The 115343-nt window shown below is 34.9% G+C and carries 88 protein-coding genes (1 of these 88 running past the window's edge); 61 read left to right on the top strand and 27 right to left on the bottom strand.

The genetic code is table 11. From position 1 onward, the window contains the following. From ACFO5O_RS07975 to ACFO5O_RS07950, 6 genes are all read left to right on the top strand, one after another. Positions 1–576, top strand: partial view of a sulfatase-like hydrolase/transferase gene (locus ACFO5O_RS07975; protein WP_387962612.1) — the final stretch only. The gene continues 762 nt to the left of window position 1, outside the view; 576 of the gene's 1338 nt are visible here — the last part of the coding sequence; the start codon falls outside the window, past its left edge; its stop codon occupies positions 574–576. Between the two features lie 12 nt (positions 577–588). Continuing rightward, complete coding sequence (locus ACFO5O_RS07970) at positions 589–2106, top strand: sulfatase (RefSeq protein WP_387962610.1); 1518 nt, start codon at positions 589–591, stop codon at positions 2104–2106. A gap of 41 nt (positions 2107–2147) precedes the next feature. Further along, positions 2148–3599 (top strand): sulfatase family protein, encoded by a 1452-nt coding sequence (locus ACFO5O_RS07965; protein ID WP_387962608.1) that lies wholly within the window; start codon positions 2148–2150, stop codon positions 3597–3599. 11 nt (positions 3600–3610) lie between these two features. Beyond that, on the top strand, positions 3611–5038 hold the full coding sequence (locus tag ACFO5O_RS07960; protein WP_387962606.1) for a sulfatase: 1428 nt from the start codon (positions 3611–3613) through the stop codon (positions 5036–5038). Positions 5039–5049: 11 nt separating this feature from the next. Continuing rightward, on the top strand, positions 5050–6495 hold the full coding sequence (locus tag ACFO5O_RS07955) for a sulfatase family protein (RefSeq protein WP_387962604.1): 1446 nt from the start codon (positions 5050–5052) through the stop codon (positions 6493–6495). 123 nt (positions 6496–6618) lie between these two features. After that, positions 6619–7836 (top strand): lactonase family protein, encoded by a 1218-nt coding sequence (locus ACFO5O_RS07950; protein WP_387962603.1) that lies wholly within the window; start codon positions 6619–6621, stop codon positions 7834–7836. Between the two features lie 19 nt (positions 7837–7855). On the opposite strand, the gene ACFO5O_RS07945 is transcribed toward ACFO5O_RS07950, so the two are convergent. Both ACFO5O_RS07945 and ACFO5O_RS07940 read right to left on the bottom strand, forming a co-directional pair. Further along, positions 7856–8902, bottom strand: coding sequence for a GntR family transcriptional regulator (locus ACFO5O_RS07945; RefSeq protein ID WP_387962601.1), 1047 nt, complete (start codon positions 8900–8902; stop codon positions 7856–7858). A gap of 112 nt (positions 8903–9014) precedes the next feature. Next, positions 9015–10061: a GntR family transcriptional regulator gene (locus tag ACFO5O_RS07940; protein ID WP_387962599.1), complete on the bottom strand. Its 1047-nt coding sequence runs from the start codon at positions 10059–10061 to the stop codon at positions 9015–9017. Positions 10062–10581: 520 nt separating this feature from the next. On the opposite strand from ACFO5O_RS07940, the gene ACFO5O_RS07935 reads away from it, so the two are divergent. From ACFO5O_RS07935 to ACFO5O_RS07890, 10 genes are all read left to right on the top strand, one after another. Further along, positions 10582–12687, top strand: a complete 2106-nt coding sequence (locus ACFO5O_RS07935) for a bifunctional aldolase/short-chain dehydrogenase (protein WP_387962597.1) — start codon at positions 10582–10584, stop codon at positions 12685–12687. A 95-nt stretch (positions 12688–12782) separates the two neighbouring features. After that, positions 12783–14063, top strand: coding sequence for a sugar isomerase (locus ACFO5O_RS07930; protein WP_387962595.1), 1281 nt, complete (start codon positions 12783–12785; stop codon positions 14061–14063). 10 nt (positions 14064–14073) lie between these two features. Continuing rightward, the gene (locus ACFO5O_RS07925; protein WP_387962593.1) at positions 14074–15450 is read left to right on the top strand and encodes an FGGY-family carbohydrate kinase; all 1377 of its coding nucleotides are present in this window, start codon (positions 14074–14076) and stop codon (positions 15448–15450) included. A 93-nt stretch (positions 15451–15543) separates the two neighbouring features. After that, positions 15544–16686, top strand: a complete 1143-nt coding sequence (locus ACFO5O_RS07920) for an alpha-hydroxy acid oxidase (RefSeq protein ID WP_387962591.1) — start codon at positions 15544–15546, stop codon at positions 16684–16686. Positions 16687–16809: 123 nt separating this feature from the next. Further along, on the top strand, positions 16810–18216 hold the full coding sequence (locus ACFO5O_RS07915; protein ID WP_387962589.1) for a purine-cytosine permease family protein: 1407 nt from the start codon (positions 16810–16812) through the stop codon (positions 18214–18216). Positions 18217–18347: 131 nt separating this feature from the next. Then, complete coding sequence (locus tag ACFO5O_RS07910) at positions 18348–19832, top strand: xylulokinase (protein WP_387962587.1); 1485 nt, start codon at positions 18348–18350, stop codon at positions 19830–19832. 143 nt (positions 19833–19975) lie between these two features. Next, entirely contained in the window at positions 19976–21292 is a 1317-nt protein-coding gene (xylA, locus tag ACFO5O_RS07905; RefSeq protein ID WP_387962585.1) for a xylose isomerase, read from the top strand. 3 nt (positions 21293–21295) lie between these two features. Then, positions 21296–22672, top strand: a complete 1377-nt coding sequence (gene xylE / locus ACFO5O_RS07900; protein WP_387962583.1) for a D-xylose transporter XylE — start codon at positions 21296–21298, stop codon at positions 22670–22672. An 81-nt stretch (positions 22673–22753) separates the two neighbouring features. Continuing rightward, a complete protein-coding gene (locus ACFO5O_RS07895) occupies positions 22754–22921 on the top strand; it encodes a hypothetical protein (RefSeq protein WP_387962582.1) in 168 nt (55 codons plus the stop codon). Positions 22922–24304: 1383 nt separating this feature from the next. Continuing rightward, on the top strand, positions 24305–25609 hold the full coding sequence (locus ACFO5O_RS07890) for a ComEC/Rec2 family competence protein (RefSeq protein ID WP_387962581.1): 1305 nt from the start codon (positions 24305–24307) through the stop codon (positions 25607–25609). Positions 25610–25904: 295 nt separating this feature from the next. Here the strand turns inward: ACFO5O_RS07890 and ACFO5O_RS07885 are convergent, their stop codons facing one another. The 5 genes from ACFO5O_RS07885 to ACFO5O_RS07865 form a co-directional block, all read right to left on the bottom strand. Continuing rightward, positions 25905–27635, bottom strand: a complete 1731-nt coding sequence (locus ACFO5O_RS07885; protein WP_387962580.1) for an AAA family ATPase — start codon at positions 27633–27635, stop codon at positions 25905–25907. A gap of 865 nt (positions 27636–28500) precedes the next feature. Continuing rightward, the gene (locus ACFO5O_RS07880) at positions 28501–28716 is read right to left on the bottom strand and encodes a hypothetical protein (protein WP_387962578.1); all 216 of its coding nucleotides are present in this window, start codon (positions 28714–28716) and stop codon (positions 28501–28503) included. After that, a complete protein-coding gene (locus ACFO5O_RS07875; protein WP_387962576.1) occupies positions 28670–29140 on the bottom strand; it encodes a DUF5675 family protein in 471 nt (156 codons plus the stop codon). Before ACFO5O_RS07875 ends, ACFO5O_RS07880 begins: the two co-directional genes overlap by 47 nt. Positions 29141–29142: 2 nt before the next feature. After that, complete coding sequence (locus ACFO5O_RS07870) at positions 29143–29898, bottom strand: hypothetical protein (protein ID WP_387962575.1); 756 nt, start codon at positions 29896–29898, stop codon at positions 29143–29145. A 127-nt stretch (positions 29899–30025) separates the two neighbouring features. Then, positions 30026–30190, bottom strand: a complete 165-nt coding sequence (locus ACFO5O_RS07865; protein ID WP_387962573.1) for a hypothetical protein — start codon at positions 30188–30190, stop codon at positions 30026–30028. A gap of 436 nt (positions 30191–30626) precedes the next feature. Between ACFO5O_RS07865 and ACFO5O_RS07860 the strand changes: the two genes are divergently transcribed. Continuing rightward, positions 30627–31100 carry a cupin domain-containing protein gene (locus tag ACFO5O_RS07860; RefSeq protein WP_387962571.1) on the top strand — a complete coding sequence of 158 codons (474 nt, stop codon included), beginning with the start codon at positions 30627–30629 and terminating at the stop codon, positions 31098–31100. Positions 31101–31116: 16 nt separating this feature from the next. Here ACFO5O_RS07860 and tsaD read toward each other — a convergent pair whose 3' ends face one another. Then, entirely contained in the window at positions 31117–32139 is a 1023-nt protein-coding gene (gene tsaD / locus ACFO5O_RS07855; RefSeq protein ID WP_387962569.1) for a tRNA (adenosine(37)-N6)-threonylcarbamoyltransferase complex transferase subunit TsaD, read from the bottom strand. A gap of 105 nt (positions 32140–32244) precedes the next feature. Between tsaD and ACFO5O_RS07850 the strand changes: the two genes are divergently transcribed. The 4 genes from ACFO5O_RS07850 (at position 32245) to ACFO5O_RS07835 (ending at position 39724) form a co-directional block, all read left to right on the top strand. Continuing rightward, the gene (locus tag ACFO5O_RS07850) at positions 32245–36657 is read left to right on the top strand and encodes a translocation/assembly module TamB domain-containing protein (protein ID WP_387962568.1); all 4413 of its coding nucleotides are present in this window, start codon (positions 32245–32247) and stop codon (positions 36655–36657) included. Between the two features lie 137 nt (positions 36658–36794). After that, on the top strand, positions 36795–37781 hold the full coding sequence (gene pfkA / locus ACFO5O_RS07845) for a 6-phosphofructokinase (protein ID WP_387962567.1): 987 nt from the start codon (positions 36795–36797) through the stop codon (positions 37779–37781). 16 nt (positions 37782–37797) lie between these two features. Continuing rightward, on the top strand, positions 37798–38799 hold the full coding sequence (gene gap / locus ACFO5O_RS07840; protein WP_387962565.1) for a type I glyceraldehyde-3-phosphate dehydrogenase: 1002 nt from the start codon (positions 37798–37800) through the stop codon (positions 38797–38799). A gap of 64 nt (positions 38800–38863) precedes the next feature. Further along, positions 38864–39724: an N-acetylglucosamine kinase gene (locus ACFO5O_RS07835; protein WP_387962563.1), complete on the top strand. Its 861-nt coding sequence runs from the start codon at positions 38864–38866 to the stop codon at positions 39722–39724. Positions 39725–39744: 20 nt separating this feature from the next. Here the strand turns inward: ACFO5O_RS07835 and ACFO5O_RS07830 are convergent, their stop codons facing one another. Together ACFO5O_RS07830 and ACFO5O_RS07825 are read right to left on the bottom strand one after the other, a co-directional pair. After that, a complete protein-coding gene (locus ACFO5O_RS07830; protein WP_387962561.1) occupies positions 39745–40182 on the bottom strand; it encodes a hypothetical protein in 438 nt (145 codons plus the stop codon). Positions 40183–40279: 97 nt separating this feature from the next. Beyond that, positions 40280–40504, bottom strand: a complete 225-nt coding sequence (locus tag ACFO5O_RS07825) for a hypothetical protein (RefSeq protein ID WP_387962560.1) — start codon at positions 40502–40504, stop codon at positions 40280–40282. A 217-nt stretch (positions 40505–40721) separates the two neighbouring features. On the opposite strand from ACFO5O_RS07825, the gene corA reads away from it, so the two are divergent. Beyond that, entirely contained in the window at positions 40722–41792 is a 1071-nt protein-coding gene (corA, locus tag ACFO5O_RS07820; protein WP_387962559.1) for a magnesium/cobalt transporter CorA, read from the top strand. A 436-nt stretch (positions 41793–42228) separates the two neighbouring features. After that, a complete protein-coding gene (locus tag ACFO5O_RS07815; protein WP_387962557.1) occupies positions 42229–42906 on the top strand; it encodes a DUF2461 domain-containing protein in 678 nt (225 codons plus the stop codon). Here ACFO5O_RS07815 and ACFO5O_RS07810 read toward each other — a convergent pair. From ACFO5O_RS07810 to ACFO5O_RS07800, 3 genes are all read right to left on the bottom strand, one after another. Beyond that, entirely contained in the window at positions 42899–43345 is a 447-nt protein-coding gene (locus ACFO5O_RS07810; protein WP_387962556.1) for a transcription elongation factor, read from the bottom strand. The genes ACFO5O_RS07815 and ACFO5O_RS07810 overlap by 8 nt on opposite strands. A 4-nt stretch (positions 43346–43349) precedes the next feature. Next, entirely contained in the window at positions 43350–43754 is a 405-nt protein-coding gene (locus ACFO5O_RS07805) for a glyoxalase (protein ID WP_387962555.1), read from the bottom strand. A 198-nt stretch (positions 43755–43952) separates the two neighbouring features. Then, the gene (locus tag ACFO5O_RS07800; RefSeq protein ID WP_387962553.1) at positions 43953–44564 is read right to left on the bottom strand and encodes a dioxygenase family protein; all 612 of its coding nucleotides are present in this window, start codon (positions 44562–44564) and stop codon (positions 43953–43955) included. A 133-nt stretch (positions 44565–44697) separates the two neighbouring features. On the opposite strand from ACFO5O_RS07800, the gene ACFO5O_RS07795 reads away from it, so the two are divergent. Next, positions 44698–45087 carry an acyl-CoA thioesterase gene (locus tag ACFO5O_RS07795; protein WP_387962552.1) on the top strand — a complete coding sequence of 130 codons (390 nt, stop codon included), beginning with the start codon at positions 44698–44700 and terminating at the stop codon, positions 45085–45087. Between the two features lie 55 nt (positions 45088–45142). Here the strand turns inward: ACFO5O_RS07795 and ACFO5O_RS07790 are convergent, their stop codons facing one another. Beyond that, the gene (locus ACFO5O_RS07790) at positions 45143–45622 is read right to left on the bottom strand and encodes a hypothetical protein (protein WP_387962550.1); all 480 of its coding nucleotides are present in this window, start codon (positions 45620–45622) and stop codon (positions 45143–45145) included. A gap of 345 nt (positions 45623–45967) precedes the next feature. On the opposite strand from ACFO5O_RS07790, the gene aroC reads away from it, so the two are divergent. From aroC to ACFO5O_RS07770, 4 genes are all read left to right on the top strand, one after another. Beyond that, positions 45968–47029 carry a chorismate synthase gene (gene aroC, locus ACFO5O_RS07785; protein WP_387962548.1) on the top strand — a complete coding sequence of 354 codons (1062 nt, stop codon included), beginning with the start codon at positions 45968–45970 and terminating at the stop codon, positions 47027–47029. Positions 47030–47139: 110 nt separating this feature from the next. Further along, positions 47140–48585 carry a dicarboxylate/amino acid:cation symporter gene (locus ACFO5O_RS07780; protein WP_387962546.1) on the top strand — a complete coding sequence of 482 codons (1446 nt, stop codon included), beginning with the start codon at positions 47140–47142 and terminating at the stop codon, positions 48583–48585. A 3-nt stretch (positions 48586–48588) separates the two neighbouring features. Beyond that, a complete protein-coding gene (locus ACFO5O_RS07775) occupies positions 48589–49419 on the top strand; it encodes a sulfurtransferase (protein ID WP_387962544.1) in 831 nt (276 codons plus the stop codon). Positions 49420–49421: 2 nt separating this feature from the next. After that, the gene (locus ACFO5O_RS07770; protein WP_387962543.1) at positions 49422–49760 is read left to right on the top strand and encodes a hypothetical protein; all 339 of its coding nucleotides are present in this window, start codon (positions 49422–49424) and stop codon (positions 49758–49760) included. Between the two features lie 291 nt (positions 49761–50051). Here ACFO5O_RS07770 and ACFO5O_RS07765 read toward each other — a convergent pair whose 3' ends face one another. Next, a complete protein-coding gene (locus ACFO5O_RS07765; RefSeq protein WP_387962541.1) occupies positions 50052–50468 on the bottom strand; it encodes a thiol-disulfide oxidoreductase DCC family protein in 417 nt (138 codons plus the stop codon). Then, a complete protein-coding gene (locus ACFO5O_RS07760) occupies positions 50465–52630 on the bottom strand; it encodes an endonuclease MutS2 (RefSeq protein ID WP_387962540.1) in 2166 nt (721 codons plus the stop codon). The genes ACFO5O_RS07765 and ACFO5O_RS07760 overlap by 4 nt, the downstream gene beginning before the upstream one ends. Before the next feature lie 119 nt (positions 52631–52749). Between ACFO5O_RS07760 and ACFO5O_RS07755 the strand changes: the two genes are divergently transcribed. Beyond that, the gene (locus tag ACFO5O_RS07755) at positions 52750–53418 is read left to right on the top strand and encodes a uracil-DNA glycosylase (protein ID WP_387962660.1); all 669 of its coding nucleotides are present in this window, start codon (positions 52750–52752) and stop codon (positions 53416–53418) included. A 266-nt stretch (positions 53419–53684) separates the two neighbouring features. Here ACFO5O_RS07755 and ACFO5O_RS07750 read toward each other — a convergent pair whose 3' ends face one another. From ACFO5O_RS07750 to ACFO5O_RS07730, 5 genes are read right to left on the bottom strand one after another with little or no spacing between them, the layout of a single operon-like run. Continuing rightward, complete coding sequence (locus ACFO5O_RS07750; protein ID WP_387962538.1) at positions 53685–54539, bottom strand: substrate-binding domain-containing protein; 855 nt, start codon at positions 54537–54539, stop codon at positions 53685–53687. Next, positions 54536–55408 carry a nucleoside phosphorylase gene (locus ACFO5O_RS07745; RefSeq protein ID WP_387962536.1) on the bottom strand — a complete coding sequence of 291 codons (873 nt, stop codon included), beginning with the start codon at positions 55406–55408 and terminating at the stop codon, positions 54536–54538. The genes ACFO5O_RS07750 and ACFO5O_RS07745 overlap by 4 nt, the downstream gene beginning before the upstream one ends. After that, positions 55398–56339, bottom strand: coding sequence for a DUF1835 domain-containing protein (locus ACFO5O_RS07740; RefSeq protein WP_387962534.1), 942 nt, complete (start codon positions 56337–56339; stop codon positions 55398–55400). Before ACFO5O_RS07740 ends, ACFO5O_RS07745 begins: the two co-directional genes overlap by 11 nt. Positions 56340–56343: 4 nt before the next feature. Then, positions 56344–56673 carry a translation initiation factor gene (locus ACFO5O_RS07735; RefSeq protein ID WP_387962532.1) on the bottom strand — a complete coding sequence of 110 codons (330 nt, stop codon included), beginning with the start codon at positions 56671–56673 and terminating at the stop codon, positions 56344–56346. A gap of 5 nt (positions 56674–56678) precedes the next feature. Further along, positions 56679–57629 (bottom strand): isopenicillin N synthase family dioxygenase, encoded by a 951-nt coding sequence (locus tag ACFO5O_RS07730; protein ID WP_387962531.1) that lies wholly within the window; start codon positions 57627–57629, stop codon positions 56679–56681. Between the two features lie 175 nt (positions 57630–57804). On the opposite strand from ACFO5O_RS07730, the gene ACFO5O_RS07725 reads away from it, so the two are divergent. Together ACFO5O_RS07725 and ACFO5O_RS07720 are read left to right on the top strand one after the other, a co-directional pair. Further along, entirely contained in the window at positions 57805–59781 is a 1977-nt protein-coding gene (locus ACFO5O_RS07725; protein ID WP_387962529.1) for an alpha-ketoacid dehydrogenase subunit alpha/beta, read from the top strand. A gap of 97 nt (positions 59782–59878) precedes the next feature. Next, positions 59879–63106 (top strand): WD40/YVTN/BNR-like repeat-containing protein, encoded by a 3228-nt coding sequence (locus ACFO5O_RS07720; RefSeq protein ID WP_387962527.1) that lies wholly within the window; start codon positions 59879–59881, stop codon positions 63104–63106. Positions 63107–63173: 67 nt separating this feature from the next. Here ACFO5O_RS07720 and ACFO5O_RS07715 read toward each other — a convergent pair whose 3' ends face one another. Next, positions 63174–64490: a dipeptidase gene (locus ACFO5O_RS07715; protein WP_387962525.1), complete on the bottom strand. Its 1317-nt coding sequence runs from the start codon at positions 64488–64490 to the stop codon at positions 63174–63176. A gap of 79 nt (positions 64491–64569) precedes the next feature. Between ACFO5O_RS07715 and ACFO5O_RS07710 the strand changes: the two genes are divergently transcribed. After that, a complete protein-coding gene (locus ACFO5O_RS07710) occupies positions 64570–64971 on the top strand; it encodes a 3D domain-containing protein (protein ID WP_387962523.1) in 402 nt (133 codons plus the stop codon). Positions 64972–65027: 56 nt separating this feature from the next. Beyond that, positions 65028–67187, top strand: coding sequence for a S9 family peptidase (locus ACFO5O_RS07705; RefSeq protein ID WP_387962521.1), 2160 nt, complete (start codon positions 65028–65030; stop codon positions 67185–67187). Positions 67188–67249: 62 nt separating this feature from the next. On the opposite strand, the gene ACFO5O_RS07700 is transcribed toward ACFO5O_RS07705, so the two are convergent. Next, positions 67250–67810, bottom strand: coding sequence for an ExbD/TolR family protein (locus ACFO5O_RS07700; protein ID WP_387962519.1), 561 nt, complete (start codon positions 67808–67810; stop codon positions 67250–67252). Between the two features lie 584 nt (positions 67811–68394). On the opposite strand from ACFO5O_RS07700, the gene ACFO5O_RS07695 reads away from it, so the two are divergent. From ACFO5O_RS07695 to ACFO5O_RS07610, 18 genes are all read left to right on the top strand, one after another. After that, a complete protein-coding gene (locus tag ACFO5O_RS07695; RefSeq protein WP_387962517.1) occupies positions 68395–68874 on the top strand; it encodes an Hsp20/alpha crystallin family protein in 480 nt (159 codons plus the stop codon). 130 nt (positions 68875–69004) lie between these two features. Then, entirely contained in the window at positions 69005–70519 is a 1515-nt protein-coding gene (locus ACFO5O_RS07690; protein WP_387962515.1) for a DEAD/DEAH box helicase, read from the top strand. 88 nt (positions 70520–70607) lie between these two features. Continuing rightward, positions 70608–71273 (top strand): hypothetical protein, encoded by a 666-nt coding sequence (locus tag ACFO5O_RS07685; RefSeq protein WP_387962513.1) that lies wholly within the window; start codon positions 70608–70610, stop codon positions 71271–71273. 173 nt (positions 71274–71446) lie between these two features. Next, entirely contained in the window at positions 71447–71902 is a 456-nt protein-coding gene (locus tag ACFO5O_RS07680) for a cold-shock protein (RefSeq protein ID WP_387962512.1), read from the top strand. A gap of 110 nt (positions 71903–72012) precedes the next feature. Further along, on the top strand, positions 72013–75294 hold the full coding sequence (locus ACFO5O_RS07675) for a VPS10 domain-containing protein (protein ID WP_387962510.1): 3282 nt from the start codon (positions 72013–72015) through the stop codon (positions 75292–75294). Positions 75295–75298: 4 nt separating this feature from the next. Then, positions 75299–76294, top strand: coding sequence for an NADP-dependent oxidoreductase (locus tag ACFO5O_RS07670; RefSeq protein WP_387962508.1), 996 nt, complete (start codon positions 75299–75301; stop codon positions 76292–76294). Between the two features lie 56 nt (positions 76295–76350). Further along, positions 76351–77271: an EamA family transporter gene (locus tag ACFO5O_RS07665; RefSeq protein ID WP_387962506.1), complete on the top strand. Its 921-nt coding sequence runs from the start codon at positions 76351–76353 to the stop codon at positions 77269–77271. A gap of 66 nt (positions 77272–77337) precedes the next feature. Then, complete coding sequence (locus ACFO5O_RS07660) at positions 77338–78105, top strand: SOS response-associated peptidase (RefSeq protein WP_387962504.1); 768 nt, start codon at positions 77338–77340, stop codon at positions 78103–78105. A 150-nt stretch (positions 78106–78255) separates the two neighbouring features. Continuing rightward, a complete protein-coding gene (locus tag ACFO5O_RS07655; RefSeq protein WP_387962502.1) occupies positions 78256–81054 on the top strand; it encodes an alpha/beta hydrolase family protein in 2799 nt (932 codons plus the stop codon). A 71-nt stretch (positions 81055–81125) separates the two neighbouring features. Further along, entirely contained in the window at positions 81126–81977 is an 852-nt protein-coding gene (locus ACFO5O_RS07650) for a DMT family transporter (protein WP_387962501.1), read from the top strand. Positions 81978–82166: 189 nt separating this feature from the next. Continuing rightward, the gene (locus tag ACFO5O_RS07645; protein WP_387962499.1) at positions 82167–82499 is read left to right on the top strand and encodes a hypothetical protein; all 333 of its coding nucleotides are present in this window, start codon (positions 82167–82169) and stop codon (positions 82497–82499) included. 9 nt (positions 82500–82508) lie between these two features. Next, a complete protein-coding gene (locus tag ACFO5O_RS07640; protein ID WP_387962497.1) occupies positions 82509–84332 on the top strand; it encodes an adenylate/guanylate cyclase domain-containing protein in 1824 nt (607 codons plus the stop codon). Between the two features lie 12 nt (positions 84333–84344). Further along, positions 84345–84854, top strand: a complete 510-nt coding sequence (locus tag ACFO5O_RS07635; protein ID WP_387962496.1) for a Pycsar system effector family protein — start codon at positions 84345–84347, stop codon at positions 84852–84854. 106 nt (positions 84855–84960) lie between these two features. Next, a complete protein-coding gene (locus ACFO5O_RS07630; protein ID WP_387962495.1) occupies positions 84961–86652 on the top strand; it encodes a transcriptional regulator in 1692 nt (563 codons plus the stop codon). 133 nt (positions 86653–86785) lie between these two features. After that, the gene (locus tag ACFO5O_RS07625; RefSeq protein ID WP_387962493.1) at positions 86786–87298 is read left to right on the top strand and encodes a hypothetical protein; all 513 of its coding nucleotides are present in this window, start codon (positions 86786–86788) and stop codon (positions 87296–87298) included. 269 nt (positions 87299–87567) lie between these two features. After that, positions 87568–90855: a S41 family peptidase gene (locus ACFO5O_RS07620; RefSeq protein WP_387962492.1), complete on the top strand. Its 3288-nt coding sequence runs from the start codon at positions 87568–87570 to the stop codon at positions 90853–90855. A 27-nt stretch (positions 90856–90882) separates the two neighbouring features. Further along, positions 90883–92163, top strand: a complete 1281-nt coding sequence (locus ACFO5O_RS07615) for an aminotransferase class V-fold PLP-dependent enzyme (protein WP_387962490.1) — start codon at positions 90883–90885, stop codon at positions 92161–92163. Positions 92164–92463: 300 nt separating this feature from the next. Beyond that, on the top strand, positions 92464–92982 hold the full coding sequence (locus tag ACFO5O_RS07610) for a DUF5004 domain-containing protein (protein WP_387962488.1): 519 nt from the start codon (positions 92464–92466) through the stop codon (positions 92980–92982). A gap of 125 nt (positions 92983–93107) precedes the next feature. On the opposite strand, the gene ACFO5O_RS07605 is transcribed toward ACFO5O_RS07610, so the two are convergent. The 3 genes from ACFO5O_RS07605 to ACFO5O_RS07595 form a co-directional block, all read right to left on the bottom strand. Beyond that, positions 93108–95324, bottom strand: a complete 2217-nt coding sequence (locus ACFO5O_RS07605) for an APC family permease (RefSeq protein ID WP_387962486.1) — start codon at positions 95322–95324, stop codon at positions 93108–93110. A gap of 388 nt (positions 95325–95712) precedes the next feature. After that, entirely contained in the window at positions 95713–96444 is a 732-nt protein-coding gene (locus ACFO5O_RS07600; protein ID WP_387962484.1) for a LytR/AlgR family response regulator transcription factor, read from the bottom strand. Beyond that, positions 96431–97501 (bottom strand): sensor histidine kinase, encoded by a 1071-nt coding sequence (locus tag ACFO5O_RS07595; protein ID WP_387962483.1) that lies wholly within the window; start codon positions 97499–97501, stop codon positions 96431–96433. The genes ACFO5O_RS07600 and ACFO5O_RS07595 overlap by 14 nt, the downstream gene beginning before the upstream one ends. 394 nt (positions 97502–97895) lie before the next feature. Between ACFO5O_RS07595 and ACFO5O_RS07590 the strand changes: the two genes are divergently transcribed. From ACFO5O_RS07590 to ACFO5O_RS07555, 8 genes are all read left to right on the top strand, one after another. After that, positions 97896–98750, top strand: coding sequence for a hypothetical protein (locus tag ACFO5O_RS07590; RefSeq protein WP_387962481.1), 855 nt, complete (start codon positions 97896–97898; stop codon positions 98748–98750). A gap of 17 nt (positions 98751–98767) precedes the next feature. Beyond that, positions 98768–100195, top strand: a complete 1428-nt coding sequence (locus ACFO5O_RS07585; protein WP_387962479.1) for a vanadium-dependent haloperoxidase — start codon at positions 98768–98770, stop codon at positions 100193–100195. A 231-nt stretch (positions 100196–100426) separates the two neighbouring features. Further along, positions 100427–101269, top strand: coding sequence for a hypothetical protein (locus tag ACFO5O_RS07580; protein ID WP_387962477.1), 843 nt, complete (start codon positions 100427–100429; stop codon positions 101267–101269). Between the two features lie 18 nt (positions 101270–101287). Beyond that, positions 101288–102355: a PKD domain-containing protein gene (locus tag ACFO5O_RS07575; RefSeq protein ID WP_387962475.1), complete on the top strand. Its 1068-nt coding sequence runs from the start codon at positions 101288–101290 to the stop codon at positions 102353–102355. A gap of 334 nt (positions 102356–102689) precedes the next feature. After that, the gene (locus ACFO5O_RS07570) at positions 102690–104921 is read left to right on the top strand and encodes a TonB-dependent receptor plug domain-containing protein (protein ID WP_387962473.1); all 2232 of its coding nucleotides are present in this window, start codon (positions 102690–102692) and stop codon (positions 104919–104921) included. Between the two features lie 380 nt (positions 104922–105301). Next, positions 105302–107656 (top strand): ion transporter, encoded by a 2355-nt coding sequence (locus ACFO5O_RS07565; protein WP_387962471.1) that lies wholly within the window; start codon positions 105302–105304, stop codon positions 107654–107656. 883 nt (positions 107657–108539) lie between these two features. Beyond that, a complete protein-coding gene (locus ACFO5O_RS07560; RefSeq protein ID WP_387962469.1) occupies positions 108540–109637 on the top strand; it encodes a fatty acid desaturase family protein in 1098 nt (365 codons plus the stop codon). A gap of 101 nt (positions 109638–109738) precedes the next feature. Beyond that, positions 109739–109933: a cold-shock protein gene (locus tag ACFO5O_RS07555; protein ID WP_387962468.1), complete on the top strand. Its 195-nt coding sequence runs from the start codon at positions 109739–109741 to the stop codon at positions 109931–109933. Positions 109934–110421: 488 nt separating this feature from the next. Here the strand turns inward: ACFO5O_RS07555 and ACFO5O_RS07550 are convergent, their stop codons facing one another. Next, a complete protein-coding gene (locus tag ACFO5O_RS07550; RefSeq protein WP_387962466.1) occupies positions 110422–111141 on the bottom strand; it encodes an Hcp family type VI secretion system effector in 720 nt (239 codons plus the stop codon). Positions 111142–111244: 103 nt separating this feature from the next. Between ACFO5O_RS07550 and ACFO5O_RS07545 the strand changes: the two genes are divergently transcribed. After that, positions 111245–112504, top strand: a complete 1260-nt coding sequence (locus tag ACFO5O_RS07545) for a serine hydrolase domain-containing protein (RefSeq protein ID WP_387962464.1) — start codon at positions 111245–111247, stop codon at positions 112502–112504. Positions 112505–112963: 459 nt separating this feature from the next. Further along, positions 112964–115343, top strand: a 2380-nt coding sequence (locus tag ACFO5O_RS07540; protein ID WP_465253851.1) for an immunoglobulin domain-containing protein, incomplete at its 3' end; no start/stop codon positions are given.

Raw genomic sequence — 115343 nt, 5'->3', positions numbered from 1 at the left:
TGGTTTGATGAAACCTGCGGTGAGTTATTTGATATTATTGAAGAAAGAGGTCAAACAGAAAACACTTTATTTGTTTACGTATGCGACAATGGGTGGGTACAAAATTTAAACGACTCCAGTTACGATAAAATATCAAAACGATCACCTTACGATTTAGGGATGCGCACACCAATTATGTACAAATGGATAGGACAAATAAAACCCAAAATGGATACAACAACCGTGGTAAGCAGTATCGATATGTTACCGACAGTTTTAGATGTTTTAGATATCGATAAACCTAAAAACTTGCCAGGAATAAGTGTTTTAAATGAAATTGCTTTAGAGGGTCGTGATGCTATTTTCGGTGAGATTTATGCGCACGATTTTGATACTGTAGAATCTAGCATGTTTTACAATATCGTCATTGCACCACCTTATAAGTTGATTGTCCCAGACCCAGTTAGAAAGGCGGAAGAAAACATCCAATTATTCAACATAGATAAAGACCCTTTTGAGGAAAACAATATTGCAGAAAGCAACCTTAAAATAGTTGAAAAATTGAAGGAAAAAATCAATGCATTCAGAGCAGAGTAGCAAATAAGAATTATGAAATATATTCTTTTCATAATATTAGTGCCATTTATTTTTTCATGTAAAAATGGAAAAACGGTTGATTATATAGAAGATGCAACTAAACCCAATATCTTATTTATTGCAGTTGATGATTTAAACAATTGGATAACACCCATTGATGGGTTTTCAAACGCAAAAACACCTAATTTTGATAGATTAGCTGCTATGGGCGTAACGTTTACAAATGCCCATGTGCAAGCACCTTTATGTGGACCATCTAGAGCTTCTATAATGTCGGGATTGCGCCCTTCAACAACAGGAATCTATGGAATGACGCCCGATAATAAAATTCGTAGAGAAGACAACCCTGCTACCAAAGACATTACATTTTTACCAGAGTATTTTAAGGAAAATGGGTATCATACAATGGGTATTGGCAAACTGTTTCATATTCATGTACCAGAAGGTATGTTTGATGAGTCTGGAGGTCGAGTAATAGGCTTTGGGCCTTATCCGGAAAAACGTTTTGTTTGGGATGGTTTTGGAAAAGGGGTAAAAGAAAAACATGGAAGAACAAGCACTGACTGGGGCCCTTTTCCCGAAGACGTTTCCTTAATGCCCGATCACCAATCGGTGAATTGGGTGGTTGAGCGCTTAAATAGAGATTATGATAAACCATTTTTTATGGGACTTGGATTTTTACGAGTTCACGTACCGTTGTATGTACCGCAAAAATGGTTTGATATGCATCCGTTGGATAGCATACAAACACCACCGTATTTAGCTGATGATTTAAATGATATTCCGTCTGTCGGTAAGCAAATAAACGATTTGCCTATGATGCCTTCTACAGAATGGGCGATAGAAAATGGCGAGTGGAAAAAAATAGTTCAAGCGTATTTGGCTTGCATGAGTTTTGTAGATTACGAATTAGGGCGCGTGTTGGATGCCTTGGAAAATAGTAAGTATGCCAATAATACGATCATAGTTTTATGGTCAGACCATGGATATCGTTTAGGAGAAAAAGGCACATTTGCCAAACATGCCCTTTGGGAAACAGCCACCAAAGCACCTTTAATGTTTGCTGGCCCAAATTTGCCAAAAGGTAAAAAAATAGATACGCCCGTTGAAATGTTGTCCATTTACCCAACACTTTTGGAATTAAGTGGATTGCCTGCTTATATCCGAAATGAAGGGAATAGTTTAGTTGGAATGATGCAAAATAATGAAGGTGTAAAAAATGCCCTTGCCATAACTACTTTTGGAATGAATAATCATGCCGTTAAAGTTGATGGCTACAGATACATTCAATATGAAGATGGTACAGAAGAATTTTACGACCATACCTCAGACCCGAATGAATGGTATAACGAAGCCCATAACCCTAAGTATAAAGAAAAAATAAAGGAGCTGAAAGAATACTTGCCAAAAGTAAACTCAAAATGGGATTCAGAATCAAACTATACCTTTCAACCTTATTTTGTAGAGCAGAAAGCTCGTGTAAACGGCGAAGCTGTCAAGGCTGTAAAAATAATTGGTGCTGAAAGATAAATTTATGTTTCAGAAAAAAAATATAATAAAATGAAATCCATATGAAGATATTTTCAAAAATTGCAATATTCAGTTTGTTAATGACCCCTTTTTTAGCTTGCTCTCAATTAAAAAAAGAAGAAAAGCCAAAGCCCAATATCATTTTCTATTTGGCAGACGACCAAGATGTATATGATTATGGCTGCTACGGCAATGAAAAGGTAAAAACACCAGCAGTTGACCGTTTAGCAAAAGAAGGTATGTTGTTTCAAAATGCATTTACAGGTCAAGCTATTTGTGCTCCAAGCAGGTCGCAATTACTTACGGGGAAATACCCATTGAAAAATGGCTGTTTTGCAAATCATACAAGTGTAAAACCTGATATCCAAAGCATGGTACGGCATATGCAAAAGTTAGGTTATGAAGTGGTACTTGCTGGCAAAAGTCATGTGAATCCTTCAAAAGTATTTCCATGGGATAAAGAATGGCATGCAGTAGAAAAAGAAGATGGCCCTCGACCTTATATTCCATTAGACAGTATTGAAAATTATTTTAAAACCGCCAAAAAACCATTTGTGATGCTAATAGCGTCGTATTATCCACATGCTGAATATTTTAAAGTTGATAACCCTAAAGCAGAGGACATAAAGACCTATCCATTCAATTCAGTTAAAAAAGGTGACACGGTTTTCATTAAAAGTAAAGCAGGTTACTACAGAAGTATTGAGGAAGATAACAAACAATTAGAAGACGTATTAAATTTAATTGATTTGCATTTAGATACGCATAACACCCTGTTTATTTACAGTGCCGATCATGGAGTTTCTGGAAAGTTTGATGTTAAAGATGTTAGTTTAAAAGTACCATTTGTGGTACGCTGGCCAAAAATAATAAAACCGGATACTAAATCGAGTCAATTAATTCATTACACCGATGTGCTTCCCACTTTTATGGATATTGCCGGCGGACATACCACAGATGATATGGATGGTGAAAGTTTTTTGCCATTGCTTAAAGGAAAGGATATTCCAATTCATGATTATGTTTATGGTGTTAGAACCAATCAAAACATCTTGAATTCAGAAATATTTCCTTCAAGGATGATTCGCGACAATCGCTATAAGTATATTAGAAATTTTAATTCACTGGAAGTTGTTGAAAATAATTTAACAGGTAAACCTAATGTCGATTATTTTATAAAACGGGGAGCAAATGCATTTAAGGACGAACCTTTCGAGGAATTATACGATTTGCAAAACGACCCTTTTGAACAACATAATTTAGCTAAAAACCCAGAGTATAAAACTATAAAAGAAAAATTAGCTGAAGATATGTTTATCTGGATGAAAGATCAAGGCGATATTTTAAATGAAGATCAGGGTAACATGCCCATTATCACTCCAAAAGGGAATAAAGGATTTAAGTTAGATCAAGACACACCAAGACGAAAAATCCCAGATTCGATAAAAAATACATTAAAAAAGGGCGATTATATTGTAATTGAACATTGGTAAAACGTATTAAAATGAATAAATTCTTCACATGCGCATTTGGTTTGTCCTTCATTTTTATGTCATGTAAAAATGAAAAAGATAAAACTACAGACTCACTAGAACAAAAACCAATGAACATATTGTTTATTGCAGTTGACGATTTGCGTCCTGAACTCAACTTTTATGGTGCTAATCATATTCAATCACCCAATCTCGATAAATTGGCTGGAGAGAGTTTAATTTTTAATCGAGCGTATTGCAACATCCCAGTTTGCGGTGCTTCAAGGGCAAGTCTATTAACGGGAATGCGACCCACAAGACATCGTTTTATAGATTATAGTACCAGGGCCGATGTGGATGTTCCTGATGCCATTTCTTTACCAAGACTTTTAAAACAAAACGGTTATACCACAATTGCTGATGGTAAAATTTATCATAATGTGGAGGATGATGCTTCTTCTTGGAATTCTATTTGGTTTCCAGAAGGGAATATTCGAAATTATCAATTAGAAAAAAATATAAAAGAGAATGGTAATGCTAATTTGGCGGTTGCAGGTGCTACTGCTTTTGAAATGGCAGAGGTTAATGATACTGCATACTTTGATGGTAAAATAGCGCAAAAAGGAATAGCAGATTTACAAAAGCTAAAAAACAAAAACACACCTTTCTTTTTAGCTATTGGATTTATGAAACCGCATTTACCATTCAATGCCCCCAAAAAATATTGGGATTTGTACGACAGATCTAAAATTGAGCTTCCTAAAAGTTATCTGCAGCCCGAAAGCACACCTAAACAAGCTTTTCATAATTTTGGCGAGTTAAGAAATTATGGGAATATCCCTAAAAAAGGCGATATACCTGACGAATTATCTAAAGAGCTCATTCATGGTTACTACGCCTGTGTGAGTTATGTAGATGCGCAAATTGGTTTGGTTTTAGAGGAATTAAATCGATTAGAACTAGAGGACGATACCATAGTTGTTTTATGGGGCGACCACGGTTGGAATTTAGGCGACCATCAGTTATGGTGTAAGCATTCCACTTTTGAAACGGCTTTGAGAACGCCATTAATAATAAAAGTACCAGGAAAAACAAATGGAGAAATAACAAATGTAGTTACTGAATATATTGATATTTACCCAAGTATAGCAGAACTTGTAGGCGTTGAAGCTCCAAAAGCCCTTGAAGGCCAAAGTTTTGTGCCTCTTTTAAATGGTGAAACAATAGAAAAAGACTGGGCGGTTAGTAAATTCAAAGATGCGGTAACCTTAATTAAAGGTAATTTATTTTACACAGAATGGACAGACGATAATGGGGTGGCCTATGCTCGTATGTTGTTTGATCATAAAACTGACCCGTTGGAACTTGATAATTTAGCTGAAAAACCTGATTATAAAAATACCGTAGAAGCACTTTCAAAAGAACTTCGTGTAAAATGGGGTAAGGATTTTTTAAAATAAAAGTTTAAGCCATGAAAATTTTCACAAATCCAAATTACAAATTACTTACAGTGTTTTTATTCCTTTTTTTAGGAACAACAAGTTGCCAGAATAAAACAAATAAAGTAGACCAAAAAGAAACCCAACCTAACATTATTTATATATATGTAGACCAAATGAGCGCTAATATGATGAGTTGCGCTGGTAATACCTATTTAAAAACACCTGCATTGGATTATATTGCCAATAACGGCATTCGTTTTACAAGAGCCTATACTACAAATCCTGTATGTTCGCCGGCAAGAGTCAGTATGATGACAGGGCGCTTTCCAAGTTATTTTAAGGATGACAAAGGGAAAGAAGTTCGGGAAAATATGGCGTCAATGAAAATCCCCATAGTTTCTCAAGAGGTTACAAACACGACAATAGCATCTTACCTAAAAAAAGCAAATTATGAGTTGTACTTTGGTGGTAAAGAACATTTACCAGAGTCATTAACACCTAAAGCACTTGGTTTTAATAATTTTAGTGATGATGAAAGAAGCGAGTTGGTAAATAAAGCGGCAGATATCATTAAAGAAAAGCATGAAAAGCCTTATTTTATGGTGGTTTCATTAATAAATCCACATGATATTTGCTATATGGCTTTGCGAAAAAAAGCTACCAGCGAAAATGATTCCATACTTCTAAAGCGAGCAAAAGTAGAACTTGCAACTTTAGACGAAGCCATGCAAATTCCTGAAGGTGTTAGTGAAGAAGATTTTTATATGAATTATTGTCCACCGTTACCAAAAAATTTTGAACCTCAAATTGATGAACCTTTAGCGGTTAAGGCATTAATAAATGCCAGACCCTTTCGTAAAAACGCCAGAGAGCATTTCACAGAAAATGATTGGAAGCATCATAGATATGCCTACCACCGTTTGACCGAGGTCATGGACAACGAAGTACAGGTGCTTTTGGATGCCTTAAAATCAAGCGGTCAGGAAGAAAATACACTTGTAATCTTTTCAAGCGATCATGGCGATATGAGTGCGAGTCATCGCATGGAGCACAAATCAACATTATATGAAGAATCTGCAAACATTCCGTTTATGGCGATGTGGAAAGGCCATATTCCGGCAGGTCGAGTTAACGAAGTGGATTTGATTTCTAATGGACTGGACTTACTTCCTACAGTGTGCGATTATGCCAATATAGATGGAGTTTCAGATGTGCGAGGGAAAAGCTTAAAACCGCTTTTTGAAGGCGAAGATGTAGAATGGCGAGAAACGCTTGGAGTTGAAAGTGAAATCGGTAAAATGGTTGTTGATAAAAATGGTTTAAAATATATGCGCTACGATTTAGAAGGCGTGGAAGAACAGTTGTTAAACTTGAAGCTAGACCCTTTTGAGATGACACATTTTACGACTGACCCTAAATTTAAAGATGATTTAGAACGACTGCGGAATATATACAACACAGCATGGTTTAAGTGATTAAACTATATCCAGACTATAATATGACATTTAAACTTTTAAAGCTTGTTTTTTTGTTTTTGGTGATTACCAATAATGTGAATGGTCAAACATTAGTTTTTAGGGATAAAATTATAAATACAAATGAAGACAAAGCCTTTTACCAATCTTTTATCCATTAATTTAAACAAATATGCTTTTTTGGTTAGATCCATACAGAAATACATGTTTTGGTTTTTAACACTTATTTTTTCTATAGGATTCTTTTTAAGTTGTGCCAAACAGGGCAGTAAAACACTTTTGTTTGTGGGGAGTTTTACCGACAAAAAACTAGGTGAAGGCATTCATGTTTATGATTTTAATAATCAAACTGGTGAGGCACAATTAAAATTCACTTTTGACAGCATTATCAATACCTCATTTCTTAAATTATCACCAAAAAATAAGTATCTATATTCGGTAGTTGATAGTCAAATGGATTACCATGGAAAGATTGCAGCTTTCGAGGTAGACTCTGTGAATTATAAATTGAAACTTCTAAATGTACAGGATTCTGGGGGAAGAAACCCAGCACATTTAGAATTAGATAAAACAGGTGAATTTCTTGTGAATTCGAATTATTCAGACCCAAGCTTAAGTGTTTTCAAAATTAATAAAAATGGCTATTTAAATTCTTACAATCAAGTTATTCGTTTTAAGGATAGTAGCATTATTGAAAGCAGGCAAGAAAGTGCACATATCCATTCCTCAAACTTCTCACCTGATGGTAAGTTTCTATTTGCCCAAGACTTAGGTTCGGATAAAATAAGAAGTTTCAGCTTCAATAGAATCCAAAAGGATTCAATACTTAAAAATAAAAATGAAATTAAGGTTAAATCAGGTAGTGGTCCAAGGCATTTCACTTTTCATCCTAATGGAAAATTAGGTTTCGGAATTGCAGAGTTAAGTGGTAAAATTACTGCATATGCATACAGTAATGGTAATTTAACATTTATCGAAGATTATCAGTCGTATGAGCAAAAACAAGATATTTACAGAGCAGCAGATATACATATTTCGCCTGATGGTAAATTTTTGTATGCCTCTAATCGTGGACCAGAAGAAGATAGTATTGCTATTTTTTCAATAAATGAAGATAATGGCAAGTTAAATTTAGTAGGTTATGAACCTACTTATGGCAAACACCCAAGAAATTTTGTTATATCGGGGGATGGTAATTTTATATTCGTTGCTAACCAATTTTCTAATAATATTTCCATTTTTAAAAGAGTGGTTAATACTGGTAAATTAATAAAACTCCCAAAGGAAATATTAGTAAATCAGCCCGCTAGTATTCAAATAGCAACATATAAAGATGAATAATGTATTGTAAATGGGTAGCTTAAAGTGATTCTCTTTCAATAAAATTAAAAGGGACTTTAAATTTGCCCTTTGATTTATTTAGAATCATTTGTGCTGCTGTTTCTCCCATCACTTTAAAATCAGTGGATATAACGGTTATACCCAATAACTCTTTTAGAGGTGTATCATTATAAGAAATAATGCCAATATCACTTCCTAATTTATGTTCATCTTCTCTTACTTGTTTTACTAAATTAACCAAGTCTGCTTCTTCAATTGTAATAAATAAATCTCCCTTTTTTAGTATCATGTCGTCATAAACTTTATCAAGAATTTCAAAATCCAGTTTATGTTCAACACAAAATTTTCTAAAGCCATGCAAAATCCTTCTAGGATATGGATATACCGCTTTTTCAGGATAAATTAACATGATTTTTTTATATTTTTTTATTTTTGGTAATCCTTCTTTCAAGGCAAAATAGATGTCGTTTTCAAAATCTTGGTAAACTTCTATCAAATCCCCTTCAACTTCTGGTTTAATATTATCTAAAATAACCAATTTATCTTTTGGTATCTTTTTTATCGCTTTAATTACATTATCTGTAAAGCTCACATGTTTGAGTTCTTCTGTTTTAAAATGGGGCATAATAATAAAATAATCGTAGGCTGATTTGTTCTTATCTAACAAATTTAAAAACAAGCTTTCATCACAATGATATATATGTAAATCGGTGTGCGAATTTGCGCCAATAGTATCTATAAAATGATTGTAAGTTCTCAACTTATAAGAACTTAATTTATTAATTAAAAATAAAATATTGACTTTAGAAATTAACTTGGTTCTAGAAATATAGTAGCCTTTACCTCGAGTAGATGTAATAATGTTTCGCTCCTTTAAAATACTATAGGCCTTCTCAACGGTATCTCTTGATAAATAAAACTCTTCACTAAACATATTAATTGAAGGAATTTTTTGATCCATGGTTAAATTCCCTAAAGAAATATTGTTAATTATGGAATCTATGATTTGCTGGTATTTTGGAACCCTAGAATTTTCATCAATCTTTATGTATTTAAATACATTCATGTTGCTTGTTTAATTTAATCCATGAATATAAACTTTTTTATTTAAAATCAGAAAAGCTAAAATGCCATTTACTATTTAACTTTAATATATAGGAATTAGTTTAATTGTTTAGTTATGTTGAATTTCGTTCAATAAAATTGAATGGTACTTTATACTTGCCTTTTTCATTATTTAAAATCATGTGAGATGCTGTTTTGCCCATTATTCTAAAATCTGTTGAAATAACGGTAATACCAAGCAGAGCTTTTAAAGGTGTATCATTATAGGAAATAATACCGATATCACTTCCTAAAACATACTCTTTATGTCTTATTTGCTCAATCAAATTGACTAAATCATCCTCTAAAATTGTAATAAACAAATCGCCTTTTAAAAGAACCATATCGTTATAAACCTGATTTAAAACATCAAAGTCTAAATGATTCTCAACGCAAAATTTTATAAATCCCTGTTTAATTTGTTTGGGGTAAGGATAAATAGTTTTTTCCGGGTAGATAAGAATTATTTTTTTGTACTTCATAATCTTTTTCCTACCGTTTTTCAGGGCATTATATATATCTTTTTCAAAATCTTGATAAACAGTAATATTAGTATCTCCGATTGGAATTTGGTCATGGTCTAATAAAACAAGCTTCGTTTTTGGAATTTTATTTAGAGCTTCAGTTACAGCTTCTGTAACATATGTATGCTGAAGATTTTCAGTTTTAAAATGAGGCATAATTACATAATAGTCGAACGCTTTCACATGCTTATTCAGTATATTTAAAAATAAAGATTCATCGCAATGATATATGTGTAAGTCTATATATGCGTTTGGACCAATGCTATTTAAAAACGAATGATAAATTTCCATTTTGTACCAACTCAATTTATTAATAAGGAACAAAATGTTTAATTTCTTGATTAGTTTAGTTCGGGAAATGTAAAATCCCTTACCTCTAATGGATGCTATGATTTTGCGATTCTTGAGTATGCTATACGCTTTTTCAACAGTATCTCTTGAAAGGTACAAATCTTCACTAAGGCAATTTATAGAAGGTATTTTATGATCAATTTTATAAATACCTAAAGAAATATTTTGTATTACAGAATCAACAATTTGCTGATACTTAGGGATTCTTGAATCTTCATCAATTTTAATAAATTTATGTAATTCCATAATTTTAATAAATTTATCACTTGCTTTACTTTATCCTGTATAGTAAGAAATGCTACTGGATGGCGTCCTTAAAAGAAGGCAACTTACCTTAAGACTCGAAGGGCTAAATGTAAATATCTCATTTGTATTAATATTTGATTTTTTTAGTGCTCCACTCTGTATGTTTATTTCGCCAGAACTAATAAAAACATCTAATAATAAAGCTATATAACTTCATTATTAGCTATATTGATATTCAGTCATTTAGAAATACTATTACAAGTCCATTCGACGAGTATTCAAATCTTATTATCATTTATAATAAATTATCTGTCATAATGCTTTAATTTAAAGTCTTATTTGTAGTATAAAAATAGTAATAATAAGGGTAATAAGTATTTGATTAACAATAATATATTTCAATAGAACTTAATAAAATTTCTATTTTTAAAAGCAATATCAGATTTAGCAGTATAGTACAGGATAGAGAATATTTATCCCTTACTTAATTTTGGTATTAATAATTATTTTAAACAGAAATATGGATAACATAACCAGAAATTTTAAATACGTAGATTATCTTTGGGATGATAAAAAAGCAGATAGCTTAGGTGACAATCAAGTTGAATTATTTCTATATCGTTCAAATATTTTAGGAGCAGATTTAAGAATTACAAATTATGGTGGGGGTAATACAAGTTGTAAAACTATAGAAACAGACCCTTTAACCAACGAAGAGGTTGAAGTAATGTGGGTGAAAGGTTCTGGTGGGGATATTGGTACTTTAACACGTTCTGGAATAGCGGGTTTATATACAAAAAGGTTGAGAGACTTAAAAAATGTGTATCAAGGGCTACATGATGAGGATAGAATGGTTGGGCTTTTTAACCATTGTATTTATGATTTAAATAGTAAAGCACCTTCTATTGATACACCCTTACACGGACTGTTACCGTTTGCACATATAGATCATTTACACCCAGATGCATTAATTGCAGTAGCTGCGGCCAAAGATAGTGAACTAGTTACAAAAGAAATTTGGGGAGATACTATGGGATGGGTGCCTTGGCAAAAGCCAGGTTTCGATTTGGGGTTACAATTAGAAAAATGTTTAGCTGATAACCCAGGTATACGCGGTATTGTGTTAGGAAGTCACGGTTTATTTACGTGGGGTGACACTTCTTATGAGTGTTATATCAACAGTCTAGAGGTTATTGAAATGGCATCGAAGTATATTGCCAAAAAAATCAAAGAAAGAGGATCTATTTTTGGTGGTCAAAAAGTTGAAAGTTTACCAAAAGAAAAACGTTTAGAAAAAGCAACGCAGTTAATGCCATTATTAAGAGGCTTATGTTCTTCTGAAAAACGCATGATTGGTCATTTTTCAGACACCGACGTTGTTATGGAATACATAAATAGTAATGATTTAGAAAGATTGGCACCTATGGGTACATCTTGTCCAGATCATTTCTTAAGAACCAAAATTCAACCTCTAGTATTAAAATTAGATAAAAATGAAGATTTATCAGACGCTGATGCTATTTTAAAGAAATTAGAGCCAGCATTTGAAGCCTATCGTCAAGAATATATAGATTATTATAACACATGTAAAAAAGTTAATAGTCCATCCATTCGTGATGCAAACCCTGTCATTATTATTTATCCAGGAGTTGGTATGTTTAGTTTTTCAAAAGACAAGCAAACTACACGTGTCGCAAGCGAATTTTATATAAATGCCATTAACGTTATGCGAGGTGCTGAAGCAATTTCTGCATACACATCATTACCGAGACAGGAGGCTTTTGATATTGAATATTGGTTATTAGAAGAGGCAAAGTTACAACGTATGCCAAAAGAAAAGCCATTGTCTAGAAAGGTAGCTTTTGTTACTGGAGCAGGTGGAGGAATTGGTAAAGCAATTGCTGATAAACTGGCGGCAGAAGGAGCCAATGTAGTTTTAACAGATATTAATGAAGAAGCTTTAATAGAAGCTAATGCAACATACAAAAGAGATGTGTCTACTTATGCCGTTTGTGATGTAACAAGTACTGCATCCATTGAGAGTGCCTACAAGAAAGCAATTCTTGAATTTGGAGGAGTTGATATTATTGTACACAGTGCAGGATTGGCCATTTCAAAACCATTAGAAGACACAACAGATAAAGACTGGAATATATTACAGAATATATTAGTTAAAGGGCAGTTCGATTTAGCAAAACAATTTGCAGCAATTATTCGCAAACAAAGATTAGGAGGTGATTATATAGCCATTGCAAGTAAAAATGGTTTAGTAGCAGGACCTAATAATGTAGCTTACGGAACAGCAAAAGCGGCGCAACAACATATGGTACGTTTGTTAGCTGCCGAATTAGCTAAAGACAAAGTAAGAGTAAATACCGTTAACCCAGATGGTGTTATTGTAGGTAGTAAAATATGGGAAGGTGCTTGGGCTGAAGGAAGAGCAAAAGCTAATGGTATTACAGTTGAAGAATTACCCGTATTTTATGCAAAAAGGAATTTATTACATGAAATCATCACTCCAGAAGATATTGCGAATGGTGTATTTTCATTCGTAGGTATACTCGATAAGTCAACAGGAAATATTATAAATGTTGATGGCGGTATGGCTAATGCATTTGTAAGATAATAGAATTATTTGGTATTATTAGTTAGTTTAGTAGAAGAAAACTTCCATAGAAATTATGGTTTATGGAAGTTTCTTTGCATTTGGAGAAATTTATCATGAAAATACAAAAAGATCAAATATTAGGTTGCAATAAATCAGAAATAGAGAATCATAAAGAAAATTTTGATTTTTTATCTCATAAATTAAATAAGCAAGGCCATGATGTTAATAGTATATTAACTATGTTGGCCGATTTTCAGGTAGCTATTCCAAGTTGGGCATTAGGTGCTGGTGGAACTCGTTTCGGACGCTTTTCTTTTTTTGGAGAACCTTCAAGTCTTGAGCAAAAAATTGAAGATATTGGTGTTCTTCATAGTTTAACCCAAACAGCAGGTGGAGTATCTTTACATATTCCTTGGGATATACCTTCTGATTACAATGCAATTAAAGAACAAGCAAATATATTAAACATAAAATTTGATGCTGTAAATTCAAATACGTTTCAAGATCAAAAAAACGCAAAGGAAACCTATAAATATGGATCTTTAAGTAATACAAGTAAAGCTGTTAGAGAACAAGCTATACAACACAATTTAGAGGTTATTAAAATTGGTGATAAATTAGGGTCTAAAGCTCTAACGGTTTGGTTGGCTGATGGATCTTGTTTTCCAGGACAAAATAACTTTCAAACCGCATTTCAAAACACGCAAGATAGCTTGATAGATATCTATAAAGGTCTTCCAGATGATTGGAAAATGTTGGTTGAATACAAACCGTATGAACCTAATTTTTATAGTACAGTAATACAAGATTGGGGCGCCTCATTAATGCTAGCTAATGGTTGTGGAGACAAAGCATATACCTTAGTAGATTTAGGACACCATTTACCAAATAGTAATATTGAGCAAATTGTTTCAATTTTACAATTAAAAGGTAAATTAGGTGGATTTCATTTTAACGATAGCAAATATGGTGATGATGATTTGACCGTAGGAAGTATTAAACCATACGCTCTATTTTTAATCTTTAATGAATTGGTTTATGGTATGGCAAATAATCCACAAAATCCAGATTTAGCGTGGATGATTGATGCTAGCCATAATGTTAAAGATCCTTTAGAAGATCTAATACAATCCCTAGAAGCTATTCAAGAAGCATATGCTAAAGCATTACTTGTTAATCAAGATGAATTAAAAGCTGCTCAATTAAATAATGATGTTGTAAAGTGTCAAGAAATTATTCAAGGCGCTTACAGAACCGATGTTAGACCATTATTAGAAAATGCCAGATTAAACAGTGGAGGTGCTATAAGTCCCTTAAACACGTACAGAACATTAGATATTAGAGGCCAATTAATTAAAGAAAGAGGTAAAAACACTGTAGCTACAGGATTGTAAATTATGTAGTATGAAACAAAAAGTAACTGCTGTTTTTGATATTGGTAAGACTAACAAAAAGTTTTTTTTATTTGATAAGGATTTTAAAGAAGTTCATAAAGAATATATTGCCTTTGATGAAGTAGTTGATGAGGATGGACACCCAACTGAAAACCTTCAAGCTTTGCATAAATGGTTGAAAGATGTTTTTAACCGAATTCTTGAAGCCAAAGAGTACGCGGTAAAAGCCATTAACTTTTCAACTTATGGGGCAAGTTTAGTTCATATAGATGAAAATGGAAATCCAGTTACGCCACTTTATAACTACACAAAGACTTTAGATAAAAAAATCATTGACTCCTTTTTTAAAGAGTACGGTCCAAAGGAAAAATTTTTAAAAACAACAGGATGTGCAGATTTAAGTATGTTAAATTCTGGTCTTCAACTGTATTGGATAAAAAAATCTAAACCAGAGGTTTATAGTAAAATAAAATATTCCTTACACTTACCACAATATTTAAGTTACATATTTACTGGAATTCCTATAAGTGAATATACAAGTATTGGTTGTCACACTGCCTTATGGGATTATAGAAAAAAGGATTATCATACTTGGGTTTATAAAGAAGGTATTGATAAAATTTTGCCTCCTATTGTTTCAACCGAAACAAGTATAAATATGAATTATAATGGAAATCGTATAAAAATTGGAGTCGGTATTCATGATAGTTCAGCAGCATTACTACCATATGTAAGAAGTATTAAGAAGAAATTTGTGCTTATTTCTACCGGCACTTGGAGTATAGCTTTTAATCCCTTTACAAAAAAACCTATTTCTAAAGACATGAATGATAAGAATGCAATAAACTATTTGAGGATAAATGGAAAGCCAGTAAAAGCATCACGAATTTTTCTAGGAAATGAGTATAAAATACAGGTTGACAAACTAAATAAATTATTTAATGTAGATAAGGATTACCATCGTACAGTTAATTTTGATTATGATACTTATTTTGAAATTATTCAAGATTTTAATTATTGTTTTAAATGGGATAGCATAGAAGATAAGGATATGCCTGAGCGCACCCATATATCGTATCACAAATTTGAGCATGCATATCATCATTTAATGATAGAGCTAGTCTTATTGCAAATAAAATGTATAAAAAAAGCTATGGGAGAGGATGAGATTACAAGACTTTATGTTGATGGAGGGTTTAGCGATAATGATGTTTATATTAAATTATTATCACATCACTTTAGAGATAAAAAATTAAGAACTACAAGTGCATCATTAGGTTCTGCTTTAGGTGCTGCAATTTCAATATCTGACACAAAACTTAATTCAAAATTTTTGAAAAGAAATTATGCACTTAAGAAACATGTCCCATTTATTATTAGTGGATAAAATATACAATTGAAAAATTGAGAATGATTAAATGGTAGTTTTTACTAATTACTATATTTCTTAAAAAAAAGCTATCGTAAAAATACTATTGTTATGAAATTTGACACCAGATATCCTTCAATTGACGATTTAAGAACAAAAGCTCAAAAAAAGATTCCGAAGTTTGCTTTTGAATATTTAGATGGTGGGTGTAATGAAGATGTAAATTTGACTAGAAATACATCAGAATTAAGAGAAGTACAGTTAAAACCAAATTATTTAAGAAAACATCACGGCTCTTCACTAAAAACAACGCTATTTGGTGTTGAGTATGACGCACCATTTGGAATTGCTCCAGTTGGCTTACAAGGATTAATGTGGCCTAATTCACCAGAAATTTTAGCTAAAGCGGCATTTGAACATAATATTCCTTTTATATTAAGTACAGTAACTACAACAAGTATAGAGCGTGCCAGTGAATTAACCGAAGGTAAAGCATGGTTTCAGTTATACCATCCCACTGAAGATATATTACGCAATGAAATCATTAATAGAGCTGCAGCTGCAGAATGCCCGGTATTAGTTATTCTGTGTGATGTGCCTACTTTTGGATTTAGACCTAGAGATATTAGAAATGGTTTAGCAATGCCGCCTAAAATGACATTGAGTAATATTTTACAAATATTCGGCAGACCTCATTGGGCGCTGGAAACATTAAAATATGGACAGCCAAATTTTGCAACTTTAAAACCTTACATGCCTAAAGGATTAGATTTAAAGCAATTGGGTAAGTTTATGGATCAAACGTTTAGTGGGAGATTGAATGAAGAAAAAATAAAGCCTATTCGAGACATGTGGGAAGGGAAATTAGTTTTAAAAGGTGTGGCTTCAGAATATGACACAGAAGAAGCCATACGACTTGGAATAGATGGTATAATAGTATCTAATCATGGTGGCCGACAATTAGATGCAGGACAATCAACTGTAAAGCCTCTTTCAATAATTGCAGAAAAATATGGTGATAAAATTGAAGTAATGATGGACAGTGGTATTCGTTCAGGACCCGATGTTGCAAGAGCTATGGCAAGCGGAGCTAAGTTTACCTTTATGGGGAGATCGTTCATGTATGGTGTATCCGCACTTGGAAAAAAAGGAGGAAATCATACAATATCATTGCTAAAGACAGAATTACAGCAAGTTATGGAGCAGTTATGCTGTGAAAAAACAACCGATTTTCCTAATCATCTAATTAAGTAGTTCTACCAGACAGTACAGGACGGAATTGTTAGGGTGAGACCATATTTTTGATTTAATCATTGAAAATTTAACTTAACTTTTTGAATTAAATTAGGGTTACCAATAATCATAATAACTAACTATATGAGCCAAATAAGTATTGAAGAGGATATTATTGAAGAAATTGCAGGAGGAGAATTTGAAAGAACTCCAGTACCAACATCAAAATTAAAAGGATGGAAAAGTTTTATTGGGATGTATGCTGGAGAACACGCAGCAGGAACAGAATTTATGATAGGTCCTTTATTTTTAACTGCAGGAGTAAGTGCATTTGATTTGATTATTGGTTTATTACTTGGAAACCTTTTAGCTGTTTTAAGCTGGCGTTTTTTAACAGCAGAAATAGCTGTAAAAAACAGACTTACCCTTTATTATCAATTAGAAAAAATTTGTGGTAAGAAATTAGTAACTGGATATAATTTAGCAAATGGTGTGTTATTTTGCTTCCTAGCAGGGGCCATGATAACAGTTTCAGCAACTGCGGTGGGGATTCCATTTGATATGCCTATGCCAAAATTAACTGATACCATGCCTAATGGTATGACTTGGGTCATCATAGTAATATTGATTGGGGCTGTAATCTCAATCATAGCTGCAAGAGGTTATGATACTGTTACAAAAGCTGCCAACTGGATGTCTCCAGTAATTGTTTTGGCCTTTATTGCTGCAGGTATAGTTGCATTAGGTCAATTAAATGTTAATAGTTTTTCTGAATTCTGGAATATTTGGGGTGAAGGTGGAGAGCCTTTTCCTGGACAAATAAAATTTACGTTTTGGCATGTAGTTATTTGGTCATGGTTTGCTAATGCAGCGATGCACGTTGGGATGTCTGATTTATCAGTATTTAGATTTGCTAAAAAACCCAATGCCGGATGGACAACTGCTGCAGGAATGTACGTAGGTCATTATATGGCCTGGATAGCCGCAGCATTATTATATGCGGTTTATTTAAAGTCTCCAGAGGCTCAAGCATTTTTAACTAATGGCGATGCACCACCTGTTGCTCCTGGACCATTAGCAAATAATGCGATTGGTATATTTGGTATTGTTGCCGTTGTATTAGCGGGATGGACAACTGCTAATCCTACAATTTATAGAGCAGGTTTAGCATTCCAAGCGATTTTACCAAAATTATCAACCGCAAAAGTGACTATTTTAGCGGGTACGATCGCTACTATAGCAGGACTATTCCCTGCTTTTGCAATGAAACTTTTAGGTTTCGTAGCACTTTACGGATTTATACTAGCACCTTTTGGAGCCATTATTGTATTTGAGCACTTTTTCCATAAAAAGGCAGGTATCGTAAAAAATTATGCTGAAGCAGCTAATTTATCGTTTAATAAATCTGTGTTTTGGGCTTGGGCAATTAGTTTCGGATTGTTCTATTTTATATCAGTTCAGTTCGATGTGTTCTTATCGTTTGTAACACTTCCTGCTTGGTTATTATGTGGAATTCTATTCTTAATATTTAGTAAAAAGTTTCAAAAGTAATAGATGATTTTTTATTGAAATTACGATTTTTGAAATAAACTCATAACTTATTGTTATTACTACTTCCACAGATTATTTTGTAATTAAAAGTATTTAAACGAAGATATACTATTTTTAAGATATGCACTAAAATGAATTATTACTTAGGATTAGACATAGGAAGTTCATCTATTAAAGCAGCATTAGTAGAAGTTAAATCTGGTAAAAGTTTAGGCGTTCTACAAGAACCTAAAGAAGAAATGGCGATGCTCGCTATAAAAAATGGTTGGGCAGAACAAAATCCTAACGATTGGTGGAAACATATCTGTAATGCTATAAAGTCTTTAAAAAAGAAATATAACATAAGTAGATCGCAAATTAAAGGTATTGGTATTTCTTACCAAATGCACGGTTTAGTTGTTGTAAACAGACAGGGTATTCCATTACGAAAAAGTATCATTTGGTGCGATAGTAGAGCCGTTCAAATTGGACATAAAGCTTTTGATGAACTTGGTACAGAAAAATGCAGTTCAAATTTATTAAATTCTCCGGCAAACTTTACAGCTTCAAAACTAAAGTGGGTTAAAGAAAATGAACCTGACATTTATAACCAAATGTATAAGTTTATGCTTCCAGGTGATTATATCGCTTATAAATTTTCAGACAAAATAAACACCACAATTTCAGGATTATCAGAAGGGGTTTTTTGGGACTTTAAAAACGATAAAGTTGCAGATTTCCTATTAGAATATTATGGCATCGATAAAGCATTCGTTCCAGATATTGTTGATACGTTCGGAGTGCAATCTCTGGTGAGTGAAAAAGGTGAAGCCGAAACTGGTATAGCAGCAGGAACACCAATCTATTACAGAGCTGGTGATCAACCAAATAATGCCTTATCATTAAACGTATTCAACCCAGGAGAAGTCGCTGCAACAGGTGGAACCTCCGGTGTGGTATATGCGGTTACCGATAATCTATCTGGTAAAGAAAGTACCCGAGTCAATAATTTTGCACATGTAAATTACACAAAATCGAACCCAAGTATAGGCAAACTACTTAATATAAATGGCGCAGGCATTCAATACCGCTGGTTACTTAATAATTTGGCGGTATCCTCTTATGAAGAGATGAATAATTTGGCTTCAGAAATCCCAATAGGGTCAGATGGTGTGTGTTTAATTCCGTTTGGTAATGGTGCAGAACGTATGCTCAACAATCAAGAGATTGGTACGCGAATCGTTAATATGAACTTAAACAATCACCACAAAGGGCACATATGTCGTGCAGCGCTTGAAGGTATCGCCTTTTCATTTGTGTATGGCATGGAAATTCTAAAATCAGATGGCATTAAACCAAACGTAATTCGTGCGGGAAACGATAATTTATTCCGTTCAGTAATTTTTGCAAACACGGTGGCTACTTTAATCGAGCAAGAAATAGAAATTTACAACACCACTGGGGCTATAGGAGCAGCTCGAGCTGCAAATTTACACAAGGGCGATTTTAAAACCTTCGGAAAGGTAATTATGGATAATGACCATGTTATGACATTCATGCCTTTTAAAGATAAGGAACCTTATATAAAAGCATATAACAATTGGAAAAAGGAATTAGAACTCATATTAAATAAATAATAGCTGGGCGCTACTACAAGGGTCGGACCTTACGTTCCAATCTTTTTAGATCGTACTTAACAAAAAGAACATCTTCTACAATCTCTAACGCGTGTGTAGAACTTAAAGCGAATAAACGAATAAACGAATAATCATATTTCATCATGGCAACTAAAGAATACTTTAAAGGAATTAACAAAATCAAATTTGAAGGAAAAGAATCAGATAATCCATTAGCGTTTAAATATTACAACCCAGACCAGGTAGTCGCAGGTAAAACCATGAGAGATTGGTTTAAGTTTTCTATAGCTTACTGGCACACCTTCTGTGGACAAGGTTCCGACCCATTTGGTCCAGGAACTCAAAAATTTGCTTGGGATCAATCAGCTGACCCTATTCAAGCTGCAAAAGATAAAGCAGATGCTGCTTTCGAATTTATTGGTAAAATGGGTTTTGATTATTTCTGTTTTCACGATTTCGATTTAATACAAGAAGGTACAACATTTTCAGAATCAGAACAAAGATTAGCTATAATTACAGATTATATTAAAGAGAAACAAGCAGATAGTGGCGTTAAATTATTATGGGGAACAGCAAACTGTTTTTCAAATCCACGATACATGAATGGAGCTGCTACCAATCCAGAGTTTGATGTGGTTGCAAGAGCTGGAGGTCAGATAAAATTAGCTTTAGATGCTACTATTAAATTAGGTGGTGAAAATTACGTGTTTTGGGGTGGTCGAGAAGGTTATATGTCGTTGCTAAATACAGATATGGGGCGTGAGCTTGATCATATGGGGCAGTTTTTGTCCATGTGTAGAGACTATGCGCGAAGCCAAGGGTTTAAAGGAAATTTCTTTATTGAGCCTAAACCTATGGAGCCTTCAAAACACCAATATGATTTTGATACAGCAACAGCTATAGGGTTCTTAAGAGAATACGGATTAGACAAAGATTTTAAAATAAATATCGAAGTCAACCATGCCACTTTAGCGCAACACACTTTCCAACACGAAATTGAAACAGCTGCAAAAGCAGGTATGTTAGGGAGTTTAGATGCCAACAGAGGTGACTACCAAAACGGATGGGATACCGATCAATTCCCTAACAATATTCAAGAAACTACTGAAGCTATGTTGGTTTTCCTAAAAGCTGGAGGCTTGCAAGGAGGTGGTGTTAATTTTGATGCTAAAATTAGAAGAAACTCAACAGACCTAGACGATGTATTCTATGCACACATTGGTGGTGCAGATACCTTTGCGAGAGCTTTATTAATTGCAGATAAAATAATCACCTCTTCACCTTATGAAAAATTAAGAAAAGAACGTTATAGTTCTTTCGATTCAGGAAAAGGAAAAGATTTTGAGAATGGAAAACTAAGTTTACAAGATTTATATAAAATCGCTCATGAAAACGGCGAACTACAATTAAAAAGTGGTAAACAAGAGTTGTTTGAAAACATTATTAATCAATATATCTAAATTATGAAGCAAAATACAGCATATATTTATGTGGTAACCATCGTTGCAACATTAGGAGGGTTACTTTTTGGTTATGACACCGCAGTAATTTCGGGAGCAGAAAAATCAATTCAAGCCTTTTTAATAGAGAGTCAAGGTTTAAGTTCCTTTTTACACGGAATTACAGTTTCATCGGCATTAATAGGCTGTATTATTGGAGGGGCTATATCTGGTTTTGTTTCTTCTTATGGAAGAAAAAAAGCGTTAATAATTGCAGGTATTCTATTCTTATTATCAGCTTTAGGTTCTGCAAACCCCGAGTTTTTATTCTTCAATAAAGGAGAAGCTTCAATGGGTTTACTTTGGATGTTTAATTTTTACAGAATTATAGGTGGTATTGGAGTTGGTTTAGCATCTGCAGTTTGCCCTATGTATATTGGAGAAATTGCACCTGCCAAAATTAGAGGAAGATTGGTTTCTTTAAATCAATTTGCTATCATTTTTGGAATGCTTGTAGTGTATTTTGTAAACTGGGGTATTGCTGATGGTCAAACTATAGAATGGATTAATGAAATTGGTTGGAGAAGAATGTTCTTATCAGAGGCAATTCCTGCTTCTGTATTTGTTGTTTTATTGTTTTTTGTTCCAGAATCTCCAAGGTATTTAGCTTTAAAACAAGAAGATGATAAAGCCTTGTCTATCTTATCTAAATTCAACGGTTTAGAGAAAGCTACTAAAATATTAAGTGATATTAAACTAACTGTAGATGTAAATAAAGCTAAACTGTTTTCTTATGGAAAAGCGGTTATAGTTATTGGCGTTTTATTATCAGTTTTTCAGCAATTTGTAGGTATTAATGTAGCATTGTATTATGCCCCTCGTATTTTTGAAAGTATGGGAGCAGCCAAAGACGCGTCAATGTTACAAACCATTATTATGGGCTTGGTTAATGTTGTATTTACTGTAGTAGCTATTATGACGGTAGATAAATGGGGAAGAAAACCCTTGTTAATTATTGGCTCTATCGGAATGGCGATAGGCATGATTGCCATTTCTACTCTAGCTTTTATGGATATTATAGGAATAACAACCTTAGTATTTATAATTGTTTATACCGCATCTTTCATGATGAGTTGGGGACCCATCTGTTGGGTATTGATTTCAGAGATATTTCCAAATAAAATTAGAAGTCAGGCGGTAGCAATTGCAGTGGCAGCTCAATGGGCTGCAAATTTCTTTATCTCATCTACTTACCCACCTATGATGGAAATTAGTAATGGAGGAACTTACCTTTTCTATGGAGTAATGAGTATAATCTCTGCGATATTCGTTTGGAAATGTGTTCCTGAAACCAAAGGGAAAACTTTAGAAGAAATGGAAAGCATTTGGAAAAAGAAATAGTTTAATTACACCCTTTAAAAAATAAAATATCCCAATCAAATCTAATTTTTGCAATTGGGTTAATTTATAAATGCGAAAAAAATGAACAAAAAAATTGATCAACAATCGGCAGATAATATTAGAGCCTTGGCTGTTGTTATGGTAGAAAAGGCAAATTCAGGACACCCAGGTGGCCCCATGGAAGGTGCGGATTTTATGCACATTTTATATTCTGAATTTTTTAATTTCGATCCAATCGACATGACATGACCTTTTAGAGATCGATTTTTTATGGATGCAGGTCATTTGTCTACCTACTGCCATAAAGTATGAAGCTTGTAGATGTAAAGTAGTTCCCATTGATTCACATAACCAGGATGAAATTAGAAAGCTATTAAAAAAGCAGGTGGCACATCACTCACTAAAAAAGACGAGTTTGAGTGATTGGAACGCTTTGAGGACAACAAGCAAAAAGCCCAAATTACCTAAACAGAAAAAACAATAGAAACCATGGTATACAACCTCTATGGTCTTACCCAAGAACAGGGTTAGATTGTAGAAAACTCATAAAATCATTATTTCTGCCATTGGGAGCTGTCAGATGGAGCTCGTCGAAGTCGAAGCCAGCAAATGCGAAGCATTCACTAATACTACTAAATAAAATGTATATCAATGAGTAATCTTTCAATAAATCACCACAATGTCACTGCGAGCTGTCAGACAGAGCTTGTCGAAGTCAAAGCGTAGCGTAATAAAAAATGTGCCGCATTGAGCAAGCCTGCCCGCTCCACACTTATATAGCGTTTAAATTCCAAAACACTTGCAGCACATTTCTTGTTTTATTTAGAGTTTTTTATGGAATTAAAGGGTTAAATAAAAAAGCAATAAGCTGCACCCAAGCAAAAAGCTATTAATTTAAACGCTATCCCAAAGCTATGTTAACATAACGGGTAGTTATAATACAGCCGCATTACCCACCACATCACCAAAGCTGTACTTATAACTCCATTATGTAAAATATCTGCCTGCCTCTGCGCTCAAATCATAACTCAAAACATAAAGGCAGATATTCATGAGTACAATAATTTAAGATAAGAATGCCACAAGCTAAATAGCGGCTAGCCACGTGCTCAAATTGTAACTAGAATTAATAATTGTAGAATGAGTTCGAAAATCACAAAAGCTCCCTTCTTTAGATAAAGAGGGGGAGCAAGCGTAAAAAAAAGGTATAGTATACCTTTTTAGCGCAGGGGCCAGATGGCGGGAAGGCAAAGTCGGACGGGGAGTTTGAAAATAGCCTAGCACTATTAAATTCTTGTAAAAGGGTCAAGCACGTAGCCTCCGGCAATTATCAAATGTGTCCATGTGTCTGCGGTAGGTAGCCTTCATTCCCTTACATCCTTTCAGGAGATCGTTCAGTTCGGTCTACCCACCTCGCCACTGCGCATAATCAAAGCGTAATGTTCCATTACACTTTCATTATCTGTTCCTGGCTCCACATCCATAATTCCCTCCACCTACATCACTTTGCCCCAAAAAAGACAGAGTTAATTCTCATTAATAAAAAAGTGACATTCGTTTAATCAGGAAAATTTCTGGTTGATAAGAATATTGATTAAATTGTATAGCAAATAAAAACATTAATTTAATAGAATGGTTAAAAGCTATTTAGGACATAAAACGAAAAGATTTTCTTTCCATAACGGCCAAGAACAGACAAGCTATGTTGCAATATTTGGTGATGAATTTGAACTCGACCCTGCCCAGGATAATACAGCTTCCCAAGACAGAGATGCTATCTATAGAGGCAGACAAGGAAAAATACGATCCAATACCATCTTCACCAATCATAAAGAACTTGAATTTTATTTTTTAGATATAGGGCAGGGCGATGCAGCTTTCATTACAACCCCTAATGATATCAAGATTTTAGTCGACGGAGGTCTTCAGGACAAGGCTCTCGGTTTTCTAATTTGGAAGTATAGACTAGACCAACCAAACAACAATGTTGTTATAGACCATCTTTTTTTGAGCCATTCAGATGGTGATCATGTAGACGGTCTAATCCCTGTTTTAGAGCATCCTCAAATTCAGGTAAACAATATATATCATAATGGTATTGCGATATATAAGAGTGGTCACAATGAAGAATTGGGTACGGTGACCAATGAAAAATTAGTTACATTACACAGTTCCCTTACCGATTTGGATAATTCAGTTTTAAATGACAATTATAAAGTTTGGATAGACGCTGTAAAAGCATCTGGAGCAAATTATATGAGATTGGATGCCAGTGATGGTTTCATTAATATAGGGGACAATAGTATCAGCCTTGAGGTGTTAGGTCCGGTATTAGATTCAGATGGATCCTTAAAATGGTTCAAAGGAAAATCCCATACTATTAACGGTCATTCATTGATTTTCAGAATAGATTACAATCATGTACGTGCGTTTTTCTCTGGAGACCTTAACATAGAAGGCAGCGGTCATATACTTAATATCCCTGGAAATCAATTAAAGGTTAATGCTCATATTTTTAAAGCACCACATCACGGTAGCCATGAATTCTCTCAAGATCTTTTAAATGCTGTTAACCCAATGGTATCAGTAATATCGTCAGGAGAAGTGCCCGATCATGGTCATCCTAGAGCAATATTTTTAGGAGGCTTGGGTAAAGCAGGAAGAGGTTCAGCACCATTAATATTTTCAACAGAGTTGTCAGCCTTATTTGTCGATGCAGGTGACCCAGATGCGGTGAATCATTCAAATAATACAAACACTACAATAGCTGGACTGGATTTTTCAACATCTTCAGCAAATCGCGAAGCAAGACAGAGATTCAAAAAACTCCTTCCAGGTATTATCAATGTGCGCACAAATGGCGAAAAAATATATTCCTTTAGGAGAGTCCAAATGGGCTATCAATGGGAAAGTTATGACCAAAAGTATACTAATTAACAGCTAGAAAGATAAGATCTTTTTATTCTGAACAATAAAACGATATCCTCTTTTGTCTCCATGTGTCTGCGGTAGGTAGCCCTCATGCCCTCACATCCTTTCAGGCGATCGTTCAGTTCGGTCTACCCACCTCGCCACTGCGCATAATCAAAGCGTAATGTTCCATTACACTTTCATTATCTGTTCCTGGCGCCACATCCATAATTCCCTCCACCTATGTCGCTTTGCTTAAGTCTATTTATAGATAAAAAACAAACCCTTAAACAATTAGGCAATCTATATAGTCTATAAAAAATTAAATTTGTAATTTCTCAAACAAGATTTTAAACTTTTCAATTGTTGGTTCAGTCAAAACTGTTTTAGCAATATTTAATTTCTCCTTATCTGAATTCAGTATTGAAAAGATACTAGAAAATTCTTTTTTATTTATTCTTTCATCCTTATTTTTTTCAAATACTATTTTATACAAATCTTTTTTTTCGGTTTCGGTGAAATATCCCTCTATTTTTTTATTATCAATTGGCAATATTTGTACTATACTTTCATTTAAATCTAATTCATCAATATACTTGTCTCTTGCCATTTTTCCTTCCTTGTCTGAATCTAACAATACCTTGAAATTTGAGCACCAACCTATATTAAATGATAACAGTGTTTTTAAATTTTGTGCTGAAGTCCCTGGGTAAATTACAAAATTTTGCTCTTTGTCAGAATGTAAAACCTTATACATTACTAACAGTACTTTCCTGTCAGAGGGCCCTTCCGTAATTAATGCTTTATTCCATGGTATAACCAATGAGTTTGGTATAATATTTAAAACATTGGCTAAAGGTTGATAGTAGGTTTCATTTGATTGATCTCTTTTAATATATTCAGACCACAAAGTACTTTTTACAGAACCTTTATTTCTTTCAATAATATAGGTGGTTTTTATATTATCTAGAGCAATTAAATATTGGCTATGCGTACTGTAAATTACTGAAGTATCTTCAACAAGCTTCTTGAAGTCAGTTATCATATTTTGTTGTGCGGTAGAATGTAAGTTAGACGCTGGCTCATCAATTAAAAATACAGGCTTTCCTGATTTTTTTCTTAATTTTTTTCTACGAAATTCTGTTTTCATTAAAAATGATAGATACCATAATGCACCTTTACTTCTCTCATCTACTCCATAAGTTGTTCCATCAGTATCAGTAATCGATATTTCGAAATAACTTTTAGCAACATGGTAAGTTAATTCTGTCTCTTCAATGTCTTTAACACCTGATAACTCTTTCCATTTATCAGAAAAAGAGCTGTTTAGAGTCTTGTTTACTCGCTTTAGTACGGTGTTTGCATCCTTCTCTCGCTTATTATTTCTAGAATATAATTTTTTAAAATTTTGAATTGAGAACTCCTTATTTGTATTGTAAAATAACCCATCGATAATATCATACCAATCTATATTAAAAGCGTCATTTGATTTAGAAGTAAAAATCTTTTCAGGTATTCTGTCTTTAAAATCTTCAAAATATATAATAAATGGGCAACGCAATACCATTTCTTTTGCTAAAACTTTGGCAAATTGATCATTTGCAAACGGATGGTCACAAACAAATTCATAATAATACTGCTGTGGATTACCATTTTTAAAAGGAATCACTCTTCTTATCAATAACTTTTTCTCATGATTTATGTGATGAAAAAAAGCTTCGACATTCTGCCTTTTATCTTTACCGGTCGTTCCTCTATCAAATATATTCCCATATTCATTTATTTCCAATGGGTTATCTATTTCAATTGTTGCAGTAATCCTAGCCGCAAGATTTGAGTTTACATCTGATTTTTTTCTAATAGTTCTAAAAAAATTATCTTTAAAATTATCTGCAATGTCATTTCTATGATCAAATGTTTCTATGGCTTTTAGTATGGTTGTTTTCCCAGACTCATTTAAACCTAGAAGCAGTATTAATTCATCTTTAACCAGATTTATGTGAATTTTATCTATTCCTTTAAAATTCTCAATTAGAAATTCTTTATATATCATTTTTTAAACTATTTATTACTAAAATAAGCACAAAATGGTATCAAAATATTTCTTTTTTATATTAAGTTATCACAAAATATTAACAATAATTATTCTATTTTAATTCCTGTAATGTTATTATTTTTAAAGTTTATCTTTCAAAGATTTTGGTGAAAAAATAAAAAAGGAAAGCAAATTAGCTGGCTCCACTGCCCACCGCAAAAGGCTATAAAGGGCTATACTCTTTAAGTTTAGAAAATAGTCTTCACACTTTATAAACCATTTGGCAAATTACGCCTCGCAATTGTAAAGCAAAGCAAGTTTGCTAGATACAATTGCTCCAGCGTTTTTGGTGGCCTATGGTTTATAAATGCCAAATACTGTCTAAAATAGATTTCAAGAAAACAAACCCCGCAGTCATTAAATCAATGTTCCTAAAAATGGATCAGCAAACCTTTAAAGCAAACATGGATATGCTCTATAATCAATTATTATACCTTGAACTAACACCAAGGACCAGCAATTATAGGTACGCGCTTACCAATCTTTATAAATGGTGTATTGTGGTATACCAACAAAGGTTCCAACAAAATAAAAAGTCAAAGGAAAGCGGAAACAGGAACTTTTAGGTCCAACAGTATAGGCATTAAAAAAGCCCAGGATATTCCTGGGCTTTGTCTTAACGACTACCTGAATTTTTTAAAGAGTCTTGCAACCGACTTGAACAACAGGGAAGCAATAAAACTGACCAGCGCACCTGTAAAAGCCATAATGACCGTTACAAAGAGGTCATCCGGAGGGATATTTGGCAGAATGCCGAAAATAGTCCCACCCGCAATGCTCATCCTATCATCAAAATTGAACTGCATAGGCTCAAATACTAATTTTAAACCGTATCGTCACCCTCAACAACGGCCTGACTAACTGCCGTAGCCACAGTACCAGCAACGGTCATATAAATGCCAATGGAGATCACAATGGCAGGCAGACTGATGGGTGCAGCAACAATAGCACCACCTGCAGTAGCCATGGCAATACCAATGTTTCGCAAGGTCCTAAAGAATTTTGGGGTCGGTTGTTTGTAACGTTCTATAATATTCATGATTTACAGATTTAATAGTTAATGAAATAGGTTCATGTCGCTCTTGGGCCTGATGCACCAAGGATAGCAATTTCTGGAGTGCCGTTTTCGATTGTGTCCCAGTACCCAATCCACTCAAATAGGTGACAGGTGCAATACAGCCTTCCAACTCTTTTAGGGCATCATTGGCAGGATGGATAAGAATCAAACTTCTGTCTGGCACACCTTTCACAAGTAAATGATGGCTAAACTTTGTGGAAAACCTTGGGACGATCTCATAAATTCCTTCAGGGATACATGATACCGTTCTCTTGTTGTCCTTCCACGGCAACTCAATCGTATGGCACAAAAATCTACCTAGAGGAGCATTAAAAAGACCATAAGAGCAAAAGAGAGTACCATTGGTACCCTCTTTAAAATAAGCTCTCTCAAGCACGAGTTCCATGACTACGGCGTATCTACGGTCACAACTGCCAAAGCGTTGTAGGCACCGTTTTTAAGCGTGTACATCTGTCCGTTCACCTCTTGGTAAAACTCCACACCAACCACTTGGACCACTGGAAGCAAGGAGTTGGCCGTTACCGTCACCGATAGGGCAATGGCCAGCGTATCTGCAACAGTGTAAGGAAGAATAGCAGTGGCATCACTTTCAAAAGTGGACACTTCGTTCTCAAAATCCAATTCCGATGCACCCATCACGATCTTGTAATGTGTAGTTCCCGAAGGCGCTGCTATTCTTAAGATAGGAGAGAAGGGAGCAAGATCCAATGTGGCATCGCCAGACACACGGTCAAAAGCGTTCACATAAGGCGCAAATAAGGTAGTGCCCAATTTACCGTTGAGGTTGAATTCAAACCCAGACAATAGGTTCAAGTCGCCATCAACCAAGGTCCGAAGCCCTCTTTCATTGACACCATCGGTCTTGATAATGTAAAGAAGGTCTTTGGTCAACCTACTGGTCACACGCTTATCCGATGCATTTTGCATCAAGACACGCAGCGCATTGCGCAATAGTTTGCCACCTTTGCCAGCACGCCCAAATTCAGATCCATTTTCACGAGTTCTAATGAATGCAGGATCATTTGCGATGCGATTGGCATCCACGCCACCTTTTTCACGGGCCAAATGTCCATCGGTAGTTTTGTAAAAGGAAATATCCCCGATAGTTCCTTTCAGTTTAATAATTCCGGATTGTCTTGCCATAATAATTCATTTTTTGATTAATGAAACAAAACAACTAACTTCATATTAAGAAATAAAAAAGCAAGTGTCACTTAAAACACCATATACCGATTTTGCCAACAATTCCAATTATGGACTTAAAGGTGTTTTAAGTATAGATACTGCCTATATAAAGCATAGATAAAGTATCATGAATCCAAAACGAATATGTATCTACCCAAAAGATATCCAGCTCATCACAGGAAAGAGCGAGCGCTATGGCCGTAAGGTAATTAAAACTATCAAGGAAGACCTTGGCAAGAAACCTCATCAACTTGTTACGGTTTATGAATTTTCAGAGTTCTCTGGCATAGAACTGGAGGTAATTTACCAGTATATTAATTAGTTTTAAGCGGCTTTCCTATATCATAAAAATTGCACTAATTTATCTGGTTTTAACCAAGTTAAAATTGTATATTTACTATTAAGACGTTCAGTTAAATACAACTAAAATCAATCTTTTGTTACCGTTCACAAATCGGTCAACATGGTTTGCAGGATATAGTGAAAAGCCTCTATTACAAGGGTTATACAGGATGAGTTCGAATCCTGTCGCGATCACATTTTAAACTCTAATTAACTCCTAAATGTTGATTAGGGTTTTTTTATTCCAATTGGTTTAAAAGTAATATTTCACTTTTTGTTTTATACCTTAAAAGATTTGATTTGAATAAGTACCATCCAATTCTTATATTTAAAAAAACATATTTATGAAAAATTTATTTTGTAGTCTATTTATCATAGTACCGTTTTATCTGTTTGCTCAAGATTCAAATTACGCTATTTCCTCCTATTTAGAAGAGGGCATAAAAGCGCCAAACACGCATTACATTGGTGAAGCTTGGTTAAATCCGCTCTTACGGGCTGATGACGACTTAAACTATAACATTACTAAAGCCACATTTAAGGCAAATTCAACTTTAGACTGGCATAAGCATCCAACACCACAAATATTAATCATTGTAGAAGGCGAAGGATACTATCAAGAACGGGGGAAAGCGCCAATAATTCTTAAAACTGGTGATGTTATAAAGTGTAATAAGGATACTGAACACTGGCATTCATCTACCAAAGATAGTTTGGTAACTTATTTAGCAATATATGGTGGAGATCAGCCTACCATTTGGACTGAAGTTCTTTCTCAAGATTATTATGATAGTGTTGCTGAAAAACTTAAAAATTGATTCTATATAATTGGCTTTATAGTTTCAATCTAGCAGAAGCAGCAATGCTTTGATTTGCATAATCCCCTTCTAAATATTTCAAATAACCTACAATAGCTATCATCGCAGCATTATCTGTGGTGTATTCAAACTTTGGAATGTAAGTTGTCCATCCAAATTTTGATTCACCATCTTTGAGCGCTTTTCTTATTCCAGAATTTGCTGAAACTCCACCTCCAATAGCAATATGTTTAATGCCCGTTTCTTTACTTGCCTTTTTTAATTTGTCCATCAATATTCCAATTATTGTATATTGAATGGAAGCACAAATGTCGTTCAGACGCTCTTCAATGAAATTAGGATTAGTTTTAACTTCATTTTGAATAAAATATAAAATAGCTGTTTTTAATCCCGAAAAACTAAAGTTTAGGCCATCAACTTTGGGTTTAGTGAATTTAAATGCTTTAGGGTTTCCTAATTGGGCACGCTTGTCTATTTCTGGTCCAGCAGGATAGCCTAAACCCAAAACTTTTCCGCTTTTATCATAAGCTTCGCCAACGGCATCATCTATAGTTTCACCAATAACTTCCATCTCAAAATAGCTTTTTACTTTAACTATTTGTGTATGTCCACCAGAAATTGTCATGGCTAAAAAAGGAAATGGAGGTTTATTAAATCCATCTTCTTCAATAAAATGTGCCAAAATATGAGCTTGCATATGATTGACATCAATCAGTGGAATATTTAAACCATAAGCTAATGATTTAGCAAATGAGGTTCCTACAAGCAAAGATCCCATTAAACCTGGTCCTCTCGTAAAGGCGATAGCTTTAAGCTGTTCCTTATTAACATTAGCCATTTTTAAGGCTTGATGTACTACTGGAACTATATTTTGCTGGTGGGCTCGGGAAGCCAATTCAGGCACAACTCCACCATATTCAGCGTGGATCTTTTGCCCTGCAACAACATTACTTAAAATCTTACCGTTTAGCATTACAGAGGCAGCAGTATCATCACATGAAGATTCAATACCAAGAATATAAATATTTTGTGAAGCCATTAGCGTAAATTGGGCACAATAATTGTTAATTTTGGGTTCAAAGTTATAACTTTAATACGTATCAAAAAATTTTTAAAAATAACATCCAAGATTCTAGCAATACTTTTGCTATTATTTGTCATTTTGGTACTTGTACTTTCTATCCCTGCGGTTCAAACTCATCTAGGAAAAAAAGCAACTAAACGCCTTAATGAAGAATTTGGAACGCGTATAAACATTGGGAAAGTTGGATTGCAATTAAATGGTGATGTAGAACTTAAGAATATCTTTATTGAAGATTACAAAAAAGATACTTTAATCAGTATTCAAGAGCTTAATACATCTATTTTAAGTTTTAGAAATGTGTATTATGGCAAATTAGCTTTTGGAGACATTGATGTAATAGAGTTATTTTTTAATGTCAAGACCCACGAAGGTGAAAACCAAACCAACTTGGATGTGTTTGTGGCAAAGTTTGATGAAGATAATCCTAGCAAAGAAAAAAGTGGATTTTTACTTTCTTCAAGCGATGTATCAATCTATGATAGCAAGTTTAGGTTAATTGATGAAAATAAAGAAAATCAAGGTATTTTAGAATTTGATAACCTAAATATTAATGCCACTAACTTTTTAATTTCAGGACCAGATGTAAGTGCCCGTATTAATACTTTGGCTTTTCAGGACACTCGGGGCATAACTGTTAAAAATATGATTACAGATTTTGAGTATACGCTGGATCATATGAGTTTCAATAATTTAAATATTCAAACACCAAACTCAACATTAAATGGTGCAGTAAGGTTTGATTTTAAGAGAGAAGATTTAAAAGATTTTGAAGATAAAGTAAAAGTCACGGCTAGCTTCAATCAAGCGAGTGTGTTATTAGATGACCTTAATGTGTTTTATAATGAATTTGGCGTTGGCCAGGTGGCTAAAATGAGTGTAGACTTAACTGGGACGTTAAATGATTTAAATGCAAGAAATTTAGCCTTAACAACAAGCACGGCAACACGAGTATATGGAGATATTAATTTTAAAAATCTTTTTAGCCCTGAACCTAATAACTTTTCAATGGATGGTAAGATTAATAGCCTATCATCAAATTATTATGACCTAAAAGCGCTCTTGCCCAATATTTTAGGAGAATCAATCCCAACAGTATTTTCAAAATTTGGAAATTTCATCATTGACGGAACTTCTTTTATTACGGCAACAACTATTGATGCCGACTTAAATATCATGTCAGATTTAGGCAAAATCAAATCAAACCTCAAACTGACCCATGTTGATGATGTTGATAATGCCGATTATATTGGTAACGTCGTTTTTACCGATTTTGATCTTGGCCGCTTAATAGACAACTCAGACATAAAAGCTACATCATTCAATTTAGATGTAAACGGTCGTGGATTTACCTTGAAAAATCTGAAAACAAAAGTAAGCGGTGAGGTTTATTTGATTAATTATAATAATTACGACTATAAAAATTTAGAAGTTTCCGGAACATTAGGAAATAATATCTTTAATGGTTTACTGATTTCAAATGACGAGAATTTTAAATTTAAGTTTGATGGATTAGCAGATTTATCCAAAGATGTAAAGGCACTTGATTTTACCGCAAATGTTGAATATGCCAATTTAAGAGCACTTAACTTTGTAAAAAACGATAGTATTTCTGTGTTTAAAGGAATAGTGACCACATCTTTAAAAGGTTCGGGGGTTGATGATGCCTTTGGCAGCTTGAATTTTAAAAATACAACGTATATTAATGAAAATGATGAATATTATTTTGAAGATTTTGCCATAAGCTCAAATTTTATAGATAGTAAAAGAGTAATGGAAATTAACTCTCCTGATATTGTTCAAGGTACGGTAAGTGGTAATTTTAAATTTAAAGATATTGGGAAGCTTATTGAAAATTCGGTGGGCAGCATATATACCAATTATATTCCTAACAAAATTGATGGTGATCAATACCTAGATTTCAACTTTAGAATTTACAATAAAATCGTAGAAGTGTTTTATCCTGATATAGAACTCGGAGCTAATACATTTATTAAAGGTAGAGTGGAAAGTGATGAAAAAGGATTTAAACTCACATTTAACTCACCACAAATTAAGTTATTTGATTATTTCGCTGATGACATCCAAATTAGCATTGATAACTCAAATCCGTTATTTAACACCTACATTCAAATAGATAGTTTAACCACCAAATACTATAATGTTTCAAAATTTAATCTCATCAATGTTACATTAAGAGATACTTTATTTATAAAATCTGAATTTAAAGCAGGAAGCAAGAATAAGGATGATTTTAACTTGAGCATGTATTATACCATTGATGAGAATAACAAATCTGTGGTTGGGTTCAGAAAATCAGACATTACATTCAAGGAAAATAAATGGTTTATTAATGAAGAGCGAAATAAATCCAACAAAGTTGTTTTTGATAGATCCTTTAAAGAATTTGACATTAGCAATATAGTCATGAATCATTATGAAGAAGAAATTGAACTTTCGGGAATCATCAGGGATTCAACCTATAAAAAAATAGAACTCGATTTTAAGGATGTTGACCTTGAAAAAATCACACCCAGAATAGATAGTCTCTCCTTGGCAGGAAGGGTCAATGGTAAATTGGATATTCTTCAGCAAAACGGTGTGTATTTACCTGCTTCCAACGTTAGTATTAGTGACTTTAAGGTAAATGATTATGAACTTGGTCTCTTACAGGCAAATGTAACAGGAAACCAGTCTTTGACAAATTATAAGGTTGATGTCTTGCTAGAAAACAATAACCTAAAATCCTTAATTGCAAAAGGAAATGTAGATGTTGGATCTAGCAACCCAAGTATTGATGTTGATATCACATTTGAGGAGTTCCTACTCAATCCACTTAATCCTTTTGGTGAAGGTGTAATTACCAATATACGAGGATTGGTTACGGGTAAAGCCAGTGTTACCGGAAGCTTGAAAAACCCGCAGTTCAATGGTGATTTGCTTTTGGATAATGCAGGATTAACAATACCATATCTTAACGTAGATTATAGTTTTGATTTTGATTCTGAAGTGATTTTGGAACAACAACGATTCATATTTAATAGGGCACAAATAACAGATTCAGAATTCTTTTCAAAGGCAGAACTAAATGGATATATAGAGCATAAAAATTTTTCTGACTGGAAACTTAATTTAGATATTGATACAAATAGGTTACTGGTATTAAATACTGAAGATAATGAAGAAGCCTTATACTACGGTACTGCCTTCATGAACGGCACGGCTTCACTAAAAGGTCCTACAGATGAGTTGGTCATATCTGTTGATGGCAGTACTGCACAAGGTACTGTGTTTAAAATTCCGTTAAATGATTTTGAATCCTATGGGGACAACTCCTATATTCATTTTTTAAGTCCAGAAGAAAAACAGGCAAGATTGCGAGGTGAACAGATCATTGAAACCGATGTTAAGGGTTTAGAGCTCAATTTTGACCTTATTATAAATCCTTATGCAGATATAGAAATTGTAATAGACCGAAATTCAGGTAGTACAATACAGGGTTCTGGTAATGGTAACTTACTGTTTGAGATCAACACAAACGGAAAATTCAGAATGTTTGGTGATTTTGCGGTTACTAAAGGCACGTACAATTTTAAATATGGAGGTTTAGTTGAAAAGCAACTTACTGTAGAGCCTGGAGGAAGCATACGTTGGGAAGGCGATCCTTTGAGAGCCCAAATCGACTTAAAGGCCATATATGAAACCCAAGCAAATCCATCTGTGCTTTTAGATAATCCAATAAATAGGAGCATTCGTGTTGATGTGGAAATAAATCTTACAGGCCAACTAGAACAGCCCGAACCAGATTTCACCTTTAAGTTTCCTAATGTAAGTTCAACTATAAAATCGGAGTTGGATTATCGCCTTGAAACTAAAGAAAGCAGGGAAAACCAGGCCCTTTATTTATTGGCAACAGGTTCATTTGCTAGTGAAATTAGTTTAGGTCAGCAAGCCTATGGTACTATTGCAGATAGAGTAAATAGCCTTTTTAATAGTATTCTTTCCAGCGGTAACGATAAAGTTCAATACAGTTTAAATCTCGAAGCTGGAGAAAAAACACCAGAATATCAAACAGACGACCGTTTAGGATTAACCTTGAGCACTAAGATCAGTGATAGGGTTTTATTTAATGGTAAAGTAGGTGTCCCTATTGGTGGGGTAAATGAAACTGTTATTGCTGGAGATGCCGAAATAGCCATTCTTTTAAACGAAGATGGCACATTAACGGCTAAATTTTTCAATCGCGAAAATAATATTAGAAATTTTGGTGAAGAAATTGGGTACACGCAAGGTGTTGGACTTTCATATAATGTAGAATTTGATACTTTCAAGGAATTTCTACAGATCATTTTTTCTGGTAAAAACCGAAAGAAAATCAAACAACAAAATCCAGATGTTAATGCTCAAAATTCCACTGATGAAAACTTGCCGAATTACATCAATTGGAAGGCAAAAAACAAAAATAAGGAACAATAATCCTTGAATATTCTTCTAAAAATTAAGGTTTTTATTAACGAAAACGTTTGAAGTTTTGTTAGCATCTAAATTATTCATAAATACTGCTCTAAATCTAGTTTTAGTTTATTAGTTTTACTTTTTCAAATTGAAAAACTATGTCAAAAAGCATTAAAAAAATAGGTGTGATGACCTCTGGTGGTGACTCTCCAGGAATGAATGCTGCCATACGTTCTGTTGTACGAACATGTGCTTATTACCATGTTGATTGTGTTGGAATTTATCGCGGATATGAAGGTATGATCGAAGGTGATTTTAAAGAAATGAATGCTCGAAGTGTGAAAGGCATTATCAATAAAGGAGGAACTATACTAAAATCGGCCAGATCAAAAGAATTTAGAACAGCTGAAGGCCGTAAAATTGCCTACGAAAAATTAAAGGAACAAAATATTGACGCATTAGTTGTTATTGGTGGAGATGGATCGTTCACGGGAGCCATGATTTTTAATCAAGAATTTGGTTTTCCAGTAATGGGAATTCCGGGTACAATTGATAATGATATCTTTGGAACTACCCATACTTTAGGTTATGACACGGCACTAAATACTGTTGTTGAAGTTATTGATAAAATCAGAGATACGGCGAGTTCGCATAATCGATTGTTTTTCGTCGAGGTTATGGGGCGTGATGTTGGTCATATTGCATTAAATGTTGGTGTTGGAGCAGGAGCAGAGGAAATCCTTATACCTGAAGAGAATTTAGGTTTAGATCGATTACTCGAGTCTTTAAGACGTAGTAAACGTTCAGGGAAGTCTTCAAGTATTGTTGTTGTTGCAGAAGGCGACAAAATTGGTAAAAATGTATTTGAACTTAAAGATTACGTTGAAGAAAACATGACCGAATATGAAGTGCGAGTTTCAGTACTTGGTCATATGCAACGAGGAGGATCACCATCTTGTTTTGATCGTGTATTGGCTAGTAGAATGGGAGTGAAAGCTGTAGAAAGCCTTCTGGAAGGACAAACCAATTATATGGTAGGATTATTAAATGACAAAATGGCTTTAACGCCATTAGATCAGGCTATTAAAGGCCAGTCAAAAATAGATAAAGAATTACTACGTGTGTCAGATATTATGACCACATAACATTAAATAAAAAATCATGACAAAATTAAAGTTAGGAATTAACGGATTTGGAAGAATAGGAAGAATTGTTTTTAGAGCAACATTAGACAGACCAGATGTAGACGTTGTAGCAATTAACGACCTATTAGATGTTGAGCATTTAGCATACCTATTAGAATATGATTCAGTACATGGAAGATTCAATGGAACCATTGAAGTAAAAGATGGGCATCTTATAGTGAATGGTAAAAAAGTGAGAATTACGGCAGAAAGAGATCCTAAAAATTTAAAATGGGATGAAGCTGGAGCAGATATTGTAGCAGAGTGTACTGGTATTTTCACAACTTTAGAAACTGCAGATTATCATATTCAAGCTGGTGCAAAAAAAGTAGTTATTTCAGCGCCAAGTGCAAACGCTCCAATGTTTGTGATGGGTGTTAATGATGACAAACTTAAATCAACAGACACCATTGTGTCAAACGCTTCATGTACTACCAACTGTTTAGCACCTTTAGCAAAAGTATTAGAGGATAACTTCGGGATTGAAGAAGGATTAATGACAACTGTTCATGCAACAACTGCCACTCAATTAACGGTTGATGGTCCATCAAAAAAAGACTGGAGAGGTGGTAGAAGTGCCTTGTTGAACATTATTCCAGCATCTACTGGAGCAGCAAAAGCTGTAGGTAAAGTTATTCCAGAATTAAATGGAAAGCTTACAGGTATGGCTTTTAGAGTACCTACGGCTGATGTATCGGTTGTAGATTTAACTTTTAGAACTAAAAAAGAAACTTCATTAGAAGAAATTAAAAAGGCATTTAAGACTGCTTCAGAAGGAAAAATGAAAGGTGTATTAGGCTATACTGATGAACTTGTTGTATCTCAAGATTTTGTAAGTGATGCACGTACAAGTATTTTTGATGCCGAAGCTGCAATTGAATTGAATTCTAGATTCTTTAAGGTAGTATCTTGGTATGATAACGAGTTTGGCTATTCCAATAAATTAGTGGACCTTGCTCAAAAAGTACATTCTTTATAACAACAATTAAATGTTCAGTGGTTGTGGAATATTATATGGCCACTGAACATTATCTCTGAATTTTATGATATTAATTGTAGATAGCGGCTCCACCAAATGTGATTGGATGGCTGTAGATAGTAATGGTAAACAGCTTCTCGAAAAAATAAGAACTCAAGGTCTTAATCCTGCCATTCTTAAAGAAAAAAAGCTGAATAAAATAATTAGCAAGAGTGAAGAATTAATGCAAATTAAATCTGAAGTCACTCACTTGTTTTTTTACGGTGCAGGTTGCGGAACCGAAAAGCCACGGCTTATGCTTGCCGAAGTACTTCAATCTATTTTCTTAAATGCTCACATAGAAGTCACAGAAGACACTATGGCTGCTGTACGTGCGACGCTTAACCATGATGACGAAGCTGCAGTAGTTTGTATAATGGGTACAGGATCTAATTGTAGCTACTATGACGGTGAAAAGTTACATCAAAGGGTTAAGTCATTAGGTTATACCTTAATGGATGAGGCTAGTGGAAATTATTATGGCAAAGAGCTAATCAGGGATTATTACTTCAACCATATGCCAGAAGAGATTAAAGTGGCTTTTGCAGATCGCTATAATTTAGAACCTGATTTTATAAAATATAATCTTTATAAGCAACCCAATCCAAATGCTTATTTGGCAACTTTTGCTGAATTTATGTTTTTATACAAGGATTCTAACTATATAAAAGAATTAATAAAAAAGGGCATACGACTCTTTTCTAAGAATATGATTCTTCAATATGCCGAAGAACTAAAAACTGTTCCTGTACATTTTGCAGGTTCAATAGCCTTTTTTGCCCAAAATGAAATTAAGGAAATAGCTCAAGAATTTAAGTTTGCAACCGGTAATTTTGAACGGCGCCCAATTGAAGGTCTTGTCTCATATCATACTAAAGATTTATAAGTTCAATTGGAATTTGTCGCTTACGAAATCCAACCTTTTGCAATAGCTTTTTTAGAAAACCAAAGTAATAAGATTGCAAACAATATAACCATAGCAGTCATCGTAGCAGCTCCTGGTCCATAAATAGCTATAGAATCAATTATGAATAAATTGTAAACCATTTGTGCCATTACTGCTAAAAGAGAAATCAATAATAAATGGTAGGCCAGTTTTTTTCTTAAAAGTAGAGCCAACGCACCAGTAACTCCTGCAAAAACTGCCAAAGCAAAAGCGGCAGTTACCCAAGCAGGTGTGTCAGCTAAAAGTTCTAATTGCTCTGTTGTATATTGCCCACGAAAAGCATCGGTATTGTAAGCTTGTCCTAAATATTGCATAACACCCATACCATTCCAGATCAGTGCTATTGCACATACAATCCAATACCAAAAAGGTGGTTTTGAAGAAGAAATTGAAGTCATAAATTGTAAGTTAGTTAGTAAAAACACAACAATTTATGAAAATTAAAACTAATGGTTCAATAAACTTAAAGAAAAAGAATATTCTACAAAAAAACGATTAATCTTCCACAACATGTAAAACCGGGGTCTTATTCACCCATTTTCCATTTTTGGATTCACCTAATATAATGACATCTTTTGTTTGCTCGTACTCTTTAATAGTCCTCAACATTTGATCTTTAGTGTCTCTGTGAATTTTTATACCTGTAGCCTTACCTTTATTTCGAATCTCTATATAAAATCCGTCTCTAAATTTTATCGGTCTTGTTGGAGGTCTTCCCATGAATAGTTGTATTGAAGAATTAAACTTGCATATTACTGAAAATATATTCAAAATGCAAGTCCTAAATAATTTTGCGCAAATATATACATTCATTTTACAATTTGATGTACTCTACAATTATAAAATCTTATGGTATAATTGAGCCTTACTATATAAAAAGTTTATATTTTTATGAAAACCCATATAATTTCGAATTATTTCATAAAAGCAACTATAAATGAAATCTAAAAAGAAAAAAAAGTCATATAAAACCAAAAACCTTTCTCCAGGTACAATGGCTTACCGAGGAAAGAAGCAATCAGAAGAAACTTTTGTTGAAGTTATCTCTTATAATAAAGAAGACTATAAAAAATTTGAATCTAAAAGTGTTGCTGATGCTTTTAACTTTGATATCACTAGCCATATCACTTGGATTAATATTAATGGACTTAATAATCTGCAAGAGATTGAAACATTGGGGACACACTATAATTTGCACCCCTTAACTTTAGAAGATATTGTAAACACCAATCAAAGGCCAAAAATAGAAGAGTTTGAAAACTACCTTTTTATTGTTTTTAAAATGGTTTTTTTTAAACAGGATGAATCTTTAAACTATGAACACGTTAGTATGGTGGTTGGAAAAAATTATGTTCTAACATTTCAAGAAGCTGATGGCGACGTTTTTGATGATTTAAGAGAACGGATTTCACATGGAAAAGGTAGAATAAGGTCATTAGCTTCAGACTATTTAATGTACACAATACTTGATGCCGTTGTGGACCAATATTTTTCAGTCATTGAGGCCAGTGGTGACCGTATTGAAGATCTAGAAGCCGGAATATTCAATGGAAATTCAGATAATCAAAATACGCCGATTCAAATTCAAGAGTTAAAATCGGAAATCTTAAAAATTAGAAGATCAATACTGCCTTTTAGAGAAGTAGTTAATAAATTGGAAAAAATTGAAGGTCATATAATTCATCAAAAAACCCACAGCTTTATTAGAGACTTATATGATCACATCGTTCAAGTTAGTGAATCGGTTGATTTATATCGTGAAATGGTATGGAGTTTAATGGATATGCATATGACCATAATAAGCAATAAAATGAATGAAGTAATGAAAGTACTTACCATTATTGCAACTATCTTTATTCCACTAACGTTTATTGCCGGGATTTACGGGATGAATTTTGACCATATCCCTGAACTACATTATGAATACAGCTATTTTATTCTTTGGGGTGTAATGATAGTTCTCTTCATTTTTATGTTAATTTATTTTAGAAGAAAGAAATGGCTTTAACATAATTTAAGTTATTAAAGCATGTTAAATCACTTGACATTTGCCTTGTAGTCCATAGGCTATATTGTATACAAACCTAATAACAAACTATATACTTAAACAATGAGCTCTTTGGACATGCAAGATGAAAAACTGTTGCCAGTAGTAGTCGAACTTAATAAATTAATGGCCAATTACCATATCTATTATCAAAAATTAAGAAACTTTCACTGTAATGTTTTAGGCAAAAAAATCTTTGATCTTTTTTAAGGTTCAAAAAGTTATATTTTGATGCAGAAGGAAATTTTGTTTATGAATATTATGACAAAGAAAAAGGCAAAATTGTTATCAAAACCTTTTCTTCATCAGATTCTGAATAATAAATCATAATGTTTATATAAAAGCCCTAAATCTTTAGGGCTTTTTTGTATTTTAGAGTCAACCAAAAATTGAAAAAATGAGTATTAAAATCTCAAAAAATGTTTTAGATTTTTTTAATCGGCTAGAAAAAAATAATGATCGAGATTGGTTTAATGAACACAAAAAAGAATTCAAAACCATTGAGGCCGAAGTAAAAATGGCTTATAAACATTTGTTTGAAATGCTAAAAGCTCACGATGATGTTGATCAATTTAAAATGTTCAGGATTTATAGAGACGTTAGATTTTCTAAAAACAAATTACCCTATAAAACTCATTTTGGCGGATCATATCATAGAAAAAAGCCAGAATTAAGAGGTGGTTATTATTTGCATATTGCTCCTAATAATGAGTCTTTTATTGCAACAGGTTTTTGGGAACCCAATAGTGATGATTTATACCGAATTAGAAAAGAATTTGAAATTGATGATTCCGAAATTAGAACTATTGTCAATGATAAATCCTTTAAATCGGTTTGGGGCGAGTTTGTTGGTGACGAACTTAAAACAGCACCAAGAGATTTTGATAAAAATCATCCTGCAATTGATCTCATCAGGAAGAAGCAATACATTTTTACTAAAAAATATTCTGATTTAGAAGTGCTTTCTGATACCTTTTTAGAAGACGTTAATAATTCTTTTAAAGCTATCAGACCCTTTTTTGATTATATGAGTGCTGTACTCACTACAAATTTAAATGGAGAATCAACTATATAATTGAATTGATGGTATAATCGGTTCCATTAAAATTAATATGCTCACCAACTTCTTTGTTTTTTAATAATGCACCTATTGGGGATTGCAATGAAATTGCAAAATAGGTTCCATGCTCCAAATCTATTTTACCAACACTTACTGATAAAAAAAAGGCAGTGCTTTGGGTAGATATCAAACTACCAAGTACGGCCTTATCATTCTTAAGTTTTGGGTTAATGAGGCTCAACATATCCAACATTTTGTTAGCATCAGCAAGGTGAATCATATTTTTCTCGAGATCATTTAAAAGTTTACCATGACCAGAATCATCATCTTCATCGGTACTTTTGTCATTACTTTCAATGGACTCTTTTATAGTTTCTATTTCTTGTTTATAATTGTAAATACGTTTGTTTACATGGTCTAAACAAACCTGTAGAAGTTCTTGTTTTATACTCATAAAGCTATGCCACTTTAGGCACTATAAGTTGAATGTGATCAATTAATCGATCTTTTACAAGACTCATCATACGTTTATTTAGAGCAGAAGAGTTTTTGATGTAGATCTCATATTCTTCAATTGTAAATTGACCTATGACCATTCCTTTTAGTGAGTTTCTGAACTTCATGTCTTTATGAATGGCATTTTCAATATAGTCCAATTGTTTTGGCAAAGATAGTTCATAAAACACATTTTTATGCTTTGCAATATAATTTTTGAAAACAGAAATTAATAATTCGTTTTGAAACTTGATTACTGGACGTAAAGTAGCATTTTGAAAACGTTCGTCATCACTCATAGTATCATAAATTAAAGCAGAAGTGATTACAGGACGAATGTGATTGAGGTTTGTAGTTCGATCAGTCATGGCTTAAATTTTACTAAAAATAAAAATTAAGTATAGCCTATAAAGCCATGCTTTTATATGTTGTTAACCGGGTTATTAACATTTAAACTAAAATTTTGACGAATGTTTCAATTATTCCAGTACAAATAGGAGATAAAATTCAAATTAAGTAGCTTTTGAAAATCGACAAAACTTTACGAATAATTGAAGCCGTTTTTATTAATAATTAGGTATGTGTAACCCTAAAACAATGTTTCTTTGTGCTTCTTTAATTTTTCCCGACCCAGATAATGAAACAACACCTTTACCACCTCTTGGTTGCGCCCGATTTTTAATATTGGAAGTTAAATATGGATCATCTGAAAAATAGATATCTTCAATATAATATTCATTTTTATCTGGCTCTTTAACTGTTATATGAATATGTTGTGGGATGGTAGCATTAGGGTAAGATGCTGGACGGCTTGTGTAAAATGTATAACTTCCTTGAGCATCTGTTTTTAACCAGGTGCGCATATAACCATGGCGCCTTTCCCATCCTTTTGAACCGCTATTGGAAGGGTAAATACCTTTGCTATTGGTGTGATAAATATACAAAATCACGTCTTTAGCAGGTGTTTTACCATCAACTTTATATACAGTACCACTAATCTTGATTTTATTCGAACTTTCTTTAAATCCTGGAATAGTATCAATTGCTTTTAAAGCTTTAGTACCATATTCATAAATGGCCTCGCAACCTTCACAAGGACCACCTATAAGCTTGGTTTGGCTTTCAGCACAAGAACAAAACAACAGAATTAATAAACTTAAGTATAAAGGTCTAACCATAATGACAATTAAATAAAGTCTTAAGATATTACAATTATACTTTCGCATTGTAGTGTTTAAGAAAAGTTTAGAAAAATATTAACAGGATTTTTAAAGTATCTTTTAAATGATAATCTTTGAAAAAAATATATTTATGAGATTCCATACCAGAAAATGGGTTAAACCAGAAGACTTAAATCCTAATCAAACTCTCTTTGGGGGACGTTTATTAGCTTGGATTGATGAAGAAGCCGCTTTATATACCATTATCCAATTAGAAAACACAAGAATAGTAACCAAATATATTTCTGAAATCAACTTTATGAGTTCAGCGAAGCAAGGTGATATTATTGAAATTGGTATTGAGGTGATAAAATTTGGTAAATCCTCCTTAACTTTAAAATGCGAAGCTCGTAATAAAATGACTAGAGAAACGATTCTAACCGTTGATAATATAATTATGGTTAATTTAGGTGATGATGGAAAGCCAAAACCTCATGGCAAAACAACTGTAGAATACGTAAAAGATAGAATAGAAGAATAGTATGTATAAAAAAAGCACCTTATTAAGGTGCTTTTTTAGTTTTATTTTAATAGGATTAAAATTGGTATCGTATACCTAAAGCAATGTCAAAATCAACATCATCTCTATAGCTTCCAAAACCTAATTCTGGTCTAAAGTCTAAAGATATTAATAACGGAATATCAAAATCATATTCAATTCCTATATCTCCAGCGGCAAATACAAAAGTTTCGTCATCATGATTAAAATTATTGTCAAAACTGTATGAACCAACACCGCCACCAACACCAGCGTACCAATTAAATCCACCATCAATATTCCAAACCCATTGGTATAATCCGGCTAATTTAAATCCATCATAATAATTCCCGCTTCTCCAACCTAAATCAAACTCTAAACGATTGTTATCTCCTAAACCTCTTTGGTAGGAAACTTCTGCTCCAAAACCATCACTATCACCAAGTCTCAAACCTAGTGCGTTAGGCGAAATATCTTGCGCATGAGTAAAAGCTGTAAAGCCAAATAAAGTAATAGCTAATAGAAATAAATTTTTCATAAATTTTTAAGTTTTTAGAATTTTAACAAAATTACAATTAACACTAATTTTACTACAGACTATAACGTAAATGTTATGTTAAAATTGGATTAATAATTTAAATTTAAATAAAATTGTTACTTTTCAGTCATATTTACGAATGATTTGTATGAATTGGATGTTTCAGTTAATTTTTAAGTTGAAAAAGCTCGTTTTAAACATTGACATACTAGAAAATAAGTGATCTTCTTTATTGGATTCGACTTCTTATGAATACAGCATATATTAACAAAATTCTATAGTCTTTGTTGAATTCAATTTTTGTTTCTCTAATAATAAAATTACTTTAGCACAAAATATTCAAGTATGGCAGGAAATTCCTTTGGAAAATTATTTAAACTCACCACATTTGGTGAGTCTCATGGTATAGCAATAGGAGGTATAATTGACGGTTGCCCAGCAGGTTTAGAATTGGATTTTGAAGCCATTCAAAATGAATTAAATAGAAGAAAACCAGGGCAGTCCGAAATCGTAACACAACGTAAAGAACCTGATACCGTAGAGTTTTTATCGGGTATATTCGAAGGAAAAACAACCGGAACTCCAATTGGCTTCACTATTCATAATACCAACCAAAAGTCAAAGGATTATTCGCATATTAAGGACGTTTACCGACCTAGTCATGCCGATTATACCTATCAAAAAAAATATGGCCTTCGCGATTATCGTGGTGGCGGACGTAGCTCTGCTCGCGAAACAGCTAGTAGAGTAGTGGCCGGAGCAATAGCAAAACAACTTATAAACTCTATTAAAATCAATGCATTTACGTCTTCAGTTGGTGATATTTTTCTGGATAAACCCTATCAAGAATTAGATTTTACTAAAACCGAAGCTAATACTGTGCGTTGCCCAGATGATGAGCTCGCTAACAAAATGATAGATAAGATAAAGGAAATTAGAAAACAGGGTGAAACTATTGGAGGTACAGTAACCTGTGTTATCCAGAATGTACCAATCGGACTTGGAGAACCTGTTTTTGACAAATTACACGCCGAACTTGGTAAAGCTATGCTATCTATTAATGCCGTAAAAGGCTTTGAGTACGGGAGTGGTTTTTGCGGCGCCATGATGAAAGGAAGTGAGCATAACGACTTGTTTAATGAAGATGGCTCAACAAAAACTAACCTTTCAGGTGGAATCCAAGGCGGAATTTCAAATGGCATGGATATTTACTTTCGGGTAGCCTTTAAACCAGTTGCTACTATTATTCAAAAGCAAGATGCTTTAGATGCTTCAGGAGCCATTGTGGAGATGCAAGGTAAAGGACGCCATGATCCATGCGTTGTGCCAAGAGCCGTGCCAATAGTTGAGGCTATGGCAGCGTTGGTCATTGCAGATTACTATTTGCAGAATAAAATATATCAGTAGCTATTTCCCGCTTTTCGCTGTATCTTTTTACCTTGTAAAAAGGATGCCGCTACAATCGGGGCTATTATACATTAAAAACTCCTGTTTTAAAAGGGATATATATTAAACATATGAAAAAACTAGCATTACACTGGAAAATTATCATTGGAATGGTACTGGGTATCATTTGGGCTCTTCTTTCTAGCTTTATGGGATGGAGTTCATTTACCATCAATTGGATAGACCCATTCGGCACTATTTTCATTAACCTTTTAAAACTTATTGCCGTACCATTGGTGTTGTTCTCGATTATTAGTGGTGTAGCAAATATTGGGGACCCTAAAAGTTTGGGTAGAATGGGGGGAAAGACCTTACTGATTTACTTACTCACTACGGTAATGGCGATTTCATTAGGATTGCTTTTGGTAAACACCGTAAAGCCAGGCAAACTCATAGATAAACAAAGTCGAATAGATAATCGTATTAACTACGAAATATGGGCGTCTTCGCAAGGTTACGAGATTAAGGATGGTATCAATTACCTTAAGGACCCTGCTTACATGAAACGTGCTCAAGAAATAACAGAGCTAACTAAAAATGATTTAAAAGAGGTGTCTGTTGCCGATAAACTCGATAAGGCCAATAAACAAAAAGAAACCACTCCGCTGCAGCCTTTAGTGGATATTGTACCTGATAATTTCTTTTTCGCACTATCTAGTAATGGTCTAATGTTACAAATTATATTTTTTGCTATATTTTTTGGAGTCTGTTTACTTTTTATACCAAATGACAAATCTCAACCAGTAGTGACTTTAGTAGATAGTATAAATGAAGTCTTTCTTAAAATGGTTGATTTAGTCATGCAGGCTGCTCCATTCTTCGTGTTCGCTCTTTTAGCTGGTGTTGTAAGTAAAATGGCTGGAAATGACATTGGAAAAGTGGTCGAAATATTTAAAGGATTAAGTTGGTATTCGTTAACGGTTTTAGCTGGATTATTATTAATGATATTTTTAGCTTATCCTTCCATTTTAAAGGCCTTTGTTAAGAAAATTCCTTATGTAGGTTTTTTCAAAGCTATGGGGCCAGCACAAACTTTGGCGTTTTCAACATCGAGCAGTGCAGCTACATTACCAGTAACCATGGAATGTGTTGAACATAATCTTGGTGTAGATAAAAAAATTAGCAGTTTTGTATTGCCAATTGGGGCTACCGTCAATATGGATGGTACAAGTTTATATCAAGCTATAGCCGTTGTTTTTCTTGCTCAATTACACATGATCGATTTAACTATTGGACAACAATTAACGGTAGTTTTAACTACAACTTTAGCATCAATAGGTTCTGCAGCAGTTCCTAGTGCCGGATTGGTAATGCTTATTATCGTTTTGGATTCGGTAGGATTGAATCCAGCATGGATTGCCATTATATTTCCTGTTGACCGAATTTTAGACATGTTTAGAACGGTAGTTAATGTTACAGGAGATGCAACAGTATGTACGATTATTGCTGATGGTGAGAAGATGCTTAATTATCAAGAAGCAAAAGATCCTACAGAGACGTTTGAATTGGATTCTTAAACAATGAATACTACAATTAACAAACCACTGGTATCGGTTACATGGTTAGAGCAACATTTAGATGCTTCGAATCTTGTCATTTTAGATGCATCAATACCTAAAGTAACAGGTGATGATACAAATGACGCCAATGAGGTTCAAATTCCAAACGCACGTTTTTTTGATTTAAAAAATAAATTTAGTGATAACAGTGCGCCCTTTCCAACAACCTTTCCTTCATTAGACCAGTTTCAAAATGAAGCCAGAAAACTTGGCGTCTATAGTAACAGCGCAATTGTTATTTATGATGATAAAGGCATTTATTCTAGTCCAAGAGTATGGTGGTTATTCAAGGCGTTTGGGCATCACAATGTAGCTGTTCTTGATGGTGGTTTACCTGCTTGGACCACTGCAAAATATCCGGTTGAAGCTAAACATGATTCACCTACAACAAAAGGTGATTTTACTGCTAAATTACAACCTAACTTGATGAAGTTTTTTGATGATGTTAAAAAAGAATCGGTTGATGCTAAACACATCATAGTTGATGCACGATCTAGAGGCCGTTTTAATGGTACAGAACCAGAACCTCGAAAAGGACTGCGAAGCGGAACCATTCCGAATTCAAAAAATCTTCCTTTTGAAGAATTACTCAATAACGGAATATTTAAATCAGAAGCTGAATTACTGAACATTTTTAATACTGTGGCTAAAACTTCTGATCACATTACCTTTTCATGTGGCTCTGGAATTACTGCTTGCGTTTTGGCTTTGGGCGCAGAGTTAACTGGATATAATAATATTTCTGTGTATGATGGTTCATGGACAGAATGGGGGACTTTAGTAGAAGCATAACTATGGAACAAGTTAAGTGGACAAAAGATGAGTTAGTGGCATATATTCTGTTATTTGCAGCGCATTCAAATTTCACCGAATCTAATCACGAAAAGAATGTTATCATTTCTAAAGTTGATATGCAATCCTTTCAAAAAATCCATCACGAATTTGAAGGGGATAACGATTATCAAAGTATTCAAAAAATTATAAAAGGCCTTGATACTTACAACTATTCAAAGGATGATTTAAGCCTATTATTTGCAGATATCAAGCTATTATTCTTTGCTGATGGCGAATTCGATCTTTTAGAACAAAACATGTATAGAGGCTTAGAACGATTGCTGAATTCTGGAAAATAAATAGTTTATTTCACTTTAATACTCCTTATTATATTATTACAACTACTTATTTATCAGTATGTTAAATAATGTATTACACGGAGTATTTTTACAATTCGTTTGAGTTTAACAAATATTTACAGCCATACATCGATATTATTAAATAAGGCTTTGCCGTTTAACTATCTTTACTATATAAAATAATTTGCTATTAATCAATATAAATGCACTTATAATCATAAGTGATTTTTTTAGAGTTAAATTAGTTTTTAATTAGTTGTTAATTTATAAAAGCCCTGTCCAAGGGCTTTTTTAATTCAAGAATTTTGATTGTATTTCCGGTGTTGGTATCATACATTCATCACGCCTGCCATACCATTTATATCTGTTTTTGGCAATATAATCATATACCCAATTTCTAAGGAATGGCGGAACGATTAGAAAAAACGCCATTAAATTTCTTGGGTAGCCCAATTTTGAGGCAATTTTTAATGCTGCGGTAGATTTATAACTTAAGTCCATTTTATTTGACATAAGAAGTATCGAGTCTGTTTTTGTTTGATCTATTTTGAATTCCTTAATAAGTTGCTGTCCAATAGTACTTTGCAGTGCCGCAAACCTGAATGCATCCTTTTTATCGTGCTTAATTATGTACTGCACAGAAGCATTGCACAAATTGCAAACACCATCGAATAAAATAAGTTGTTTATATTTTGGAAGATTTATCATTTTTTTGATTCCACCAATTCTAACTGATCTATACTTACATTAGTCGTAAACATTCCATAATTAACAACAGCTTTATTTTTTTCAATTTTATCAATATTGCCAACAGCGCGTCCATCCTCCAAACGCACACGGTCCCCAACCTTTAAAGTTGGTTTAGGTTTTATAGGCTCTATCGCTTTAATTTTAGCGGCTTTTTTGTTTTTCCGTATAACTTCTACCTTTTTATCGGCTTCACGTTTTACCTTTGTTTCATGAGCTTTTGTTGCCTTTTTTTGTTTAGCTGAAACTTTTTTACGTTTAGAGTTTTCTATTTGAACTATTTTAAAGAATTCATTTAACAATTCACGCTTTTGTTTGTTTTCAAAATAGCTTTCTGCCAAATCATTAATCTTTTGCCCTAAATAAATTAATCGCTGATTGCTGTCGTACAACTCCTGATAACTTTCTAATTTCTTTTGAATTTTAGCATTGATTTCTTCAAGTTTATCAGCTTCTGACTGCTTTTTACGTTCGTTTAATTTTAAGGATTGCTCTGTTTTTTCAAGTTTTGAACGTTCCTTTTGTAATTTGGCTATAGTTGCATCAAATCTAACTTTGCCACGTTCAATTTTCTTTTTGGCTCTATTTATTAAACTATATGGAATTCCATTTTTTTGGGCAACTTCAAAAGTGAACGAACTACCTGCTTGCCCTAATACCAATTTGTAAATTGGTTCAAGACTCTTTTCATCAAACATCATATTAGCGTTTTGCATATATGGCAGTTCATTTGCTAAAATCTTTAAGTTAGAATAATGTGTGGTAATAATACCATAGGCTTCACGATGATAAAATTCTTCCAAAAAGGTTTCCGCCAAAGCCCCACCGAGTTCTGGATCACTTCCTGTTCCAAATTCATCTATAAGAAACAACGTGTTTTTATTACACTTTTTCAAAAAGTAGTTCATTTGTTTTAACCTATAACTATATGTGCTTAAATGATTTTCAATAGATTGATTATCACCTATATCACTTATAATTCGATCGAATAAACAAACTGTACTTCGCTCATGTACAGGAATTAATATGCCGCTTTGTAGCATCACCTGTAGCAGACCAATAGTTTTTAAAGTAATACTTTTACCGCCTGCATTGGGTCCAGAAATCACAATAATGCGTTGTTCTGGATGTAGAGTGATAGACTGCGGATAGGTTTTTAATTTTTGCTTTAGGTTGGAAGTTAATAGAAGTGGATGATAGGCATCCTTTACTTCATAGTGTTTGTCATCATTAATATTAGGCAAAAGGCCATTAATGGCTTGCGCATATTTTGATTTCGCATAAATAACATCGAGTTGGGTTAAAAATGATTGATAGTGTTTTAGCAAGTTTAAATACGGTCGTGTAAATTCTGTCAAAGACTTCAGAATTTTTGAAACCTCTTCTTGTTCCTCAAATTCCAAATTGTTGAGCTCCCTAGAATATTTAAATGTAGTTTCAGGCTGTATGTAAACAATGCTACCTGTTTTACTGCTACCAAGAATGTTTCCTTTCACTTTACGACGATACATGGCCTTCACTGCAAGAACACGTTTGTTCTCTAACACTGACTCTCTTATATCGTCTAAATAATCGAGTCCAATATAACTATGCAAAGCCGTAGCAAAGCTCTGATTGATTTTTCCTTTGGTTATATTGATGGTCTGACGAATATTAGTCAATTCTTGTGAAGCACTATCCTTTACATCTCCAAATCTATCTACAATTAAATTAATTTCATCGATTAGGACTGTTGTTACATTTAAATCACCTGTAAAAAGCAGTAAATTTGGATAATACTCTTCAAAAGATTTTAAGCTTTTCAAGATTTCATTAACAGTAACTGAAATAGAAACTATCTTTTTAAAACTGTGGGTTTCTAAACTTGAATTTTCAATCTTTAAAAGCTTTAATTCTTTTGTGATAGGTTCAAAACCATGGTTCGGAATTCGATTATCATTATCAAAAGAAGATAAATATTCATTGGTTAGTTGCAAATCATTAAATAACTGCTCTTTTAGTTTTATCGGTCGAATATTTTGAACTTCAGTTTTTCCCAGATCGGTTATGCAATACTCCGCAATTTGATCTAGAACGTCATAAAACTCTATATCCTGTAATGTTTTCTCGTGAATATTTATCATTTAGAAATCTCCTGAAACCTTAATGACAAAGGTAAATAATGATTTTTACTTTTAATGATGGCTGAAGATAAAATAGAATGTACTATTTTGCAATTCATGCAATAGTTTCTAGAAATTATATGGAGGTAAACATAAACGACAATTGGAAATCTAAATTGAAAGGTGAGTTTGAGAAACCGTACTTTGTACAATTAGCAAAATTTGTAAAGGAAGAATACTCAAAACACAAGTGCTACCCAAATGGGAAACAAATTTTTGCTGCTTTTGATTGGTGCTCATTTGATGATTTAAAGGTTGTAATTATTGGTCAAGATCCTTATCATGGAGAAGGACAAGCTAACGGTTTGTGTTTTTCGGTTAATGATGGCCTATCGCATCCACCTTCATTAATCAATATTTTTAAAGAAATACAAAGTGATATGGACTTACCTTATCCACAATCAGGTAATTTAGAACGATGGGCCAAACAAGGAGTTTTACTACTCAATGCAACATTAACAGTTAAAGCTAATAGTGCAGGAAGTCATCAAAATAAGGGTTGGGAACGTTTTACAGATCAGGTTATAAAAACAATTAGCGATCAAAAAAATAGTGTAGTATTCTTGCTTTGGGGAGGCTTCGCAAAACAAAAAGCAAAATTAATTAATAGTCAAAAACACCATCTACTTACTTCTGGACATCCATCGCCATTAAGTGCCAATAGAGGTTATTGGTTTGGAAATAAACACTTTAGTAAAACTAACTTCCTGTTGCAGCAAGCTGGGATGGAGGTAGTTGATTGGTCATAACAACACCCATATCTTTTTTTACAATGTGTGGTCGTTGGGTAACCTTTCTTTTAGGGGTTTTGTTACAACTAGTGAATAATAAAATAAAGTTAAGCGCAATTAAAACAGTAAGAATCAGGGTAATGGTCAAAATCATAAAACTAAATTTATGCCAATACTTTTGGCGTTTGGGTTAGGCCAAAAATAATAATTTTATTTAAAAATCCTTAAAAAAATCTTAAAAATATTCATTTCATCGATAAAATAACACATTTAAACACAATGATTTACAAGTTTAAAACTAAACTTTCATAAGCTATTTTTTGTGAAATAATGTCGAGATCAAGAAGTTTTTGCTGTACATTTTCAAGTGTGTTTTTGTTGATATTAGATTGCGACCATTCAGTTAGAGATAGCCATTCTTGTACATCTTCGAGTTTTTGATTGTATCTATTAGCAATGGTTTTGTCGATACTTGGGATTTCTTTAAATTCTAAAGTTGTGTTATTAATAATATTTAAAATAGTCTTAACATCATCGGCATGTTCGTTTAAAAAATCATTTCTTACTGCAATAACAAAACAAGGCCACGGAGTAGGGCAATTGCCAATTCTTCTAAAAGTCCCAGAATCAACTAAAGGTTTAGTGGTGAATTTTTCCCACATAAAATAATCGGCAGTTGCATTTGTTAACCCATCTACAGCGCCATCGAGATTATTAATAACTTCAAATTTTAAGTCTCTATTTAAGTTCCAATCATGATTTTGAGCATTGATATATGCCATGAGGTGTGAACCTGATCCAAAACGGCTTATCGCAGCTTTTGTTCCTTTTAATTCTTCAATAGACTGATACTCTGAATTTTTTGCGACATGGATTCCCCAAATTAATGGTGACTTCACAAAGGTTTGTACAATGGTGCTAGGATTTCCTTCAATGATATCTTTAACAATCCCTTCTGTAAGTATTACAGCCATATCGATACTTTCATCTCTCAAAGCTTGACACATATCGCCAGTACCGCCGTGATAATCACGCCATCTTAAATTAATTCCTTCCCTTTTATAAGCACCATCTTTTAAAGTAAGATACCAAGCCAAATTAAAATGTTCTGGTACACCTCCAATATTCACTATTTTCATTGTCCTACAATTTTTTTAAGAGTATAGTCAATCAAATCATTAACCACTTTTTGTGGGTTTGAACTAAATTCACCTGTTGATCTATTCGCTATTATGGCATTCAAAGAAATTGCTCTATGCCCTAAAAGTTGAGAAAGTCCATAAATACCAGCTGTTTCCATTTCAAGATTTGTGATCCTGTGACCATAGTAATCAAAACTTGCGAGTTTCTCATTAAGCTGATTGTCTTGAATAGCAAGACGCAAAACCCGACCTTGAGGACCATAAAACCCCACATTGGTTGCCGTAAAACCTTTTAAAGTCTGATTTGAATGAAATTTTTCATTGAGTTCCTGATTGCAGGAAACCACATAAGGTTTTGACTTTGACCTAGACCAATTAGTATGTTTAATCAAGGCCTCAGAAATATTTGAAATCTGAATGCCTTCACTGTCATAAAAATGCAATAAACTATCAAAGCCTACGGCCATTTCACTAATTAAAAAAGAGTCTACAGGGACATTAGTTTGAATAGATCCTGATGTACCAATTCTAATAATATCCAATGACGTAAGGCTACTTTTAAGCTCTCTGCTTTCAAAATCAATATTTATCAGAGCATCAAGTTCATTCAGAACGATATCGATATTATCAGTACCTATTCCTGTTGAAATTACCGTAATACGATGACCTTTATACGTTCCTGTTTGAGTATGAAATTCGCGTTTTTGAAGTCTAAATTCGATTTTGTCAAAATGTTGGGTTACTTGTTCAACTCTATCTGGATCACCTACAGTTATAATTGTTTTAGCTAGGTGCTCGGGTCGTAAATTGAGGTGATAAATACTTCCGTCAGGATTTAGTATAAGTTCTGAAGCTTTAATGGGCATTAATTACTGTTTTTACAAGTCTATTTTTTTCTTTACTAAATTGGAAATCGAGTCGGTTAACACCACCAAAAGGCATGTTGTCACCAATTTCAACAGCAAAATTATGCTGTGCGATTAAAGCTTCATGACCTTCTCTGTTTAATGTGATTTTTTCGTTTTCCTCATTATAAAATATAGACAATTTATCAATGATTCGGGATAACTGCACATCTCCAAAGCCATAATAGCCTTGATAATTAAGCGCATATCCTAATAAATGATGTTTCGATTTAATATGATTATCTTTAATGATCTTTAAAATATTTCCTTCTAAAATATTAAGTCCACTTTTTTGATCAGGAAACCGCTCCAAATGAGCTTTCAAGCAATTTGACAAATACTTAAAGGATGATTTTTTAGTTATGTAATGTTTAAAAAGGTTGTGATCTTTACCACAATAAGTTTTCCAGATGGTTTCTGCTAAATCAATATCTTCTGGCTTCAGCTTTATTTTTTTACGATAATGATGAAATAATTGGCTTGAACTTAATTCTGATAATCCTTTTAAGTTTTTTTCTCCGGTTATTCGGCCACTACACACCAAATATAGAGGAAGTTGAACTTTCTTTTGTTGAAGCAAACTAATAACGGCAACAAGATTGATATGGCAAAATAAATCATATTCAAACCATAAAACAACTTCGGAATAACCACTTAAGTTGTCTAAATCTCTTATTTCAGTGATGTATTCAGACTCGTTAATTTCGATATCGTAATAATCGTTTAGGAAGGTTTTACGTTTATTAATAAATGAATCGCTATCTATATTGGCTTCAGTGGGACCTTCACACAACATTTCCTGCCATGTTAAAAAGCCGCCTTCAATATTCAATTCTTTAAGATATTTGGTGAGGCTATTGCCATTAGTGATATGAAGCGACTTTTCTGCCATAATATTAACCTCCTACACGCTTAACATTAAACCCTTTTGCTTTTAATAATTGCATGATCTTGTCTCTGTAATCCCCTTGAATAATAATCTTATCATCTTTAAAGCTTCCGCCTACACTTAAAGTTTGCTTAAGTTCTTTAGCTAAAGCTTTAAAGTCATCTGTGGCTCCAGTATAACCTTCCAAAATGGTGATTGGTTTTCCTTTGCGCTTTTCATATTTACAAATAATGGGGTCATCCTGCATCCAAATGGCATCTTTTTCTTCGTTTACTTCTTCTGCCTCTTCAGAAATATAGTCGGGGAACAATTTTTTAAGCTGATCCTGCAAATCCATGGGTATTATTTTTTAATTAATCCTAAATCAACCAGTCGTTCATGCAAAAATTCACCAGCAGTTATATCTTCATATTGCTTTGGGTTTTCTTCATCAATGCAACTTTCTAACACATTTAATTTCATTTCACTAATTGGATGCATGAAAAACGGTATAGAATAGCGTGATGTTCCCCAGAGTTCTCTTGGAGGGTTTATTACTCTATGAATAGTCGATTTTAGCTTGTTATTGGTGTGTCTAGATAGCATGTCGCCAACGTTGATCATTAATTCATCTGGATCAGCAATCGCATCTATCCATTCTCCTTTATGGTTTTGAACTTGTAAGCCTCGCCCTTGTGCACCCATTAATAAAGTAATGAGGTTAATATCACCATGAGCTGCTGCTCGTACAGCTTCTTTGGGTTCTTCCAAAATAGGCGGATAATGGATAGGTCTTAATATTGAATTTCCATTGTGGATATATTTATCAAAATAGGTTTCTTCAAGATTTAAGTGTAATGCGAGTGCCCTTAATACGTATTTAGCCGTTTTTTCCAACATACGATACGCCTCTTTTCCAACTTCATTAAATTCAGGGAGTTCCTCAACAATAACATTAGCTGGATACTCGGCTTCTAATTTTGGATTGTTTTCTACGTATTGCCCAAAATGCCAAAACTCTTTCAGGTCGCCTTCTTTTTTGCCTTTAGCACTTTCTTTTCCAAAAGACACATAACCGCGTTGCCCTCCTATACCTGGTATTTCATATTTTTGTTTTACCTCAACAGGTAAATTAAAAAAATTTTTAACTTCACTATAGAGATCATCTACAAGCTGATCATCTAAAAAATGCCCCTTTAAGGCCACAAAACCTATTTCTTCATAGGCCTTGCCAATCTCATCTATAAATTTTTGCTTCTTAATTGGATCTCCAGAAATAAAATCATGAAGATTCACACTTGGTATTATATTCATTTTGTTTAACTTTTAAATCGAGGTTGAATATACAAATGTAGGGAAAAACATTGTTAAAATCTGAAAGTTCATTTGGTCTAAAAAAAGTTTAGAGTAGGTAATAGTATATCAATTTTATTTACATTTGAACTATCTTCATAAATTAGATATAATGTTGACTTCAATCAAAAAACATATGCTATTCGATAAAAAAGGGCTAGATAATCAAACACTTTTGAACCTCTATTCCAACATGCTAAAACCGCGGTTGATAGAGGAAAAAATGTTGATATTGTTACGTCAAGGTAAAGTTTCTAAATGGTTTTCTGGGATTGGTCAAGAAGCAATTTCTGTTGGTGTTACTATGGCACTTAAAAACGATGAATATATTTTACCTATGCATCGTAATTTAGGTGTGTTTACAACCAGAGATATTCCTTTAAATAGATTATTTGGTCAATGGCAAGGCAAAGCAAGCGGCTTCACCAAAGGTCGTGATCGTTCATTTCATTTTGGTACTCAAGACTACCATATAGTAGGTATGATTTCACATTTAGGTCCACAGCTTGGCGTTGCCGATGGAATTGCTTTGGCTAATATTTTAAACAATAAAAATGAAGTTACTGCAGTATTTACTGGTGAAGGAGGAACCAGTGAAGGTGATTTTCATGAAGCTTTAAATGTTGCTTCTGTTTGGCAATTACCAGTAATCTTTTGTATTGAAAATAACGGATATGGTCTTTCTACACCCACAAGTGAACAATATCATTGTAAAGATTTAGCTGATCGTGGTAAAGGCTACGGTATGGAAGCATTTGTACTAGATGGTAATGATATTATTGAAGTGTACACTAAAGTCAAAAAACTAGCTGAAAGTATAAGAAAACGTCCCAGACCAATTCTAATTGAATTTAAAACTTTCAGAATGCGAGGTCATGAGGAAGCAAGTGGCACCAAATACGTGCCAGAAAAACTGATGGCTGAATGGGAACTTAAAGATCCTTTAATAAGTTTTAAAAACTATTTGCTAAAAGAGAAGGTTTTAACTCCTGAAAAAGATCAAGCGCTGACTATAAAAATTAAGGAAGAAATTGATGTTGCCTTGGAGCAAGCTAATGCCGAACAGCCTATAATTCCTGATAGAAGCGTAGAATTAAGTGATGTTTATAAAACATTTGAATATCAGCACATTGAATCTAATTCTAAAGCCGAAGAAATACGTTTTATTGATGCCATTTCACAAGGCCTAAAACAATCTATGCAACAACACAAAAACCTTGTGATTATGGGGCAGGATATCGCGGAATATGGGGGTGTTTTCAAAATTACAGAAGGTTTTGTAAAGGAGTTTGGCAAAGAACGTGTTCGAAATACACCTATTTGTGAATCAGCAATTGTTGAAGCTGCTATGGGTTTGTCCATAGCAGGTATAAAATCTGTTGTTGAAATGCAATTTGCTGATTTTGTTAGTTCTGGTTTTAATCCTATTGTTAATTATTTAGCAAAATCCCATTACCGCTGGAATCAAAATGCAGATGTTGTTGTTCGAATGCCATGCGGAGGTGGGGTGGCAGCAGGCCCTTTTCATTCCCAAACTAATGAAGCCTGGTTTACTAAAACACCAGGATTAAAAGTGGTATATCCCGCTTTTCCGTATGATGCCAAAGGTTTATTGGCCACAGCCATTAACGATCCAAATCCTGTACTATATTTTGAACACAAAGCACTTTATAGAAGTATTAGGCAAGAAGTACCAATAGATTATTTTACTATTCCATTTGGAAAGGCTTCGCTTATCAAGGAAGGCAAAGATGTTACAATTATCACCTACGGTTCTGGAGTTCATTGGGCACTGGAAACACTTGCAAATAATGAAGATATTAAGGCCGATTTAATTGATTTAAGAACGCTTCAACCATTAGACACAGAATCAATTTATAATTCAGTTAAAAAAACAGGGAGAGCCATAATAGTACAGGAAGATTCTTTATTTGGAGGTATAGCCAGTGATATTTCAGCGTTGATTATGGAAGACTGTTTTGAATTTTTAGATGCTCCTGTAAAACGTGTTGCAAGTATGGAAACTCCTATTCCGTTTATAAATCAATTGGAACAGCAATATTTGGCGAAAGGACGATTTGAAGAAGAATTAAAAAATCTTATAGCTTATTAGTTCAAATAATTTCTAACCCATTTTATAATTCCCCAAAAAAATACTTTAACTTGCTATTCCTAACCATTTCTTTCTAGAAAGTTAATTTATAATTTCAATGAAACATTTTAAAATCACTTGCCTCTCCCTAATCCTTTTATTTTCTACTTTTTTAATGTTTTCTCAAAAAATTGATGAGAATATTTTTAGTGGATTAAAATTCAGAAATATCGGACCTGCTTTTACGTCTGGTCGCATTGCTGATATTGCAATTCATCCAAATAATGAAAACGTGTGGTATGTTGCCGTTGGTTCGGGCGGTGTATGGAAAACCGAAAATTCTGGGACTACATGGACGCCACTTTTCGACAAGGAGAAAAGTTATTCTACTGGAAGCATTGCAATTGACCCAAATAACCCGCATACCATATGGGTAGGGACCGGCGAAAACGTAGGGGGTCGACACGTTGCCTTTGGGGACGGTATTTATGTGAGCCACGATGATGGTGCGACATGGAAAAACATGGGTTTAAAATCATCTGAACATTTGTCAACAATTATCGTCCATCCAGAAAATTCAAATGTGGTTTGGGTGGCTTCACAAGGACCGTTATGGACTTCAGGTGGTGAACGAGGTGTCTATAAAACATCAGATGGTGGTAAAACATGGAATAGAACCTTGGGTGATGCTGAATGGGTAGGAGCTACTGATATAGTGATTGACCCTAAAAATCCAGACGTTTTATATGCAGCTACGTGGCAACGACAAAGAACTGTCGCTGCTTATTTAGGCGGAGGTCCTGGCACTGGAATTTTTAAAAGCACAGATGGTGGTGATACATGGACAGAATTAAAAAATGGTATTCCAAAATCTAATTTAGGAAAAATTGGCCTTGCTATTTCTCCGTTTAATTCTGACGTTATTTATGCTGCCATTGAGTTGGATCGTAAAACAGGAGGAATATATATATCTACAAATAAAGGCCAATCTTGGAGCAAACAATCTGATACTGTATCAGGTGGAACTGGACCTCATTATTATCAAGAATTGTATGCTTCGCCTCATCATGAAGGGCAACTTTTTCTTATGAATAATTATGTTTTGATATCTCAAGATCATGGAAAAACTTTTAAGCAGATGAATGAAAAAAATAAGCATGTTGATAGTCATGCCATGGCCTTTAAAGCTTCAGATCCTAATTATGTGCTTTTTGGCACTGATGGAGGGCTTTATGAAAGTTTCGATCTAACAAAATCATGGAAGTTCATTAGTAATTTACCTATTACACAGTATTATAAGTTAGCCGTTGACGATTCTAAACCCTTTTATAATATATATGGTGGGACGCAAGATAATGGGTCTCATGGAGGACCATCACAAACCATGAGTCGAATTGGAATTGTTAGCGCCGATTGGTGGAAAACTCTAGGAGCAGACGGTCACCAATCAGCAATAGAGCCGGGGAATCCCAATATTACTTATGGAGAATTTCAAGAAGGTGCACTGTGGAGAATCGATCAAACAACCAAAGAAACAGTGTTTATTCAACCACAGTCGAGAGAAGGAGAACCATCTGAACGATTTAATTGGGATGCCCCTATTTTGGTGAGTCCGCACAAACCTTCACGTCTTTATTTTGCATCGCAACGCGTATGGAAATCTGATAATAGAGGAGATGATTGGACGCCTATCTCAAAAGATTTAACTCTTAATCAAGACCGAATTACACTTCCAATGTTTGGGAAACAACAGAGCTGGGACAACGCATGGGATGTTGGCGCTATGTCTAATTATAACACCATTACGTCTTTGGCTGAATCACCAAAACAAGAAGGCCTTATTTACGCCGGAACGGATGATGGAATTATTCAAATAACCGAAGATGGTGGAACAAATTGGCGAAAAGTCAGTTTAAATTCTATAAAAGGATTGCCACAAACACCTTTTGTCAATGATGTGAGAGCAGATTTATTTGATGCAAATGTGGTTTATGCAGCATTAGACAATCATAAATATGGTGATTATAAGCCCTATTTAATTAAAAGTACAGATAAAGGTAAATCATGGACATTAATTAATGGTGATTTACCAAATACGCTTTTAACTTGGCGTTTAGTTCAAGATCATATAAAGAAAGATTTATTATTTGCGGCAACTGAATATGGTATCTATTTCACATCTAATGGCGGTAAAAATTGGATTCAATTAAAAGGTGAAATACCAACCATAGCGTTCAGAGACATTACTATTCAGAGACGCGAGAATGACCTTGTAGGCGCATCATTTGGACGGGGATTCTTTATCCTAGATGACATATCACCTTTAAGAAATTTTGACAGTTCAATGTTGAATACAGAAGCTACTTTATTTGATGTAAAAGACGCCTATTGGTATATACCATCTAATGATAAAGCAGAAGGACAAGGTGATGATCGTTACGTCGCTGATAATCCTCCATATGGTGCTAATTTCACCTATTTTATGTCCGACAAGATTAACAGCTTAAAGGATGAACGAAAATCTAGAGAAAAGACCAACACTGATTTTCCTGGTTGGGATGCTCTTGAAGCTGAAAAAAATGAAGATGGTCCATTAGTACTACTAATTATTAAGGACGCAGATGGTAATATCGTAAATACGGTAAAAGGGACTAATAAAAAAGGATTTAATAGGGTTAATTGGGAATTAAATTACCCGAATAAAGGTGGTGAAGAATTAAGCACTAATAGAGACACCTTTAGTGGTGGCTTTATTAAGGCCACTCCAGGAAGCTATACTGTCACTCTAGTCAAACGTATAAATGGTTTAACAACCACCCTGCAAGGACCTAAATCATTTAACGTAGTGCCTTTATATGAAGGCGCTTTACCGAGAAAATCGTATGATGAAATTAATGCATATAGAGAAACCATTGTCGATTTTCAACAAGATCTTAAGGCCACCAATATGGTGATGTCAAAAAGCCTGGATCAAATTGATGCTATGACAAGAGCCGCGAACAAAACAACACAATCTAATACCGAAATACTTAAGCAAATTAATGACGCACGAGTGAAATTATTAGAAATTCAAAAAGAATTGTTTGGCCATCCAATAAAAGGGGAAATAGGAGAGTCTTCTAATCCAACACCTAATAATGTTTCTCGTATCGCTTTCTCTGTTGCTTTTAGTACTTATGGGCCAACTGGGACACATAAGGCATCGTTAAATCGAGCAAGTAAGCAATTATCAGATATTAAATCAAAATTAAAATCGGTAACCAGTTCAATGTTACCTGAAATTGAAAAAGCTTTAAAAGCTGCTGGAGCTCCGTGGATTGAAGGACAAGGACTAATTGACAATTAGAGGTAAACACTTAAAAAAAACCGACAACTTTAAGTTATCGGTTTTTTTTATGATTTAATTCTAACTATTATTGCGATTGAATTTGCTTGGCTACGGCCTCAACTTCATCTAATACCCTTAATAAATTACCGCTCCAAAGCATGGCAATTTGTTCTTCAGTATAACCGCGTTTTACAAGTTCTAAAGTGACATTAAAGGTTTCAGAAGCATCACTCCAGCCTTGTACACCACCGCCACCATCAAAATCACTGCTAATACCAACATGCTCTAAACCTATTTTTTCAACTAAATAATCAATATGATCAACAAAATCTTGAACATTCACTGCAGGTGGAAGTTGGGGCATTGATTTTGCTTTTTCTTTTACAATACTTCTCATTGCAATATAGGTTTCAATGTACGCATCTCTTTCAGTGTTTGGCAATGCCATGATATCCTTTCTAGCCATCCAAGGTTTTCCTAGGGAATCCATAACTTCTTTTTCAAGCACTTTTAAGGCCTCATTTCTGGCATCATCTTTTTCTTTGCTGACATAGGCTTGAAAAGCAACCGTTTGCACAACGCCACCGTTTTTTTTCAACCATTCCAGCTGCTCATCATCAAGATTTCTACTGTGATCGCACAATGCTCTTGCAGAAGAATGTGATGCAATAATAGGGGCCTTACTTAACTCAAACATTTGTTTTATTGCTTCTTTAGATGGGTGAGAGATATCGATCATCATACCAAGACGATTCATTTCCTTTACAACCTCTTTTCCTAATTCGCTCAAACCATTATTCAACCAAATACCATCAGCTTCTCCAGTATTGCTATCACTCAATTGACTATGGCCATTATGCGCCAATGACATATAGCGGCCTCCAAGATTGTAGAATTTTTCTACGTTTTTAATATCTGTTCCAACGGGATAACCGTTTTCAATACCTATCATGGCCACCTTTTTACCAGATTTTACAATCCGTCTTACATCGTCAGATGTGGTTGCTAATTCTATTTCATCGGGAGCAATTTCGTTCACTAATTTATGGATGGCATCAAATTTTGACATCGCATTATCATAAGCTTTCTTGTAGCCTTCATCTGTTAAAGTGTCTTGACCAGTGTACACAATAAACCAAGCGACATCTAAACCGCCTGCTTTCATTTTAGGTAAATTTACTTGTGAATCTAAATCTTGGGTATAATTAATAGAATCGGTGAAATTTTTGACATTGATATCACAATGGGTGTCTAGAGTAATCACTCGTTCGTGAATAGCTTTGGCTTTTTCAATAAGTGCAATGGAATCTTTAGCGCGATCATTAGTTTCAGATGTTCTTGAATCGTTTTTACAGGACATAAGTGTTGTTGCTAAACAAAAAGTAATAATAAGTAATTTCATAGGTAGAATGTTAATTTTTTAAAAATGTGAATTTACAAAAAGCAAATTCAACTTAAACAATAATAATGTATATTTAAAAATGGATTTTAGATATCTCATTCTTCCACTAGTGCTTGCTTTTTATTGTTGTGAAGAAAAAACAGTTCCTAAATACGAATGGAAATCGCTACGTGTTACAGCCACGGCTTACAATTCGGTAGAATATCAAACCGATGGGGATCCTCATATTACGGCTTTTGGCGACAGCTTGAAACCAGGGTTAAAATATATTGCTGTTTCCAATGATTTATATCGGCTAGGATTTAAACAGGATACCTATGTAACTATTGAAGGTCTAAAAGGAATTTACCTTGTTAAAGACAGAATGCACGAACGTTGGAAAAATAAAATTGACATTTACATGGGAACAGATATCAAAGCAGCGAAACAATGGGGCAGAAAAAAAGTTACCGTTCATTTTAGAGTTCCCTTCGAAAAATAATTCTTTACTCATATTAAATTTCATTAGCTTTACTCAAATTTAATCTTAATCATTCTATGAAAACACAATTATATGCGTTTCTGTTAGTTGGTTTGTTATTTATTTCTTGCAAATCTGAGCAGAAGTCTAAATCACATTATGCTGATATTCCTACCCCTAAAGCTAAAATTGTTCCAGAGGAATTAACCATTCATGGTGACACCCGTATTGATAATTACTTTTGGATGCGTTTGAGTGATGAACAAAAAAATGCCGCAACTCCAGATGCCCAAACACAAGATGTATTAGAGTATTTAAATGCCGAAAATGCATATTTAGACAAAGTTATGAAGCCTACCGAGGAACTTCAAAGCACTTTATACGAAGAAATCGTTGGTCGCATAAAACAAGATGATCAATCTGTTCCGGTAAATGATAACGGTTATGCCTATTACACTAAGTATGAAGAAGGTAATGATTATCCTTTGTATTGTAGAAAAAAATTAGGATCTGATGTTGAAGAAATTATTTTAAATGGCCCCCAAATGGCCAAAGGGTACACTTATTATGGAATTGGTGGTCAATCAATAAGCCCAGACAATAAACTTTTGGTTTATGGGATCGACACCGTTTCTAGACGTAAATACACCTTGTATTTTAAAAATTTGGAGACCGGAGAGTTATTAAAAGACCAATTGAGTAATACCGGTGGAAGTGCGGTTTGGGCCAATGATAATAAAACCGTTTTTTATACCACAAAAGATCCGCAGACCTTAAGACAAAATAAAATTTACAGACATACTTTAGGTACCGATCAATCCAGTGATGTGCTAGTTTTTGAAGAGAAAGACGAAACCTTTAATTCGTTTGTTTATAAAACTAAATCTAAAGCATATATTATTATAGGAAGTTCTCAAACTTTATCTCAAGAGTACAGGTTTTTAGATGCCAATACACCAAATGGTAAGTTTAAAATTATTCAACCAAGAGAAACTAATTTAGAATATGGTGTCGACCATTTTGGAGATCATTTTTATATACGAACTAATAGGGATGCAAAAAATTTCAAGTTAGTTAAAACACCTGTAAAGAAACCCTCAATAGAAAATTGGGAAGATGTGATTCCGCACAGAGAAGATGTGTTCTTTCAAGATTTTGATTTATTCCAAAACCATTTGGTTTTGACCGAACGAAAAAAAGGTTTACGTGAGGTTAGAATTATGAAATGGGATAATTCGGAAGACTATTATTTGGAATTAAATGACCCCAGTTATTTAGTCTATACAACATCTAACATTGATTTCAATTCTAATATATTGCGTTACGGTTACACCTCTTTAACTACGCCAAACAGCACCTATGAAATCAATATGGACACCAAAGCCAAAACCTTATTAAAACAGGAAGAGGTTGTAGGTGGGTTTTCAGCAGAAAATTATAAATCAGAACGCTTATTTGCTACTGCAAAAGATGGCACCAAAATTCCTATATCATTAGTTTATAAAAACGGAACTGACAAAAGTGAATCTACGCCATTATTACTGTATTCTTACGGGTCATATGGAAGTAGTTCTGAAGCCTCCTTTGATGCTTCACGATTAAGTCTATTAGATAGAGGGTTTATTTATGCCATTGCACATATTAGAGGCGGACAGGAAATGGGTCGTGATTGGTACGAAAACGGAAAGCTATTGAAAAAGAAAAATACCTTTACAGACTTTATAGATTGTGGAGCGTATTTAGTATCTAAAGGTTATACTAGTCCAGGGCATCTGTACGCTTATGGAGGATCGGCTGGAGGATTGTTAATGGGAGCTGTCTTAAATATGAAACCCGAACTATGGAATGGAGTAGTGGCTGCTGTTCCTTTTGTGGATGTTGTTTCAACCATGTTAGATGAGACTATTCCTTTAACTACTTTTGAATTTGACGAATGGGGTAATCCAAAAAACAAAGAGTATTATGATTATATGAAGTCGTATTCACCCTATGACAATGTTGAAGCAAAAGATTATCCAAACATTTTGGTAACTACGGGCTACTGGGACAGTCAAGTACAATATTGGGAACCCGCAAAATGGGTAGCTAAACTTCGTGAATTAAAAACAGATAATAATCTCTTATTAATGGATTGTAACATGGAAACTGGACACGGCGGTGCATCGGGGCGTTTTGAACGTTACAAGCGTACAGCATTGATTTATGCTTTTTTATTAGATTTAGAACATAGAAGTTAAAATCATTTAATTATATATAAAAAGGGAATCAGTAATTTGATTCCCTTTTTTACTTAACCTTTTTATTTTGTTTCGGCTTCCGATAGTAAAAATGGATACGCTGCCCTTACGTTTTCTAATTCTTGCCTCGTCAACGCTTCTGGTTTTTTACCATAGACTTTAAGTGCATATTCTTCACGCAATTCGAAGTAAGCTTTGGTTAACTCATCTTGCACTTTTATATAAAAATCATATGTGGTTAGTTTATCAGTTTGCAATGATACCACAGCCATTGTTGGATGATCTGAAAGTGATGTGAGTTGTTTTCCATTACAATAATTGCAAGAACCATCACCATTATTATCTAAAAAGGATTTTGTCAACGCTTTGAGCTCTTCAAGTTCTATCAACTGATCACCAACAAAAATTTGATCATTTCGACCCAAAATAACCCTAAAAATATTTCGATCATTACTAGTATCAGTGCAATCCATACTTGGTGGGCAAGGGCTTGGCAACTTACGGTTAATGCCAGCATCAACTGAAATAGTTGTTGTAACTAGAAAAAAGATGAGTAATAAAAATGCAATATCGGCCATGGAGCCTGCATTAACTTTTGGAGAAAATAGACGCTGTGATCTCATTTTATTTGGTGTTAGTAGTTTTAAAAACTGTCACAAAAACAGTACCATAACTAAAAAAACCAGCATATTTTAGGTATGCTGGTTTTCTAATTGATTTGATTGATGATTGTTTTGTCCATACATCGCTTATCTGATAGTGCTTAAATCGTCATTGATGGAATGCGATGTATTTGTGATTTTAGATAATGATTTCATGGTTTTTTGATTTTTTGATTGATGATGTTTTCTTAAAAACGTTTATTATCTAAAACGTCTTTTACTGTTCCAAGAGTTGCTTTTTGATTGCTCAAAAGATCTTGTCATTTGATTGTTGTTTAAAGTTCTCATAATTGAATGTTTTTTGATTTGATTTATAAGAAAGACGACAAACAAAAACATTTGTTACAGTACTATGCTTAACAGAGTAACAAATTAACAGTTTTTAACACTAAAGGTTTACATTATAACAGTTTATAAGTATTTTTATATGACATTTTGACGAGTGACATCGAAAAAATGTCAGCGAAATGGGTTTAAATAGGTTTGGTATTTTTTTTGTTTTAGATAAGGTGAAAAATTAAAGTTTAACCTAAAAATTTAAAACCATGAGTACATTAGTAACCATGCCTAAAAATGGCAGTGACGTTTCAAAAAGAAATAACCTTACATCGTTACCAAGTTTTTCATCTTGGTTTGATAATTTTTTTGAAAATAGTTTAGGCACCGAGTTTCTTTCTAATTTTAATACTGGAATAACCCTTCCAGCTGTTAATATTAAAGAAACAAATGAAGATTACGTGCTAGAACTTGCTATTCCAGGCATGAAAAAATCCGATTTTTCAATTGATGTGGATAATAAAACCCTTTCAATTGCCTCCGAAGTCAAACATGAAAATGAACAAAAGGAGGAAAATTACACTCGAAGAGAGTTTGGTTACTCATCCTTTAAACGTACGTTCACTTTACCAGATTCGGTAGAATCAGATAAAGTAAAGGCGACTTACAAAGACGGAATTTTAATGGTAACCTTGCCTAAACGTGAAGAGGCAAAACAGAAGCCTCCAAAACGCATACAAATTTCATAATTAAAGGCAATTCGCAATAGGGGAAACAAATTGTTTCCCCTTTTTTTTTCAAATGTTTTTAACAATTCGCTCAAACAACCTTATAAAATAGTAATTTTGTAAGAATTTTTTTTTGAGGACCATACTATATATGTCAACATCCACCCAACTACAAGAGACACCTGAAACCAAGAAAAGTCTGTACGATTATCAAATTGCAGACTTAAAACGCATTTTTGATGTCTTGGAGAACGCACCAAGTAATTATAACTTACTCTATCAGTTACCAACGGGTGGTGGCAAAACAGTGATTTTTTCAGAAATCGTCAGGCGTTATATCCAAAAATATAACAAGAAGGTTGTAATTCTTACGCATCGTGTGGAGCTTTGTAAACAAACATCCAAAATGCTATCTGGATTTGAAGTAAATAACAAGGTTATTAATAGCAAGGTTAAAGAGTTGCCAGATCAGGATCAATATAAATGTTTTGTGGCAATGGTTGAAACCTTAAACAATCGTCTCAATGATGATAAACTAAAGCTCGAAGATATTGGTCTGGTTATTATTGATGAGGCACATTATAATTCCTTCAGGAAACTATTTAAGTTTTTTAAAGATTGCTTCATTCTTGGAGTTACGGCCACCCCATTAAGTTCTAACATCAAATTACCGATGAAGGATAATTATCAAGAACTTATTGTGGGCGATGATATTGCTACGTTAATCAAAAACGGTTTTTTATCCAAAGCTGAAATTTACAATTTTGACGTTTCTTTAAATACGCTCAAAATTGGAATTAATGGTGATTATACGGTAAAATCGTCAGAAGCTTTATATACTAATACTCATATGCAAGGCAAGTTAATGCATGCTTATGAAGAAATGTCGAAGGGAAAGAAAACCTTAATTTTTAATAATGGTATTAATACTTCGAAAGAAGTGTATTATACTTTTAAAAAAGCTGGTTATAATATTAGACATTTAGACAATACCTGTTCCAAGCAAGAACGAAAGGATATTTTAAAATGGTTTAAACATACGCCAGACGGCATCTTGACCTCGGTAAGTATACTAACTACGGGGTTTGATGAACCCACTGTTGAAACGGTTATTTTAAATAGAGCCACACGATCGCTAACATTATATTTTCAAATGATAGGAAGAGGTTCTCGCGTTTTGGATAACAAAAACTCCTTTTTAGTCCTAGATTTGGGAAATAATATAATTCGTTTTGGTCCATGGGATCAATCTGTTGATTGGCAACATATTTTTAAATATCCTGATCTTTATTTAGAAAACTTAAGAAATGACGAAGAGATAGAGCGTGACTTTGTTTATGTGATGCCTGATTCATTAAGAGAACGCTTTAAAGCGTCTAAATCTACCGAGTTCGATATTAAATCTGTTTATCATGAAGTATTAGGTGAGGGTCATAAGTCAATAGTCGCTATTGAACGTTCAATTGAGCATCATTCACAACTATGTATAGAAAATAGCGAAGACGTTTTTGAAGCCCGAGCACTTGCACAATTACTACAAGACGATATTTCTTATCGCATCAAACAGTATTCATATTGTATTATGAATAGTACACAAAACTACAAGGATTGGCTCTTTGAAGAATATAACCGAAAGCTGCGTTTAAGCTTCAACGGAAAGTTTTAACGAATATTTAAAAATTTATTTTAGGAAAAGGCGTTATTTTCGACAATTGAGGTATGATTTTTGAATTAGATCGCCCAGAAAACATCCTATGAAAACCAAGATCACAATTTTGCTTTTACTTTTGTGTAGCCTTATCAGCTTTGCACAACAACCTGACACACAAAAAAAATCAATCAAAATCCCTGTCGAAAAAAGTAATGAGACAGATTCAATAGCCGCCAAATTTCCTATTAAACCAGAAGAGAACAAAAATAATTCCAATACTCAAGGTCTCTTAGTAACTAAACCATTACCCTTAATCAAAAAGGAAGAAGAGTTTTCAATGTTTGATAATAGTACCTTAAGAGACCCAGGCGAACTATTTGCAAAACGTTGGGAGAAAAAGGCTGTTGAACAAGGTCTTAAGCTCGAAGCAATGCCAGATCAGTTTTTAGGTGATTTTAGAAGTAACGGCAAATCTGTTAATATTAGATGTCGAGATCATGAATTTCCTGATGGCGATTTAGTTAGAGTTTTTGTTAATGATGAAGTTTATATTCCAAGTTTACTGCTAACGGGTGGTTATAAATCATTTGATGTGCCACTTACCATCGGTTTTAACAAAATAGTTTTTTTAGCTTTAAATCAGGGTGAGTCTGGTCCTAATACTGCAGAATTTCAGGTTTATGATGATAATGGCGTTTTAGTTTCTTCCAAAAAATGGAATCTTTTAACAGGGGTAAAGGCCACTATTATTGTAACCAAGGAAGAATAACTCGTTGGTTTTCTTAATAAAAAAGTCTTCATTATAAGTTTAATTAAAAACTATAGCTTAACTTTGTCATTCACAATAATCAAAGATTAACACACTTCTAGGTATTCAATTCTTCATATTGCAGTTCCAAGTAAAAGGTTGTCTTTTTAAAACAAAATAGTTACAACACAGGAATGGCAAGATCACAACAGACCTTCAACAAAATTGAAAAAGAAAAAGCACGTTTAAAAAAACGCGAGGAAAAACAAAAAAAGAAAGAAGCACGTAAAGCCGAACAAAAATCAAGTTCAAAAGGCATTCAATTCGCATATGTAGATGCTTACGGCAATTTAACAGATACACCTCCAAATCCAGAAGATAAAATTAAGGTAGATGCCAGCAGTATTGAAATTGGTATTCCTAAAAAAGAAGATAGCGATATTGAAGAAGTTGATCCTGTAAGAAAAGGAAAGGTCTCCTTTTTTGATAATTCAAAAGGATTTGGTTTTATTATCGATTCTGAAAATCAGGAAAAATATTTTTGTCACGTTAGTGGCTTGATTGACCAAATTGCCGAAAATGACAAAGTATCGTTTGAGTTAGAACGTGGTATGAAGGGTATGAATGCTGTGAAAGTAACCTTAATCTAGCTCGATTTAATTAAATTTTTTCCGGTCATAAATTCAATAAGGCATTATCTATTTTTGATATATAATTTATAACTTACGCACTTATTCGTAATCCTTATTCAATTTACTTCATGAAACAAGTACATGTTATTTTTGTTGTAGCGTTATTAATAATGCTACAATTTTCGTATGCCCAAAAATCAAAAAAAGACGACAAACAAGCATTAGATACCATTAAAATAGATGGTCTCAAATGGCGAAATATTGGGCCGGCATTAACTTCAGGGCGAATTTCTGACATTGCAGTTAACCCTAATAATCCATATGAATATTATGTTGCCACTTCTTCGGGTGGTGTTTGGAAAACCATTAATGCTGGTATAGAGTACACCCCTATATTTGATAAAGAAGGATCATATTCCATAGGCTGCGTGACCATGGATCCCAATAATTCCAATGTGATTTGGATTGGTTCGGGTGAAAATAACAACCAGCGTTCGGTCGCCTATGGTGACGGTGTATATAAGTCTATTGATGGTGGTAAAAGCTGGAAAAATATGGGCTTAAAAACGTCTGAACATATTGGAAAGATTATTGTACATCCTGATAATTCGAATGTTGTTTATGTAGCAGCTATAGGTCCATTATGGAGTAAAGGAGGTGAACGTGGGTTGTACAAAACAACTGATGGAGGAGAAACTTGGGAAGCTGTATTAACTGTTGATGAGCATACTGGAGTAAACGATGTTGTCATGGATCCTCGAAATCCCGCTGTTTTATATGCTTCTACCTTACAGCGCAGACGTCATGTTTACACCTATGTAGGAGGTGGACCTGGTTCTGGATTACATAAAAGCACTGATGGCGGAACAACTTGGTCGGTCATCAATAATGGCTTACCTAGTGTAGAGTTAGGTAGAATTGGATTAGCAATTTCTCCTGCAGATCCAGAATATCTATATGCAATTGTTGAAGCAGCAGATAGCAAAGGTGGATTTTATCGTTCGACCGATAGGGGTGCAAGTTGGGAAAAACGCAGTGACCATGTTACTAGTGGAAATTATTACCAGGAAATTATTGCAGATCCTGTAAATGTAAATACTATATATTCTATGGATACATGGATGACTGTGAGCCACGATGGTGGTAAAACCTTTAATATAGTAGGCGAAGATTTTAAACATATTGACAATCACAGTATGTGGATAGATCCCAATAACACACAACACTGGCTGGTAGGTTCAGATGGCGGAATATATGAAACTTTTGACGCAGCTAAAACTTGGGATTTTAAAGAAAATCTACCGGTTACTCAATTTTACAAAGTAGCTGTTGATAACGACTTCCCTTTCTATAATGTTTACGGCGGTACGCAAGATAATTTTAGTATAGGCGGACCTTCAAGAGTCATAACGAACCACGGCATTACAAATTTTGATTGGTTTATAACCCATGGTGGTGATGGATTTGAATCTCAAGTTGACCCTAATAATCCAGATATTGTGTATGCGCAATCACAGCATGGTTATTTGGTGAGATATGATAGAAAGAGTGGAGAAGAAGTGGGAATTCAACCTAAAGAACGAAAAGGAGAAGATGAATATATATGGAATTGGGATTCACCATTAGCAGTTAGTCATCATGCTTCAGGCCGTATCTATTTTGCGGCTAATAAATTATTTCGATCTGATGATTATGGAAACAGTTGGGAAGTCATCAGTGATGACCTAACGCGTAAACTCGACAGAAATAAATTAAAAGTCTATGATCGTATTGTGAGTATTGATGCGGTTGCTAAAAATGGTTCAACATCTAAATATGGAGCCATTGTAGCATTATCAGAGTCACCTATTGATGAAAACTTATTGATTGTTGGAACTGACGACGGATTAATTCAAATTACTGAAAATGGGGGCGAAACATGGCGAAAAATTGATAATATTCCTGGAGCACCAAAGCAATCTTATGTGAACAGTGTGTATTTATCACAACACAACGCTAATGTGATTTATGTGGCGTTTAACCATCATAAATATGGCGACTTTAAGCCTTATGTTTTTAAATCAAGTGATAAAGGTAAAACTTGGATTAGTATCAGTTCTAATTTACCAGAACGAGGGAGTGTTTACGCTTTAGAAGAAGATCATATTGATACTAATTTAATTTTCTGTGGAACAGAGTTTGGAGCTTTCTTTTCACCAGACGGTGGTAAGCGATGGAAACAATTATCGGCCGGATTACCAACTATTGCCGTAAGGGATATGGCCATTCAAAAGCGTGAAAATGATTTAGTATTAGGCACCTTTGGAAGAGGGTTTTATGTACTGGATGATTATTCTTCTTTACGATCAATTGAAAACACGGTGCCTTCAAAAACCGCCAAGATTTACCCTATAAGAGATGCCTTAATGTGGGAACAAAGTCAACCTTTAGGACTTCCTGGTAAAGCTTTTCAAGGCGATAATTTCTTTACGGCACCTAATCTTGGTCCGGAGGTCATGATTACCTATTATTATGATGAGAGCTATCAATCCTTAAAAGACAAACGTTCAAAAGCTGAAAAAGCATTAATTAAGGATAAAAATGACACGCCCTATCCAAATTATTCGGAATTAAAAGCAGAATATGATGAGAGCGAACCACAATTAGTGTTTACTATAAAAAATGCTAGTGGCGAGGTTATGAAAAAAGAATTAAAAGCTCCAAAAAAAGGGCTGCAACGCTTTCATTGGGATTTACGTTTTTCGTCGAAAGCAGCAATTAATTTTAGATCACCTTCTTTTTACAATCCGTTCTCAAGTAGGAATGAAGGCACTTTAGTTGAACCAGGAACTTATACTGTTGAACTGTCACTTTACCAAGATGGTAAAATAACCGCTTTAGTAAGTCCTGTTTCATTTCAAGTAAAAGCGCTCAACAATACTGTGATGCCGGCACAAGATAGAGCGGCTAAAGTGGCTTTCCAACAAGAAGTTGCAAGTCTTGAGGCCAAAGCGGGTATATGTCAAAACCTCATGGGTGACATGAGCAATAAACTAAAATATATTAAAGAAGCCATCAAACTTTCAAACCTACCAATTGAACAACTTTCAGGTGAAGTATTATCAATTGAGAAAAAATTAAAAGCGGCGAGAGAAGCCCTATACGGAGACCCCGTAAAAGCACAATTAGATATTGATCAGCCACAGAGTCCGATGGGAAGATTAGGGAATATTGTTTACGAGCAAAAATATTCTACATCCGCTCCCACTAAAACGCATCAAGATAGCTATGCAATTGCCAAAGCCGAAATAGATGTCATCAAACAACAACTAGAAGTGCTCTATAATCAAGATGTAAAACAGTTAGAAGAAAAATTAGTAAAAGCTGGAGCACCATATACCCCAGGACGAGGAATGGAACCAAAAAATTAAATTGATGAATATTAAATATGTATTGAAAAAACGTCCGTTTGGCATTCCTGAGGCTGATATTTGGGAACGTCAAACGGAACCTATTCCACAAATATCGGAAGGCGAAGTATTAATCAAGCACCATTATATCTCTTTAGACCCGGCCATGAGAGGTTGGATGAACGAAGGAAAATCATACATAGAACCAGTAAATCTTGGAGACGTTATGCGTGCTGGAACAGTTGGCATTGTGGAAGCTTCAAAACATCCTAATATTAAGGTAGGTGAATTCATCACAGGTTGGGGAGGTGTTCAAAATTATACCGTAACCAACGGAAAAGGTTGGCATAAAATAGATGCTAAATTAGCACCCTTACCCATGTATTTAGGAGTTTTAGGGATGACGGGTATGACCGCCTATTTCGGAATCCTTGAAGTCGGTAAAATTTCAACTGGTGACATTGTTTTAGTTTCAGGTGCTGCAGGAGCTGTTGGTAGTGTAGTAGGACAAATTGCCAAACTTAAAGGCTGTACTGTTATCGGAATTGCTGGAGGACAAGAGAAATGTCGTTATTTAACTGAAACTCTTGGATTCGATGCTGCTTTAGATTATAAATCAGACAGCTTTGTTAATGACTTAAAGCAGGCTTGTCCAAAAGGTATCGATGTGTTCTTTGACAACGTTGGTGGGGAAATTTTAGATTTAGCCTTGACCAAATTAAGACGTCATGCACGCGTAGTAATCTGCGGAGCAATTTCACAGTACAATACCAAAACCAGAATCAAAGGCCCAGGGAACTACTTATCATTACTGGTAAATAGGGCAACCATGCAAGGGATGGTTGTTTTTGATTTTGCAGACAAGTACCTAGAAGCAGCACAACATATGGCAGGTTGGATTCAGTCTGGTCAGCTTAAAAGTGAAGAAACCATTATTGAAGGCATAGATAATTTTCACAACTCGTTTTTGAAATTATTCTCTGGGGATAAGCAAGGTAAATTATTGTTAAAAGTTGTATAGGAAGTTGATTAAAGCTAAATATTAATCCTTAATTTTACCTCCTTTAATCAACCTCAATGGCAATATCACGAAGTAAACTTCTAATAATTTTATCATTCTTTGCAATTTATGTGATCTGGGGATCAACATATTTACTTAATAAGATTGTTGTTACAGAAGTTTCTCCATTGATGTTAGCTTCTATTCGATTTATTTGTGCGGGAATATTAATGGTGGTTCTCGCAGCATTTCTCAAACTGAATTTAAAAATATCAAGACGACAGTTAACCAATTGTATCATTGCAGGTTTTTTGTTTTTAGCATTTGGAAACGGCGTTTTTGTATGGGCATTAAAGTATGTTGATAGTGGATTTGCAGCTTTAGAAGCTGCCACACAACCTTTATTCGTTATTTTTTTAATGCGAATACTACATGGTACAAAAATTAAGGCAAAGTCCTTATTTGGTGTGGTATTAGGGATTATAGGAATGTATCTTTTGGTTAGTCAGGATGGATTAATCGTAAATGAGCATAGTGCCATAGGCATGATTATGATTTTATTTTGCGTATTAAGCTGGAGCTATGCTAGCATCTTCGTGTCTAAAGCCGATTTACCTTCAAGTTTCTTTGTAAGTACTGCTTATCAAATGTTGAGTGCTGGAATTATTCTACTTGGCTCAAGTTGGATTATTGGTGAAACATGGAATTCCCCTTTAAATTGGAGTTCATCGGCGCAATGGTCTATGATTTTGTTAATTATATTTGGAAGTATAGTGGCGTTTACGGCATTCAACTATTTACTTAAAGTAGTCTCTACCGAAAAAGTATCAACTTCGGCTTATGTAAATCCTGTAATTGCATTATTACTTGGTTGGTATGTGCTAGACGAATTTATAAGTCTTCAATCTATCATCGCAGCTGCATTCTTATTAACAAGTGTATACTTTATAAACTCTAAAAAGAAGTTTGTAATGTTTTCAAGATTTTCTAAAAAATAGGTGTAGTCATTTTCAACTATTAATAATCAATACTCATGTTATATAAAAAACTTTTATTTTTATAGCATGTGTTATGATATTAAGGCAACTTACGAAACGCAACTTAAAAGAGCTAAACAACGTGGTGATTTAAAAGCTATAGAGGAAATAACTGAAAAATTATTACCCTATACTGATTTGCCGCTTTACCATGCTTCTGGTTTTAGTCATCCTGAACTTTTGATTTATACTGATGAAGATCCCTATTTTCCAAAAGTTGCAACCTGGGGTTTGGTACCATATTGGGTTAAAGACGATGAAGGATTAAAAAAAATTTGGAACAGCACCCTAAATGCTAGAGGTGAAACTATTTTTGAAAAACCCTCGTTTAAACATGCAGCAGAACATCAAAGGTGTATCATTTATGTTGATGGGTTTTATGAGCATCATCATTTTCAAAAAAACACATATCCCTATTTTATAAGCAAAAAAGACAATTCGCCAATGGTACTTGCCGGATTATGGTCTAAATGGACCAATGAGAATGGAAGTAGCATGAACACGTTTTCAATTGTTACAACACAAGGAAATAATTTGATGGCTAAAATTCATAATAATCCAAAATTGGAAGGACCGCGTATGCCTTTAATACTATCAGATGAGTTGGCAGATAAGTGGCTAATGCCGATATTAGATGAACACGACAAGCAAATTATTGAGCGTCTAATAACTTCCTATCCAGAAGAAGAATTAAGCTCGCATACGGTAGCTAAATTACGTGGTAAAGAATATGCGGGCAATGTTGAACAAAGTTCTGATGAAGTTATTTATGACGAACTTAATACCCTTTTTTAGTCAGAGCAGATCGGAGCGATTCTATGTGTAAATCATCTTCATTTACAATCCATAATTTTAACACTTTGATTTGGTTTTAGAGGTCAACTTTTAATTTAATTATAATTATTTTTACAGGATTCAAAAATATTCACTTAACTCATTTTAATAATGAAACTAATTTGCAGTTCCCTCCTTATTATTTTTTCTATTTCTATTTCAGCCCAAAAAAAAGTTCTCAATCACAGCGATGTTGAACTTTGGAAAACCATTAGTTCACGAGCAATTTCTCCAGACGGTAATTATGTTACTTATGATCTTGAACGTGATAATTCAGACAGTCATCTGTATCTAAAAAGTGCCAATGGTACGCTCATTCTCGATTATGAACGAGGCACCAAAGGTCAGTTTTCATATGACTCAAAGTTTTTGAACTTTATAATAAAACCCTTTAAAGATAGCATTGATGACATGCAACGTCGAAAAGTTAAAAAGGATAAATTACCAAAAGACACCTTGGCAATTTATAATTTATCTACAAGGGAGTTGATTAAAATTCCGAATGTGAAATCTTTCGACCTTCCAGAAAAATGGTCGGGTTATGTGGCTTATTATTTAGAAGATATCAAAGAAGAAAAGAAAGCTACTAAAGATGATGATACTACTGCAACAAAGAAGGAAGCTAAAAAGAAGACCAAAAAGGTGAGTAAGAAAAATGGTTACCATTTAGTACTTCATCAATTAACCACAAAAGCACAAGATACCTTTACATATGTGACGCATCATACCTTTGCTGAACGTGGAGAAAAATTAGCTTTTATAACTACTGGCGATGTCTCTAATGAAAATTCTGGTGTATTTGTTAAAGATTTAAAAACATCACAAATTTCTCATATCCACAAATCAGATAAGGCCAATTATGACCAACTTAAGTTTAGTGAAACAGGTAAACGACTAGGCTTCATCGTAGATCAAGATACAACCAAAGTACAAGTTAGACCAAATGAACTATACACTTGGGCTGAAGGTGCTTCTAGTGCTCAAAAACGTTTAGATAATAGCACCGCTCCAAAAGGCTATTTGGTGTCATCTGATGGTAAAATAAGTTTCTCTAAAGACGAATCTAAACTCTATTTTGGTTTACGTTTACCTCCAATTGTGAAGGATACCACCTTATTAAAAGATGAGATTTCAAATGTAGAAGTATGGACATACAACGAGCCGCGTTTATATACAGTACAAGAGCTTCAGGTAAAAAGTGACACAATCAAATCATTTCAAACGGTTTTCAATTTTAAAACTAATACACTAGTACAGCTCGGAAATGCCGATTTTGAAGATATTGATATTACTGATGAAGGTAATGCAAATGTCGCTTTAATAAGAAACAGCACCCCATACGAATTAGAAAGTCAATGGACAGGCCAGCGCTTTGAAGATTACGCATTAGTCAATACCAATACAGGTGCTACCAAACACATTTTAACAAAAGTCGCTTCGGCAAATTTAAGCCCTAAAGGAAAGTACGTTTACGGTTATAGAATTGTGGATAGTACATGGTTTTCATATAATGTAGCTACAGGAAAATATAATACGCTCACTAAAGGTAAAATCTTTTATGATGAATTAAATGATTCGCCTAACTATCCTTATGCCTATGGGCTTGCAGGATGGACAGAAGATGATAAGCACTTGCTAATCTACGACCGCTACGACATTTGGAAGGTGAATCCTGAAACTGGTCAGTCTACCAATCTCACCAATGGAAGATCCAGTAAAACCGTTTATCGTTACCTTAAATTAGACCGTGAAGAGCACTATATTGATTCGAATAAAAATTGGTTGTTATCTACTTTTAATGAAACGAGCAAAGATGCTGGTTATGCTTCTTTTAATCCAAAAAATAATAACATTAAAGTATTGGAACAGGGTCCATATCAATATTCCAGACCTATAAAGGCCGAATTAAGCGATGCGCTATTATTTACACGTGAATCGTTTTCTGAATTTCCAGAATTACGCCTAACGGATTTAAGTTTTAAACAGCAAACGGTTTTAAGCAATGCCAATCCACAGCAAAGTGACTATAACTGGGGAACTATTGAGTTGGTTAATTGGATCTCTTTAGATGGCAAGGAGCTATCAGGTATGTTAGTAAAGCCTGAAAATTTTGATCCTAATAAAAAATATCCAATGATCGTCAACTTTTACGAGCGTAGCTCTGATGGTCTCCACAACCATCGCGAGCCGTCCTATGGTCGTTCAACCATAAATTACAGCTTTTATGCAAGCAGAGGTTATCTCATTTTTAATCCCGATGTAGAATATCGTGTGGGTTATCCGGGTGAAAGCGCATTAAATTGTGTAGTTTCGGGAGTTACAGCCTTAATTGCTAAAGGTTTTGTTGATAAAGATAATATCGGTGTTCAGGGTCATAGTTGGGGTGGTTATCAAATTGCATATTTGGTCACCAAAACAGATATTTTCAAAGCCGCTGAATCTGGTGCACCTGTACCCAACATGATTAGTGCATATGGTGGTATTCGTTGGTGGACAGGCTTAAGTCGTCAGTTTCAGTATGAGCATACGCAAAGTAGAATAGGAGGTACGCCTTGGGAATATCCGCAGCGCTACATAGAGAATTCACCTATTTTCAACATCGATAAAATCAACACGCCTTTACTGATTATGCATAACGATGCCGATGGTCATGTGCCATGGTATCAAGGGATTGAATTCTTTACGAGTTTACGACGTTTAGGCAAACCCTCTTGGTTTTTAAATTATAATGGCGAACCACATTGGCCTTTAAAATATCCTAACAGGAAAGATTTCAATATTAGAATGGCGCAGTTTTTTGATCATTATTTAAAGGGAGAGCCAATGCCTGTTTGGATGGATCGTGGTGTTCCTGCAGTTGAAAAAGGAATTAATCAGGGATACGAACTTCTTGACACATCAAAAAACTAACAAATGGCAATTTCTAGTATAGGTACTGTGACATTTAAAATAGCCTATACTATAAATCTTAGCTGAAGATCATGAGTACATCACACACTATCAAGTTCATGATCTTCAGTACACTTGCCTTTGCGTGTATGAATGTTACCGTAAAGTATCTTTCGGATATCAGTGCTTTTCAAATTGTGTTTTTTAGATCGATAAGCTCGTTGGTGTTCACTTTTGGTTTTCTTTTAAAGAATAACATTCCAATTCTAGGGAACAAAAGAAAATTATTGGTGTATCGTGGCATAGCCGGAGTCACATCCATGACGTTCTTTTTTATGTCTATTAAATACCTACCGGTGGCCACTGCCGTGTCTTTACGCTATATCGCGCCTATATTCGCTGCCGTTTTTGCCGTTCTATTTTTAAAGGAAAGGATAAAGCCTTTACAATGGCTATTTTTTATTATGGCTTTTTCAGGTGTTATTGTTTTAAAAGGATTTGATACACAAATCGATTCTTATGGCCTGCTACTAGTACTTATTGCCGCTGTGTTTAGTGGACTGGTCTATACGCTTATTAATAAAATTGGCACGAATGACCATCCAGTAGTAGTAGTCAATTATTTTATGGTTATCGCTACTGTAGTTGGAGGTACGCTTTCTATATTCAATTGGAAAACTCCCGAAGGTTTAGAATGGTTATTTCTAATAAGTTTGGGTGTTTTTGGCTATTTTGGACAGTTGTATATGACCAAGGCATTTCAAAATGCTGCCACTAATCAGGTCGCACCACTAAAATATATTGAAGTTATTTTCACCTTAATATTTGGGCTATTATGGTTTGATGAAATTTATACCATATGGAGTTTAATTGGAATAACACTTATCATTTCTGGTCTAGTACTAAATGTAATCTATAAAGGAAAACAGTCCAAAAAGCTTTAATGCCTGCAACAAATAAATTGGTGTAACTCATTAAAAATCATTATATTTAAATATTCACTTTTTAAAAGCGTAGATTAATAGCAAGATTACCCAGAATTTACCTTTTATCGCACTTTTTGTTATGGCATAACACGGCATTAATAATTATATGCATATCGTTTATTTATTAACCAACAAAAAGTTTAAATTATGCCAGCTATCACAATCACAGCAAGTAATTCGTCCACAGGGACTTTAACATTGTCAGACAACGGGTCAACGGTCGCAAATCGAGGTCAAATTGTTACTTGGATTATTGGTCCAAACTCTGGAGTAAGCAGTATTACTGCAATTAATCATGATACGAACTCTAGCGATGTATTCGACCCAGATCCTGCTCCTGTAGGAGGTAATTCTAGGAATTGGCAAGGAACAATTAATCCAAACCTGGCCGTGCCTGCATTTGAAGATTATTATATTCAGTGGACAGATTCATCAGGGAACAGTCATACATATGACCCTCGAATTAGTGTTAATCAATGATTTAAAACTATGTCGTTAAAGAGAAAAGCCTATTATTTCTTAATAGGCTTCTTTTATTTTAGTTTCTTTTATTGCCTTGGTCAGGATCAGCGCATAGCTGATTCATTGGCAAAAACTTATCAAGAAAATGACCTCCAAGGTCAGGCAAAAATGGAGTTATTAAAAAATTTAGCGTTTAATGAGTTAAAGGATCAACAATTATCTCTAAAATATGCCGATGAATTAATTCAACTTGCAACTTCAGAAAATAATCTCGCTTATTTGTACAGTGGGTATTTACAAAGGGGAAGTAAGTACTTGAGTTTAGGCAATATTGAAAATGCACTTGAAAATTATTTCAAGTGTATCGAAATAGCAACAGTTTCTAAAGATGTTCCAGATCTTGGAACTGCGAATATGGCTGTGGCCGATGCTTACGCCGCATTGTACACCTTTAATAATGCAGAGATTTATTATGACAGAGCCATAAAACTATTAAGGGAAACCCAAGATTCAATTGCATTAGCAAGTGCTCTTTTAAACGCAGGAGATGCACATTTTAATAATAAAAAGTATGACCAAGCTTTAGACTATTTCACCGAATCTGAACTCATATTCAAAAAAATTAATTATTTACCAGGAATTGCCTATAATTTAGGTAATGCAGGGATGGTCTATGCAGTAAAAGGAATTGATGATGTTGCTGAAGCGAATATTAATGAAGCAATAGACATTTTAGAATCACAAAAAGACTATTATCCTATATCTGTATATCTTACCTACATAGCCGATATCTATGTCAGCAAGGGAAATTTACCCAAAGCATTCGAATATGCGCACCAAAGTCTGGAATTAGCTGAAAAATATAAGCTAAAACAACAAATTAGTGAGGCCAATCTAAAACTTTCAGAACTTTACGACTTGGCAAAGAACAAAGCTGCCGCTTTAGACTATTATAAAGCGTATATAGTTTATCGAGATAGTGTAAAGAATCTAGAAACAGTCCAAAAAATCGCCGATTTACGCACAGATAGTGAGGTCTCTCAAAAACAAGCTGAAGTAGATTTACTTACTCAAAAACGAAAAACCCAACGCATCATAGTATATGCAACATTATTAGCTTTATTTTTAATTGGTTTGTTGGCTTTAGGACTTTTCAAACGCAATAGATTTGTTAGAGCTACCAATAAAATTATTGCGGCCGAAAAGCAACGTTCGGATAAGCTCTTACTAAATATTTTACCTGAAGAAACGGCCCAAGAACTTAAGGATAATGGTCGCGTAGAGGCCAAACGTTTTGAGTCGGTTACCGTACTATTTACAGATTTTAAGGGGTTTACACACTATGCAGAGCATCTTTCTCCAGAAAAATTGGTAGCTACCGTAGATTTTTATTTTTCAAAATTTGACGCCATTATTGAAAAGTATGGACTTGAAAAAATAAAGACTGTTGGCGACGCTTATATGTGTGCCGGTGGTTTACCATTCCCAACCAAAGATCATGCTGTTAAAATGGTCATGGCCGCCCAAGAGATTATAGATTTTGTCCATATTGAAAAAAACAATACCAAAGATTCCGAAACCCGATTTGATATTCGGGTGGGGATCAATACAGGACCTGTGGTTGCAGGTGTGGTAGGTAGTAAGAAATTTGCATATGATATTTGGGGAGATACTGTAAATATCGCTTCTCGTATGGAATCCTGTTCCGAACCTGGAAAAATAAATATATCGGAGCATACCTATTTACTGGTAAAAGACAAATTTAATTGTAACTTTAGGGGAAACATTGAGGTTAAAAATAGAGGACAATTAAAAATGTACTTTGTGAATAACCATATTACAACCACCTAAACATTCAACCATATGCACAATCAAGATCCAAATAACTATTGGGAACAGTTAGAGCGCTTGGAAAAATTAATACGGGCATCTGAACTAAAAGCTGGGGTTTTATTCTCCTTTCATAGTTTAATTTTAGGTCTATTAGCCGATAGAATACAAAACTTTAAATCTTATTTTGTGGACAGTCAACTTTTAATGATTTTAGCTGGGATTTGGCTGGTTTTAGTCTTGACTTCAATATTTTATTGTTTTAAATGCTTTAGACCACAGATGGAATTTAAGTATAATAAAAATGTTTTCTTCTTTGGTGACGCCGTATCAAAATTTGGGAACACAGAAGACTATACCAAGCAATTAATGAAAGTTTGCGGCAATAAGGATGAATTATTTCAACAATTGAGTGAACAAATTCATGCAGAAAGCAAAATTATCACGGGTAAGTTTCAAAGTGTCCATAATTCCATAAAATTTTTTGGATTAAGTTTTTTAATGCTTATCATAATGCTTTTTATCATACTAGCAAAAGTGTAAGTAAACAATGCAATGTTAGACATGTTTTGTAACTGTTTTGCATAAGTCACTCAACCTCCCCAAACCATTTAATTCTTGTATATTTGAAATTCTAGCGCTAATCTCATTGAAAAGATTCAAAATTTTCATTATATGTATTCTATGTTCTGCATTCATTATGCATGCTCAACAAAAACTCTCGAGTAAAGAAGCTAAAGTAAAATATAATGAACTCAAACAAGTCATTAAATCTAAAAACTTAACATTTTCTGATGAAGATTATTGGCAGTATTACTTTCAACTTACAGATTTAATTCAAAAAGTTACTGACGACCCTGTATTAGTATTAGAATTTTACAGAAATATGGGTTTTAATTTTAGACATTTAGGTCTATTAAAGGAATCTATTAATGAATATAATCGCTTTTTCAAGTTTTATAAAAACAATGAACAATTTTTAACCGATTCTCAAAAGTCAGATTTTTTATACTATAGATCAGGTGCTTATGGGTATTTGGCAGATGTTTATGCAAAAGCCTTGTATTTGGATAGTGCAAGCATTACCCATAAAAAGAATATAAAACTTACAGAGCATCATCAGGATATTCGTTATGCCTCTGCGCTTAATAATTATGGTTTATTTTTTTATTGGACTAAGAAAGAACTAGATTCGGCTTTAATCTATTTTACAAAAGCATATGATGTGGCTAATGGCGCCTTTCCTGATGACCATTTAGTGGGCAGCATACGAGATAATATTGCTGATGTTCATGTAGAGTTAGGTAAATTAGAATCAGCTAATTCACTTTATCAACTTAATTTTGAATTCTACAAGAACTCAAAAACCGATGTATATGAAGGAATTGATTCGCGACGTTTAATCAGTGCAGGAGTGCAATTTATTAGAACCTCCATTGATCTTGGTCAACTCGATAATATCGAATCTATACTTAATCAGATGCAAAAGATACTCAAGGATACAACCCTTACAAAACGACATTATCCTATTTCTAGATTGCATTATTTACAAATAAAGGAGCGCGTACTAATGGCTCAAAATGAACCCCAAAAGGCTTATGAAATATCGAAAAAGGTAAAACAACTTTCAGATAGTCTCACTCAAATTGATAATGCGAATAAAAATGCAATTAAGAACTCTATTAGCGAAATCACTTTTCAACGGTTAAAATCAAAACACCTCATTGAAAAACAACAAAAAGAAAACCAAATAAAAAACCAACGACTGAAACTATGGATTATAACAATTTCATCCATTTCAATATTAGGGTTTATTTTATCCCTTTTTGTTCGTAGAAAGCAGCAACTAATTATTGCACGAAACCAACAACAAATTGCTGTACTGCAAAACGAAAAACTCAATTCAGAGATTGAATCTAAACAACGTGATTTATCCGATTTCGCAATAAACCTCACGCAAAATCAGGAATGGGCTAGAGAACTAGCCGAGAAGTTATCACAATTAAAAACAACAAAAGGCAGAGAACGTAAAAAGCTGTTTGAGGCCTTTGAGAAAGACGTACAAAATAAAATCACTTTCGATGTAGATACCAAAGCCTTTTATCAAAAACTCGATAAGTTAAGTGACGCGTTTTATAGCGTATTACATGCTAAATACCCAAACCTTAGTAAAACTGAAAAACGATTATGTTCTTTAATTCGATTGAAAATTGATAGTCATGAAATTGCCACACTTCAAAACATCACTTTGTCATCTTTAAATACGAGCAGATATCGATTAAGAAAGAAACTCAAGCTTTCAAAAGATGTTGATCTTGATGACTTTATTCAAAATTTATAAACTACTCCATTTCTTGATTTCATAGCTATTTAAGCTAATATCACAGTTTTTGTTCATTATTTGTCTATTGCTAATATTCTGATATTTAGCGCAATGCCACTATATTAGATCAACAACCAAAAAAATCAAAATCATGAAAACTCGTATTCTAGGTATCATTTTATTAGGGGTTTCTAGCCTCTTGTATTCTCAAAACGACATTGCCGCTTTGTCTACACCAAGTCACAAGCTTACAACCAAAACTAAATTGTTTAAAAACACAGCGTATTTAAACGCAATTCATACAAACAATCATGCTATAAAAGTTCAAAAACTTCAAAACGTGGTCGCTAGCTATGATATTAAAAATGAACAAGTGTATAATGCCGAATTACAAACTACTTATACTGTTGAATTTAAAGAAGGCGCTAATTATATTAAGGCAATCTATAACAGGGATGGACAACTTATTAGTTGTTTAGAAAAGTATAACGATATTCGATTACCTGTAAATTTGAGTATAGATCTCGCCAAAACATATCCAGGATGGGAATTTAATAATGTACAGTGTAGCATATCTTATCAACAAAACACCAATTCTAAAATTGACTATCAAGTGGTACTTAAAAAAGGTAAAAAATCAAAGACAGTTCATTTTAAAGCTTAACCAATCAAATTAAAGTTCGCTTTAAAAAGGGTAGACTAGAAATTTAGTTTACCCTTTTTTTTATATAATAAACAAGGTATTACATGCCATTTATTATGCACAGCTTTAAATCTCTATGTCTAAAGCAGCCGGATTCTAGCCTAATTATTTACGTGCATTCAGATTAGAGATTAAATAGTAATTAACATGCAAAAATGCCATTTTAAATTTTGTATATTTAAGTCCATTCTACACAATCAACTAACCACTTTCTTAAACCAATTTCAATAATGAGAACAAGTATTCTTTATTGCATCCTATCTATTTGTTTTATTTTCAACGTCGAAAGCCAAATTGATGCCAGATTAATGACCCACATCGATATGTCCAAAGAGCATATTGCTTTTGTGTATGGTGGGGATATCTGGATTTTAGCACGAAGTGGAGGTCAAGCGATACAACTAACGCATTCTCCTGGAGAGGAGTCATTTCCTCGATTTTCACCTGACGGTACTAAAATTGCATTTTCAGCAAGTTATAATGGCAATGTTGATGTCTACACGATGCCAATTAAGGGCGGAGTTCCGCACCGTGTTACTTACGCCTCATTCTATGATCGCATGTTAGATTGGACCCCCGATGGTAAAAAATTATTAATTGCCTCGCGACGAGAGGCACATACACCCCGAGTTAATGAGTTGTTTTTAATAAATGCTGAAGGAGGACTTCCCGAAAAATTGGACCTTCCCTATGGCGAACTAGCTAAATTTAATCCTGATGGCAAGAAACTGGTTTATATTACCAAGATTACCGAAAATTATCCGTTTAAACGCTATCGAGGTGGATTAACATCGGATATTCTCATTTATGATATGCAACTGAAAAAAGTAGAGCGAATTACTACTGATGAGGCAAATGATGGTAAACCTACTTGGTCTGGAAACACCATTTATTACCTTTCTGATAATGATATTAATTTAAGACGAAATATTTGGTCTTATAATACAGAGACTAAAGTTTCAAAAGCTCTGACTAAAATTGTTGACTTCGATATCACCTATTTCGCTGCTCATAATGGTGATTTGGTGTTTGAATCTGGTGGCAACTTATATCTTTTAAATAGAGGGCAGGAGAATCCACAAAAGGTTAATGTGCTAGTCACAAGTGATTTATCCTTGGAGATCCCTATGCTTAAAAATGTTTCAGCTCAATTGAGATCAGTTTCGGCTTCACCAGATGGGAAACGTGTAGTTATTGAAGCTAGAGGCGAGCTCTTTGATGCTCCGGTTAAAGAAGGGGTAACCTTAAATTTAACCCATTCAAGTGGTGCATACGATCGTGAACCTTCCTGGTCGCCCGATGGTACTACTATCGCCTATTGGAGTGATAAAGACGGGGAAAACCAAATCTATTTGCAACCTTCCAAAACCCAGGCAAAAGCAAAACAACTTACTAATTTTAAATCTGGGTTTGGATACCAACTCTATTGGTCACCAGACAGTAAATTCTTGGCGTATATTAATGAAAAGAATGATATCAATTTGATAGAAGTCGCAACGGGTAAAATCTCAAAAGCAGATAACAGCAAATACCATATGGGACATCCTGGACGCTATAATTACAGTATTAATTGGTCACCAGATTCAAAATGGATTACTTATCATAAATTGATAGACACCATGAATCCAGCCATTTTTGTATACAATGTGGACACAAAACAAGTAAGTCAAATCACAAGCGGGTATTACGGTGATTACAACCCGATATTTGATGTTAATGATAAGTTTATCTATTATTTAACTGATAGGGCTTTCAATCCTGCTTATAGTGGATTAGGTGATGGGACTTGGATTTATCCTAATAACACTCAAATTGCTGCAATGGCACTGACCAAAAACGTAACCTATCCCTTATTCCCAAAAAATGATACTTTAACTACAACAGCGAAAAAAAACTCAAAAACTAATAGTGCTACTAAAGACAAAGAAAAACTAGATGAAGGCGACGTAGCCCATACAGTTATAGATCTGCTAAACACTGAAAGTCGTATTAGCATTCTTCCCGTACCTGCAGGCAACTACAGACAATTAATTAGTCTATCAGATAAATTAGTGATGCATCAATATCCTATTACAGGAGACCAGGATGGAGTGCCAAGTCTTAACTATTACGACTTTGATAAACGAGAAGTCAAATCCATTATAGAAGGTGTGTTCGCCGTTGAAAAAACAGGAGATGGCAAATCCTTATTAATAGGGTCAAGAGGTAAATGGGGCATTATATCACCTAATGAAAAACAAAAATTAGAGGAACCTATTCCAACCTCTCATCTTCAAATGCAGTATGTAGCCAAAGAAGAATGGCAACAAATATTTGACGACACCTGGCGTCGTTATCGCGATTTCTTTTATGATAAAGACATGCAGAAGGTTGATTGGAATGATTTGAGAAAACGTTACGGAGCATTAATAACAGATGCCCGCACACGCTGGGATGTAAGCACCATACAATCTGAAATGCAGGCTGAATTAAGCGCCGGTCATACCTATACAGGAGGCGGAGATACTGAACGAGTAGAGCGTATAGAAACGGGTTTTCTGGGCATTGACTGGGCTAAAGATACTAAAGGCTATTTTATTGCAGATATCATTACTCCCGCAGTTTGGGATACCGAAATCAGATCGCCATTTGACCGTCCAGGTAGTAGCGTTAACAAAGGCAATTACATTCATAGCGTTAATGGTATTCCATTGCGGCTAAATCAAGATCCCTATGCGGCATTTGATGGTCTGGCAGGACAAACAGTCGCCTTACAAATTAGCTCAACAGGCAATATATCTGATGCTAAAAACCATATTGTTGAATTACTCCATCAAGGTGATGAACAGCAATTAAGATATCTGGCTTGGATTGAATCTAACCGTAAAAAAGTAGATGAGCTTTCTGGTGGTGCTTTGGGTTATATTTATATGAGTAATACTGGTGGACAAGGCCAGTTAGAGCTAGTTAAGATGTTCTATGGTCAACTAGATAAAAAAGGGTTTGTTATTGACGAGCGCTTCAATGGTGGTGGGCAATTAGCAGACCGTTTTATGGAGCTCATGACAAGACCTTCTATCTATAATCTCTATTGGCGTCATGGTGAAGCCATGAGGGCACCATCTAAAACAAATACAGGACCAATGGGTATGCTAATTAATGGCTGGGCTGGTTCTGGTGGTGATGCGCTACCTTGGGCATTTAGAGAATTAAATGCCGGACCTATTGTTGGAGAACGCACGTTAGGTATTTTAGTAGGTCCTGCTACAGGACATAACCTCATTGACGGTGGTGGTATTACAGTACCAGGTGCGCGCCTATATTTGAACAATGGAACGTGGTTTGATGAAGGCGTAGGCGTACGACCCGATATTTATGTTTGGGACGATCCCAACCTTCTTATGGCGGGCCGCGATCCACAACTTGAGCGTATAGTGACTGAAGTCTTAAAGGATGTTAATAGTAATACCAACAGAGTTACGCCACCACCTGCCATGGAAGACCGTACCGCAAAAGGTTTAATAAAGACTAAAAATTAATTGTATTCTAGCAACTAATTCGAACACATGATGACAAGTCGAAGGCATTTTTTAAAAAACACGGGGTTGGCCGCCTTGGCGTTGCCCTTTATTCAATTTGACAGTTCAAAAGATTGGTCTATACGTTCTCTTAAGTACAGTTCGGCAGAAGGAGATGCCTATTGGGCACAAGTACGCAAACAGTTTCCTCTTAAAGAAGGGCAAACCTATTTCAATAATGGCACCATGGGGCCAACACCAGGTTATGTTTTAGATAAGATGATTCATCACATGATACATTACAATACAGAGGCCGCAACCATTGATTATAAAGATGGTTCAGGACCTGAACTGTTAAGTGGTTATTTCCCCTATGTCGAGCTCCGTGAAAAACTAGGCCGTATTGTTAACTGTGATTATAAAGAACTCTCACTTACTCAAAATGCGACTATAGGCATGAATCTTGTTGGGCAAGGTCTAGATCTTAAGGCTGGTGATGAACTCATCAATACCAATCAAGAGCATGGTGGTGGATTTGGTGTTTGGCAATTGTTGGCCAAGCGCAAAGGCTGCATTTACAAGCAAGCCATAATGCCTGAACCTGCCAATGATCCGCAGGCCATAATTGACGCCATTTTTAAACAAGTTACACCGAAAACCAAAGTCATAGCGGTTCCTCACATTATTTCGGGATATGGTACAGTAATGCCCGTTAAGGCTATTTGCACTGAAGCCAAACGACGAGGTATTTTTACCGTACTAGACGGCGCACAATGTGTGGGCCACGTTAAGGTAGATGTAAAGACTATTGGTTGTGATGCCTATTATTCGAGCCTTCATAAATGGCTGTTGGCACCACCTGGCAGTGGTTTATTGTATATCAATAAGAATGTGGTAGGAAATATATGGTCAACTATTGCGAGTTATAACTGGGATAACCAAGACGATCATGGCTTTCGCTTAATGCAACATGGTACAGGAAGCCCATATCAGATGACAGGTTATGAAGCAGCAGTTGATTTTTACAATACCATAGGGGAAGAGCGCTGGTTGGCACGAATTCACGAACTTGGTAGTTATCTCCGAAATGGTTTAAAGCAATTGCCTCATGTCACGATACATTCTTCAACAAATGAATCTATGGCAGCCGGAATAACCACCTATGCTGTAAAAGGCATTTCTGGGCCCGATCTTCAAAAAACAATGTGGGAGCGTGAACGATTGCAACCGAGATCGGTAGGAGAGAACCTGTTGCGTCATTCTGTCCATATTTATAATTCTAAAACTGAAATTGATAAAGCTCTAAACTTAATCGCACAACTAGGATAGAAAACCTATTGTTAAAATAGTATATTAATATGCTAAAACTGATGTTTTATAAATGGTATTAAGACTTTATTTTTGAAAAGTCAATATTGAATGAAACATAAAGTAATTGGTTTTAAGCCATTAAAAAGAAACATTCAATACCCATTATAGTTTTAAAAGCTCCCTTTTTGGGGAGCTTTTTTAATATAGCAAGACATCTAGTGACCAATGCGTCTTAAGTCTTTAAAAAAAATGTTAGTTTTGACGCAACTATTTTAGCATTCACCCATCTAATATTAAAATTCTAAAAAAACTTTACATATGAAAAAATTACTTATTCAAACGAGTTGCATTCTAGTTTTAACCTTATTGCTTACAGGTTGTGATATTGGAGACGATGTACAATGTCCAAGTCCTCTTACAGGTGCTCTTACCTCGACTGAAACCGATTTGGTAGGAGAATGGGTATTATCTGCTATTGTTGCTGAAGATGCTGTAGATTTAACAAATGACCAGGTAAGCAACCCAAGTACCGATATTTACTCCCAATACTCTGCATGCCAAAGAGATTTAGTGTACACCTTTGGTAATGATAGAAAATATAAAGTTGAACAAGGTTTAACCGCAACAAACTGTCAAAATAAACAAACGTTGCAGGGAACATGGCGCTTATCAAATATTAATTTAAACTTGGTAGTTGGTTGCTCCACTCAAAATACAGAAATTGAATTTGGTGAGAATAAAACAACGTTCAGTCAGGAAGCTACTGTTCGTTTCAATAATGTTGATGGATTTACAATCACAACTTTAGTCGTATTTACTTATACAAAAAGCGAATAACTTAAAGTAGTAGAATTATCCCCCTTATAATTAACTATAATTATGAAGAACCTGTGTAGCACAGGTTCTTTTTTTTACTTTGAATTGATGAAATGTTTAATCCCGTAGATTTAAAAATCAATACATTATGCATTAAAAATAGTGGGTATTTCCCCAGCCATTCCATTATTTTGAACAAAGGCAACCGCCTTTAAGTGTTTTGCTATATGCTCTAATGTTTGAACCCGTTCTTCCAAATGTGTTGCACCTCTCGCCAATCCTGAAAACACAAGATCAGCCTTACTACTGTGTTTTAAGAGCAACTCTACAACATCATGAGACTCTTTTAACAATACATGGATCTCGGCATCAATCCGTGCTTCATTTATTGAGTTACGTATATGTGCTTCCATGGTCTGTTTTTCGGCTTCTGTATGTACCACCGAATAGATATTTACAACTGCTTTTTTCCACTTTTCGTTTAATCGAATCAAATAAGACAATAACAACATCAAATCGGCATTATTATCTCGACCTCGCCACCAGATATCAATACGTTTATTCATAAGGTTAGTAAATGCCTTAGTGATATGTGCCATAACAATATTTTTACCAGTTAAAGCCAAGTCATTAATAATTTCTAATTCCTGAATCTTTCCTTGAGGTGTACTAGACCAACCAAAAACCACAGTGTTGGTTTTTATTCCTGCAACACCATGAGAAGCTGCTACCTGATACATACCTAACTTTAAGTCATTTACGACGTTAACCTCGGTTAGTGCTTGCAAGCCTTCGGCAGCTAAATCCTTTTGCATTTCAAAAGCAATCTCATTTCTACGTGCCAATTCTGGGGTGTCCTCTAAAGTAACGAGTTTAGAAATGCTTAGTAAGCCACTATTTTGTCCTAACATTTCTGTGAATTTAACCAAATGTATATGCTCTTTGAGGTCACGAATAAAGAGGATGATTATTGGACGCCAATTTCTTACATGCACTTTTTTTGTGTTCAAGCGCAATAAAGCATACCGACTTAAATGCATCCAAATCCCTGTGGAAGCATCGCCCCATTGTTGTTCTAATTTTTTACTAATTAAATACATGAAAATAACAGCCTCCAAACCTAGAGCGAATAAAAATGCCCATGGATTAATAAGCCACATCACAACCATGGCCGCTAAAGCACCTACTAGGGAAACATACCATGGCACATGTATTTTAGGACGATACGAAGGTTCTTTTATGAGTTGTTCTGTGGCAGCACTAACATTTACGGCCACATAAAGGGTTAAAAATAAAACAGAAACATATTGAGCTATAGTATTTAATCCACCCAGAAACACTGCCGCTATCGCAATAGCACCACTTATCCAAGTTGCAATAGTGGGCTGACCTGATTTAGAAAGTTTAGAAAAGAATTTAGGCATAAGACCATCCATGGATAAGGCCTGAAGAATTCTTGGACCACCTAAAATACTTCCAAATGCCGATGATAATACCGCTCCCCAAACAGCAGGGTATACAATCCATGGGCCAAAAACTGCAAGACGCGTCCAAATGGTAACACCGGCCTCTGGATCGGCCATTTGTTCTATAGTAAGTGCTCCTGTAATTGCTAAAAGTAATGGAATGATAAGATAAATGATGGCTCCTGTAAGTACCGCTCCTAGTGTCCCTTTAGGAATGGATTTTTGAGGATTTTTCAGATCCCCACTTAAGCCTATACCTGCTGTAAATCCGGTTACCGCAGGAAAAAATACAGCAAATACATACCAAAATCCTTCAGGTGCAGTTTGATAGGTGGCTTCTATAACTGGGGCGTGAAGGTCCTTGCTCAATATCCCAATAATTAAGGCTAGAATAGATGCCCCTACAATTATCATAATCGGGATTTGTGATTTCAATACCAGTTTAGCACTCTTACCAGATAGGGCGGTTACCAATATGATAAAAAAGATGGTTAAGCCCTGTAGGGCATTAGCCGGTAAAAGTCCTCGACTTTCTGGCCAAAGCACCAATATAGCTTCAGATAAGCCATAGCAATAAAAAGTGACGCTTAAGGTGCGGCATAAATACAACGGAATCCCAATAGCACCTCCGGGTTCTAGACCTAAACTTCTAGAAATCATGTAATACTCACCACCAACACCAACTTTAATGTTCGTGGCAATGGCCGAGGCACTTAAACCAGTTATAAAGGTAATAGAACTTGCCATTAACACAATTAAGGCGGTCTTTAAAAATCCAACATTACCAACGACCCACCCAAACCTTAAATACATGATCAACCCAAGTATGGTAAGTATACTTGGCGTATACACTCCCAAAAAGGTTCCAAACTTATGTGGTTTTTTAGTTGATTTCATTAGCCCTACAGATCGCTGCAACATTAGGTATTAAACCATTGAATTACGAATAACGGTGTTTAACACTACTGATTAGGAAGTTACAACTTAAGGGGCACTAAACCAAAAACCTCATTAAACTAAAAACTGTTGTTTCATCTGTTTTGCCTTGTTCACTATTTTAAATATTAATTGTTACTAATTTAGTAGTAAAAAGATGGCCAAGCACCCTAAACGTTTAAATCGTATTTAATGCCTAATAGAAACGCAATCAAATGTGCGACCATTTTTCGATGTGATTAAAATTGCTGACTGAAAGCAGTAATGGGTTTTTAAAAGGAATCTTAATTTGCTCACATAAATTATACTTTAAATCATATTCTAAACAGGTCTTACTTTCTTAAGAAGTTTAAGATTTTACCATTTTTAAAAATTGGTTTAAGTAAAGTTTTCCAATTGGTAATTCTTTTTTATTGATTTCTACCAATTCGTGTGTATATGATTTAATTTTATCGATAGGAACTATAAACGACCTATGAATTCGAACAAATTTGTGCTTGTCGATCATCGCTTCGAGAGAAGATATCGTCTGTCTGCATACATGCATCTTATCATTAGTGAATATTTTAATATAATCTTTATCACTTTCAATGTATAGAATCTCATCTAAAACTATTCTAACTTGTTTTCTATCTATGCGAAGATAAATGGAATCAATCCCAGATTTTTTTTCCAAATCAAATGGTTCATTGCTAAGCAGAGCATTTTCATACCCTGGCAAGGCTTTATTCACGGCTTTTAAGAAACGTTCAAAGCGTATGGGTTTTAACAAATAATCTATAGCATCTAACTCAAAACCATCTAAAGCATATTCCTTATAGGCAGTAGTAAAAATTACTTTTGGTGGGTTTTTAATAGATTGTATTAATTCTGTACCCAATAGTTCCGGCATTCTAATATCCAAAAACAGAATATCTACTTCATTGGCTTGAAGAAATACGAAGGCATCTATGGCATTGCTACATTCACCTACCAGTTCCAATACCGGTAATTTTAAAAGATACCGACGCAGTACATCTCTGGCCAAAGGTTCATCGTCAACAATGAGACATCTTGGTTTTATGTTATCATATGGTTTCATAAGCTTGCCTAGACTCCATTTCTAATTTAGTCTCTATGGCCTCTTTAGTTTCTAATTCTACGGTAAGATTAACAACAAAAGCATCTGCACTTTCTTCAATTTCTAGAGTATGCCTCTCAGGATAAATCAATTCTAATCGTCGTCGCACATTATCAATACCAGTCCCTTTACGGCGTTGACTCGATAACACTTTACTTTTCTTCCCGTTCATTAATTTGATTGAAAAACTATGGTCATGCAGTTCTGACTTTATATTGATCCACGGATTATCTATCATTTTGCTAGCCCCATGTTTAAAACAATTTTCTACTAAGGGAAGTAGAAGCAATGGTGCAATAGTCATTTCTTTAGTGTCATTTGGAAACGAATAATGCAGATCTAACCTGTCATCATACCTTATTTTTTCAAGATTGAGGTAATCCACTAACAATTGCAGTTCATTTTCAAGATATACCCAGCTTTTATTGCCTTCGTCCAAAATATAACGGATGATATACGATAACTCCAATATCATTTTAGCGCTTTTAGGAGACTCTTCTTGTGCCTGTGAATAAATATTATTTAAGGTATTAAACATAAAATGAGGTTGTACTTGAGCCATAAGAAGACGAAGTTGGGCTTCTGAATTTTCTTTTTGCAGTTGTTGATTACGTAAGGATTTCAAATAGTAATGCTTAAACATTTTAAAACTAGAAGACAACGAGAGTGCGGTAAGCGAACCAAATATACTCCCTCTATAGGCCATGGATACTATTTCAGGGAAGCTACTGGTCGTTAAGAACAATTGAGCGTTCGGAATCCAGCCAAATCTTGACCAAGGAATATAAATCAGAAAAATGGCGTGGATAGTCATTGCAACGAAATAGAAAATAGCAAACCAAATTATAGCCAAAAAATACTTTTGCTTGAACACAAATTTTGGAAGAATAAAATATAAAGCCGGGTAAACCACAAATATTTGTGGAAATAGTAAAAAGAAGTTTTCTACCACCGATTTCCAAAAGTCTGGAAATTGTCCAGTAGCCATATAGGAAGCAGGGTTAAGAAAGCGTGTCATGGTAAAATAACCTCCCCAAAAAAACCAAAAAAACAAATGCCTACCAATACGGTACCATTTTCTATCCGATAGTATGAATTCCCTTATTGACATACATCTCTTGATTTTTTAATAAATGTATACAAATAAACGCCACGCTAGAATCTTTAACTACAAAAATAAATCATTGTACGACAGACAACCAATAAACCACGACGAATGAGTTTAATCCGCTCATATTTAGTCTCTATCGCTGTTGGTTACCGTTCTGCCGCTATGCAACTTTTAGCAGCATAGTTAGCACTACATTTAATCATATTTTTTGACTGTAAACGATTGGATACCAGAAGATCACACAGCCAAAACAAAACTTTAGAACAACTAGCACAAAATGTAATCTTAAAAGGTATTAAACATGAAAACACTGCCACTTTTATTAGTCCTTATACTTTCAATAATTCTTATAAACTGCTCAAGTGATGATGAAAACCAACAACCAATAATAGAAAACCCAATACCAATAATAGAAAACCAAAAACCACAGGATAATACACCAATTGATTATGACATATCAATGGAAACCTTAACCGATATCGGTGCTATAGCTATATCAGGGTATCCTAAAATACTTAAAAGATTCGAAAATGGTATTCTTAGTTATTGGGCCCACTATTACTTTAGACCTGATGGAAATATGCTTAAAGTAAACTTTGGTTTCTCAAATTCTATATCAGAATTAAGTGCCTATATCTACCAATACGATGATGAAGGGAAAATGGTGAAGTTTATTGGTGATGGTTCATTAAACCAATACTGGGATAATGGTAGAATCATTAAGGCTGAATATTATAATCATTGGTATGGAAGTTTTGATATCATATATGATTACAACGATAAGGAGCAATTGACTCAAAAATCTGTAAAATATACTAGCTATAATCCCATCTATGTTGAAAAATCCAATTATTCCTACTATGATGATGGTAATTTAGAATCCATTGTTTACGAGACGGGTTATGATGGAAGTGGTATTATCGATTATTCTTACAAATTTAATTTTGTCAATTACATTGAGTCTCGAAATCTGTTTTTAGACTTACAAATCATTCCAGGACAAAGAGAACTACAGCAGTTTCCTAGTTCTACAGGTTTTAGAGATACTACATACCCAAATTACAATTACACAACTTATAATTATAAATACGACGATAATGGAAGAGTTATCGAAAGAACATACGGTGACACCAAAATTGTGTACGAGTATTATTAACCCTTAAACTTTAATTTATGAATCCAAAACGGGTGGCAACCCTACATGCAAGACCATTGAAGAAGGTATCTCAATTCATCATCCAAAAGGGTGTGCTTCTTCTCATTAGTGCTATATTTTTAGTTATTTCTTGTGCAAAAGATGACGATGTTGAACCTATTGATAATGCATTGCTTATTGCTTCAAAAAAGTCAACAAAATCACATTCTGCTGATATGGTATTGACTTGGAATAAAGCCATGCAAGACCTCTACACCTTTCCAAGAGGCGTAGGTACACCGCCTATTTCCAGTGCTTACACCTGGACATTGGTGCATTTAGCCATGCACGATGCACTCAACAGCATAACACCGCGATATGAAACATACGCAAGAGTTGCTGTAGACAAAGATGCTGACCCCGATGCTGCAGTGGCTCAAGCGGCATACGACGTGATCCTGACAATCAATAAGATTCCTTTTGCACCAGCATTTGTACCTCAAAATTTAACGAGTATTCATTCATTATTAGAAACCTCATTAAATGCTATCCCTGATGGAGATGCCAAAACAAAAGGTATTGCTTTAGGCCATGCGGTAGCACAAGCTCTTATGGCAAAGCGGGCTAGTGATTTGCCACATTTGTTTCTGATATCACCAAATACACCTCCTGATGGCACACAGCCAGGAGAATTTCGCTATATATTTCTTCCTCCAGCACCCGGTGGAAAAGGATTTGCATTTCCAGACTTTGGAAAGCTTCAACCATTCTTCATGTCAAAAGATGATATGTATATACCCGGACCACCTTATGCAGTTAATTCACCGGAATATGCTTCAGATTTTAATGAAGCGAAAACTTATGGCGCAATAAACAGCCAAGTGCGCACAGCTGACCAAACTGAAATAGGAGTGTTTTGGAGTGAGAATTCAAATCGCAGCTGGAACTTTGTCGCACGACAGGTAATGGAATCCTATAATCCTCAATCACAAAATGCCTGGAAAGCTGCTCGGTATTTTGCAGTGGTTCATGGGGCCATAATGGATGCTTATATTTCTACAACTATCAGTAAGATTCAATATTATACCTGGCGTCCAGAAAGTGCTATCCATCTAGCAGATTCTGATGGTAATGATCTAACGGTTGCTGACCCTATATGGAAACCCTTGCTGCCAACACCCCCAATTCCTGAATACCCATCAGTTCTATCTTTTTCTGGTGCAGCCGTTGGTCAATTTGTCTTTAGACACTTTGGTGATAGAGATAATTATGTAATAAACCAGACAAGTGGATTTGTACCCGGAGTGGTGCGTTCATTTTCATCCATTTCAGATGCTGTTAAAGAGAATTCTTTATCTAGTATTTACAGTGGTTTTCATTTTAGACAAGGCATAGAAATAGGAGAGGTTTTGGGTAAAAGTTATGGCGATTATGTATTCGAGAATGCACTCAAGGAAAAGAACTAACAATTATAATGGATAGCAGTCTTAACTTATTAACAATCTAGGGCTGCTATCCTAATTTAGAAATAAATTGAGGCGTTTTCTCTTTCCATTTCTTATAGTACGAGTATTAACTAAAAAACATTGGTCGCCCATTTTTATGTTTTTATCGCCTTTGTTTTACTCTCTGTCGCTATTTTAAATACTGCATAGAGATATGAACTAGATTTAATACTAAATTTAAATGTTTAGGTCATGAAAGCTGTATCAAAACTATTCTTTTCCCTCTCGATTTCTTTAATTCTTACCAATTGTTCAAAGGATGACTTACCATCAGAAATCGAGACACCGAACGTACAGGATAACAACACTTCTATTAGTGTGACACCTCAAACCCCTATGGAATCACTTGCCAGTATCGGCGCGGTTGCTATAACAGGGTATCCAAAAAAAATTATAAAGTTTTCAAATGGGAGGATTGACTCTTGGGCTCATTACTATTTCAGATCCGATGGAAATCTACTTAAGGTAAATTATGGATACTCGAGCACATCGTCCATATTTTCAAATTATTACTATTATGACAATGAAGGTAAAATCGTGCGATTGGAAGGCTGGGATGAGTTTGATTTTTATTGGGAGAATGGACGTATCATAATGGTGAAAGGGTATAATGCGGCGTGGCATGGAAGGTATGATATGTTCTATGACTACAACGATCAAGGGCAAGTCATTCAAAAATTAGTAAAGTATCATGATACTACTCCAATTTCTTTACAAAAACTGAATTTCACCTACTTCATTGACGGCAACCTAAAATCAATTGAGGACTATGGAGATTATAATGAAAGCGGAGTTTTTGAACTTTATACCACGACAAATTTTGACAATTATATAACGTCGAGAAATCTGTTTATGGATTTAGAAATTATTCCAGGACAAAGCGAACTTCACCAATTTCCTGGTTCGAAAGAATTTAAGCACTTTACGTCGTCAGGATACGATTTCTATGAAACATATGTATACAAATATGACAGCAGTGGAAGGGTCATTGAAAGAACAAATGGTAATACCAAAATTGTGTATGAATATTATTGATGTTAAAAGTTTATTGTTATGAACACAAAACGGGTGGCAACCCAAAATGCAAAGATGTTTACAGCTGTATCTCAAACTAGGATATATTGTAATTTGCTAATTTTAGTTAGTTCGCTACTGCTGGTCATTGCTTGTACTAAAAGCGAAGATTTAGAAATTATTGGTGATGAATTTCCTGTGGAGAATGAATCTCCTATTGATAGCAGCCCTCTTATTGCCAATGCCGGTGCAAATCAAACTATAATACTCCCTACTAACTTTGTGAATCTTGATGGTAGCGCATCATCCGATTTAAAAAATGCTATTGTCAGTTATTCTTGGTCAAAACTATTGGGCCCCGATGAATACAACTTTACAAATGCCAATGCAGCACAAACGCCAGTAACAAATTTAGTTGAAGGCCTTTATCAATTCCAGTTAACCATTACTAATACCTTGGGCGATTCGGCAAGGGGTGTCGTCTCGGTATCGGTTATCCAGAATAGTACGGCGATATACGGTTCAAGTAGCGCTATTAATTTAATGTTGCCTATAGATTGGGTCGTATTGAATAATACCCCTTCAGGATCTTCGTCCAATATCACAGGAATGTCATGGAAAAAGATTAGTGGCCCTGGAAGTTACAATGTATCCTATTCAAACTCCGCATATACAGTGCTATATAACCTAGTAGAGGGCCATCATCAATATGAGCTAACGGCTAACTACCTCAATGGGTCGGTTAGTAAAGACACGGTAAATGTAAATCTTTACGATGTTAGTATAATTCCTCAAAATGCCAAAGAACTAATAATCGAGAATGTGAGCTGGACGTTTCCATGGTATGCTACATTGCCTATCACCGATTTCTATGGCCTTATCCCAAGGGAATCATTGTTTAGAATTTTTGTAAGGCGAGATGGTAGTTCAAATTGGGAAGATGTACCTGGATGGAGTATGTCAAGTACACAAAACACTTTATATGATTATTTTATTGAGCGAAGGCTTCCCGATGGCGCAGGAATGTATACTAATGGAAGCCTATACATTTCCTATTTTGGTTCTGATACCCTTGATACACCAGATATAAAAATAGTGTATTGGTGATAAGTGGATTAGCACTGAGCCACAACATCAAATTATGCGGGTCAAATAAAATAGAAATGGCAGATTCAATTATTGACAGTCCTGTATTTTGTATTAAAAAAAAGCATACATTTAGTATGTCCTTGATTACAAATTGGCTTAATGCTAAAATTGGTGAAACGGTAAGGAACAATCCCCAAATTGAATATGGTTATTATGTATTTTATAGCACTATTCAATTTGGGGATTGTTATAGCTAATAGGCCTTATAAAATGTTGGTTTTTGATATGACATGGCATCTTGTGCAATTATAAGATGCTTGACTTAAATAAAGTTTTATTAAAATCGAATAGTATGAAAGCATCAGTCCTGATAAGCCTGACCACCATTCTTTTTATGCAAGGTGTTAAAGCACAAACCGAGAATGAGGATAAAACTATTGCCACCGATACCCTCTCTGAAGTTGTCGTCACAAGCCTTTTACGACCAGAAAAAATAACGCGTGCGCCTGCTGCAATACAGGCGGTAACTATAGCTGACGTTGAACACTTTGCAGGCTCTAACGTTGGAGAGCTGCTCTCAAGACTTCAAGGTGTTGAATTTACACGCTATGGTGTTGATGGCACCACATTTAATGCCAGAGGCCTCAACAGTGCCTTTAACTATAAAGTACTGCAGATGGTTGACGGTCGTATTAGCACCGCCGCCTTAAGTGGTAACTTGCCGGTGTTCAATAATGGCACAACTATAAAAGATGACATACACCAACTAGAAATTGTGCTTGGTCCCCAAACCGCACTGCATGGACCCAATGCGCACAATGGTGTGTTTAATACAATTACAAAAGATCCGCGACGCTATCCTGGAACCTCCGTATCCTTAAGTGCAGGCAGTCAATACCAATTTAGTGGCAGGTTTCGGCATGCCCAGAAAATTGATAACCACTGGGCGTGGAAAGTCACAGGAGAGTATGCTACCGGACAGGAATTTGATTTTATAGATAGTGTGTATGTTGGCATGCCTTCTAAAAGTATCAAAGAGCGAAATGTTGATTATGATTTCAGGCACATCCGTGGTGAAGCCCATGTGTATTACAACATTAACCCCAAAACCGAAATAGTCGTCTCCAGTGGGGCAAGCAACAATAACTTTTTACAGGTGACCACAAACGGGCGCAATCAAATGAGGGGCGTCACTTATACCTTTCTCCAGGCCAAATTCAGAAGTCCGCATTTCTATGCTAATGTGTATAACACTTGGGGCGATCTAGGTAAAAGCTATAATATTCCAGCTTACACGCAGGTGTTCTGGACGCGAACACAACCAGGTCCTGCTATGTTACCACCAGATGAAGCCGAACAATTTGCTTTAAACAGTACACGTTTTAAAGAGAAAAGCAGACGCTTTAATGCCGATGTGCAATATAATACTCATTTTTCAGAAGCAGGATTGTTTCTGGTGGCAGGATTGGACTTTGAAAATTCACGTCCTAATACTACTGATGGGACGACCTTGGTAGGGGAGCCCAACGCTATTTCGGTATCGCAACTAGGAGCCGTTCTTCAATTAGAGAAAAAGCTTAGCACCAACATGCGGCTTATTGGTGCCCTTCGGTATGATAGCAATGACAATTTTAAGGATTTAGCAGCACCTAAACTCACTTTAGTGAAGGATTTTGATCAAGGTTCAATTCGCTTTGGATGGGCTAAAGCTTATGCATTGCCATCCATACAAAGTCAATATGCCAGTATAAGGGATTTCTTTTTTGGTAATGGCGGTACAGGTGTAGCTTATATTCCCAACAATTCGCAGGTGAATGATCCCAACTCGGTCGTTTCAACACAGCCTTTAAAACCTGAAGAAGTGGATACCTGGGAAATTGGATATAAAGGTCAGCCTCTCCAAAAACTTTGGATCGATGCCAACGCCTATTATGGCACCAGCAAAAACTTTATTACGCCCTCTTTGCCAGTAGGAGGTAGAGCCCTTTCGGTGAATGGTATAAGCGTCACCCACAACCCTATGTTTGCAGGCACCGAAAACAATGGCACCCTTCAAGGCGCAACGTTTTTTACCTTTTTCAATTATGGTAAGGCCAAAGTTTATGGCTTGGATCTCGGTGTTAATTATACCATTTCACCCTCTGTTCAAATGGCTCTTAAATACTCTTGGATGAACGCTGAATTTGATGAAAACGATGCCAATAGAGACGGGGTCATTTCAAGCGATGAGAAAAGTATCAATGCACCAAACCACAGAGCTGTGGCCTTGTTAACTGTTCAAAACCTTTGCAAGCAACGCTTGGCGCTCACTTTTGGTTCTCGTGTAGTGCAGAAATACGACTTTTATAGTGGCAGTCAAGTAGGCAGCGCAGAAGGAGCAGGGACCAGAACCCCACCAAAAAACTTCAATTATGGACCATTAGGAGGATTTAGCACCTTTGAGATGAGTTCAGACTATCGCTGGAGTAAAACCGTCACCCTTAATTTTAATTTGACCAATATTTTCAATACCAAACAAATTGAATTTGTGGGTGCGCCTTCTATAGGTCGATTGGCTATGGTAGGAGTAAAAATATCGGACTGATATTTATGGTGAATTAAAAATGATACATCAAAAAGAATTTTTTGCAAGCCCAACCCAACCCATCCCTCAAGAGCAGAACGGCCAAACCAGCCAATAGAATGGTCGTAGTGATTATAAAGGAAGCGTCACCAATTTACAGACCTTAATCCCATAATCTCCAATACTGAAGATTTCATAGTCAAGAATATGTTCTACCACTTCCATTTGTTTATGATTATTTAAGTTTAAAAAATGACTTAACTAGAAGGTGAACTAATAAAAAAGACTAAAAAACCCCATTTGTTATGGGTTAATTACTAAATTTAAAAATATAATTATGCCATATTAAAAAGAGAATTCATTTGACCTAGAAGTCTGTTTGGTTTATAATATAAACATCCATGGAACAATTTGACGCTTATACCTTAATCATAGCAGCCTCGGTTATCGTTTTGATTTCTTTCTTTTTCGTAGCCTTTGCCAAACGTACCAATGTGCCGTCGGTATTGTTATTGATAGGTTTAGGTGTTGGTATTCAATATTTATTGCAGTATCTAAATATCGCAACTCCCAATTTCTTTTCTGTACTGGAAGTATTGGGGATACTAGGACTAATTATGATTGTATTGGAAGCGGCATTAGATCTGAAGCTAAAAAGAGATAAGATTGGCACTATAATCAGTTCCTTTTTTATTGCCACACTTGGTCTTGGCGTCTCTTTTGTAGTTGCAGGACTGATACTTTATTACATGGTTCCTGGTATGACTTGGGCACAGGCCTTACTATATTCAACCCCTTTATCGATACTTTCTAGTGCCATAATCATTCCAAGCGTAAGCAACCTTAATGAAAAGAAACGTGAATTTCACATTTATGAGAGCACATTTTCAGACATTATTGGCATTATGTTGTTTTACTTTCTGATAGGCTATTTCGAAAATGAAATGGCAGCTTCGGCCGGTCTTGCCACAGGCAATCCAACAGGCGCTTTTGTAATTAACCTTTTTGTAACCCTAATCATTTCACTGGTTGCAAGTTACCTCATACTCATTGTGTTTCAGAAGATCAATTCAGGGGCCAAGCTCTTTGTGTTGATTTCGGTATTAATTTTACTTTATTCCATTGCCAAAAAATTTCATCTTTCTCCATTAATTATCATTTTAATTTTTGGTCTGGCCGTTAGTAACTCTGCACTATTTTTCAGAGGTCCCTTCAAACGGATGTTGAATCCTGAAAAATTCAAACAGATGGAGCATGGACTTCATGATCTCACGGCAGAGACTGCTTTTATTGTACGCACCTTCTTCTTTGTGATTTTTGGAGCCAGCATCATGTTCTCCAGTCTTTTTAGCTTGGAAGTTTTAAAGGTCAGCCTAGCGCTCATAGGATCAATTTTCATCATTCGCTTTTTGCTGCTTCGCATATTTATTGGAAAGGATATTTCACCGCAAGTATGGATTGCACCTAGGGGATTAATAACGGTTCTGTTGTTTTACGCCATACCCATTTCCTTTCAAACTGAACTTTTTGATCCTGGTATTCTACTCTTCATCATCATTGCCACTGGCATCTTTTTGACCGTTGGTCTCATTGTCCATAGCATTTCGAAAGAATACGGTCCTAATTCGGCCATTACGCCTAAATTACAAGACACCGCTTATACAGTTTCAATAGATCCCTCCACCAGTGTCCTAAAACGCTTGGTGATCAAAATAACGGTGTTCTATAAATTTAAGATTCTCTACCCCATCATTCACCATCCCTATTATTTGGAACTGAAAAAACGTGTAAAAAGTTTCTTTTTAAAGGCTACACGTGCTCTTGGCGTCAAACCCATCTTTGCCAGGGAAAGTAAGATATTTGCAAAAAGATTGCGAACCGTTATACAGATCATCAGAAACCCTGATGGCGTAAAATTAAAGGAGAACAAGGACTACATTGGCCTTAAAAAATATGTTCGAAATGTCATTTTTGAAACCAATAATCTGGAAGGGATATTGTTTGATATTACCATTTTTACGCTTATTATATTGTCGGTTGCCATCGTCATGATTCAGAGTGTTGGCGTTTCCCCTTTTTGGGGCGGCGTATTGTTTTCCCTCGAATTCATTATCACCATTATTTTCACGATAGAATATATTCTCCGTATCTGGACATCAATCAAGCCCAGGAAGTATGTGTTGAGTGCCTTTGGCATCATCGATCTGTTGGCCATTCTTCCTTTATTTTTGGAGTTGATCTTTGTAAACACCTATTCTCTCGGAGCGATTCGATTATTAAGGCTGCTCAGAATCTTTAGGGTGTTAAAATTGGCGCGTTTTCTCGTTGAAGCCGATGTTCTGGCCAGAGGCATTAAAGCCAATGCAAATAAAATCTTTGTATTTCTTTTTTTTGTAGTTATTGTCTGTACCATTATGGGCGCGGTGATGTTTGTCGTTGAAGGGCCAGAAAATGGATTTAGCAATATTCCGCATGGGGTGTATTGGGCAGTGGTCACCTTAACCACTGTAGGTTATGGAGATATTTCTCCGAGTACACCAGTTGGGCAGTTTATATCAATGGTTATTATGGTTTTGGGTTATTCGGTGATTGCAATCCCTACAGGTTTGATAGCCGCTGGTGTTTCTAAAGCTTCAAAAGAAACGAATCCAGAACACAAGTCTTGTCCTAAATGCAAATCTGAAGATCTTGTGACGGACTCCAATTATTGTAGGATATGTGGGACAGATCTAACTGAAAGCTTTCCTCTGAAGTAATAAATTGAATATTCCGAATTTTATTATCAAGTTAAAGACATTCAAAATTAAGCCTTTAATGCTTTGGATTTTGAATGTATCGCATGAAGATTAATCCACCAATAATCAATTATCAATACAACACCCAACACAACTTCTCGATACCTTTCCGCTTGCAGCGATAACACTCGAAGTGACAATGAGATTTCTCACAGAATTACACAACCCTCTTGTTATGACGACACTGTCGCCAAACCCGACGATTTTCAGACATAACGAGCGCACAATAAGCATAAGGTGTTACCATCAAGAACTACTAGATACATTTAAAAAGAAACACTATTATAAATGCTTATACGCGAGTGTTACGAAGTAATGTCCTAAAATCGTCTTGATCTTTTGGTTCGTTTTGCATCAAGGCAAAATGAACAGAAAATAAGCGTTTGAGTAAGTTATTTACAACAATGCATGCAGGTATAAAAAAGCAATCCTACACCACTTCTCGATACATTCTCGCCTACAGCGCGAACACTTTAAGTGACAACCTTGTTATCTCATGATAGCGATCTCACATTCCCAAACCAAAACTGTTTCAAACAAGCCTTTAACATATAATAACCCTAACTATCATTATTTTAGCGTACCTTTACCTCGTTAGCGAGTTGAACAGCCTTTCTTTATCTAATTTGTACCCCAATATTATTTAATTCTTTGCTTTCTTCATTACTTTAAAAGCCCCTATATATCAGGCTTTTACGACACAAGACTATTTTGGATGAGTCCCCAGCCGTCTCTTTTCAAAACACCTTTATTAGTAGTCTAACACTGTACCGCATGTTACACACAGCCTGGTATAGGCTATGCTATTATGGTACAAGACTTATGAACAAAAAAGAACAGCAGTATGGAACATCCAACGTTTTCTCGAACAATGGATAACGATTTTTCAAAAACGTTAAGGCGCCGAGTGAATCAGTATTTCAAATCGAATAACATCAGCAGGAATGCCAATACTCAAATGGTGTTCAAAACCATCATCATGCTCGCCTTGTTTTTTATTCCTATCATTCTCCTGTCTACAGGACTGATTAGCAGTGTGTGGTTACTTTTTACGCTCTATATCATTAGTGGTCTGGGTATGTCGGGCATAGGCATGGGCGTGATGCACGATGCCATTCATGGGTCGTATTCCAAGCATAAACACATCAATACCCTTTTGGGTTATACCTTTAATCTTATCGGCGCTAATGCGGCGGTATGGAAAATTCAGCACAATGTGTTGCATCACACGTATACCAATATCGATCAGGCCGATGATGACCTTAATGCGCCCTTTTTTCTGCGCTTTTCACCACATGCCAAGCACTATTGGCTGCACCAATTTCAGCATATTTATATCTGGTTCTTTTATGGTATATCTACCATTTCATGGATTACCACTAAAGACTTTGTTAGAATTAAACGCTATAAAGCAATAGGCTTTTTCAATAAAAAATACGAATACCAAACCACACTGTTGAGCATGTTAAGTTGGAAACTACTTTACTATACCTATGCGTTGGTATTGCCAATGCTTATGGTGCCTCAAGCCTGGTGGGTTGTGCTTCTGGCCTTTATAAGTATGCATTTTATAACTGGTTTGCTGGTTAGCATTGTGTTTCAAATTGCGCATATTATGCCAACCAATAGTTTTCCGTTGCCTAATGAAAAAGGAATGATTAAGGCCAACTGGCACCAACATCAATTGGCAACAACCACGAATTTCGGACCAAAGAGTAAACTGCTTTTTTGGTTAGTTGGTGGGTTAAACTACCAAATAGAGCACCATTTATTGCCCGATGTGTGCCATATCCATTATAAAAACATTACCGGTATAGTAGGGGAGACTGCAAAAGAATTTGGGATGCCCTATCACGTTAAAAAAAGCGTGTACCATGCCATACTAGATCACGTTAAAATGCTGCGCTGGTTAGGACAAAAACAGACTGTGGGCGCTGTATAAGACCACAAGAATACCGTTTAATACTAAAAACAGAACTCATGATTAAAAAAATGATACAAAATTTAATGAACACAAATAAATCAACACTAAATACAATAACAATGAAAGAAGGTACAGTGAAATTTTTTAATAATGCCAAAGGATTTGGTTTTATAAAACTGAATGATTCGGACGAAGAAATTTTTGTCCATTCAACAAATTTAATTGACGACATCAGAGAGGACGATAAAGTCACTTTTGAAGTTGAAAAAGGAGAAAAAGGACTATCGGCCGTTAAAGTGAGTTTAGCTCACTAAACAGGATACGTTTACAGTATATAGCAGTTATTTGCCCTGAACACCGGCAGATCGCTGCTATTTGTGTTTAATGCACTTTAGTGTTAAACATTGAATAAGATTAGTTTCACTGAGCTTAATAGATTCCTCACTCCGTTCGGAATGACACAAGCCACTTGCCATGGCGACACGGTCGCCAAACCCGACGATTTTCAGACCTAGCGAGCGACAATCAAAAAATCAAGGTCACAAGCCATATAGGAACATTAGAAGAGCAATAAAAACTAAATCATTAAAGTAATAACGCGAGCGTTACGCAGGCATCGAAAATGACTGTGGAAGGTCCTAAAATCGTCTTGATCTTTTGGTTCGTTTTGCATCAAGGCAAAATGAACTTAAGAAACAAACCATCCAACACCACTTCTCGATACATTCCCGCTTGCAGCGCGAACACTCGAAGTGACAAAAAACGATAACTACCTATTAAAGATGAACTATCTTATCAGTTATTAATTCCCAGTTTGCGCATTATAACTTGCCGATGTTTTAGCACCACTACTATCCCAATACTCCCAAGTGGCACTCGTATAGCTTATGGTCATCTCATCTAATAATTTACCGTCAGGACCGCGGTCGGTTCCTGTAGTAATCCCATTAATTCTGGCACGTTTTAAGGTTAATTTGTAATACACGCGACCATTAGCAACAAGGTCCAATTCCAGCTCGGGAATTACCTGTCCTTTAGCACAGAATTCCATTAACTTGGGTGTAGATTTGTCAACGGCTTTACTAATGGTTAAATCATGAAATGCCATAGATGCCCGCTGACGCGTCGCTCCAGTTGGCGAGGTCTGTTGCTCCAAGCCATGACTAAAACTTTCAATAACAATCCAGTCTTTATGCGCACGATCGGTAGATTCACCTTTAACATCTGCGATTTTAATATAATAGCTGCTTTGTGCAAAACATACACTTACACAACACAAGATCATTAAGCCGAGTACTACAATTACTTTAGGTTTCATAAGGTTTTGATTTATAGGTCTATATACGAGTAAAAAGATACGAAAAAAATATGATGCTATATCTATTTCCATAGAGTTGGTCATTCCACCACAACTTCGTGATACTTTCTCGCTTGCAGCGTGAACACTCGAAGTGACAAAACAATCGCTTAAAATAATAACATAGGTAGTGGTCTCTACAAAAACACGTAAGCTAATCCCCACATTTTTAGGCATTAAACAAAAAAAACCTGTAGTTCATCGTGTTTTTTAAGTATTTCATCCTATATTAGTAGCGTCAAACCCATAACTAAACCCTAATTGACCTATGAAACGCTTAAAAGGTTTTGGTATTCCAGTACTACTTCTAATCACCTTATATGTGGTGATCTCGAGTGTGAGCAAGTCGGCTAACGCTGCCAACAACAGCACATCCACGACTGTCCAAACCCAAAGCACTTCACTTGTTGATGACACTGCACAACGATTATATAGAGGTCGCCAACACGAATTAAAGCAAGCCTTAACGCGTTATTTTGATGCCGCCATCGCTTCAGGAGATTTAGTAGGAGCAGGGGTAAGTATTGTACAAGGTGATTCGGTCCTACTGTCTGATGGCTTTGGAAAGCGCCATGTCAAACAACAGGATAGGGTAGACGGGCAAACCGTATTTCGATTAGGTTCCCTTTCAAAAGGCTTTGCCGGCGTATTGGCCGCACATTTAAAGTGTGACGACCAGTTAGATTGGAATGATAAGGTGAGTGATTACCTCCCTGAATTTCAGTTTGGCAATGGCCGCATGACGCATCACATCACGCTAGCACATATTTTATCACAGACCTCTGGTGCACCTTACCATAGTTATACTAATTTAATAGAGGCAGGACTGCCTTTAACCGACATTGCCAGCAGGTTTAATGCCGTTACTCCAATAAGTGCGCCTGGCGCCTTATACAGTTACCAAAATGCCATGTTTGCGCTTTCAGGTGAGATCATGCATAAGGTTGCCGGACAAGATATTAGCAGTTTATTAAACGATCGCTTTTTTAAACCTCTGCAAATGGATCACACCTCAATGGATTATGATACCCTTGCACAGGAAGCCAATGTCGCCATGCCGCACGCCAAACGTCGCTATGGTTGGAATCCTTTAAAGCTTAACGACCATTATTATAATGCCATTGCAGCGGGTGGTATCAATGCCAGTGCCGAAGACATGGCCAAATGGATGCAGTTGCTACTAGGGCGTCATCCCGAAATCATGGATAAAACCGCTTTACAAGAAGCCTTTAATCCATTTATAGAAATTAAGGGACACGGAAAATACTACCAACGTTGGCCAGGCCATATGCGTTCGTATTACGGTTTTGGATGGCGTATACATACATTTGAAGAGCAGCGTCAAGAAAAAACCATGTGGCATCATGGCGGTAGTGTGAACGATTACCGTAATGAAATTGCTGTATTCCCAGATTCCGATTTAGGGATTTGTGTATTAATGAATATGAATTCAAAATTAGCGAGTCGGGTAATTCCAGACGTGTATGCCATTGTAACTCGTATTTATAAGGAGGCGGAAGTAAAATAGTAAAAACCGAGATTGTTTTTATATTAAACTCAATATTTTACTACCCTAATGAATGACCATTAGCACTACTAGATAATCTTCAAACTATTTTTAAATCCAATAAATTATCGCATTAAAACATTCACTTAAAAGTATCTTAAACTTTTATTAATAGACAATGAAACTCTTTAAATTGTTTTGAGATAAAAAATTCACCAACTCATATTTGTTAATTATACTTTTGGACCGTTTTGTTTAATGCTAAATAAAATAATTAATTAAAGTTTTAGAATCTCAATGATTTAAAAAAGTAAAGATAATATGATTCATCGTTCATTATTGTTCATTCGTCTATACATATTTGTGTATTAGTCTTATTTATTAAATAATAAGCTAATACTAAACTTAATTTTGATGTTAATCATCCTACTTTATTTCAGCATTATCTGCTTAATAAAGGATATGTAACATTAAATAAATATGTGTAAGCTATTTTTTTATAAGCAATTAAAATATACTTGTATTGGAGGCCTATTTTATGTGCTTTTTTTAAATAATTTAACTGTTAATGCTCAAGACAAGTACTTTACGTCATCAGTTGTAACAGAATATGAAACTGATGATTCTGCTTATTCTATTGATGAAAATTTTGCAACAAAGGCTTCCATTCGAACCTATTCAGGTGATTTTATTACAGGAGCTAACGACTATGAAGGCTTTTTAGAGGTTGGATATCTTAACCCATTAAATTCAGACCAAACTACTTACATTAAAATTGATGCTGAAGAAGATTTTTTGGCAACATTAGCAGCAGGTAGTCTGGCAACTGCATTGGGAGCGGTTACCAATTCCGTAATTAATGGCGGTCAAGAATTTACATTTGAAGTAAAAAAGGATAACAATATATTAATTACAGCAGAATCGCAAGTTGAAAATGATTTTGCACGATCTGGTGTACGTATCGTTTTAGATGGAAATAACGATACCTACATACTTGTTAACCCTTATTTAATTAATCCATCTATTACAGATTATAACCGATTTAGGCTAACCAATAGACTCGGTAACAGTGTTGTACAATTTGGTGTTTCTAGATATTTGGGCTTATATGAATCTTATAATGCACTTATTGGTGAAAGTTGTGGTTTTGCATCTTTTACCTCTTTTGATGGTCAAGGATTAAGCGTACAGGCACTTCAAGACGGCGCAGGTGTTTCTAATCCACATCATATTATAGATACTGATTTAAATAATTTCTCTACGTTAAGTGTAGGCACCGCAGGAGCAGGAGCTTCTATCCAACAAACGGCTTATTTTGAAGAGCCTTCAACCGCAAATGAGAATTTTAAAATAAGGTTTGCTATTTCTGCTGATGTTGCTGAAATTGAAGTGATACCCGATGTGCAAATTACTGGTTATTTTAATGATACCGAAGTTTTTAGTGCGGGTTTAACCGATTTACTTAACCTCGATTTATTAGGAGGCGCTTTAAATGGTGGTGCTCCTTTTACTATTTCCTTACCTGCAACAGGTGCTGTAAATAGAGTGGAAGTAAGAATGACACAAACAGTTTCTGCTGATGCTGGCACAGAGTTTAGACTCTATGATATAATAAAAACGCCTCCGTTTCCAACAGTAGATAAAAGTTTACCAGCAAATGGGTGTGTAGGTGAGACCATTGATTTTATAGGAACAGTTTCGCCATCCAATATAAAAATTAGATGGTATGATGCTGAAATAGACGGGAATTTATTGGCAGAATTGAATTCTGGAGATGCCTTTACAACCCCAATAATTTCAGAAAACACAACATTCTATATAGCTTCATCTGAAGATGGATGCCAAACAGAAACCATCCGTCTACCAATAGAAATTATAGCAAACCCGAATCCAACAGCATCCGATATAAATTTGGCAGGAAATGATACTTCTCATTGTACTTCCGAAACTATTGTACTTACCCCAAGTAGTAGTATTGGTACAAATTTTACATGGTATTTCGATGCGAATAAAACAAGCCCTATAGTTTCAAATTCAACAGTGAGTGGGGTAACCTACACCATTGATGCTAACAATGTATTAACTATTGATGGCCTTTCAGAAGCAAATAGTCCTATTAGTTATTTTGTAAGTACGCAAAACGACAGTTCTGGTTGTGAAAACATTCCTGGAACATTGAAAGAAGTAAATGTTATTATTGATGACTCTGCACCTAACTCCGATTGCGATAATGATGGTGTGATATATTCTGAAGAAATAACCAACGGCACCGACCCATTAAATGCAGACAGCGATGGNAGTGACCCGAATAACGATTCTGATGGTGATGGTTATACCAATGCCGATGAAACGGCAGCCGGTAGCGACCCTATGGATGCAAATTCCAAACCTTTGGATACCGACAATGATGGCATCAGCGATGCCACCGATACCGATGATGATAACGATGGAGTATCCGATACGGACGAAGCAACCAACGGCACCGACCCATTAAATGCAGACAGCGATGGCGACGGCATCAACGATGGAGCAGAAGGCACCACCGATACCGATGGTGATGGTACGATTGATGCATTAGAATCCAACACTGCCGATGCCGATAACGATGGCGTTGTAGATTCCCAGGATGAAGCCAACACAGACCCAAATAACGATACCGATGGTGATGGTTACGGTAACGCCGATGAAACGGCAGCAGGAACTAATCCATCAGATAGTAACGATGTACCACAAGATACCGACAATGATGGCATCAGCGATGCTACCGATACCGATGATGATAACGATGGTGTGTCCGATACGGACGAAGCGACCAACGGCACCGACCCATTAAATGCAGACAGCGATGGCGACGGTATTA

This window comes from Geojedonia litorea, from assembly GCF_042654525.1.
GTDB lineage: Bacteria > Bacteroidota > Bacteroidia > Flavobacteriales > Flavobacteriaceae > Geojedonia > Geojedonia litorea.
The sequence above is the reverse complement of the archived record's forward strand: the minus strand, read 5'-3'. Positions and strand labels throughout refer to the sequence as shown.

What these genes read in the sequence shown, in the direction of transcription:
- ACFO5O_RS07970 (WP_387962610.1), top strand. Translation starts at nt 589, where the DNA reads ATGAAATATATTCTTTTCATAATATTAGTGCCATTTATTTTTTCATGT.
- ACFO5O_RS07965 (WP_387962608.1), top strand. Translation starts at nt 2,148, where the DNA reads ATGAAGATATTTTCAAAAATTGCAATATTCAGTTTGTTAATGACCCCT.
- ACFO5O_RS07960 (WP_387962606.1), top strand. Translation starts at nt 3,611, where the DNA reads ATGAATAAATTCTTCACATGCGCATTTGGTTTGTCCTTCATTTTTATG.
- ACFO5O_RS07955 (WP_387962604.1), top strand. Translation starts at nt 5,050, where the DNA reads ATGAAAATTTTCACAAATCCAAATTACAAATTACTTACAGTGTTTTTA.
- ACFO5O_RS07950 (WP_387962603.1), top strand. Translation starts at nt 6,619, where the DNA reads ATGAAGACAAAGCCTTTTACCAATCTTTTATCCATTAATTTAAACAAA.
- ACFO5O_RS07945 (WP_387962601.1), bottom strand. Translation starts at nt 8,902, where the DNA reads ATGAATGTATTTAAATACATAAAGATTGATGAAAATTCTAGGGTTCCA.
- ACFO5O_RS07940 (WP_387962599.1), bottom strand. Translation starts at nt 10,061, where the DNA reads ATGGAATTACATAAATTTATTAAAATTGATGAAGATTCAAGAATCCCT.
- ACFO5O_RS07935 (WP_387962597.1), top strand. Translation starts at nt 10,582, where the DNA reads ATGGATAACATAACCAGAAATTTTAAATACGTAGATTATCTTTGGGAT.
- ACFO5O_RS07930 (WP_387962595.1), top strand. Translation starts at nt 12,783, where the DNA reads ATGAAAATACAAAAAGATCAAATATTAGGTTGCAATAAATCAGAAATA.
- ACFO5O_RS07925 (WP_387962593.1), top strand. Translation starts at nt 14,074, where the DNA reads ATGAAACAAAAAGTAACTGCTGTTTTTGATATTGGTAAGACTAACAAA.
- ACFO5O_RS07920 (WP_387962591.1), top strand. Translation starts at nt 15,544, where the DNA reads ATGAAATTTGACACCAGATATCCTTCAATTGACGATTTAAGAACAAAA.
- ACFO5O_RS07915 (WP_387962589.1), top strand. Translation starts at nt 16,810, where the DNA reads ATGAGCCAAATAAGTATTGAAGAGGATATTATTGAAGAAATTGCAGGA.
- ACFO5O_RS07910 (WP_387962587.1), top strand. Translation starts at nt 18,348, where the DNA reads ATGAATTATTACTTAGGATTAGACATAGGAAGTTCATCTATTAAAGCA.
- xylA (WP_387962585.1), top strand. Translation starts at nt 19,976, where the DNA reads ATGGCAACTAAAGAATACTTTAAAGGAATTAACAAAATCAAATTTGAA.
- xylE (WP_387962583.1), top strand. Translation starts at nt 21,296, where the DNA reads ATGAAGCAAAATACAGCATATATTTATGTGGTAACCATCGTTGCAACA.
- ACFO5O_RS07895 (WP_387962582.1), top strand. Translation starts at nt 22,754, where the DNA reads ATGAACAAAAAAATTGATCAACAATCGGCAGATAATATTAGAGCCTTG.
- ACFO5O_RS07890 (WP_387962581.1), top strand. Translation starts at nt 24,305, where the DNA reads ATGGTTAAAAGCTATTTAGGACATAAAACGAAAAGATTTTCTTTCCAT.
- ACFO5O_RS07885 (WP_387962580.1), bottom strand. Translation starts at nt 27,635, where the DNA reads ATGATATATAAAGAATTTCTAATTGAGAATTTTAAAGGAATAGATAAA.
- ACFO5O_RS07880 (WP_387962578.1), bottom strand. Translation starts at nt 28,716, where the DNA reads ATGAATATTATAGAACGTTACAAACAACCGACCCCAAAATTCTTTAGG.
- ACFO5O_RS07875 (WP_387962576.1), bottom strand. Translation starts at nt 29,140, where the DNA reads ATGGAACTCGTGCTTGAGAGAGCTTATTTTAAAGAGGGTACCAATGGT.
- ACFO5O_RS07870 (WP_387962575.1), bottom strand. Translation starts at nt 29,898, where the DNA reads ATGGCAAGACAATCCGGAATTATTAAACTGAAAGGAACTATCGGGGAT.
- ACFO5O_RS07860 (WP_387962571.1), top strand. Translation starts at nt 30,627, where the DNA reads ATGAAAAATTTATTTTGTAGTCTATTTATCATAGTACCGTTTTATCTG.
- tsaD (WP_387962569.1), bottom strand. Translation starts at nt 32,139, where the DNA reads ATGGCTTCACAAAATATTTATATTCTTGGTATTGAATCTTCATGTGAT.
- pfkA (WP_387962567.1), top strand. Translation starts at nt 36,795, where the DNA reads ATGTCAAAAAGCATTAAAAAAATAGGTGTGATGACCTCTGGTGGTGAC.
- gap (WP_387962565.1), top strand. Translation starts at nt 37,798, where the DNA reads ATGACAAAATTAAAGTTAGGAATTAACGGATTTGGAAGAATAGGAAGA.
- ACFO5O_RS07835 (WP_387962563.1), top strand. Translation starts at nt 38,864, where the DNA reads ATGATATTAATTGTAGATAGCGGCTCCACCAAATGTGATTGGATGGCT.
- ACFO5O_RS07830 (WP_387962561.1), bottom strand. Translation starts at nt 40,182, where the DNA reads ATGACTTCAATTTCTTCTTCAAAACCACCTTTTTGGTATTGGATTGTA.
- ACFO5O_RS07825 (WP_387962560.1), bottom strand. Translation starts at nt 40,504, where the DNA reads ATGGGAAGACCTCCAACAAGACCGATAAAATTTAGAGACGGATTTTAT.
- corA (WP_387962559.1), top strand. Translation starts at nt 40,722, where the DNA reads ATGAAATCTAAAAAGAAAAAAAAGTCATATAAAACCAAAAACCTTTCT.
- ACFO5O_RS07815 (WP_387962557.1), top strand. Translation starts at nt 42,229, where the DNA reads ATGAGTATTAAAATCTCAAAAAATGTTTTAGATTTTTTTAATCGGCTA.
- ACFO5O_RS07810 (WP_387962556.1), bottom strand. Translation starts at nt 43,345, where the DNA reads ATGAGTATAAAACAAGAACTTCTACAGGTTTGTTTAGACCATGTAAAC.
- ACFO5O_RS07805 (WP_387962555.1), bottom strand. Translation starts at nt 43,754, where the DNA reads ATGACTGATCGAACTACAAACCTCAATCACATTCGTCCTGTAATCACT.
- ACFO5O_RS07800 (WP_387962553.1), bottom strand. Translation starts at nt 44,564, where the DNA reads ATGGTTAGACCTTTATACTTAAGTTTATTAATTCTGTTGTTTTGTTCT.
- ACFO5O_RS07795 (WP_387962552.1), top strand. Translation starts at nt 44,698, where the DNA reads ATGAGATTCCATACCAGAAAATGGGTTAAACCAGAAGACTTAAATCCT.
- ACFO5O_RS07790 (WP_387962550.1), bottom strand. Translation starts at nt 45,622, where the DNA reads ATGAAAAATTTATTTCTATTAGCTATTACTTTATTTGGCTTTACAGCT.
- aroC (WP_387962548.1), top strand. Translation starts at nt 45,968, where the DNA reads ATGGCAGGAAATTCCTTTGGAAAATTATTTAAACTCACCACATTTGGT.
- ACFO5O_RS07780 (WP_387962546.1), top strand. Translation starts at nt 47,140, where the DNA reads ATGAAAAAACTAGCATTACACTGGAAAATTATCATTGGAATGGTACTG.
- ACFO5O_RS07775 (WP_387962544.1), top strand. Translation starts at nt 48,589, where the DNA reads ATGAATACTACAATTAACAAACCACTGGTATCGGTTACATGGTTAGAG.
- ACFO5O_RS07770 (WP_387962543.1), top strand. Translation starts at nt 49,422, where the DNA reads ATGGAACAAGTTAAGTGGACAAAAGATGAGTTAGTGGCATATATTCTG.
- ACFO5O_RS07765 (WP_387962541.1), bottom strand. Translation starts at nt 50,468, where the DNA reads ATGATAAATCTTCCAAAATATAAACAACTTATTTTATTCGATGGTGTT.
- ACFO5O_RS07760 (WP_387962540.1), bottom strand. Translation starts at nt 52,630, where the DNA reads ATGATAAATATTCACGAGAAAACATTACAGGATATAGAGTTTTATGAC.
- ACFO5O_RS07755 (WP_387962660.1), top strand. Translation starts at nt 52,750, where the DNA reads ATGGAGGTAAACATAAACGACAATTGGAAATCTAAATTGAAAGGTGAG.
- ACFO5O_RS07750 (WP_387962538.1), bottom strand. Translation starts at nt 54,539, where the DNA reads ATGAAAATAGTGAATATTGGAGGTGTACCAGAACATTTTAATTTGGCT.
- ACFO5O_RS07745 (WP_387962536.1), bottom strand. Translation starts at nt 55,408, where the DNA reads ATGCCCATTAAAGCTTCAGAACTTATACTAAATCCTGACGGAAGTATT.
- ACFO5O_RS07740 (WP_387962534.1), bottom strand. Translation starts at nt 56,339, where the DNA reads ATGGCAGAAAAGTCGCTTCATATCACTAATGGCAATAGCCTCACCAAA.
- ACFO5O_RS07735 (WP_387962532.1), bottom strand. Translation starts at nt 56,673, where the DNA reads ATGGATTTGCAGGATCAGCTTAAAAAATTGTTCCCCGACTATATTTCT.
- ACFO5O_RS07730 (WP_387962531.1), bottom strand. Translation starts at nt 57,629, where the DNA reads ATGAATATAATACCAAGTGTGAATCTTCATGATTTTATTTCTGGAGAT.
- ACFO5O_RS07725 (WP_387962529.1), top strand. Translation starts at nt 57,805, where the DNA reads ATGCTATTCGATAAAAAAGGGCTAGATAATCAAACACTTTTGAACCTC.
- ACFO5O_RS07720 (WP_387962527.1), top strand. Translation starts at nt 59,879, where the DNA reads ATGAAACATTTTAAAATCACTTGCCTCTCCCTAATCCTTTTATTTTCT.
- ACFO5O_RS07715 (WP_387962525.1), bottom strand. Translation starts at nt 64,490, where the DNA reads ATGAAATTACTTATTATTACTTTTTGTTTAGCAACAACACTTATGTCC.
- ACFO5O_RS07710 (WP_387962523.1), top strand. Translation starts at nt 64,570, where the DNA reads ATGGATTTTAGATATCTCATTCTTCCACTAGTGCTTGCTTTTTATTGT.
- ACFO5O_RS07705 (WP_387962521.1), top strand. Translation starts at nt 65,028, where the DNA reads ATGAAAACACAATTATATGCGTTTCTGTTAGTTGGTTTGTTATTTATT.
- ACFO5O_RS07700 (WP_387962519.1), bottom strand. Translation starts at nt 67,810, where the DNA reads ATGAGATCACAGCGTCTATTTTCTCCAAAAGTTAATGCAGGCTCCATG.
- ACFO5O_RS07695 (WP_387962517.1), top strand. Translation starts at nt 68,395, where the DNA reads ATGAGTACATTAGTAACCATGCCTAAAAATGGCAGTGACGTTTCAAAA.
- ACFO5O_RS07690 (WP_387962515.1), top strand. Translation starts at nt 69,005, where the DNA reads ATGTCAACATCCACCCAACTACAAGAGACACCTGAAACCAAGAAAAGT.
- ACFO5O_RS07685 (WP_387962513.1), top strand. Translation starts at nt 70,608, where the DNA reads ATGAAAACCAAGATCACAATTTTGCTTTTACTTTTGTGTAGCCTTATC.
- ACFO5O_RS07680 (WP_387962512.1), top strand. Translation starts at nt 71,447, where the DNA reads ATGGCAAGATCACAACAGACCTTCAACAAAATTGAAAAAGAAAAAGCA.
- ACFO5O_RS07675 (WP_387962510.1), top strand. Translation starts at nt 72,013, where the DNA reads ATGAAACAAGTACATGTTATTTTTGTTGTAGCGTTATTAATAATGCTA.
- ACFO5O_RS07670 (WP_387962508.1), top strand. Translation starts at nt 75,299, where the DNA reads ATGAATATTAAATATGTATTGAAAAAACGTCCGTTTGGCATTCCTGAG.
- ACFO5O_RS07665 (WP_387962506.1), top strand. Translation starts at nt 76,351, where the DNA reads ATGGCAATATCACGAAGTAAACTTCTAATAATTTTATCATTCTTTGCA.
- ACFO5O_RS07660 (WP_387962504.1), top strand. Translation starts at nt 77,338, where the DNA reads ATGTGTTATGATATTAAGGCAACTTACGAAACGCAACTTAAAAGAGCT.
- ACFO5O_RS07655 (WP_387962502.1), top strand. Translation starts at nt 78,256, where the DNA reads ATGAAACTAATTTGCAGTTCCCTCCTTATTATTTTTTCTATTTCTATT.
- ACFO5O_RS07650 (WP_387962501.1), top strand. Translation starts at nt 81,126, where the DNA reads ATGAGTACATCACACACTATCAAGTTCATGATCTTCAGTACACTTGCC.
- ACFO5O_RS07645 (WP_387962499.1), top strand. Translation starts at nt 82,167, where the DNA reads ATGCCAGCTATCACAATCACAGCAAGTAATTCGTCCACAGGGACTTTA.
- ACFO5O_RS07640 (WP_387962497.1), top strand. Translation starts at nt 82,509, where the DNA reads ATGTCGTTAAAGAGAAAAGCCTATTATTTCTTAATAGGCTTCTTTTAT.
- ACFO5O_RS07635 (WP_387962496.1), top strand. Translation starts at nt 84,345, where the DNA reads ATGCACAATCAAGATCCAAATAACTATTGGGAACAGTTAGAGCGCTTG.
- ACFO5O_RS07625 (WP_387962493.1), top strand. Translation starts at nt 86,786, where the DNA reads ATGAAAACTCGTATTCTAGGTATCATTTTATTAGGGGTTTCTAGCCTC.
- ACFO5O_RS07620 (WP_387962492.1), top strand. Translation starts at nt 87,568, where the DNA reads ATGAGAACAAGTATTCTTTATTGCATCCTATCTATTTGTTTTATTTTC.
- ACFO5O_RS07615 (WP_387962490.1), top strand. Translation starts at nt 90,883, where the DNA reads ATGATGACAAGTCGAAGGCATTTTTTAAAAAACACGGGGTTGGCCGCC.
- ACFO5O_RS07610 (WP_387962488.1), top strand. Translation starts at nt 92,464, where the DNA reads ATGAAAAAATTACTTATTCAAACGAGTTGCATTCTAGTTTTAACCTTA.
- ACFO5O_RS07605 (WP_387962486.1), bottom strand. Translation starts at nt 95,324, where the DNA reads ATGAAATCAACTAAAAAACCACATAAGTTTGGAACCTTTTTGGGAGTG.
- ACFO5O_RS07600 (WP_387962484.1), bottom strand. Translation starts at nt 96,444, where the DNA reads ATGAAACCATATGATAACATAAAACCAAGATGTCTCATTGTTGACGAT.
- ACFO5O_RS07595 (WP_387962483.1), bottom strand. Translation starts at nt 97,501, where the DNA reads ATGACACGCTTTCTTAACCCTGCTTCCTATATGGCTACTGGACAATTT.
- ACFO5O_RS07590 (WP_387962481.1), top strand. Translation starts at nt 97,896, where the DNA reads ATGAAAACACTGCCACTTTTATTAGTCCTTATACTTTCAATAATTCTT.
- ACFO5O_RS07585 (WP_387962479.1), top strand. Translation starts at nt 98,768, where the DNA reads ATGAATCCAAAACGGGTGGCAACCCTACATGCAAGACCATTGAAGAAG.
- ACFO5O_RS07580 (WP_387962477.1), top strand. Translation starts at nt 100,427, where the DNA reads ATGAAAGCTGTATCAAAACTATTCTTTTCCCTCTCGATTTCTTTAATT.
- ACFO5O_RS07575 (WP_387962475.1), top strand. Translation starts at nt 101,288, where the DNA reads ATGAACACAAAACGGGTGGCAACCCAAAATGCAAAGATGTTTACAGCT.
- ACFO5O_RS07570 (WP_387962473.1), top strand. Translation starts at nt 102,690, where the DNA reads ATGAAAGCATCAGTCCTGATAAGCCTGACCACCATTCTTTTTATGCAA.
- ACFO5O_RS07565 (WP_387962471.1), top strand. Translation starts at nt 105,302, where the DNA reads ATGGAACAATTTGACGCTTATACCTTAATCATAGCAGCCTCGGTTATC.
- ACFO5O_RS07560 (WP_387962469.1), top strand. Translation starts at nt 108,540, where the DNA reads ATGGAACATCCAACGTTTTCTCGAACAATGGATAACGATTTTTCAAAA.
- ACFO5O_RS07555 (WP_387962468.1), top strand. Translation starts at nt 109,739, where the DNA reads ATGAAAGAAGGTACAGTGAAATTTTTTAATAATGCCAAAGGATTTGGT.
- ACFO5O_RS07545 (WP_387962464.1), top strand. Translation starts at nt 111,245, where the DNA reads ATGAAACGCTTAAAAGGTTTTGGTATTCCAGTACTACTTCTAATCACC.